The organism is uncultured Clostridium sp., from assembly GCF_947039605.1.
In the GTDB taxonomy this organism is placed as follows: domain Bacteria; phylum Bacillota; class Clostridia; order Clostridiales; family Clostridiaceae; genus Sarcina.
Map to the genome: position 1 here is coordinate 230,686 of NZ_CAMQZG010000001.1, position 85,147 is coordinate 315,832.

Below are 85,147 nucleotides of genomic sequence, written 5' to 3' on the forward strand. Positions count from 1 at the left end.
ATTTAGTATTTCTTTATCATCAGCTGATACTGTTTCCATAAGAACTTCTATCTTAGTTTTAAGACTGTTTCTTATAGCTGTTGTACCAGTAAACATTCCAAATCCAAACTCAGCATTATCTTCAAATAATGAGTTAGCCCATGCTGGTCCTTGACCTTTTCTATTCTTTGTATAAGGTGTTGCTGGTGCTGATGCTCCCCATATTGATGAACATCCTGTAGCATTCGCTATCATCATTCTATCACCATATAATTGAGTTATAAGCTTCGCGTAAGGTGTTTCTCCACAACCTGCACAAGCTCCTGAGAACTCAAGAAGAGGCACTTCGAATTGACTACCTTTAACTGTAGTTTTCTTCATTGGGTTAGGCTTAATTGAAACTTCATCTACACAATAATCCCAAACTGGTGTTTGCTCTACTTGTGATGCTTGAGGTTTCATAACTAATGCTTTACCTGGTGCTGGACAAACCTGAGCACAGTTTCCACATCCTGTACAATCTAATGGACTTATTGTGATTGTAAAGTTCATTGGAGCCTCAGTTTTAATACCTTTAGCCACTATTGACTTAGTATTTTCTGGAGCATTTGAAACTTCTTCATCTGTCATAAGAACTGGTCTTATTGTAGCATGTGGGCAAACATACGCACACTGGTTACATTGAATACATTTATCTTCAACCCATTCTGGTACATTAACTCCGATTGCTCTTTTTTCATAATAAGCTGTTCCTGACTCAAATGTACCATCTTCATAGCCTTTGAATGCTGAAACTGGAAGCTTATCTCCTTGTAAGTTGTTTATTGGCTCAACTATATCAGTAATAAATGCTGGTTTAGCTTTGCTCTCTAAACTTAATACTTTTTTATCTTCTGCATTTTTCCATGAATCTTTAACTTCTATCTCAACAATTGAATCAATTCCTTTATCAATAGCTGTAAAGTTCATATCTAATACTTTTTGACCTTTTTTACCATATGAAGTAACTACTGCTTCTTTTAAGAAGTTAACTGCTTCTTCAACTGGAATGATATTTGCAAGCTTAAAGAAAGCTGATTGCATTATCATGTTTATTCTTCCACCAAGACCAACTTCTTGTGCTATCTTAACAGCATTTAAAGTGTAGAACTTAATGTTATTTTCAGCTATATATCTTTTATATGCTGCTGGTAACTTAGCTTCTACTTGCTCTGGTGTCCAAATTGTATTTAATAAGAATGTTCCATCCTTTTTAAGTCCTTCTAAAACATCATATTTCTTAACATATGATTGGTTATGACAAGCAATAAAATCAGCTTGATTTATAAGGTAAGGTGATTTTATTTTTTTATCTCCAAATCTTAAGTGAGAAACTGTTATTCCACCTGATTTCTTAGAATCATATGCAAAGTAACCTTGAGCATACATGTCTGTGTGGTCACCTATGATTTTAATAGCACTTTTGTTTGCTCCAACAGTACCATCTGAACCAAGTCCCCAGAATTTACATGATTTAATTCCCTCTGGAATTGTGTTAACTGACTCTGCCCATTCTGGAACTTCAAGTGATGTATTTGTTACATCATCTACTATAGATAATGTGAATCCATCTTTTGAATTTTCCTTTTGAAGATTTTCATATACAGCTATTATATCTTTTGGTAATGTATCTTTTGATCCAAGACCAAATCTACCACCAACAATTTTAGGCGCATTTTCTTGTCCATAGAAAGCATTTCTTACATCAAGAAGTAATGGCTCTGCTGCTGAACCTGGTTCTTTTGTTCTATCTAAAACAGCTATGCTCTTAACTGAGCTTGGTATAGCTTTCTTTAATCTTTCTATTGAGAATGGTCTAAATAATCTTACTTTAACAAGACCAACTTTTTCTCCATTTGCATTTAAATAATCAACAGTCTCTTCAACTAATTCTGTAAGTGAACCCATTCCAACGATTATTCTATCAGCATCTGGTGCTCCATAGTAATCGAAACAATTATATTCTCTACCAGTAAGTTTTGTGATTTCTTTCATGTATCCTTCTACTATTTCTGGAAGTTCATTATAAAATCTATTAACTGATTCTCTTCCTTGGAAGTAGATATCAGGATTTTGTGCTGTTCCTCGAGTCACAGGATTATTAGGATTTAAAGCTTTATTTCTAAAGTTATCAACTAAACTCATGTCTAACATATTTTTAAGTTCATCATACTCTAAAACTTCTACTTTTTGAATTTCATGTGATGTTCTAAATCCATCAAAGAAGTTAATAAAAGGAATTCTTGATTTTAATGTTGCAAGGTGAGCTACTGGTGAAAGGTCCATAACTTCTTGTACTGACCCTTCTGCAAGCATTGCAAATCCAGTTTGTCTAGCTGCCATAACATCTTGGTGATCACCAAATATACTTAATGATGATGCTGCTAAAGCTCTAGCTGAAACGTGGAATACACATGGTAATAATTCTCCAGCTATTTTATACATATTAGGTACCATAAGAAGTAACCCTTGTGATGCTGTAAATGTTGTTGTTAAAGCTCCTGCTTGAAGTGAACCATGAACTGCTCCTGCTGCTCCTGCTTCTGATTGCATTTCTACAACCTTAACTGAATCTCCAAATATATTTTTTTGTCCTTTTGCACTCCACTCATCTACATGCTCTGCCATAGGTGATGAAGGTGTTATAGGGTAAATTGCTGCCACATCAGTATAAGCATAGGCAACGTGTGCAGCTGCTGTACATCCATCCATAGTTTTCATTTTTCTTTTTACCATTTTGACGACACCTCTTTCTTAAACTTTAAATAACATAATAACTAGTTCATTTAAGTAATCTTTTGTTTAAATCCTATTTATAAATTTTACTCAAAATTAAAATACCACACAACTATGTATTATTAATGAATTCATTCACTTTTGAGTATTCCCTAAATATAAACAGAATTTTACCTTAATATAAATATATATCTTTAAAGGTATATTTATCAAATGCCAAATACAAAGATTATCCCCTCTATACTCTAGTTATTTATTACTTATTTACTTTTCCTTTGTTTTTTAATAAATATTTATTTTTTGTAGATAATTATTATTTGTTAAAAATCTATGAAGTTATTTAACAGCTTGTTGTATAACTTTTATAATATTATCTATTCCGTTTCCTTGGCCACCTTTAGCCATATTATCAATATAGAGGTTTTTATTTCTATAAAGTTCTTTTAATTTTTCTTCTAAGACTTCCTTAGTTAACTCTTCTTCTTCAATAACCATAGAATAACCTGATTTTTTAAATGACTGAGCATTTAAAACCTGATCTCCTCTTGATGCTTTAGCTGATAACGGTATTAATATATGTGGTTTTTTAAGTGCTACAAGCTCAAATATTGCATTTGCACCAGCTCTTGAAACAACAAAATCTGTATATGCCATTAAATCTGGTAATTCATCTGATATATATTCAAATTGTAGATATCCTTCTCTGCCTTTTAAAGATTCCTCTAAATTATTCTTCCCACAAAGATGTATTATATTAAACCCAATTAATAAATTTTCTAAATTTCCTCTTATAGAATCATTTATAATCTTTGAACCAAGGCTTCCACCAATTATAAGTAATGTTGGTTTTTTCTTTTCAAAATTACAGAATTCTCTTCCCTTTTCTCTATCCCCTTGTAAAAGTTCTTCTCTTATAGGTGTTCCTGTTAGTACTCCATTATCACCTTTTACATGCTTTAAACTCTCTGGGAAAGTAACACATAATTTATCACAAAATGGCATAGCAAGTTTATTTGCAAGTCCTGGTGTAAAATCTGATTCATGTGAAACTACTGGTATTTTTTTCATTGAGGCTGCTATAATTACAGGTACTGTTACAAATCCACCCTTTGAAAATACTACATCTGGCTTCTCTTTTCCAAGTATTTTAAGTGCATCTCCAATTCCTTTTACAACTTTAAGAGGGTCTGTAAAATTCTTAATATCAAAATATCTTCTAACTTTTCCAGATGATATCTGAAAGTATGGAAGACCTTCTTTTGCTATTATTTCTTTTTCAATCCCTTTTTTACTACCTATATATTTTATTTCAAATCCAAGCTCTCTAAGTTTTGGCATTAATGCTATATTAGGTGTAACATGTCCTGCTGAACCTCCACCTGTCATTATAATCTTATATTTACTCAAATTTTTTCACTCCTTAAAAGTACTTTTTTAAAAGTCTAACTTTTTATATTATAGTGCAAATTGATATTAATTCCTATAATCCCTTTAATTTTATGTTATATTGTCATTTCTTTATGGACAAACTAATCTCATAGAAACACAATTTGTATAGCTTAAAGGAGGAATTCTTAATGTCTAAAAAATTAGTGCCCGATTGTAATGATGCTTTATCAAAATTCAAAATCGAGGTCGCAAAAGAACTCGGAATTCATTTCACTGACTACAATGGACATCTAACTGCAAGGGAATGTGGCTCTGTTGGTGGTGAAATGGTCAAAAAAATGGTTGAATCATATGAAAGAAATTTAAAATAAGAAATATTTTAAAGGAGTCATTATAGACTCCTTTTACTTTTTATTCTGATAATCTTATATTATTTATTATAATTTGCATACTCTTTCTTCCATTAAACTCATTTACACTTGGCTTATAAATTGCATCTATATTAAATTTAAATAATGTTCCATTTGATACCTGTTCAAATTTGCCCATTCCATACTTATCATCAAAAACTTCTTTAAATTCTTCTGCCTTATTAAACAACAGGGCATCTATTCTCATATTATTTTCTGGAATAACACATTCAAATTTAATATGATTTTTTTCTAAGCCAATAGTTCTAAAGCTTCTTACATTCACATTCTTAGCTGCTATAACAGGTGTTGCATTTCCTTTTCCAAATGGCTCTAATGCACCTATTTTAGCTATTAGCTTTTCATCAACATAATTAAGATTAAGCGCTACATCTATTTTCACTTTAGGTTTTAACTCTTCATCTGTAAGAGTACAATTATCATTTAATTTTTTTCTAAGTAAAGGTAAATTTTCTTCTGGTGATGAAAGTCCTGCTGCCATTGGATGCCCTCCAAACTTTGGCATAAGCTCTTTACACTTTGTAAGTTCTTCAAACATATTATACTCTTCTATAGACCTTGCTGACCCTTTTGGCATTTCTTTACCCTTAGTCATAACTATTGTTGGAAGATTATATTTTTCCTTAACTCTTCCCGCAACTATTCCTGCTATACTCTCATGTATATTAGGATTATAAACTAAAATTACCTTATCATTATATAACTTATCCTTCTCTATCTGTTCTATAACGTCTTCAACACTCTGTGCTGTAAGCTCTTTTCTTCTTTCATTAAGAGAAACTAAATCTTTTGCAAGTTTTTCAGCTTTTTCTTTATTTGTGGCAGTTAAAAGGTCTACTGATAAGTTTGCTGTTTCAAGTCTACCTGTAGCATTAATACAAGGTCCTATAACAAAGCCTAAATGATAAGCTGTTATTTCCTTCCCTTCTAAATCACAAGCCTTTTTAAGAGCATTAATACCTATATTATTACTATCGTTAAGTTTTTTTAATCCAGCCTTTACAATAGCTCTATTTTCACTTCTTAAATCAACAACATCGCAAACTGTTGCTATTGCACATATTTCTACAAGTTCTAGTGCTTCTTCTCTTTCAATTCCTAATTCTTCATAAAGTGCAATTGAAAGTTTAAAAGCTATTCCTGCACCACACAACAACTCAAATGGGTATGTACAGTCATGTTGGTGTGGATTAACTACTGAGTAAGCATCTGGCACTGCAAATACCTTATTACCAGCTTCATTTTCTATCAATTGTATATCATGGTGGTCTGTAAGAATTACAGTCATCCCAAGTTCTTTTGCTAATTTAATTTCATCAAATGCTGCAATTCCATTATCGCAAGTTACTATAAGACCTGTTCCTTGTTTAGCAAGTTTTTTAACCCTTTCACAATTCATTCCATATCCCTCAGATTCTCTATCTGGAATATGATAATTAAAATTAGCACCACATCTTGTAAATGCTTTTATTAATATACTTGTACTAGATACCCCATCACAATCATAATCTCCATAAATAGTTATCTTCTCACCATCTTGAATAGCTTTCTTAATTCTTTCTACTGACTTTTTCATATCCTTCATTAAATATGAATCAAAAAGATTATCAAGTGACCCATTTAAAAATATATTTGCCTCTTCTAATGTTTCTATATCTCTATTAACTAACATTATTGCAGTTAATCTATCTACACCTAAACTTTCCATAAAATAAGTTGTTTTTTTAGTATTTCTCATTCCAGACTTTAACATCCATTTCTCTTCTCTCACAATATCCTCTCCATATCTATATTTTATTCTAAAATCATTAATGCTTTCTTTTCAAAAACAGATAAAATCAATTCTTTAAATTTATCTAAATCTATATTATCATCAAAATCTAATTCCTTTTGAATATAATTTGGTTCATTAAACATAACATCATATATAGTACTTCTATTTGCTAAAAGTATACCTCTTTCAATATCAAGTGATAACTTTAATTTATATCTTTTCACAAGATGTTTAACATCACTTAGCTTTAACTTATCTAGCATTGCTAATAAATTATCTTCAATATCTGAAATAGCCTTTAAAACTTCATTTCTATGTTTGTTAGATGTATTAATAGCTATCTTAAATATTTCTATACTTTTTTCCCACTTAACCTCACTATAAACCTCATACGAAAGTCCTCTTTTAGTTCTTATCTCATCATATAAAACTGAGCTAACCCCTTCTCCAAAATACATATTGAATATTCTTAATAAAGTAATCTCTTCTAATGTTAAATTACTTAAATCATACGCTACCTGAATTTTAGTTGAATCTGTTTTCAGCTTAAACTCCTTATAAATCCCACTATTAAATTCTTTTCTTTCAAAATTCATGCTTTCAACTGACCTTTTAACCAATCTTCCGAATCTATTATAAACAACCTCTCTAGCTTCCTCATAACTAAGTGAACCTACAAAAGATACAGTCATATTTTCACTAACATAAAATTTATTATAAAAATCTTTAAGCTTTTTTATATTTATATTTTCTATATATTGTTCTGTTCCTATTATTATTCTATTTATTCTCTCGTTCTTAAAAGTACTCTCTAAAAGCAAATCTTCACAATATTGTTCTGAGTCATCACTCCATTCTCTAGATTCTTCTTTAATAACAGAAAGTTCTTCCTTAAAACCATCTTCTGTAAATGAAGGTTCTAAAACTATATCGCTATATAAATCAAACCCTTCCTTAAAATCATCCTTTGAACTCACCCCATAAAATATTACATAGGGATAATTAGTCATTGCATTATTCATAGCAAATAAATTATCTAACTTTTTATTTATTTGCATCTCATTATACTTTTTAGTTCCTTTATATAATATATGTTCAAGTGCATGTGCAACACCTATATTCCCCATATCTTCTCTATTTGCTCCCGCTTCAAGTCCTATACAAAATGATGTATGAACACCTTCTTTGAACTTATATAGAAATCTAACTCCATTTTCAAAAACTTCTAACTTCAATAAAAACGCCTCCAAACATCTAGTCTACTTATATAATATCACTTTTATAAAAAAAAGACTGCCCAAAAAGGCAGTCTAGTATATTCTTAATCTTCGTACATGTATTTTCTTGTCCTAGGAATTTCATTGTTAATTCCTTTTGTGAATACCATTTGGTGAACATCAATTCCACCATAATGGAATGCAGCAGCACATGAATTTAAGTACATTCTCCACATTCTTAAGAATCTTTCATCAAACATTTCTTTTTCTTTCTCTATGTTTGCTTCAAATCCTTCTGTCCAGTGCATTAAAGTCTTCATGTAATGAAGTCTTAAACTTTCAACATCTTGAGTATAGAATCCATGCTCAGCAGCTTGGAATAACTCTTCTCTTACTGTTGGAACATATCCGCCTGGGAATATGTAAGTAGTAATCCACTTATTACCCTCTGTTTCTAGAAGGTTAGTGATGTTATGTACAAGACATACTCCACCTTCTTTAAGAACAGCACTTATGTTATCAAAGTATAATGGGATATTTGAAGCCCCAACGTGCTCTGCCATACCTACACTTACAACTCTATCAAACTCTAATTTACTCTTTTGTAAATCTCTGTAATCCATTATTTTAACTTCGATTAAATCTTCTAATCCTAATTTCTTAATTCTAGCATTAGCTTCCTTGCATTGCTCTTCACTTAATGTAATACCAACACCCTTAACTTTATAAAGCTTAGCAGCTTCAATTAAAAGGTATCCCCATCCACATCCAATATCAAGAAGTGTCTGTCCTTCTTTAAGGTTTAATTTCTTTAAGATATGGTGAATTTTGTTCATTTGAGCTTCGTATAATGTATCATCTTCATTTTTGAAGTATCCACATGAATAACTCATTGTCTCATCTAACCATAATTTATAGAAATCATTTCCTATGTCATAGTGATGTGCTATGTTTTCTTTTGCTTTAACTTTTGCAGCAGCTTTTATAATACCAACAACTTTTAGAAGTTTGCTATCATTGAAGAAACTACTAGTATTTCTCATCATACTCTCTACAGCTTCTTGGATATTTCCTTCGATATCAATATCTCCAGCCATATAAGCTTCTCCTAATGCTAAACTAGCATCAGCTAATAAATCTCTTTTACTTGGAAATTTATTAATTACAAGGTTGAAAGCTGACTCACCTTCTCCTACTTTATGCTCTTCTCCATCCCAAAATTTCACAGTGAAAGTCTTATCACTTAATTTTTTAGTAAACTGTTTTACTAACATTTTATCTAAAGCCATTTAGTTCACCTCATCCAATCTCTTTTGTTTTTTATTAGTTATTAATTTCTTAATAATTAATTCATAAATTCTATTATACTCCCTTTTGTAATTATTGCTTAATTAACATATTTAGCCTTAATCTTTCTTTATAGCTTTTTATTCCATACTATCTCTAATTTACTCTGATTTACTTAATATTATATCCATAAGCAATTAAATTACAATTAATTTGGTGATATAATTTTATTTCAATTGTTTTATTATCAAAGTATTATGATTTTCAGATAATATATCTCTTATATTTATGAAATCAATATATTTGATTCTCTAAAAAGAATAATTATTATTTATTTCAAAGCTTTGTATAACTTGGCTTTTTATAAACTTCTACTTTTCTTGCAAAACTTTGAGGGGGAATTGAAAATGTCATTGCTTGTGAAAACTCAATAAATACATTATCACCACGCCTTAATTTAGTTATGCTACTATCCTCTAAACCTAAAACTTTTATTTTAGTATCTTTTGAGACTATTGCAACTATTTTTTCTTTTTTTATAACACCTCCTTTTATATATCCATCAACTAATACTTTATATCCCTTGTTTCCTTCTTCCTTATCCACTCTTTCTACCACACCTAGAAATATTGGATAATCTGCCTTCTTCATAGTATCTATACTCCCTCCTAAATTGAAGTTCATAAGAAGAATACTAATTCCAACTAAAAATATTTTCAATATAATTCCTCATTTACAATTTTATATGATTAGTATGTGTTGATTTTTATATTTTAATTCTTCTTATTCTAATAAATATTTGAACACTCTTTTTTATATAATAACTTTTTTATACTTCTATTTTTTTTATTTTAAGAATAGATATTTTACTATAAACATTTTAGGAGGATTACTTATGAAAATAACCGTGGTGTATGGTTCTATGAGGCAAAGCAGTACCTATAATATAACAAAACAATTTATTGATAATTTAGCTACTGAAAAATCATATATAAAAGAATTTTTCTTGCCTAGAGATTGTCCTAATTTTTGCAGGGGATGTTTTAGATGCTTTAATGATAATACTAACTGTCCTGACTATAAATTTATAAATCCTATAATAAAAGCACTTGATGAAGCAGATTTAATCATTTTCTCATCACCTGTTTATGTCTGTCATGTAACCGGGGCTATGAAGTCTTTCTTAGACCATTTAGCCTATAGGGCAATCGTTCATAGACCAAGTGAACTTATGTTTAAAAAACAAGCTCTTGCTATTTCAACCGCTGCTGGTGGAGGATGTAAATCTACAAATAAAGATATGTTAGATAGTTTTTTCTTTATGGGAATTGGGAAAAGTCACACCTATGGTACTAATGTATATGCAAGTTCATGGAAAGATGTAAGTGATGAACTTAAACTTAAAATAAAAAAAGATGTCTTAAAACTTTCTAATAAAATCAAAAATAATACTACAAAAAAATTAGTTCCTCCTATTAAAGTTAAAACCTTTTTTTATGTAAGTAAAACTCTTCATAAAAAAGGAAGTTTTACTGAAGTTGATACAAACTATTGGCGTGAAAAAGGCTGGCTTGATAAAATAAAACCTTGGAACTAAAAAAAGCAGACTGTACATTTTAAATACAGTCTGCTTAAATTAATTATTTACTTAAATAGAAATTTACAAGCATTGCTTCTTTTATCTGCTCTGCTTTCGCTTCATATCCTAGTCCCTTTAATATCTCATATGAAAACTCTAAAGCAGTTGCTGGACCTCTACTTGTAATGATATTCTCATCTACAACTACAACTTCTTCCTTGTATATAACATTTCCAAGTTCTTCTTCATACCCTGGATATGAAGTGACATTTCTACCACTTAATATCCCTGCCTTAGCAAGTGCTATTGGTCCTGCACATATAGATGCTACTATTTTCCCTGTGGCATAATAATCTTTAATAAGTTCTATAACTCTAATATTTTCTTTAAGATTTTTTGCCCCTGGCATCCCACCTGGAATGACTATTGCATCGTAATCATCAAATGCTCCATCCTCAAAATAAACATCCGCCTCAACTTTAATTCCATGTGAACTTGTAACTATTTTTTCAGTTACTCCACATAAATCGCACTGAACATTTGCTCTAACACAAATATCTTTAACTGACAAAGCCTCTAATGTTTCAAACCCTTGTGCTAACATAATTAAAACTTTTTTCATCTTCAATTACCTCCTTATTCTAAAAAAGGGAGCAATTGCTCCCCTCTTATCATATTTCACTATCTTATAGAAACATCTTTAACATAATCTTCTAAAACTACACCCATTGCATTACTTCCTCTACCTGCCCTGTTCTGTAATTTCATATCACTAATTTCAATTTCTACTCTTTGCTTATCCTTTGATACAAGTATAAGTTTTTTATAGTTAGAATATTCATCATCTGAATCATCTATATTTACAATGCTTATACACTTAGCAAATATAACCTCATCATCTTTAAGAGTCATAGCAGCAACTCCTGCCGCATTTCTTCCCATAACACTTATATCATTTGCATCAAACTTTATAGCCATACCTGATTTACTAACAACTATAACTCTTGCATTTTCTGAATTGTTTATATCTACTGATACAACTCTATCATCTTCTGACTTAAACTTAGCTGCAAGATTACCCGTTAATGCATCTGCAAATTCTACAAGTCTAGTTCTTTTAGCTATTCCCTTTTTAGTACATAAATAAACATATGCATCATCTCTGTTATAACATTCATCATTTACAGAGAATACTCCTACAACCTCTTCTTTATCACTAAAACCATCTACTATATCAGTAATTTTAAGTTCTTCTTTATTTTGAACAAATAATGATGGGAACTTAAACACATTACCAATACTAGTAAATACTAATATCTCATCTTTTGAATTTGTAGGTGCTTTAATATAACTATCTTTTGCATACTTATGATATATCTTTATGCTTCCTTTTTTATTTATACCAACAGTAAATTCTGCATACTGATATTCCTGTGTTTCAATAACATCAACTATCTTATTAGCTGCATTTAATGAACATAACTCTTCACCTAAAATATTTCTATCTACAAGTTCAAGTATAGGTTCTTCTATAACAGCCTCAAGTCCACCTGAAGTTATAATTTTTAAGAACTTTGGCTCTTTTTCTATATCTTCTAAGAATACTTTTGCAAGTGTATCATCTGATTTAAGTTTAATTGCCACAAGTTTTGTATAGTTACTTATAAGTTTATCAAGACTAGTTCTTTTAATAAGACCATTTGCTGTTATAAATTTAAGTGCCTTGCTTGGACTAAAACTATCAATTGACTCTATTGATATAATCTTTTCTTTCTCAAGATTAAGACTTCTTATAAGACCATCAAGCCTTTCACCTTTCTCTTTCCACTTAGTATCTAATAAATCATAAGTTCTAAACTTATACATATTACCTGCATCTGTAAATATCATAAGTGTTTGTTTTGTATTTGAAGGTATTGAATACTCTAGGTAATCTCCCTCTCTATAATCAATATCTTTCACCTCAGAATTTGAACGCTTATAAGTTCTCATAGGTAATCTTTTAGCAAAACCATCATGAGAAATTGTAACCATAACATCTTCTTCTATTATAAGTTCTTCTATTTCAATTTTAGCTTCACTATCATCTTCTACGATTGCAGTTCTTCTATCATCTCCGTATCTTTCCATAACATCTTTAAGATCTTCCCTTATAACATTTAATAAAGTCGTTTCATCAGATAATATTTTTTTAAGCATTTTTATTTTTTCAAGTAATTCTTTATATTCTTTTTTAAACACATCAACTTCAAGACCTGTTAATCTATAAAGCATAAGTTCTAATATAGAATCTGCTTGAAGAGTAGTAAATCCAAACTTATTTAATAAATTTTCATGTGCATCTTTTTTAGACTTCGATGCTCTAATTACTGCAATAACTTCATCTACTATATCTATAAGCTTTATAAAGCCTTCAACTATATGGAATCTCTTTTCTGCTACTTCAAGTTCTTTTTTAGTTCTTCTTGTTATAACATCCTTTTGATGATTCACATAATGCATTATTATTGTCTTAAGCCCCATAGTTTCTGGCTTTCCATCAGCTAGCGCAACCATATTAAAACTTATGTTTCCTTGTAAATCTGTCTTCTTAAATAAATATTTCATAACCTTATCTGCCATATTCTCATCCGTTGTCTTCTTAAATTCAACAACAGCTCTAATCCCTGTTCTATCAGACTCATCTCTAATATCAGTAATAGAATCTAAAGCTTTTGAATGTTTTTTATCAGCAGTCATATCTGAAATAGTTTGAAGAATCTTTGCCTTATTTTTTCTATAAGGAAACTCTGTTATAACTATTCCAAGTCTATCATTTTCAAGTTTCTCTATACTTGCCTTAGCTCTTACAGTAACTTTTCCAAGTCCTGTTTCATAAGCAGCTTTAAGAGAATTTTTCCCTATCATAACCCCACCCGTTGGAAGGTCTGGCCCCTTTATATATGACATTAAATCTTCTGTTGTAAGTTCATTATTATCAATATAAGCAAGAGTCCCCTCTATAACCTCCCGAAGGTTATGTGGTGGAATATTAGTTGCAAGACCTACTGCAATACCAAAAGCACCATTAACTAAAAGGTTTGGATACTTTGCAGGTAGTACTCTTGGTTCCATCTCAGAATCTGAGTAGTTTGGAACCATCTCTACAACATCTTTATCTATATCACGAAGCAGTTCCATAGATATCTTTGAAAGTCTAGCTTCAGTATATCTCATAGCCGCAGCATTGTCCCCATCCGTGCTCCCCCAGTTTCCATGTCCATCAATTAGTGGTTTTCTTGTACTAAAATCTTGAGCTAGTATTACCATCGCATCATATACTGATGTATCACCATGTGGGTGATACTTACCAAGTATATCTCCGACTATTCTAGCTGATTTATAATATGGTCTATCTGGAAATGCTTTAAGCATATAAGCACCATATAAAATTCTTCTGTGTACTGGTTTTAAACCATCTCTAACATCTGGCAATGCTCTCTCTTTAGCAACTTCTACCGCATAAGGTATATAGTTATCTGGCATTACTTCTTCAAGAGGTGAAACTATAATATTTCTATCTTTTGGAACAACAAACTTTATCTTCGCCATAAATTAACCGCCTCCTAAAACTCACCATGCTTATACATGTATTTTCTTCTTGGTTCTACAACATCACCCATAAGAAGTGATACCATTTTTTCTGCTTTCGCAGCATCATCTATTGTAACCTGTATTAATGTTCTTGTTTCAGGGTTTAATGTAGTTTCCCAAAGTTGGTCTGGATTCATCTCTCCAAGTCCTTTAAATCTTTGAATTAATGAACCTTTTCCAATTTTCTTTTTAGCACCTTCAAGGTCATCTTCAGTATATGCATACATTGCAGTTGGATTTTTTCCCATTTTATAAACTTTATAAAGTGGAGGCTGTGCAAGATATAGATGACCTGCTGCAATAAGTGGTCTCATATATCTATAAATATATGTCATCCAAAGAGTTCTAATATGATATCCATCCACATCAGCGTCACTCATTATTATAATCTTATCATACTTTAAATCACTAGCCTTATAGTGGTCTAATGTCCCTGTACCTATTGCTGTGTTAAATATTTTAAGTTCTTCTGATGCAAGTACATTTTCAAGTTTTTGCTTCTCTGTGTTCATTATCTTACCTTTTGAAGGCATGATTGTTTGGAATCTTCTATCTCTAGCCTGCTTTGCAGAACCACCAGCAGAATCTCCCTCAACAACTATAAATTCATTTACAGTTCTATCCTTTAAAGTACAAACAGCAACTTTCCCTGCAAGGGGTGCAGTTCCTTTTCCTACTTTTCTTTTTTCAGCTTCATTTATTTTTTTAATTTTATCTCTTCTAGCTGCAGCATCAAGAGCATTATTTATAATCATAGTTGCAAGTGGCTTACTATCTTCTATCCACTCTGAGAATCTTGTATATGATAAATCATTCATCATAGTGTATGCTTCTGTATTTCCAAGTTTAGTCTTAGTCTGACCTTCAAACTCAGGGTTTGTTATTTTAATTCTAACAATAGCAGTCATACCTTCTCTTATATCATCACCTTCAAACTCCTTGTCCTTTTCTTTAACAAGTCCAAGCTTTTTAGCCCATTCTTTGAAAGCTCTTGTCATACCTGTTTTAAAGCCTGTTTCATGAGTTCCAGCTTCTGTTGTTGGTATATTGTTAACATAACTTGCTATATTTTCTGTTGTAGAGTCCGTAAATTGAAGACAAACCTCTCCATACATTTGAAGACCATTAACTTCTCTCTCTCCATCAAACAATATAGCCTGTGGGTGAAGAGGTGTCTTACTTTCATTTAAGTATTCAATAAAGTCTAAAAGACCTCTCTCTGAGTAATACTCTTTTATAACTTCTTCATCTTTTCTTTTATCTATAAGTTCAAGTCTCATCCCTTTATTTTGGAATGCAAGTTCTTGAAGTCTTTCATCTATAGTATCAAACTTAAAATCAGGTGTTGAAAAAATTTGACTATCAGGTAAAAATGTAACCATTGTTCCTGTTTCTTTGCTTTTCCCTACAATTTTAAGACCTGTAACAGCAGTCCCTGGCATATCTTTTTTAAGTTCTTTATCATAAGCATATTCAAATCTTTGTCTATATACATTTCCATTTTGCTTAACTTCTACAATAAGCCATTTTGAAAGTGCATTAACAACAGCGGCTCCAACTCCATGAAGCCCACCAGAAGTTTTATAGTTATCATTATTGAACTTACCACCTGTGTGAAGTTCTGTATAAACCATCTCAACACCTGTTTTTTTCTTTGTAGGGTGCATTCCAGTTGGGATCCCTCTACCATCATCGATAATAGTAATACTTTTATCTTTATTTAATATAACAGTCGCTTTTGTACCAAACCCATTTGATATTTCATCTATTGAGTTATCTAATATCTCCCAAATACAATGATGTAAACCCTTTGTTCCAGTAGAACCAATATACATACCTGGTCTAACTCTTACAGGTTCTAACTTTTCTAGTGATGTAAGAGATGTTACATCATATTCTATCTTCTTAGCCATCTAACTCCTCCATAACTTTAACTATTTTTCAATATTACCCTTTTCTAATTCATTTTTAACTTCTTCATATATAACTTTTAATTTCACACAAGCCTCTCCTGCTTCATTAGCATGGAATCTTGCTCTAACTTCTTCTCTATTTGACCCATGATTATACTTAGGGTCATAGTATTTCTCCATCATTTCCATTGCAACAGTCTTATAGTCCCCTTCAATTGTTAAAGCTCTATACTTCTCATAATTTTCTTCACTTGCATGTTTTTTAATTCCCTCAAGTGCTGTTAAAATTTCCTCTTTAACATTTTCAAATGAAGTATATTCCTTAACTAATCTCTCAGCTCTTGACTCTAAATCTGCTGTAATATAAATTTTCTCTCCTGATTGAAGAATACTCCATAAATTTTCAGGTATTATCACCTTATATATTCTTCTACTTTCTCCCTCAGTAAATACTAAGTTCGTTTTTCTATTTTTAAGTTGATCATACATTAATGTCTCAAATTTCTTTTGTGAATAAATCTTCCCAAGACCTACCCCACCAAGAACTGAACCTCTATGATTTGCAGCTCCTTCAAGATCAAGAACATCATATCCATCATCTCTTAACTTAAATAACATTTCAGTTTTTCCAATACCTGTATTACCATATAATACTATAAACTTAATATCTTTTGAATATTCTTCCAGTTTTTTTGTCACAAAAGCTCTATAATATTTATATCCACCTTTAAGTTTTAAAGCTCTAATTCCAAGACCGTTCAAAAGGCCCCAGACGCTTCCACTTCTCATTCCACCTCTTGCACAGAATATAACAAGCTTCTTACCATGATTCTTTCTTATAAGCTCTTGTAGCTCCTCAAAAATTATAGGAAGCCTCTGTGCTGCAAATTCTATACCTTGCTTTTTAGCAATTTCAGTATTTTCTCTCACATATGTAGTTCCAACTATTTCTCTTTCTCTATCTTTTAAAATCGGAATGTTTATAGCACCAGTTATAGTTTCCTCTGCAAACTCACTTTCACTTCTAACATCCACCAATATGTAATCTTCTTCTTTTCCATGTATCTCATCATAATCTATTAATCCAAACATCTGTGTGCACCACCTTTATTACTAAATTTCAGTATAATTTTTTTAAAGATTATTGTCAAATAGCCCTGTCCAATATATGGTTATGCTTATTAATCAAAAAAATAGATGCCATACGGCATCTACTCTACATTTCATATATTCCAAGTTGTCTAACATGTTTTGTATGTGACCACTCTTTATTATCTTTATTAACTATCCCTTGCATTGTTATAGGTACCCAAGTTAACACATAAATTGCTGAACCTACATATCTAATAACCTCATCTTTAACATCTTTACCAAGAATCTTCACACTTACAACAAAGAAGATTATCGCATATATAACATTAAATAATGTAAGCATAAATTTATCATCTAAAATTGATAAGTTCACTACAAAGAATGGTTGTATAAATGCTACAGCAAGGAATGCTGTCATCATTGATAATGTTCTTCCAATCTTCACCTTGTCCTTCATCATCATAGTAGCTATAAATGCTATCTCTGCAAGACATATAACTCCCCAAAGTCCATCATAAAATATATAATTCGAGAAGAAACATCTAAGTTGGTCAATAAATACTGATGATAGAGCTGTAAATACTAAAGATATTGCAAGCAATGCCGTCATAAATGGTTGCATTACATACATAGCACAGTCAAATGCTATCATATCCCTCTCTTTAATGGCTTTCACTAACAGTTTCCAAGTATATCTACTTGCGACATCTGCAAACCCTTGCATCCATCTTTTTCTTTGTTTCCATGAATCATCAAGTGTTAAGGGCTTTTCATCATAAATAATAGCATCATCTGCTATACCTACTCTTTTACCATTTAAAACAAGTTTACATGTAAATTCTAAGTCTTCTGTAAGGCAAGTTGCACCCCAGCCCATCTCTTTTAAAATGTCTGTAGTAAGAACAAAACCTGTCCCACCTAGCTGCGCTGATAATCCTATAGAATCTCTTCCAAATTGAAGTCTTCTTACTGTTGAACCAAGTGATAAATCACAAGACTCTGTAACCCAAGAGTCTTTAGGATTCTTTGTTTCAATATAACATTGAACAACTTCATATCCATCACACATCTTTGAATTCATTTTTTGTAAAAATTCTCTATCAACTAAATTATCTGCATCAAATATCCCTATTGCATCATAGTGTTTTTCCATTTCAAAAATTCTTTTGAACATCCACTCTAAAGCAAAACCTTTTCCTCTTTTTTCTTTATTGAATCTCTCATGTACATTCGCACCACATTTTCTAGCAACTTCCGCTGTTGAATCAGTGCAGTTATCAGCTATTACAAAAACATCATAAAGTTCTTTTGGGTAGTTTAGTTCATTAAAACTATCAACTAGATTACCAATAACAACTTCTTCGTTATGTGCTGACACAATAAGTGCAAAACTTTTTTCCGGACTTTTTACCTTAGTTTCTCTATCTTTATCTTTTGATAGCTTGTATGCACCAATAAGACCAATTATAAAGTGATATGCCATCATTGCTAATATGATTAAAGGGAAGATTATACTAACTATAAAAAAGCTCTTTTCCATATTTGTCACTCCTAAAATTTAATTACCAAAAAATACATTTTTTCCAAATTTTATATTTTCTATTTATTGTCTTTTACTATTATATTATTTATCAAGTAAAAATTCAAATATTTTATAACATTGTAAGTTATTTTTAATAGATTACCTTTACATTTAAGCATATTTAAATTAATATGCTTTTACCTTTATATTAATTACACAAATAAAAGGTGAATATACTAATGTATATTCACCTTTATTATAAACTATATTTCAAATTAAGTTAACAATTATTTTACATCATTATTTATCCAGCTCATCATCCCTCTAAGTTCTTTTCCAACTTTTTCTATTTGATGCTCTGTTTCATTTCTTCTTGTTGCATTAAAACTAGGTCTTCCTACTTGATTCTCAACAAGCCAATTTCTTGCAAAAGTACCATCTTGAATTTCAACTAAAACTTTTTTCATTTCTTTTTTAGTTTCATCTGTAATAATTCTATTTCCTACAACATAATCACCATACTCTGCAGTATCACTAATTGAATATCTCATAGTTTCAAGACCACCTTGGTACATTAAATCAACTATAAGTTTCATTTCATGCATACACTCAAAATAAGCATTTTCTGGAGCATAACCAGCTTCTACTAATGTTTCAAATCCTGCTTTAATTAAAGCACTACAGCCTCCACATAATACAGCTTGCTCCCCAAATAAATCTGTTTCTGTTTCATCTTTAAATGTAGTTTCAAGCACTCCTGATCTTGCACCTCCTACAGCATTTGTATACGCAAGAGCTAAATCTCTAGCCTGTCCTGTATAATCTTGATATACAGCTATAAGGCATGGAACTCCTGAACCTTGAGTATAAGTTCTTCTTACCATATGTCCTGGACCTTTTGGTGCTACCATAAATACATCAACATTAGCTGGTGGAACTATTTGTGTATAATGAATGTTAAACCCATGAGCAAATACTAATGATTTTCCTTCTGTTAAATACGGAGCAATTTCTTTATTATACATTTCTCTTTGCTTTTCATCTGGTACTAATATCATAATAACATCACTATTTTTAACAGCTTCACTTACAAGCGCAACTGGAAGTCCTGCTTCCTCTGCTTTTTTCCATGATTTACTACCCTCATATAATCCAACTGTTACCTTTACACCACTCTCTTTAAGATTTAACGCATGTGCGTGTCCTTGACTTCCATAACCAATAATTGCAACATTCTTAGCTGTTAAAAGATTTAAATCTGTGTCCTTTTCATAAAATAACTTTGCCATAATTAAAATACCCCCATTTTTTTCTTTTTTAATATATATCAAATAAATTTTTATTTAATAGCTTAATTAATTTTTAGATTCTATCATTCTATTTGCAGCATTTATTAATGCACCAATACTAGCTTCCATAATATCCGCTGAAAGAGAACTTCCTGTATATATTTCATTATCAGATGAAATTTTCACTGTAACTTCCCCTAGTGCATCTTTCCCATCTGTAACTGACCTAATTGCATAATCCTCTAATTTAAGTTCAAAACCAAGTGCTCTCTCAACAGCTTTAAATGCTGATGAAACTGAACCCTCACCCACTGCACTCTCAGTAATAGTTTCATCACCTTTTTCAATTTCAACAGTAGTAGTAGAAATCATTTTATTCCCACTATATACTTGGAAAGATAAAAGTTTATAAACCTCTTCTATTTTAGATACATTATTATTTATAATTGCATCTATATCTCTTGAACTTATATGCTTTTTCTTATCTGTCATTTTTTTAAATTCTATAAAAGCTTCATCTAAAGCATCTTTATCTAAACTCATTCCATGCTTCTTTAAATAATCATCAAAAGCATGTCTACCTGAATGTTTACCTAAAACTATATTATCATTTGCATACTTACCAATAGATTCTGGAGTTATAATTTCATAAGTAGACTTTTCCTTCAAAACTCCATCTTGATGAATTCCTGATTCATGTGCAAAAGCATTCTTACCTACTATTGCTTTATTAGGCTGAACAAATACCCCTGTAATTGAAGAAACCATATTAGATACTCTCCAAATCTTTGTTGTATCTATATCTGAATGCATATCAAGGCTACTTTCTCTAGTTTTGATAGTCATAACTATCTCTTCTAAAGCTGCATTTCCTGCTCTTTCACCAAGTCCATTAATTGCACATTCAACCTGTGTTGCCCCAGCCATAATCCCACTTAGTGAATTTGCTACTGCCATACCAAGGTCATCATGACAATGCACTGAGAATTCAATATTCTTTGCACCCCTAGTATTTTCAATAACATACTTTATGAAATCATGGTAATCTGTTGGAAGTGCATACCCTACAGTATCAGGAAGATTTATAACAGTTGCCCCTGCCTCTATAACCTTTGAACAAACTTCAACTAAAAAATCTCTATCACTTCTATAAGCATCTTCTGCTGAAAATTCAATATCATCACAAAGAGTTTTTGCATAAGCAACCATTTCAACTGCTTTTTCTAAGACCTCTGTTTCACTCATATTAAGCTTATGCTTCATATGAATAGGTGAAGTTGCTAAAAATGTGTGAATTCTTGGTTTTGCTGCACCCTTTATAGCCTCATAAGCTTTATCTATATCATTCTTACTAGCTCTACAAAGGGCTGCAACTGTAGCATGTTTAATTTCTTTTGCAATAGCCTCTACAGCATCAAAATCACCTTTTGATGCCATTGGAAAGCCAGCTTCAATTATATCTACTCCAAGTTCCTCAAGTTTTTTAGCTATAATAACTTTCTCTTTTAGGTTAAGATTAACTCCTGGTGTTTGTTCTCCATCTCGTAGAGTAGTATCAAATATTTTTATTTTTTTACTCATTAAATCTTCCCCCTTGAATTAATTTATTCTTCCCCTAAAATAATATCTTTTATCGGTGACCCTGGTGCAACCATAGGAAATACCTTATTATCTTCATGTATTATATAATCTACTAATGTAGTTTCTCTACTTTCTATAGCTTCTTTTAAAATTTCATAACTATTATCTTCAATATCAACTCTATATCCCTGCCCACCAAAACTTTCAACAAGTTTTACAAAGTCAGTTTTTCTATCAAGAGTTGTACTTGAATATCTCTTATCATAGAAAAGTGTTTGCCACTGTCTAACCATTCCAAGAGCATTATTATTAAGTAATATTATTGTTAATGGTAGTCCACTTTTAATAGCAGTTGGAACTTCATTGCAATTCATTGCAAAACTTCCATCTCCAGTTATTAAAATTACTTTTTTATCTGGATTAGCAAACTGAGCACCTATAGCAGCCCCAAGTCCAAACCCCATAGTTCCAAGTCCACCTGATGATATAAAAGTTCTTGGAGTTTTAAATTTATACCCAAGAGCTGTCCACATTTGATGTTGACCAACATCTGTTACAATCACAGCATCTCCTTTAGTAATATCATTTAAAATACTAAATAATTCTTGTGGTGTATTAGGCTTTATAACTGTACTTTCAACCTCTTTAAGTTCTTCTAATCTATTACTCCAATCCTTATTTGATTTTTCATCTAATAAAGGTAATAATTTATTTAAAACTTCTTTAATATCCCCTACAACATAACAGTCTGCTTTTATATTTTTATTAATTTCTGCTGGGTCTACATCAATATGAATTACACTTGCATTTTTTATATCCTCTTTTTTACCTATAACTCTATCGCTAAATCTTGCACCTATACAAATAAATGCGTCACACTCAACAGCTAGTAAATTTGAAGCTTTTGTTCCATGCATTCCAATCATGCCTGTTGCAAGTTTATCCTCACTATCAAAAGCACTAAGTCCCATTAAAGAACTTGAAACTGGTGCTGATATTTTTTTTGCAAGTCGTTTAAGTTCTTTTTCTGCTTCTGAACTTATAATTCCACCACCTGCATATATAAATGGTTTTTTACTACTATTTAAAATTTCAGCAACTTTTCCAATTGCTGAATCTGTTATATAATCAGTACTTCTTTTTATATTTTTAGGTGCCTTATATTTATACTCAATAATATCTGCTGTGACATCTTTTGTAATATCTATAAGAACTGGTCCTGGTCTTCCTTGTTGTGCAATATAAAAAGCTTCTCTTATAACTTTTTGCAAATCTTTTAAATGTTTAACTATATAATTGTGCTTTGTAATAGGCATTGTAATACCTGCTATATCAACCTCTTGAAAGCTATCTTTTCCAAGAAGTGACTTATGAACATTACCTGTAATTGCAACCATTGGAATCGAATCCATATATGCAGTTGCAATTCCAGTAACAAGATTTGTAGCTCCAGGCCCTGAAGTAGCGAGGCATACACCAACCCTACCAGTTGATCTTGCATAGCCATCAGCAGCATGAGCAGCCCCTTGCTCATGACAAGTCAAAACATGATTTATCTTATCTCTATTTTTATATAAAGCATCATAAATGTTTAATACTGCTCCACCTGGATATCCAAAGATAGTATCAACACCTTGATCTAATAAACATTTTACTAATATTTCTGACCCATTTAACATCATAAATATCACCCCTTTTATTTTATCCTTATTGCTGATTCTTTTTTATTTCAATTTAAATTAGAACTATTTAAGAATTGCTCCCTCACTAGCTGATGAAACAAGTTTTGAATATCTATATAAATACCCTTCCTTAATTTTAGGTTCTAATAATACTACATTTTTTCTTCTTTCCTCTAAAACCTCATCTGAAACATTAAGATTTAAAATACCCTTTGGAATATCAATAGAAATTATATCTCCCTCCTCAACAAGAGAAATTACTCCCCCTTCTGCTGCCTCTGGTGATACATGCCCTATAGATGCCCCTTTAGTCGCCCCTGAAAATCTTCCATCAGTAATAAGTGCTACTGACTTATCAAGCCCCATTCCAGCAATCGCAGATGTAGGAGATAACATCTCTCTCATACCTGGTCCACCTTTTGGTCCTTCATACCTGATAACTACCACATCACCACTAACTATTTTTCCAGAAGTAATTGCCTCTATTGTTTCTTCTTCTGAATTAAATACTCTTGCTGGACCTGTGTGTTCTAACATTTCTGGTAAAACAGCTGATTTTTTGACTACGGCCCCATCTTTTGCAAGATTACCTCTTAATATAGCAATCCCTCCAGTTAAACTATAAGGATTTTCTATATCTCTTATAACAGAATTATCTAAAACTTTTATGCCCTCAATATTTTCACCTTGAGTTTTTCCTGTAACAGTAATTAAAGATAAATCTATTAAATTCTTTTTGCTAAGTTCATTCATAACCGCTGTAACTCCACCTGCTGCGTATAAATCTTCTATGTGTGAAGCCCCTGCTGGTGAAAGTTTACATAGATTAGGAACTTTTGAACTTACTTCATTTATAATATCTAAATTTATATTTGCTTTAGCTTCATTTGCAATTGCTGTTAAATGAAGAACACTATTACTTGAACATCCAAGCGCCATATCTACAGCAAGTGCATTAGCTATACTTTTTTCATTTATAATATCTCTTGGTTTAATATTTTTTTCTACAAGATTCATAACTGCCATACCAGCTTTTTTAGCAAGTCTAATTCTTTCTGAATAAACTGCTGGAATTGTCCCATTCCCTGGAAGTGCAATTCCAAGACTCTCACAAAGACAATTCATTGAATTTGCTGTAAACATCCCAGAACACGAACCACAAGTTGGACATGCATTATTTTCTAAATCTAAAAGATCCTTTTCGCTCATATTTCCTGCTTCAAAAGCTCCAACACCTTCAAAAACAGTAGAAAGACTACATTTTTTATCCTTAAATATACCAGCAAGCATTGGCCCACCTGAAATTGCAATTGTTGGGATATTAACTCTTAAAGCTCCCATAACACTTCCTGGGACAATTTTGTCACAGTTAGGAATAAGAACAAGCCCATCAAACCCATGTGCATTTGCCATACATTCGATTGAATCTGCAATTATTTCTCTTGTAGCAAGAGAATATTTCATTCCTTTATGTCCCATAGCAATTCCATCACAAACTCCTATAACTGGGAATACTAAAGGAGTTCCACCTGCCATAATAATCCCTGTCTTAACAGCCTCAACTATTTTATCAAGATTAATATGCCCTGGTATAATATCATTTTGAGATGTAACCACTCCAATAAGAGGTCTTGCAATTTCCTCATCTGTAAGCCCTGAAGCTTTTAATAATGACCTATGTGGAGCTTTGCTTGCTCCTAGTTTTATCCTATCACTTCTCATAATTTACACCCCTATACTAAAGCATTTATAACAAGTTGTCCCATTTCATCTGTTCCAACAAGTTTCATGCCCTCACTATTTATATCTCCTGTTCTATAACCATCTTCTAAAACACTTATAACTGCATTTTCTATTGTTACTGCTTCTTTCTCTAAATTAAAACTATATCTAAGCATCATTGCTGCTGATAATATAGTTGCAAGAGGGTTCGCAATTCCTTTCCCTGCAATATCTGGTGCACTACCATGAATAGGCTCATACATTCCAAAACTACCATCACCAAGACTTGCTGATGGTAACATTCCTATTGAACCTGTTATCATAGAAGCCTCATCTGATAAGATATCTCCAAATATATTACTTGTTAAAATAACATCAAATTGTTTTGGATCTCTTACAAGTTGCATTGCAGCATTATCTACATACATATGATTAACTTCAACCTCTGGATAATCAGCGTGAACCTCTTCAACAACTCTTCTCCAAAGTCTTGAACTCTCAAGTATATTTGCTTTATCAACACTTGTAATTTTTTTATCTCTCTTCATTGCTACATCAAAAGCATTTTTTGCTATTCTTCTAACTTCAAAAGTTGAATACTCTTCTGTATCTCTTGCTATTTCTTCATCACCATTTTTAATAAGCTCTCTTTTTCCAAAGTAGATTCCACCTGTAAGTTCTCTTACAACACAAATATCAATTCCATCTCCTATAATTGATTCTTTAAGTGGCGATGCATCTTTAAGAGGTTTATATAATAAAGCTGGTCTTAAATTACAATATAAATTAAGTGCTCCTCTTAAACCTAAAAGTGCTTGTTCTGGTCTTACAGTTCCTGATAAATTATCCCACTGAGGACCACCTACAGCACCTAAAAATACTGCATCCATCTTTTTGCACATCTCTAAAGTTTCATCTGGAAGTGCAGTTTCTCCATTAGTAGCTTCTATAGCACAACCTCCAGCAATTCCTTCATGATAATTAAACTCATGATTATACTTTATTGCAATTTTATCTAAAACTTTAAGTGTTTGGTCAACAACCTCTGGTCCTATTCCATCACCTTTAATAACCCCAATATTAAAATTCATTTTATACTTCCCCCAATCTATCTCACTTGTTTTTTAATTTTCTCTATAAGTCCACCTTGGTTTATGATATTTTGCATAAACTCTGGGAATGGCTCTGCTTGATATTCTTCATTTTTTGTTACATTTTTTATAAGTCCTGTAGAGAAATTAACTGTAACTTTATCTCCAGCTTTAATTCCCTCTGTAGCTGCTGGACATTCTAAAATAGGTAGCCCAGTATTGATTGAATTTCTATAAAATATTCTTGCAAAAGTCTTTGCTATAACACAGCTAACTCCACTTGCTTTAATTGCTATTGGTGCATGTTCTCTTGATGAACCACATCCAAAATTCTTATCTGCAACTATGATATCTCCATCTTCCACATTATTTACAAACTCTGTATCTATATCTTCCATACAGTGCATAGCAAGTTCCTTCTCATCTGAAGTATTTAAGTATCTTGCTGGAATTATTACATCTGTATCTACATTATTTCCATATCTAAAAACTTTTCCGCAAACTTCCATCTTTAATATCCCCCTCTTTTCTTCTCTCTTAAAGTTGTTCTGGTGAAGCAATTCTACCTAATATAGCTGTCGCTGCTGCAACTGCTGGGCTTGCAAGATAAACTTCTGATTCAACATGACCCATTCTTCCTACAAAGTTTCTATTAGTTGTTGAAAGTGCTCTCTCACCTTTTGCAAGTATCCCCATATGTCCACCAAGACAAGGTCCACAAGTTGGTGTTGAAACTATTGCACCTGATTCTATAAAGATTCTAAGTAAACCCTCTTCCATAGCTTGTAAATATATTTTTTGTGTCCCTGGTATAACAATAGTTCTGACTTGCTTTTTAACTTTATTTCCTTTTAATATTGCTGCCGCTTCTCTTAAATCTTCCATTCTTCCATTTGTACAAGAACCTATAACTACTTGATTTACTTCAACTGGCTCAGTTATTTCATCAATAGTTTTTGTGTTATCAGGAAGACTTGGGAATGCAATAGTTGGTCTTATTGTTGATAAATCTATATCATAAGTTTCACAATATTCCGCATCATCATCTGCTTCAAATTTAACCCACTCTTTTTTAGAATGTTCTTTAATATAATCAATAGTTGCATCATCAACTGGGAATATACCATTTTTAGCTCCTGCTTCAATTGCCATATTAGCCATTGTAAATCTTGAATCCATTGAAAGATTATTAATTCCATCACCAACAAACTCCATTGATTTATATAAAGCACCATCAACACCTATCATTCCAATTATATGAAGAATAACATCTTTTCCACTTACCCACTTATTAAGCTTTCCTGTAAGATTAAACTTTATTGCCTCAGGAATTTTAAACCAACATTTCCCTGTAGCCATTCCTGCTGCCATATCTGTTGAACCAATCCCTGTAGAAAATGCTCCAAGAGCCCCATAAGTACAAGTATGAGAATCAGCCCCAATTACAACATCCCCTGCTACAACAAGGCCTTTTTCTGGTAATAGACAATGTTCTATACCCATTTCTCCAATATCAAAGAAATTATTCACTTTTTTATTTGCTGAAAATTCTCTAATACATTTACACTGTTCTGCTGATTTAATATCTTTATTTGGTGTAAAGTGATCTGGCACTATTGCAACTTTATCACTATGGAAAACCTGATCTAAATTAAGTTTTTCAAATTCCTTTACTGCCACTGGAGTTGTAATATCATTTCCTAATACTAAGTCTAAATTTGCCTCTATAAGTTGTCCTACCTTTACCATTTCAAGCCCTGCATGTTTTGCAAGAATCTTTTGCGTCATAGTCATTCCCATAATTAAATCCCCCTCTTAAACTAACTAAAAATACTTTCTAACTTTTCTTTCTATGTCTTTTATAAGTCTATACTCAATAGAATCTACAAGTGCTATCCAGCTTGCCTGAATAATATCTCTTGAAACTCCTACTGTCCCCCAATTTTCTACCCCATCAGTTGACTCAATTAAAACTCTAACTTTTGCATCAGTAGCTAACTCAGTATCTAAAACTCTCACCTTGTAATCAACAAGTCTAATATTTTTAAGTTCTGGGTAAAAAACTTCTAATGCCTTTCTCAGGGCTTTATCAAGGGCATTTACTGGTCCTTCACCTTCTGCTGCTGTAATATGACTCTCACCCTCAACTGATATATTTACAAATGCAGTTGAACTATATTTATTATTAAGTTCTGTGCACTGCTCACCTATTGTTTTAAAACTTATAAGTTCAAAGAAAGGCTCATATTTGCCTATTATCTTTCTCATTACAAGTTCAATTGTTCCATCAGCTCCTTCAAATTGGTATCCCTCATACTCAAGTTCTTTTAGCTTGTTTGTTATAAGTTCAACTTCTTTTGACTCTTTTGATAGCTCTGGAAAAATCTTTTGAATTTCTTTTAAGATAGTAGCTTTTCCACTAACCTCTGAAATAAGAAATCTTCTTTTATTACCAACAGACTCTGGTTCTATATGTTCATATGATTTTGAATTCTTTACAACTGCATCTATATGCATTCCACCTTTATGAGCGAAAGCACTATTACCTATATAAGGTTCTTCATCTCTAATGCTTATATTAGAAATCTCAGCTATAAATCGTGCTGTTGTTGTTAGTTCTTCTAGTTTATCTTTTGAGATAAGCTCATATCCAAGTTTTAAACTAAGAGTTGGTATAATACTACTTAAACTAGCATTTCCACACCTTTCCCCTATCCCAAGAAATGTCCCTTGAACATGATTTGCACCTGCAACTACTGCTGAGATTGAACCACCTACTGCCATTGAAATATCATTATGACAATGTATCCCTATATTCAAATCATTCTTTTCTTTTAATTCTCTAACTATTTTTTCTATATCTCCACAAAGAGTTCCACCATTTGTATCACAAAGAACTATTATTTTTGCACCACTCTCACTTGCAGTTATTATTGTTTTTATTGCATAATCTTTATTAGCTCTAAACCCATCAAAAAAATGTTCTGCATCAAAGATAACTTCTCTACCATTTTCCTTTAGAAATATTATCGTATCTGCTATCATTTTTAAATTTTCATCAAGTGTAGTTTTTAGTATATCTGTAACTTGAAAATCCCAAGCCTTTCCAAATATAACAACAGTTTTAGTCTTTGCACTAAGTAAGCTTTGTAGATTTTTATCCTCACTAGCCTTTATCATCGGTCGTCTTGTACTTCCAAATGCAACTATTTGCGAATTATTAAAATCAATATTTTTTATCTTATTAAAAAACTCCATATCTTTTGGATTAGAACCAGGGTTTCCAGCTTCTATATAATCAACGCCTAAAGAATCTAGACTTTTACATATCTTAATTTTATCTTCTAACGAAAAACTAATTCCCTGTCCTTGTGCACCATCTCTTAGTGTGGAGTCAAATATTTCTATCTTAGTCATGGAAAATCACCTCCTAAATATACTTAAAAAGGTTTAGTATTCACCCTCAAAATATTCCCCATAAGCTGTAATTTCCTTATCGCCTCTTTCAAGTGCTGTTATTCCTGTTCTTACTATTTCTTTAATTCCATACTCACTAACAAGTTCTATAAGTGCAGTTACTTTACTCTCATCTCCTGTTAGCTCAATTGTTAAAGAGTCTTTTGCTATATCAACAATTTTACATCTGAAGATCTTAACTACTTCATTTATAGTAGCTCTCTCATTTGCAGTAGCCTTAACTTTTACAAGTACAAGCTCTCTATAAATAGAATCCTCATCATTTATATTAATTATCTTTTTAACGTCCTCTAGTTTATTTAGTTGCTTGATAACCTGATCTAAGACTTCATCATTCCCCAAGATTGATATAGTCATTCTAGAGATATCTTCATCTTGAGTTTTTCCAACAGTAAGACTTTCTATATTAAATCCTCTTCTTGAAAATAATCCTGAAACCCTACTTAAAACTCCAAATGAATTTCTAACTAATACTGATAAAACATGTTTGTCCACAAAAATGCCCCCTTTTTGTAAAATTAACTATCTAAATCTTTAATTATATTCATTTATCCTGTATTTTTATTACATTTTTTATCATTTAATCTAAATAAAAAAAGTATAAGTCTTGTAAACCTATACTATTTCTAAATATTAATATAATATAAAAACCACTTATTCTTTTACTATTTTTTAAAAATTGTACTCTTATTACCATATATTGTCAATAATTTTATATTTTTTTTAATAATTCAATAATTTTAACTACTTCACTTTATTTTTAGCATAATTTTACCCCTCAAAATATATCAAAATAAAAATCAATTCATTCTCTCAATTACTACTTTTATTAAAAAAAATTTTCTCATTTAATAATTAAAATAAAGAATTTTTTATATAGTTTTAAGTTTTGGTACATACTATTGTTAGAGTTAAAATATCAAGCACTTTAAATTTTTAAAAAATAAATGTATCAAGAAAGGTGGTGAACTGCTACAAATATTATTTGTTAGCAGGTAATTATGAAAATTGGTTATTCTTGCGCTCCTTTAACTATAAATGCTAGAACAGATAAAAGAATTGTTTCAAAGAAGTTTACTAATGAAGAGTTTATTGAATCACTTAGAGAAAATCTTAAAAACTTAAAACTAATTTTAGCTCACAATATAGATAATGATATACACTTATTTAGAATAAGTTCAGATATACTAGACAACTCAACACATTATAATAATTCTACCGATTGGACTAACATCTTATCAGTGGAAATAGCTCAAATATCTAACTTAATAAAAAATAATGATATAAGGGTTACTATGTTCCCTCAAAAATACACCTTACTTAACTCACCTAACATAGATGTTGTAAAAAAATCAATTGCTTTTTTAAATGAACATATAAAATTTATGAAAGCACTAAAGCTTGATACCTCACATAAAATCATTCTAGAAATAGGTGGTGTCTATACTAATAAAAAGGCTGCAATCGAAAGATTTATTGATGTATATAGTGAATTATCACAAGATATTAAAGATAGATTAATCCTTGCAAATGATGTGAAAAACTATTCTTTTGATGATGTTTTAGCTATTTGCAAGATACTTTCAGCTCCTATGCTTTTTAATACTCTTTATGATAAAATTTCTAAATCCAATGATTTAACTCTTCTTGAAAAATTAGATATGGTATCAGATACGTGGAAAAGCACCTACGGAAAAATGATTATTCACTACAGTCAGCAAAATCATTCTAAGAAAAAAGGAGAACAATCAGACACTATATTCACAGATAAATTTATAGCATTTTATAATACAATACAGAAATTCCAATCAGATGTTACACTTGAGTCAAATGATGGTGATATATCTGCACTAAAATGCCATAATATTATTAAAGAACTCGAAGGTCATAAATTCACTTCTAAAGACTTAATAAAAGAACATTCAAAATATAAACTTTTACTTATTGAAAAAGGAAATAATTTCAATAAAAAAACTTTAGGAATTGCTACAAGTACAAATTCTATGATAGATTTTTATAAAATTATAGATGAATCATTAGAAAGCTTTATAGATAAAAAAGGTTTTATGATTGCCCTTAGGGATTCCCTTAGATTAATTGGTGATATTATAAAACAATCAGAAAAAAATCACATAGAAAAATTAATGCTTAATAATAAGCTAAAGCGTTGTAAAAACTATATGTATGAGATAGCAATAAGAAATAATGCAACGGTCTTGCTTGAAACATATTTCTTTTCACAACTATAAGTAAAAAACTACATTCATATGCGAATGTAGTTTTTTTTATGTCTAATAACTTGTAACAAATTACTTTATTTTTATATATATTATTACAAAGAGATATTTTGGAGGCTTATATGACTTTAATTCCAATCTTACTTTTCGTTCTTTCAGCAAGTCTTGATACATTTATGGTTTCACTTGCATATGGCACAAAGAACATAAGAATAGGCTTTCTTAGTAATTTAGTAATAGCTTTTGTTTCAGCTCTTGGAACTTTCTTGTCTATGATTTTTGGAGCTATGCTAATAAACATATTATCTATAAAATCAGCAAATTTACTTGGAGCTTTCGTTCTTCTCATTTTAGGAGTTTATTTTATATTAGATTACAGGAAAACAAAACATGCACATGCACCTGAGTGTTTGTGCTCTACTGGGAATAGTTGCTCTAAAGCAATACTTAAATTCCCCGAGATTGCTGATACAGATAAATCTGGTTCAATTGAACTTAGAGAATCTGTAACACTCGCCCTAGCACTTGCCATTAATAATTTTGCACTTGGACTCGCTGCTAGCATTACAGGACTTGATGTTTATCTAACCACTATTTTCACCTTTATATTTTCAATAATCTTGATTCCCCTTGGTATATATGTTTCAAAAAGATTCTTGAATAAATTTATTGCTGAAAAAGGTAGCTTAATATCAGGCGTAATAATCTTATTCTTAGCCCTAATAGAAGCCCTAAATTAATTTACTTCTATTATTAACATAAAAAAACCCTACTATTTTACCAACAGTAGGGTTTTGTTTATTTTACGCTTTTGCTCTAGTTACTCTAATCTTCTTACCTTTTATAACTATATCTTTATAATTTTTAAGAATTAAATTACCTTTTCCATTAAGTACATCAACATATGAGAATCCATCTTGAACATCTATTATTCCAACATCATCCCCTGTCAGTCCTTTAAGGTTACTTACCGCACCTACTATATCAAGTGGTCTGATTTTTTTCTTCTTTCCACCAGTTAAGTGAAGTTTCATAACATCTTTATGCACTTCTTTAACTTTGTTAGTTTTTATTGCTTCAAGCATCTTTCTTTGCGCTTCTTTAAATTTAGTTCTGCAAACTCTTGCTACATCCTCAGATGGCATTTCTCCAAGAGGTATTCTTCTTTCTATATATTCTTCTACCCCTCTTAAATACTTCTCTTCAAATGGAGCTACAAGAGTAACTGCATCCCCTTCTTTACCAGCTCTACCTGTCCTACCAATTCTATGAACATAACTATCTTGTTCCATTGGTACTTCATAATTTATAACAAGTTGAATATGGTCTATATGAATTCCTCTAGCAGCAAGGTCTGTTGCTACCATAACTTTATACTCTTTATTTTTAAACTGCTTCATAACTTCCATACGGTCTGCCTGTTCCATATCTCCATGTATTTCACATGCTATAATTCCCTCTTTCTTTAAAAGAGTTGCAATTGATCTTACTTCATCTTTTGTATTACAGAAAACTATTGTACTTTCTGGATTTTTTGTATATAAAAGATTCCATAAAGTTTTAAGCTTATCTCTTTTATCAAGACTTAAATAACTCTCATGAATTTTCCCCTCATTAACAAGCTTTGATTTAACTTCCATAACTTGTGGGTCATTCATATAAATATCTCCAAGTTGTTTAATTTCACTTGGGATTGTAGCAGAGAATAAAGTTGTAACAATCCCATTTGGAACTGCAAAGAAGATTTCTCTAATTTGGTCAATAAAGCCCATATTAAGCATTTTATCTCCCTCATCAATTATCATCATTTTTAAATCTTTTAAATCTAAAGTTCCTCTTTTTATATGGTCAATAACTCTTCCTGGAGTTCCAACAACTATATGTACTCTTTGTTTAAGCTCTCTTATTTGGTCATTGTATGGCATTTTCCCAAATATAGTACAAGCTCTAACTTTTTTAAGTCTTCCTATATTTCCAATCTCTTCTTTAACCTGAATTGCAAGTTCTCTTGTAGGAACAAGAATTAAAACTTGAACATTACTTTCTTCTGTAACAACCATTTCACAAGCTGGTATAGAGAATGCTGCTGTTTTTCCTGAACCTGTTTTTGACTTAACAATAATATCTTTTTTATTTAATAAATGCGGAATTGTCTCTCTTTGAACATCTGAGGGTGTATGATACCCTAAATTATCAAGTGCTGTAATTATCTTTTTATCTAAATTCATTTTTTTAAATGTCATCTATAAAAATCCTCCTAAAAGTTTTACTATATTTTACTTATGCAAAATTTAAAACTTTACATAAGATTATGTACTAAATTGATACTCTTTATTATAACAGATACTTAGATATTTTCTATAAAAATAGGAAGTGTTCAACTCAAACACTTCCTACATATATTTAAATCCCTGTATTTACATTTACTATTTCCTCATTACTATCTATATTTTTTATAACGCTTTTTATCCATTTTCCACTTAGAAGTCTTCTTCCACCAAGTATAAGTTTAAAAACTTCTTCAATTGAAACTAGCATTACAACATAATGGATATCTAGTTTTAATACTACAGCTCCTATAAAAGCAAATGGAACTCCTATAAGCCACATAGGTATAGCCTCTGCTTTCAATGCATATCCTGCATCTCCACCACCTCTTAGAACTCCAACTATTATAACTAAATTCATCATTCTAACCGGTGACATTATAACAAATACATTAAGTATTAATACAGAGTATGTTTTTACTCCTGCTGAAACATTAAATAAATCTATTATTGATTTTGATGTGAAAATAACTAAAATCCCCATAACAATTCCAACAATACATGCTAGAATAGTAAACTTATTTCCATAATCCTTAGCCCTTTCCTCTTTACCTGCACCAATTTGATTCCCAATCATAACAAGCCCTGCACTTGCCATACTCATTCCAAGAACCATAAATATATTTTGTATGTTAGTGCAAATCTGAACTGCTGCCATTGCCTCTGTCCCTATTTGTCCATAAGCAACTGAATATAGGAAATTTCCTACACCCCAACAAACATCATTTAAAAGAACTGGTATTATTGATTTATACACAGCTTTTAAAAAAGCTAAATCAAAATCTAAAAACTCTGAAAACTTTCCTTTAAATACTGGATTTTTGCTTGCTATTAAAACAAGTAATATTGCTTCTAAAAACCTTGCTATCACTGTTGCAATAGCTGCACCTTTAACACCAAGTTCCGGCATTCCAAATTCACCAAAAATTAAGCAATAATTAAGTATTACATTAGTAAAAACTGCTATCGCACTTACTATCATAGGACTTTTAGAATCTTCTATACTTCTTAGTGCATAAGCAAGTCCTATTGTAATCGCATTAATAATATAACTAAAAGCCATAACATTAAGATATGTACTAACTTGTTCTATAACTAATAGATCATCACTAAATATTTTACCTATAAAATCAGAACCAAAAATAACTATTATAGTCCCTAATATTCCAATAATAATACTACTTACAATACTAAGACCCACTGTTTTTTTTATATTATAGTTATCTTTCTTTCCCCAAAATTGTGAGATAAATATACTACTTCCACCAAGTATACCAAACATAAATAATTGCACCAAAAAGTTAACCTGATTTCCTATACCAACTGCAGCTACAGGTCTATCCCCTAATGCTCCAACCATCATAGTATCAGCCATACTAAGTGATGACATAAGTAAATTCTGAATAATTATTGGTAATGCTAAAACAAATAAAGTTCTATAAAACCTTTTATCAGAAAAAAACTCCTTAATTTTACTCTTCATTCAATTGTCCCCCTCAAAATTACAAAACCTACATGTATTTAAATCTAGGTTTTATACAAACACAAATATAAGCACCCTAAAATTTTAGGATGCTTATTTTTTATAATACTAATCTTATGATATTCCATTTACCAAAATTAGGCTACTGTTTTCACTCTATTATATTATTAAATCTTTTTGAATAAACTTTATTTTATTGCCACATCTTCTGTATAATCTACATTATCAAAACCAAATCCAAATAGCTTAAAGAAATCACTTCTAAAACCTTCAACATCTGTTATATCAAATACATTTTCCGAATTAATAAGAGGCCATGTTGCTAATATTTCTGCTTGAACATCTTCTCTCATTTCTAAGTCATCAAGTCTTATTCTACCTTTATCATCTAAATTAAGTTTTTCATTTCCATAAAGTTGCTCAAATAATCTATATATCTGTTCTATACACCCTTCATGAATTCCCTTCACTTTCATAACTTTATATAAAAGTGAAACGTAAAGTGAGATAACTGGTATAGCTGAACTAGCTTGTGTAACTAAAGCTTTATTTACTGAAACATATGCTTTTCCACCTATATCTGAAAGCATTGAATCTATCTTTGGTGCAGTTACATCTAGGTCTGCCTTTGCCGCGCCGATAGTTCCATTCTTGTATATAGGGTCTGTTATTTTTGGTCCTAAATAACTATATGCGATAGTTTTTGCACCATCTGAAAGAAGATTTTCACTTTTTAATGCTTCCATCCATAAAAGCCAATCTGCTCCACCCATAACTTTTATTGTCCCATCAATCTCTTCCTTAGAAGCTGATTCGATAGTTACATCAAATATTTTTCCTGTATGGAAGTCTATTGTTTTACTTGAGAATGATTCGCCTATTGGTTTTAAACTTGAATTTGCAACTTCACCTGTTTTAGGAATAATTCTTTTTGGTGCTGCAAGTGAATATATAATTAAATCAACAGTTCCCATTTCAGTCTTTATATTCTCTATAGCCTCAGCTTTTATTTCATCTGAAAAAGCATCACCATTCATTTTTATATACTTTAAATTTTTATCCTTAAAAGTTTTTTTAACAGCTTCTGTATTATACCAACCTGCTGATGCTGTTCTTTTTTCAGTTGCTTCTCTTTCAAAACTTATAGATAAAACATTAGCATTGCATGATAATCCTGCAACTATTGTACTTGCAAGACCATACCCGGCCCCTGCTCCTATAACTAAAACATTTTTTACATTTCCAAGTTTTTCTTTACTCTCTATATAATTAACTTGTCTTTTAACATTCTCTCTACAACCATTTGGGTGCGATGTAGTGCATATGAATCCTCTAAATTTAGGTTCTACTATCATTTTATCTCTCCTCAATTTAAATTTAAAATCAAATACTTTGACTTTCAAATAATGTATATAATATATCATAAAATTATAACACTTGTCACTTTTGGTATTAATTACAAAGCATTAAGCAAAAGTTCTCTAAATAATTAAGCTTTTAATATTTCTTCTTTAAGTTCATTCATAAGATTTTCAACAGTTACAATTTTATCTACTCTATGAGCATTAGACCCACAGAATACTAACCCATTGTCTAAATCACCTTTTGCAGCATTTATAAGTGCTTCACTTATACAATATGGTGTATCTTTTGGATTACAAGGTATTAAACAATCATAACATCTCTTAATTGGAATTTTCCCTGTAGTACTTAAAGTTTTTATAAACTTATTATTCATACCTCTACCTGGCATCCCAACTGGACTTTTTAAAATAACTATATCTTCTTTTGTACTTTCTACATAAGCATTTTTAAACTCATCACTAGCATCACATTCCTTTGTTCCAACAAATCTTGTTCCCATCTGAACACCACTCGCCCCAAGTTTTAAAAACTTAGCAATATCATTACCATCAAAAATCCCCCCTGCTGCTATAACAGGAATTTCTTTATTATATTTTTCTTCATACTCTTTCTTAGCTTCTACAATTCCAATAATTTCATCCTCTAAACAATCAATTTTCTCTTCTATCTCATCATTTTTAAATCCTAAATGCCCACCAGCCCTTGGACCTTCAACAATTATTAAATCAGGTACTACCCCAACTCTCTTATCCCACATTCTTAGAATAAGCTTTGCACCTTTTATAGATGATACTATCGGAGCAAGTTTAATTCCATAACCTTTTGCAATCTTTGGAAGGTCCTTTGGTATGCCTGCACCAGATATTATAAGGTCAGCACCACCATCTATAGCAGCTTTTACAAACTTATCATACCTTTCCATAGCAACCATTATATTAACCCCTATAATTCCTCCATTTGAAATTTCTTTTGCTTTTTTTATATGATTTTTTAACGCTCTCACGTTTGCTTCTAAATTATTTTTAAGAAAATCTTCTTCTTTATACCCTGGTTGCGCTGCTGATATAACACCGATTCCTCCGCATCTCGCAACTGCTCCAGCAAGTTTTGAAAGGGATACTCCTACTCCCATTCCCCCTTGAATTATAGGGAGTTTGGCAACTAAGTTTCCTATTTTAAGTGGTTTTATCTCCATAATCATTACTTCCCTTCTTTTTAAATTCAAATATTTTGATAGTCAAAATATAAATATAATTATAAGGTTAATTCTTTCCAAATTCAATATTTTTCTATTATTTATTTTTGCCAATCATATCTTATTCTAATCATTCTTTTATATTTTCAAAAAAGAGCCACAGATTATTCTGTGACTCTTTATATTATTCTAATTTAATTTGACTCTACTTTTTTGTTCATCTTTTTAGCTAACTTTGGAAGTATAAGCCCAAGGCCTATTAACACAAATGGTGTTGCAAAGTTTGTAGCTGTTAGTGACCACCACTGTGCTGAGAACATTATACCCTCTTTTGGGAACATTCCCATGATACATGCAAATGCTGTAAATATAAAGCACCATATACCAAATCCTCTAGCAACTTTTCTATTCTTTATAAACTTATATTCTGAATTAAACTTACTACCAAGTTTAGTTAATGCAATATATGCAAGGAATACCCATAAATATCTAAGTGGCATAACCGCTGCATTTAAATCAAGTAACCAGTTATAAAGAGCATTTGTATCTCCCATTCCAAGTGCTGGTACAATAATAAGTATTGAAACTAAAACTGCTGTCATTTTATATCCATTAATAGGAGCACCATTTTTATTAAGTTTAGTTAATGCTCTTGGAATATATCTATCATCAGTATCTGAAAGTAATACTTTTAGTGGAGCATCTATTGAGAATAGTAAGGCTGAAACCTGAGCTAAGAAGTTAGCTAAAGCATATAGCACTAATAAACTATTTCCTACTCCATAATAATGTCCAAGTTTTTGGAAAGCATAATATGCACCATTCATTTTAAGGTCTGGTGGAATATTATTAGCATTAAACATCATTCCCATAGCAAATGATCCAAGAAAAGCTGTTGCTGCAACCATTACCGCAAGAGCAATCATCCCTTTTGCAAAACCTTTTTTCTTATCTTTCATGTTATTCACATAAGGAGACATCTTCTCTGCTCCCCCTACTGCAAATACTAACATTGCAATAGTTGTGAAATATTTGAAATCAAATGTTGGAATAAATGATTTCAAAGTAATATGTGGTGTTGCACTTTGAACTCCCCTAAGAGTTGGCGCTGCAAGCATTAATAATATGTAAAGTATAGACATTACAAACATTGATATCCCTGCAATTGATCCTATAGTTTTAAGTGATGTCATACCTTTAGATGCAACCCATAAAAATATAAAGAATATTACCAGTACAATTCCCTGTAATATTAAAGGATTTAGGTGATCTATCATTTCTCCATTTTGGAAAGTTGCCCATCCAAGTGAAATTAATATTCCCTGTGGCTTTTGTGCTAGATATGGAATGTGCACAACCCAATATGTCCATCCTGCAAGGTATGCAAGTGTTGGCCCCATAGTCTTACCAATCCACGAACTAACTCCACCTTTTCCTTCTGTAAATGTTGAACCTAATTCCCCCACCATTAAAGCATACGGAATAAAGTATAAGAATAAAATAAGAACCCATGATGTAATTACTGATAACCCTTGATTAGCATAGTTATTAACTATATTACCAAATCCCCAAACAGCAACGAATGCCATTAAGCCAAGGTTGTACCACATCAGTTTCTTGCTATTGTCATTTCCCATTTTATTTTCCTCCTATAAAAATACAAGTACCCTCTTGTAAAATCTCTCTTTTAAAAATATTTTATTGGTAAAATTCCTACAATAATATTTTACCATTCCCCATAGCATTCTACAAGTATTTCATATTAAAAAAATCATTTTATTTCTTTTTTTTGTTTCTTTTTTATTCAATTTTATATTTTTAAACTTTATAGATCTATATTTAAAGCCATTTAATCAAGTTTTATTAAATATATACTTTTGTAATCTTTTATTTTTAAAATGCAAGAATTGAGTTTTTTAAAAATCAATTCTTGCATTTTTGTTTTATATTTTTTTAATTTCATAAAAAAGTGCTTATATTATTTTTATATCTAATTCATAAATTTCAAATGATAAAACGAGCTAGCGTCTCGCACTAACTCGTTAATCTTTTTATTCTATCTTAATAATATTTTATCCTTACCCTCTGCTTTAGCTTTATATAATAAAACATCTGCATCATAAACTATTTTATCCGCATCATGTCCATCCCATCTTATTGCCCCACCACTTACAGTAGGTCTAACTTCTGCTAGGCTATATTCAATACCCGCAATACTCTCTCTTATATCACTAATAAGCTTACTTGGGTCTACCCCCTCTTTTAGAAGAATAACAAACTCTTCTCCACCAAATCTTCCAATATAACCATCCTTGCCAATTATTTCTTTAATGCTTCTTACCATCTTTACTAAGACTTCATCTCCAAAAGTATGTCCATAATTATCATTTATCTTTTTAAAATTATCTAAATCAAATAATACAAATGTAAACTTCTTTTTATGAGTAACATACTCATTAGTCTTATCAAAAATAAATTGTTTTGAATATGCCTTAGTCAGATAATCTGTTCTAACCATCTTCTCAAGTTCTTTTTCTTTAGATTTTCTAGATAAAATTTCATTTTTTAATTTTTTAGACATAAACACTAATAGTCCTATTATTACTAAATATATAATATTTATCTTTTTTGATATTCCTGTTATTTTTTCATTTGCTTTAAGTTCTTCTTCTATCTTAGCACTTTCTTCTGTATTCTTTTGATAAGCTGTTTGAGTAAGAGAATCTGCAAGTTCCCCCATCATTGCATCTTTATCATATGTTTCACTATATTTTTCTATATTTTTAATATAAGGCTCTACCTCTGTGTTTAGTTCAGCTGCTAACTTAATAATATTATCATTAACAAATATAAAATTCTCATAATCCTTAACTTCTTCAAATTTACTTAATGCAAATTTATAATATTCAAAAGCTTCATCATATAATCCTTCCTTTGCATTAGCCATTCCTGAAAGTTTAGCTATCATCGCTTGCATCTTAATATTTTCATCAAAAGTTTCCGATGTTGAAAGTTTTTCAAAAACTTCCCTCACTCCATCAAAATCTCTAGTTTCCATTAATACCTCTAATAAATAGATATGTGAATTCTTTATCATATCCTCATCATCTGGAACTACTACTTCATGATACTTTACATATTCCTGTGCAAATTTTTTTGCCTCTCTATAATTCTCTATACTAAAGTTATATATATACTTTGCATATATAGCAATATTATCCTCAAAAGTTTTATCCTTTGTAATCTCTATAAGTTCATCATAATAAGTCTTTGCCATATCAGTCATTCCAAGCTTTGATGAAATATTTACAAGTCCATTAAGAACATTAACTTTTATACCTGTTTGACCTTTCTCGCTCATTCCCTCTATATTAGATATTTGTAATATTTCATATATTTTATTAGCCCTATTTACACCCTCTACTTCATCATTTTGTCTATACGCTAGGTTCATAAGTATATTGTTCCCATTTAATATATAAAAATAATTAGTTGTTTTCTCAAATATATCCATTGAGCTTCCTATGTATTTTCTTGCATCCTCATAATTATTATCTAAATAGGCATTAAAGCCTAAATAATAATATATTATTGCTATATCTATTTCTTTACTATCATATTTAGATCTTACCTGCTCTAAATATGTTAAATACTCCTCGTGAATTACTTTTCCATTTCTATTTTCATTATTAAATATATTTGAAAAATGTTCTTTTTCAGCATCTGTATATAGCATTTCTTCATTATTTCTACCAACACTAGTTCTTAGCTGATAATTTAAAAATAAACCAACTACTATAAATATACTTATAATTCCTACTATTATCTTTTCTAAATTTTTCATTAAGCTATCTTTCATATTTCCCACCACCTCTTCTGTCTCAAAATAATATTCGTATATTTTTTTATAAACTTTATATTATTTTATTAAATTTACTATTATATTTATTTTTTAATTTTATATACAAAATTTTATTTATCTATAAATCTCTTTAAACACCGCATTATAACTACTTTTATTATATAAATATAAAAAATAGAGTTAGACAATCTGTCTAACTCTATTTTCTTAAATTATTATTTTCCAAAAATAATTCTTACTTTAAATAAATCACCATCAATTGCTATATCAAGTCTTCCTCCTTGAATTTCTACAAGACTATTTGCTATTGCAAGACCAAGACCCGAACCTTCTGTATTTCTTGAATCATCTGCCCTCTTAAATCTCTCTTTAAGCTCACTAGGATTACAATTAAGCTCATAACCTGAAATATTTTTAATTTCAAATACAACCTTATCCTCATACTCAACAAGGTCTATATAAACTCTAGTTCTATCCATAGAATATTTAAGTGCATTTCCAATAAGATTTTCAAATATTCTCCAAGTTCTTGCACCATCAAGGTTTAAAAACACCTTATTCTCTGGCATTGATATTTTAAAATCTAACTCTGACTCATCTATCTTTTCCTTAAACTCTGCAAATGTTTGTCTTAAAACTGAATTAATATCAATGGTTTCAATATTAAGCTGTATATTACCTGTTGCAGCCTTTGAAGCTTCAAATAAATCCTCAATTAAAACTTTTAACCTTTTAGATTTATGGTCAAGAATTTTAATATAAGCTTTTTTCTCTCCATCATCAAGTCCCTCTTTTTGAAGTAAATCAACATAATTAATTATTGATGTAAGAGGTGTCTTTAAATCATGAGAAACATTTGTTATAAGCTCTGCTTTCATTCTCTCACTCTTTAACTCATCTTCAATTGCAATTTTAAATCCTTTATCAATCCCTACAAGATTCTCTCTTATATTATTTAAACTGCTGATTTTTCCATCAATAAATTTAATATCAAAATCACCCTCAACTATCTTTTTAGTAGCAATTTCAATTTCTACAATTTCTTTTTTAAGCCTTTGATTTTTTAATAATATAAAAATCAAACCAATAGATGTAGTTATAGAACAAACAATTGCTCCCATATCAATAAGAAAACTACCATGCCATCCTACTCCAATAAAAACTACTATTATTATACATAAACTCATACCAAATAAAATCCAATTGATTAGCATATCATATTTTGCATAAAATCTTTTGCATCTTCTAAACCTAATCTTTTTAAATGAATTTTTATCTATACCTTGAACTTTACTTACAAATATATCTCTAATATTATTTGTAACTTTTTTTACTATTGGATTATTAAGTATTTTACTCTCTGTTTCAAACCTTGCTCTTAATCCAAACTTTCCTATATACCTTAAATCTGAAATAAAACAAGCAACTCCAATTAACAATACAAGATGTGACCCATCATAGATATTTCCTAAACTAATAAGATATACCCCACTAGGTACTGCTATTAAAAATAAGAATGGAACTTTTCTATACCATTTAAATATCCATGTTTTATAAAGTAAAAGACCCATAATCACTGCTAAAATAGCGCAAATTATAAATATTTTTAAAATATTTTCATAATAACTATATTGATTTTTTGTATGCGCTACATGATTTTTATATAACTGTTCAAATTCTCCACTCTTTAAATACTCACTTTGTATACTAAGCGATAAAGAGTATTTATTACTCTTCATATCATAACCAACCATCTCTAAAGCTTTTGTCACATCTTTAAAATAAACACCAGAACTTATTGTTTGGTTTACTGGCGACCCATAAACTATAAATGGAGCTTTTTTATCAGCAAAATTATTAAAGAAAAGTGACCCAGTATAAATACCATTATTCCTTGTATAAATATCATCTGTAAAAACTAAATTTTCTCCTGCATCTACATTTTTTCCTAAATGCATACCTACATTAGTTTTTTTAGCCACTTCACCATTTTTCTCTGCTATATTCATAGCTATTTCAAATATTTCTTCTGTATCTTTTATTTCTTTATCATAAATTTTCTTTTCTGCTGTATGTCTTTTCTTAAAAGATTCATTTAAGTTATTTATAGTATCTAATCTATCTTTATCATCACCTAAAATTTCTTTTAATAATTCATTTGCTTCTTTAATTGTATCCTCTGCGATTTCTCTATCTCTACTCGAATCTATTTTTTTACTATATATAATATTTTCTTCACTACTAAGAAGCTCCACATACATTCCTTCAAGTTCTTCTATTAAAAGTACTTCCGACCAGCTAAGATTCTTTTTTATTTCTTTTATTTTATCAATCTTATTTTTATTCAAATTACTAAAATAACCATTAGGGTCAGCTTTATATGCAGTTATTAAAACATCTGAAGCTATATCTCTACTAGACTTATCTAACTTTTCATAAACCTCAAATTGTCCAAAATACTCTTGTTCCATACTATTAGAAATACCCATTTTAAACCAGCTATGCTGTTTATATATTCCCCTGCCCATAAGTATCAAACTAATTAAAATTAATACACCACAAATTTTCCCTCTATTCTTAAAACTAAACGCCCTTATATCTTCACTAACACTTTTAACCTTGGATTTTGTATCCAATACCCCACACCACCTTTAAATATCTTGGTTCTCTAGGATTAATTTCTATCTTCTCTCTAATCCTTCTAACATGCACCGTAACTGTGTCTGCATTTATTGCTATCTCATTCCAAACTTTTTCATAAATTTCTTCTATAGAGAAAACTCGTCCCTTATTCTCCATAAGAAGTAACAATATTTTATACTCTAGTGGTGTTATCTTTACAACTTCACCATCAAGTTTTAACTCTTTTCTAGCAGTATTAAGCTCAAGTCCCCCAACTTTAAAAATATTATCTGTATCATTTCCATTTACTCTTTTTGAATATGTGCTATATCTTCTAAGCTGTGACTTAACCCTTGCTATAAGCTCTAATGGATTAAATGGCTTTGTAAGATAATCATCTGCCCCAAGATTCAAACCAAGTATCTTATCTGTGTCCTCTGACTTTGCTGATAACATAATTACAGGAATCTCTTTATTCTCTCTAATTTTTGCAAGAGTTCTTATGCCATCAAGTTTTGGCATCATCACATCTAAAATTACTAAATCTATATCCTCATAATCATCTAACATTTTCAATGCTTGTATCCCATCATATGCCTTGTAAATTCCATACCCCTCACTTGTAAGATATATATCTATTGCATCTGCTATTTCTACCTCATCATCTACTACTAAAACCTTAAATTTATTCATTTCTATGTCCCCCTAAAAAAATACTAATTAAAGTATAACACCCCTCCCTACCTCTAGTTGTTGAATATCCTTTAACTTATAATTAAATAATAAAGGGTAAAACTTACGAAGATATAACCCAAATTCTTACAAAATTCTAAAATTTTCTTTTATCTCCCCCTTATTTAAAGCTTTTTCCAATATCTCTCTCATTTTTTATTGACAAACGATATATTTTAATTGTATTATAAGATTAATAACAATACAGAGGTGAAATAAATGAAGAAAAACTTTACAACTTCCCTACTAAACATAGTTTTAATATTTGGAATTATCGTAACTTTATTAATATGCCTTGGAGCACCTTTTATTTTAGGTGCAGTATTTAAAGTTCAAGAGCTGCCACTCGATAATACTTCTATGTTTTATTCAATTCTGATAGTATTTTATATATGTGCAGCTCCGTATATAATTGCATTATTCAAACTTAGAACGTTAACAGGACTTGTCCTAAAAAATACACCTTTCACAAAGAAAAGTGTAAATGCACTTAGAACAATTGCTATATGTTCATTTTCCGAACTAATTTTATTTATACTTGGTGCTAATATAGTAAAACATATGTTTGATGAATTTAGCGGTATACTTCTTACTCCACCAATAATTATAATTGGATTTATGTGTATACTACTTGGTCTAATGTTCATAACACTTGCAAAATTATTTAATAATGCAATTGAACTTAAAGAAGAAAATGACATGACAATTTAGAAAGGAGATTTATTATGCCTATACTTGTAAACCTTGATGTAATGATGGCCATAAGAAAAGTTAGTTCTACTGAACTTTCAGGAAAACTTGGTATAACAATGGCAAATCTTTCTATTCTAAAAAATAACAAGGCAAAAGCAGTTAGATTTTCTACACTTGAATCTATTTGTAGAATACTAAATTGTCAGCCTGGTGATATATTAGAATACGTAGAAGAAAATGACCCAAGACTTAAATAAGTCTTAGGTCATTTTTTTATTATCATTTTATCTATTCTATTTTCCTTAACATCACTTAACGCTCTTTTTGATATCTGCATAAGTTCCTCTATATCTTGGTTACTCCACTGAATTCCTACTATACTAAGTTTAACTCTTACACCTTCTTTAGAATACTTTATATTAGCAATTTTTGCTTTTATTAAACTAATAATTAACCTTGCATCAACACTCTCATCTAAAATAATTATAAATTCATCTCCACCAAATCTTCCTATAGACCCAATTTCAGCTATTGTTTCTTCTATCTCTCTAACAATATTAACTAAAATCTCATCCCCAAAACGATATCCAAACTTTTCATTTATTTTATTAAGATTATCTATATCAAAGAAAATAAAAGTAAACTTTTCTTTTTTCTCTATATACTTCTCTATTTTTTCAAAAATATAATTTTTAGAATCTGCCTTTGTTAAATAATCTTTTTTACTCAGTCTTTCTATTTCTTTATCTATATTTTTTTTCAACCTTAATTCTTTTTTGAATTTTCTTAAAAACATTATAATAACTACCGTTATTACTATATAGATTAAAGCCATAATATTAGAAACCATTACTATATTTTGATTAATAAAAGTTCTCTTACCATTCCCATTATTAACTTTTTGATTTTTTTGATATACAGTATAGTTCATATAATCAGCTAACTCACTTAATATTTTTTTTCTTCCATACTTTTTTTCAATTGCAATAGCTTTATCTACATAAACATTTAAATTTATATCAACAGCTTCTTTTTCTCTAATCCGAATTATCAATCTTATCAATTCAAGTTGTTCCTTATAAGCATCAATTTCTTCGAATTTATTTAATCCTGCTTCATATTTTTGAACTGCTTCTGTATATTTACCTTCTTTTTCAAAATATAAACCTTCCATACTTAATAAAATACCATCTATTTCTTTATTATTTTTATCTTTATACGCATCACGCAAAATATAAAAAGATTCTTTTGACTTTTCTAACTCACCACTTGCTGTATAAATTTCCAGTAATAAGAACTGTGCTACATCTACAGAAAACTCATCACCCTTTTTATAAACTTTTATAGCTTGAATATAATCCAATGCATTTACTTGTGCCTCTTTATAATCTCCAATTTTAAAATTATATAAATATTTAGCATATAAAGTTACTAATGTTTCATTTCCAAATTTAGTTGTAAGTTTATTTAATTCATCATAATACATTTCTGCAATTTCTAGCACATCTAAAGATGATGCCATTCTTAAAAAGCCTGAAAGAATATTCATTCCTATTTTCACCGAATCTTTATCTATTATTTTTTTTATTCTCTCACTACTTATTATTTCATAACTCTCATTTGCTATATTTATAGTTTCTATATACTCCTCCTCAAAATAAAATATATTTATAAGAAAATTATTTAATGTTAATGTGTAAAAATAACTTTTTGCTTCTACAAAAATAGCTTTTGCATCTATAAAATATGGCTTAGCTTTATCATATTCGCCATTTAAATATCTATTAAGCCCTAAAAAAAACTTTATTCTTCCAATATTATGCTTATTTATCTTACTTCCCTTATTTTTTTCAATCTCTAAATATTTAAAATATGTATTTTCAACCTGTTCAAAATCCCTATTCGAATCTTTCCCAAATTTTTCTATGTAATCTTTTTCTTCTTTACCTACGAAAAGTTCTTTTTTAGCATCTCCACCACTATTTCTTAATCCTTCATTTAATCCAATTCCAAGTATTAAAATTATTATAACTGCACCTATAAATACTTGTTCAATTTTACTAACTTTATCCTTCATCGCTAGCTCCTTTGTTAAACTTATCTAATACAATATTTTCGTTGTTTTTTTTTTGAACTTTAGGTATATCTTCTTTTTTATTCTTATCCTATTAAATTAAGTATATATCTATACAAAGGAGGGTGTTTTCATGACTATGTACTTACTATCAATATTTGTTATAACACTAGTTACAATTTCAATTGCAACTATTTTCTTCTTAACTTTTATAAACTCTATATTAGAAAAAAAAATCATTTTTTATACTTTTATAACTTTTATCATTATCCTCACAACAATAACTCTTACTTCACAACCTAATAACTTTCTGATTAAAAGAATTTTAATTTTTCTTCTTTATTTTCCAATATTAATTTCAATTTTTTTATATGAAAAAACTACTTATAATCCTCGTTTTTTACTTTCATTTATTATAATTTTAGATTTATTATTTTTCATATAGAATTATTTCAAGTGTAAATTTTAATATTTACACTTGAAAAAGATTAAGAATTTACTTACTCCTAATCTCTTTTTTTCTATCTTATTATATTAACAATACAAATTTTGTAAAATCAATGAAAATGTTAATACTTTATCATTACATTCGATAATTTATAAAGTATAATTGAATAGTATCAACATTATATAGGAGGCTAAAAATGAAAACAGAAATATACTTTTTTTCAGGAACAGGAAATGCACATTACATAGCAAAAACGCTTGGAAATTCTCTAGGGAAATCAAAGCTTATACATATAGGGTCATTAGACCTTGAAAAAGAAATTTACTCTGATGCAGATATAATTGGGGTTGTATTCCCTATCTATTTCTATGATGCACCAGATATTATAAAAAAGTTTTTAAGTAAACTTACAATTGAAGCAACTTCATACTTATTTTTGTATGAAACATTTGGAGGAAATGGTGGAAATGCTATAACTAACTGTAATAAAATTCTTAGTAGTAGAGATATAAAGCTATCAAATTATTTTTCTCTTATGCTTCCAGATAACTGTATTTTATTTAAACAGTCTGAAGAAAAAAACAAACGATTACTAGATGGGTCTGAAAAGAAAATATTAAATGCCGCTACTCATATAAAAAACTTTAAAACTAAAATAACACCAAAATCAAAATTTAAATATTCAATAATGAGTAACCAAAAACTAAAAAATGCTTCAGTATCATTTCTGAAATTTAAAAAGTTTACAGTTGATAAAGATAAATGTACTAGTTGTGGACTTTGTGAAAGAGTTTGTCCTGTAAATAATATAGAATTTAAAACAGAATATCCTTCATTTAAGAACAAATGTGAAATGTGCTTTGCATGTATCCACTACTGCCCTAGTCAATGCATCAAACATGGTATGATGAAAAATAAAACTAACTATCAATATAGAAACCCTAATGTTTCTATGATAGAAGTTATGAATAAGTAAAAAAAGTGCTGATAGCAATCTTGCCATCAGCACTTTTTTTAATCTATATTTTTTAATTAGAAAGTAACATCTGTTCCATGATAAACAGCTTCAAATACTTTTTTCATTTCATCTACTGAAATTTCTCTAGGGTTTGTTCCTGTGCAAGGGTCTCCAACAGATGTTTCTGCAATTGAATCAAGATTTGCATAGAAGAACTCTTCTGTAACTCCATACTCTTTAAGAGAATTCTCCATATTCATTTCTTTTCTAAAGTCTTTAACAACCTTAACTAATGAATTAACTAATTCTTCTTGTGTTTCTCCTGCAAGTCCAAGTCTTTTTGCAACATCAGCATAAGCTTTTCCACCTTTTTCTGATTTAGCATTGAATTGAATAGCTGCTGATAAGTATATAGCATTAGCTAATCCATGAGGAATATTAAATATTTTTCCTGTCTTATGTGACATTGAGTGAACTATTCCAAGTATAGCATTTGAGAATGCCATCCCAGCTAAGTTTTGTGCTATATGCATATCTTTTCTAGCTTGGTCTTCACCTTTATATGATTTTCCTAAGTTTTCAACTACCATCTCTATTGATTTCATAGCTAAAGCATCAGTTATTTGATTACTAGCTACTGAAGCATAAGCCTCTAAAGCATGTGTTAATGCATCCATTCCTGTATTAGCAACAAGCACTGCTGGCATAGTTTGAACTAAATTAGTATCTACTATAGCAATATCTGGTGTTATATTATAATCTGCTATTGGATATTTAACTGAAGTTTCATTATCAGTAATAACCGCAAATGATGTAACCTCTGTAGCAGTCCCACTAGTAGTTGGTATAGCTATAAACTTAGCTTTTTTTCTAAGCTCTGGTAAGTTAAATGGTTTTGCAGCTTCTTCAAAAGTAAACTCTGGGTACTCATAAAATATCCACATTGCTTTTGCAGCATCTATTGGTGAACCACCACCTATTCCAATAATTAAATCAGGTCCAAATTCCATCATCATATCTGTACCTTTTTTAACAGTTGCAACTGATGGGTCATTTTCAACTCCACTAAATATTTTTGTTTCAATTCCAGCTTCTTTTAAGTTTGCTTGAATTTTTGGAACTGTACCATCTTTAATAAGTCTTTCTGATCCTATTACTAAAAGTGCTTTTTTTCCTTTAACCTCTTTTAAATGGTCTATTGCATTTTCTCCAAAATATAAATCTCTAGGTATTGTAAATCTTTGCATTATATATCTCTCCCTTATTAGTTAAATTTCTTTTTTATTTTTGTATCCTTAGTTGTAATTTCAGGTTATGTGCTTTTCCTTAGCACAGTTATAAGTATATCGCCCCTAAGAACTAAAGAGAAGAAGGCACTTTTCGGTATGTAGGTTACCAAAAAGTATGCTTTGCGATTTCTACTTGGTTCCTTTGTTAAAAAAACTTCAAACTTTTTTTAAAAATCTCTTTATTTCCTTCTAAAATCCATTTTTTGCTTTTTATATTTACACTTTTTTTGTTATAATAGCTAAATAACCTACTATTAAAGGAGATGATTTAATGCCAGCAGATAGAACTAATAAAGTCAGCTGTGGAAGTTATAGATGTGAAATAGAGGTGACCCTTGAAATACTAAGTGGAAAATGGAAGTCTTTGCTTCTATGGAATCTTGGAACTCATGAAGTAATAAGATTTAATGAATTTAAACATATCATTCCTGAGGTTAGCCAAAAAATGCTAACTCAACAACTTCGTGACCTTGAGAAAAATAATATTGTACATAGAAAAATTTATAATCAAGTTCCACCTATGGTTGAATATTCATTAACTGATACTGGTAAAAAACTTTTACCAATACTAGAAGCTATGGATGTTTGGGGTAAGGATTTTGTCGATAATTTTCACTAAAAAAAATCTAGAGATTATATTAACAAATTTATTTGTTATAATCTCTAGATTTTTTATTTTAATTACTATACACCAATTGCTTTCTTTCATTAAAGAAACTTTTATAGCTTATATATGTAGCTATAATTATTGATAGTGATGATGCTGACATCATCATAAAAGTAACCATGATTTGAAACTTTATAGCTTCCATCGGCGAAGCCCCACCAAGTATAAGTCCTGTCATCATCCCCGGAAGAGAAACAATTCCAAGTGTCTTTGCTGAATCTATATTCGGTGACATAGCAAACTTTATAGCTTTTCTTATTATCTCTTTAGATGCTTCCCCAATATCTGCGCCAAGTGATAATTTTGCCTCTATTTCAGCCTTCCTCTCATCAAACGAACTTATTAAAGTTCTATATGAAAGTCCAACTGCTACCATAGCTTGGCTTATTATCATCCCTGAAATAGGTATCATTTCATCAGGATTAAACTTTATAGCACCTGATAAAACTAAAACTGTTAATGTCACACTTGTGCTAACAAGTAATGCTAAAAATGATATCCAAAAAACATTTTTAATTCCTTTCCCTCTTTTTCTAGTATTAACTGCAGCATTTATAATCATTATAATAATTAAAACTACTGTAATTGCCTTATTATTAATTGCAAATATATATTTAAGTATATACCCAACTGCTACAAGCTGTATTATTGCTCTAACTATACTTATTATAATATCTTTTCCAAGACCTAACTTCTCTCTATTAGAAATATATATTGGTATAACTAATAGTAGTGATGCAAATGCTAATGATTTTATCTCCATTAAATAACTACCTCCATTTTTTCTAAAATTTCAATTTCTTCTATTATTCCATTTTTCATAATAATTCTTTTTCCAAATATTCTAAGACTTTGTTCCTCGCTATGTGTCACCCACAAAACTGTAACGCCTTCCTTATTTAACTTTTCTATATATGTTTCAACAATAAGTGTATTTTCATTATCTAATGCTGATGTAGCTTCATCTAAAAGTAAAACATCAGGCTTATATATAAGATTTCTTGCTATTGCTATTCTTTGTTTTTCTCCACCAGATAAGCTATCAACTTGCTTATCTAAATAATCTTCACTAATTTTAAACTCATTTAAAACTTCTAAAACTCTTTTTTTATCATATTTATCTTTTCTTACCTCAAAAATAAATTTAAAATTATCCTCAACTTTCTTTCCAAATAAATATGGCAGCTGAACGCAATAACTTATATTCTGTCTAAGTTTTATTGGATTTATGTCATTATAACTTTTACCCCTATAACTAATTTCACCACTACTTTTTTTAACTAAATCTGATAAGACTTTTAGAAGTGTTGATTTTCCTGAACCAGATTCACCAATTATCGAAATAATCTCACGTTCTTTTATTTCTAAAGATATATCTTTTAATATATCTCTTTCCCTTATTTTATAATCTATATTATTAACCTTTAAAATCTTCATCATTTTCTCCTTTTATATTTACCTTCTTCATTATCGTAAATCGATATCGTAATTCGATAATAACATATAAAAAAAATATATTCAAGTTAAATCTAAAGAAAAACAAACTATTTCTCAATTTATAGTTTATTTTTCTACCTCATGTATAAGCTCTGCTAAATTACCTTTAAGTTCTATCAAAAGTTCTTTTCCACTCTCAGTTGTTCTATAATATTTTCTTACCTTACCATCAACAACTCTTTCATGTTTTTCAATCAAATCTACGTCTACCATAGATTTCAAAACTGGATATAATGTTCCAGGACTTACTTTATAGCCATGTTCCTTTAATTCCTCCATCATCCATGACCCATAAAATTCGCCCTCTGTTCCATGATGTAATATATGTATATATATAAATCCATTAAATATTTTTCTTATTATTTGATTTTTCATCCACTTAACCTCCTCAATAAAATGTCCTTATAAATCCAATTATAACATTTTCGACTCTAAATTTGAACTCTCCCTCTCATATAAAAGGAGTATTCTTTTAACATACTTAGACTTTGCCCCAATAAAATATAAGCTAATAACTACACTAAATATCCTAGTTTCGCCATTAGCTTACATTTTATTTTTCACTATATATAAATTCCATAAATTCTTCTTTTATTTGAGCTACTTTTAATCTACTAATTTTTATAGCCTTTCCATTTTTTAATATCACTTCATTTTTAGTCACTTTGAAAACATGTTCTAAATTAACTAAATAGCTTCTATGTGGCCTTATAAAATTTTTATCTTCTAATTGTTTTTGAATATCTTCAATTTTTTCATAAAACTCTATACTCCCCCCCTCATAATATAAGGTTAATATTCTATTATTAATTTCAAAATAAAGAATATCACTAATTTCAAAATTTATAATTTCCGCTTTTTTTGTTACTGTAAATATCTCTTTTTTTACTTTTATATTTTTTAAGACTAGGTCTGAAAAGACTTTTCTTAACTTTGTTTCATCTAAAGGTTTTAGTAAATAATTATATGCCCCTACATCATATCCATCTAAAACAAAATCCATACTGCTTGTAATAAACACTATTTGTACATTCTCATTAATTTGCTTTAGTAATTTTCCAAGTTCTACACCATTCATGCCCTCAAGCATTATATCTAAAAATATAATATAGTTTTCCACACCATAATTATCTATCTTAGCTAACATTTCCTCCGCTGAGTTATAGATATCAAATTCTATCTTCTCACCAATTATCTTACTTTCTTCTTTTAATATATTTAATATATGATTACAAATTATCTTTTCATCATCACAAATTGCTACTTTAATCTTAAACACCTCCAGCGATTTAATAGACTTACTTCTTTATCCTAATTCTTATGCCTACTAACTCTTTTTATTTATTTTAACTTCTCTTATTATAATACAACAATAGCTGTACCTTATAAAAGGTACAGCTTATTTTATATTTTATTTAAGATTCCATCTAGCATTACTTTTAATTCAAGCAATTCTTCTCTAGGAACTCCAACTGAACATAACGCCCTTTTGGGTACATCCTTAACTTCATCTTTAAGTTTAAGTCCTTTTTCAGTAATTTCTACAATTACACTTCTATCATCTTTTGGGTCTCTATATTTTCTTACTACTTCCATAGCTTCTAATTTTTTCAAAAGTGGTGTTAATGTTCCTGAATCAAGTCTTAATCTTGTTCCTATATACTTTACTGTTGCCTTTTCTTCTTCCCATAAAACTAACATTGTTAGATATTGAGTATATGTTAAATTATACTCATCTAATAATGGCTTGTATTTCTTTATTATCTCTCTTGATGCTGCATATAATCTAAAGCAGACTTGATTATCTAATTTCAAACTACTGTAATCTTCCATTTTCCTCTCCTACCTATCTAAAGTATTTCAAAAATAATATCCATAAATACTTTTTATTCTGATTTAAGGATATTATTTTTAAAAAATTATGTCAATAAAAATAAAGATAGAGTTTGTTCAAACTCTATCTTTATTTTTCTTATACTTCTTATATTTCCATTAATCTTCTATCACTTAGAGACTTTAAAGACTCTGGTGAATGTGTTCCTAAGTAAATTGTTTTATTATTTCTAATAAATTCTCTAATAATATTTAAAGTTTTTGCTGCTTCTTCTTTATCTTCAAATACCATTGATAACATATTTTCTTTTAATGCTTTATCTGTATATGTTATATCTCCATGTAACATAAATGATAACTCTTTATCTTCTACTACTAAAATAGAGTTTCCTTTTGTATGACCAACTGCTGGTAACATATAAATTCCCTCTGCTATCTTTTCACTTTTATCAAAGTTTTTATAACATCCACTCTCAAACTTAACTTTTACTATATTTTCTCCCTCAAGTCCCATAGCATTTGCTTCAACTTCTGAAATGTATATTTTAGCATTGCTAAATAATCTTAATTCTCCTGTGTGGTCTGGATGCTTATGTGTTATAACTACTTTATCTATATCATTTAGCTCATATCCTGCTACTTTTAAAGCATCTACAAAGTTATTTACCTTTTCCCCTGTATAAAGCATTTGACCTGGCTTACCATCAAAATCTGGTGTTTCCATAGGCATTCCTGTATCAACTAATATAACTTCACTACCTGTATTAATAATATAACCTTGTAAACTAGCCTCTAATATTTCTTCTTTATAAGGATTGTTTTCTGAACCTCCAAATGCAAATGCACCTTTCATATATCCATTTTTATAAAATTCTAACGCTTTAACTTCCATTTCCACACTCTCCATTCTTTATTTTTCTTTTGTAATATATTAACTAAAATTTATTTTAATAATTTCTCTATATCAGCTCTTAAACTTTCTGGTTTTGATATAGGTGCAAATCTTTCAATAACATTCCCCTGTGAATCTACTAAGAATTTACTAAAGTTCCACTTTATTTTACTTCCTAATATACCTTTTTTCTCTTCTTTAAGATATTTATATAAAGGATGAGTATTATCTCCATTAACCTCTATTTTTTCAAACATCTTAAATGTTACTCCATAATTCAACTGACAGAAATTTTGTGCTCCTGCTCCATCATTTGGTTCTTGGTTTTTAAATTGGTTACATGGGAATCCTAATACTTCAAACCCTCTATCTTTATATTCTTTATATAAAGCCTCTAATCCTTCAAACTGAGGTGTAAACCCACACTTACTAGCTGTATTTACAACTAATATTACTTTCCCCTTATAATCACTCATACTAACTTCTTTTCCGTTTATATCATTTGCTTTAAAATCATAAAAATCCATAAAAACATACCTCCATAAAATTTCTTTTTTATTTCTTATCGTGCAATTTAATTGCATGCAATTAATCTATGTTTTAATAATACACTTTAACAAAAAAAATGTCAAATAAAATAAAAAAAGAGCAAAAAAATAGAGCCTTATAAGCTCATCTCTTCTAAATATATATTTATATTTTTTAATTTTTATAGCTATAAAAAAACTGTTTATTATCCAAATATTTTTACGATTACTTGTATTGGCATTATATCTTCCTCCTTTGTTATATCAGGGCTTAAAGGATATTTATTCCCTCTATATTTTATCCTTAGTTAAGTTTTAAATTTGTTTTTCTCGCGATGTATTAATTGGTATATTACACTCTTTTTTTATCCCTGTCAACAAATTTTTTAAAGTTTTTTTCATACTATCTACACTAGCAAATAAAAGTTCAAAACTTTGCATAATTGTTCTGAACTTTTATGCTATGTAATTGTTTTACATCTTTTTTCATATAAAATTATTCGTCTTAATCAATTATATGTAATATTATTTTCCTATCCCCTCTGTTCTGTATCCTATATCTTTATTAGCAAGTTTATATCCTTCTTCTATCATTTCTACTCTAGATTTTCCATTTCCAAGCAAAGCATCTATTGTTAATTGATTTCTCTCACTAAAATATTTTTCTAACAAACATTCTTCTATATATTCCTGATTTCCAAGTCCACCCTCATGTAATATATACTTTATATCAAACCCCTGTGCATCTAAAACTCTTCCTAAAAGAATACTTCTATGACATCTTATTTGGTCTTGCATAGCACCAAGTAGCACTATTTTATATCCCATTTTGCAACCTTTTTTAATTCTCTCTATTCCATTTATAAAAGTTTGTTCTTCTTTAACTTTTTCAAAATCAGCATAAACTTTATTAAGATACGACTCTCTAGTTTGCCTTTTAGCACCAAATTCATTCCCCATATAAATATATTTAAATCCCTCTTGCCTTATAGTAGCTTCAAAAATTTCTTTATTATACTGAACATTGTACTTTGAATAAGGTGTTTCTCTTATATCAACTATACAATTTATATCATATTCTCTAAGCATATAAACTAACTTATCAAAAGAATAATTAGAATGCCCTATCGCAAAAATCTCCATTGTATTATCCCCTCTTTCTCTTTAGTAAAAATATTAAAATTATTATAGCACATTCAAGTAATTTATATAAAATTACAAATAAAAAAACACTAAGCTTTTAAACTTAGTGTCTTAATATATCTATTTAATTAAACTGTTTTTATAAATAGCAAATATCTCATCTTCTGTTATTTGCTCTGGATGATTTTTAAGCTTTGCTATATTGCTTGCAAAGTCTTTACTCCAAACTTTTAATTCCTCTTCTGTTATATCCACATCAACCTTAGTCATAACTTCTATCACTTTATTAAACTTTTCCTGTGATGTAAGTCCTAAAAGTTTATATATCTTATCTACTTTTTCTCTATTCTTAAATGAATTTAGATATTCTTTATATAAACATCCATTAGCAAGTCCATGAGGAACTCCTTTAAAGTATGTTAGTGAATATCCCATTCCATGAGGAAGTGATGTCCCATTTTGAGCTATTATAGTTCCTGCAATATTTGATGCTATCATAAGCTTTTCTCTAGTTTCAAAACTTATTTCACCACTTAACAATTCCTCTATACACTCTCCCCAAACACTTATAGCCTTCTCTGAAAGTGCATCAGTCATAATACTAGCATTAACATTTAAATATCCCTCTACAATATGTGAAAGTGCATCAAAAGCTGTATTTCTTGTAACCTCTATACTCATTCCCATCATATATCTAGCATCTAAAAGTGATACTACTGGAAAAATAGCCTGACCAAGATTTCTTTTAGTCTTATTTTTATGGTCAGTCAAAATTGAATATTGAGTTGTTTCAGTACCAGTCCCTGCTGTTGTTGGAACTGCTACTATATCAATTGATTCAAGCTTTTTACTACTAAATAAAGTATCTGCTGTAAGCTCTCTATTTTTTATCATAACCCCTATAGCTTTAGCTGCATCAATAGGAGAACCTCCACCAATTCCAACTATAAAATCAACATTCTCTAACCTTCCAATCTCTGCTGCTTTGCACACAGTTTCAACTGAAGGATTTTCTTCTATCTCATCAAATATTCTATACTCTATATTTTCTTTCTCTAAAACAGTTTTAACATCATCAAGTGAACCATTCTTTTTAGAAGAATATCTTCCCGTAACTATTAAAGCCTTTTTACCAAACCTTGATAACTCACTACCACTCTTTAAAACAATGCCCTCTTCCATTAAAACTCTAGTTGGCATATAAAACTTAAACTCCATAATAACACCTCTTTAAATACTCTTTTAAATGTTATTATATCACTTTACATCAATATTCCACTCACCTTTAATATCAAAATCTATATTATCTATATTGTACTCAAATTCACCATTTTTCTTTTCTTCATTGCTTAGTCTATCCGTATCAATTTGTGTTCCAAACGTTCCATCTCCATATACTGTTGCACCTTCTTGGATACTACTACTTTGTATTGAGTGTATAGAATTTAAACTCACCTTATCCTTTTCACTAATATTCATATCCATCATAACTTCCAAAATACCATCAGTATTTTTTACATACAATATATCAACTTCATTTTCCATTCCTACTATTTTAAACTTCTCATTTATCTCTAATGTTTCACCTTCACTTGGAATTTTTATTGATAACTTCACTTGATTTTCTTCCTCTAACATATGATGAACATCTATATTTTTTACTTTTATAGTCTCAACCTTTTCATTACCATCTACAAAATACTCCCATAACCAATTAATATCTGAAGGTACAACCTTTAATACCTTTCCATTTTCATCTAAAACTTCTACCTCTTCTTCCCATTTAATATCACTTGTAGTATTTTCATAATCTATATCTAAACTTGTCCAAAAAGTAAAATGATCTTTATCTTTTATTTCATAAATATCTGCTCCAACTGTTATATCTCCATCTTCTGCATATGGTGTTACTTCCTTATAATCATCACTTGTATTCGCTTTTACGAGTTCAATTTTTGTTTCATCTGCTACTCCATCCACAACTAAATTAAAATCAGTTATTGGTTCATCTGACTTAAAACTTAATTCTATATTAGATAATCTCCCATCATTTGATGCATACATAAAATTACTAATTGAATCCATCTTGATTTCTTTTCCTTCTGATGTTTTCAACTTAACATTTTCTTCTTTTTCTATCTTTTTAAACTCACTACTTTCAAGCCACATATTCACTTTAAGTACACCGTCACTATAACTTGAGTTTTTAAGAATATACTCTTTACCACCAAAATTCAAAGTAACTGGTTTATCAAGTCTATACAAATCCCCTTTAGTTTGATCTAACTCTACAAGTCCACTACCTTGCTCATAGTAAAACTTAGCTTTAATCTCTGATATAACTACATCTGAAATTGGTATAAGTGCCATAGCTAAAACGGCTGCTATCATTGCAACTTTCTTTTTACCCTTATTATTTTTCTTACTTCCTTTTAACCTTTTCTTTAATTTCTTTTTATCTATATCATTCATAGGAACTTCTACAACATCCTCTAAATCCACATCAACTTCATTTAACATATCAAATATGTCTTTATCATTATTATCTTTCATATCATTACCCCTCCATAACTGCTAAATCATATTTTTCTTTAAGCTTTTTTCTACCTCTACTAACCCTTGTATCTACTACCGATATGCTAAAATTCATTTTATTTGCAACTTCTTTTGAGTCCATCCCCATTAAAAACTTCATTATAAAAATGCTTCTATCTGGTTCTTTACAAGTATTAAGCAAATTTATAACTTTCTCATAATTAATATTTTTAATTACTACTTCCTCTGCACTAGGTGTTTTAATTACAAATTCCTCATCATAATCAAGTCTTCCTATATCAATTGATTTTTTCCTATAACAATCAATTGCTTTAAACTTACTAACTCCCCCAAGCCACTTTCTAAAATCTTCTGACTGTCCATTAAACTTACTTATGTTATTCCAAACTGCTAAAAATATATCATAGATACATTCCTCTATAAGCCCCTCATCTGATAATGGAACTAACACCTTTCTTACTATCCCATTAACAAGTGGTGAATATTTATCAACAACATAATCTAAAGCCTTAGGATTTTTCTTTTTAAGTTCCTCTACAAAATTCTTTTCACTAACTCTCATAAAAATTCTCCCCTCAAATGTCTTTCACTATATACAACGAATTCAAAATTCAAAATCTTACACTTTTTTTAAAACTAAATTAATTTTACATAAAAAATCTTTATTCCAAATTAACTTTTATTTACAATATTAAAAACAAAAACAGCTTAAACTTTTCAGTTCAAACTGTTTTATCATTAGTTATTTATTATTGTAATATAATCTTGTGCTTTTTCCATCTTATCAGCACTTAAATAAAAATTAGAAATAACTTTTGTCTCACTTGGCTGTGGCACTGAATATACATAAATATTTTTAAAAGTAAGCTGCTTCCATTTTACTGATATACTAAAAAATTTTAATTACTTCACTCTTTCTTCATTAATAAAATAGTATTTTTACATTTATAAGAGTTGTTACATTAGTGAAAAATTCTCTTGCATCTACTTGTTTATGATAAATATCTTCTAAAATTCCCTGTACATCAAATTTACTTCCAATTATATAATCTTCAGGTAAAATAACAAAAGTACTAAACGGTATAGAATAATGAGTTGAATGAACTGCTTGAAGTGCATTCAAACCTGTATATTCAACAATAAGATTTAAGCATCCACTAACTACAAGCTTATACCCTGTTAAATACTGCCCTTCATTTGAAATATTTGGTGCTGTTTTAATCACATGAGAACTTTTAATTTCTATATTTCCCTTAATTATATTTATTGTTTGAATTTCTGGCTTAGCATCTGGAACTGTCAAATATGACTCTATATTGAGTTGCTTAAAATTACACATTCCCATTTGAATATCATTAACCTGCGCTCCTATTGCTGGTAAAAGTTTTTTACCTAAAAGCCCATTGGGTAAAATATAACTATATTTTACTTCTACACCATTTTGAATAACATTATTGCATGAATTACTTATAACTCTAACGCTATACTCTATCACTGCAACCTGTCCTGGTTGTAAAATCCCAAGATTAATTCCATTAGCTAGATTAACGGTATTTACTGCCTGCCCATTAAGATAAAAGCTTCCTGAAATAACTTCTACATATCGTGGAATATTATCTTTTACAATAATATTATTAGTAATTATTTTAGTCGTATTACTGATTGTTACTGTATATTTTATTTCATCCCTTAAAACTGCAAATTCTTTATTTGCAACCTTATTAACTATTAAATCAACATTGCTAGCATTTATTATCTCTACATTACTTTCATTTACACCAGCTTGATTTATTCCATTAGTTTCAGATTTATAAATATACTCTGCAATTGCTTGATTAGGAATTCTTCCCGCCTTAAGAATTTTCACATCAAAAGTAATATTAACTTGTTCTCCTACAGAAATTGACTCTATCACTATACCTGATAATACATCTTGCATTGGTGCTAAAACTCCATCAATCATTACTGACCCTGCAATAAAATTAAGCTTTTCATTTATAATATCTCGTATAGTTATCTCCTGAACATTAACATTTCCAGTATTTTTAACTACTAGAGTATACTTAACCATATCACCAATAGCATTTTCTATTTTATCTGCTTTTTTGATTATATTTAAATTAGGTTTAACTACTACAACTCCATGATAGATATTACTTTGATCTCTTCCAATAATTCCTTTGTCTTCTCCACTTATATGAACCTCTACAATAGCTCTATTTGTATCTGGTCTAAATAAAAGCGTTGCATCTATAATATTTTTAAATGGATTACTAAGTTGTCCTATTGCTTTAACTATTATTGTTACAATTAACTCCTCACCCTTATCTAATGGTCCTATAAATATTCCATCTTCAATATCTCCAATTATTGAGGTTCCATCAATCCTTACTTCTTTAACATCTAACTCAAGTGGAAACTTATCCTTTATTAATACATTTTCAGCATCAAGTTCTCCATCATTTTTAATCTTAACAGTATAAGCAAATATATCACCAAGTTTAACAAGCTCTTTAGCAGTATTTTTCACTATACTCACAGGTGTTTCATATGCTAGTATCTTAACTAAATTAGACTCTGTTATACCTGAAAACACTGTCCCTCCTGCCTCAACTTGATAATTATAAGTTCCTTTAGCTTGATTTTGGAATACATAATCACCACTACCAATTTTGATAACTTTAGTTTCAAAACTTATAACTATTTTTTCATTTGGTGTAAGACTTGGGATATTTATACCAAGAGTAATATCTCCAATAAAAGGAACTCCATTAATTGAAAGATTATTAATATATTCCAAACCAATTGCAAGAGTATCTTTTATTATAAGGTCTAGTGCTGCCACCTCTCCTACATTTTCAACTTCTAATGAATATTTTATAATTTCATTTAATATAACTGCTTCCTTATTCGCTGATTTTATAATAATAATTTCTGGAGTTAAGTTATCAATAATTACATCATTAGTTATTATTGATTCTTTTTTAGGTGGAAGATTTGGGTCTACTGTATACTCATATAATATTGTTGCACTATTTTTAATCTCATCTGGTGCATTCTTTAATACTACAACTTTAAATTTAACAATGCATTCTTCGCCTGCCTGAAGTGTTCCTATATTTACCCCGATGATTGGATTCTGAGCTGTTGGCACATTATTCACCGTTGTACTTCCAGATATAAAACTAGTTCCAAGAGGTAATATATCTTTAATAATCACATTATTTATTTGAGTATTACCTGTATTTTTACTTCTAACAGTATAAGTTATATTTTCTCCAATAGTTGTTGTACTTTTGTCCCCTATCTTAATAGCCGCATTAGCTCCAACTATTGGTATTTCACCATGCCTAACCTCTGTCATAACAATATTAGTTTCCATACTATCTGCAACTAAATATTCTTGTGAATCTATATATTTATAATTAATTGTAGCTTTATTTAAAATTGGATTTATTGTTGGTATTTCATCTACCTTAACTCTAAAAGATATAGATACTGCTTGCCCTGGCAAAACTGGATTTATCAAACTTATTATAGTAGTTGGTGAACCTGTAACTCCCACATTTGAAATTAAAGAACCTTGCATATAACTTGTTCCCACTGGTATTGGGTCAATAATTAAAACATCACTTGCTAAAACTTCCCCATCATTTTTAAAAGTTATATTGTAAGCTATTACATCACCTACATCTACAAAATCTTTATCTACAGTTTTAATTGCCTCTACAATTTTCGCCTCTTTATTTTCAAGGGTTAAGCTGTTTATCTCATAAGTATCATTTAGCTCAGTTAAACTAATATTTTTAGCTACCTCTTCTTCATACAAATTCAATTCAACTATATCTAATACACTAGTGTAAACTTCATTTGACCTTATACTTTTTTCAAATTCATTACCATTTTCATTTGCCTTATATTTATAATTTATATTTGCCATATTCGTAATAATATTTTGTATTGGAACTTCATCCACTTTAACTTTAAAGCTTATCATTACATATTGTCCTGCTATAACTGGATTAACTAATTTTATATTTTCAATTGGATTTCCAGTAATTAAAACATTAGAAACTATTGTACCCTGTATATAACTTGCTCCTTCTGAAATTTTATCATCAATTATTATATCTACTGCATCATTACTTCCTATATTAGCAAAACCTAATGTATAAGTTATCTCATCCCCAACTTTTGCCTCTACTTTATCAACAAGTTTACTTACAACCTTTATAAGTTCTAAATCCATCTTTTTCTCCTCTGCCCTCACAATATAATCTTCAACTTCTCCATCTGATGCTGGTCCAATACTCCTTGTATCTTCCTCATTTATATCTCCTAAATTAGTAAGATTATCTGTAGTTAATCTCACTCTTAAAAAAGTTTTATCTCCAACTATAAATGTCTTTGGAACTATAAAATTCAAATCAACTATTTGACTTCCACTACTACTTCTAACTATTTTTGTTATGCTCTCATTAGATTGAAATACTCCATCTTTGTTCCAGTCTATCCAAGCATATAAATTAGCATTCATCCCTGTATTATTAATAACCGTTAAAGGTAATCTATAAGTTCCGCACCCAGGTTCTATATTAATTGGCTCACTTATGCCCTCATCCCCTGTAGCACTCTCTAAAGTTATACTAGTTCCTATAAATAATTCATTTCTAATCTGATGCCTTGGTCCATTATTAACTAAAAGAGTATTATAATTACCAGTTCCATTCTCACCTGAAATATCTGGTGCATCACCAAAATCAACATTTAAAAATGAATCTAAACAACTTGTACCATCATCACCTAAACTTGACCTTTCCTTTGCAAAAACTTCTGCTATCGCCTGATTTCCATTAATCGAAATTCTATAAACAATTCCATCATTGTTCCCTGTTAAATAGATAAATCCATCTTGTCCTGAATATGCAGAACCATAACTTTGCGCTGGCAAACTACCTGTTATAAATTCACTATATGTTCCCGTTAAAGAATTCACTCTAACTACTGTCCCTGTATTATTTGCTCCAAATAACATTACCCCATTAACCCCAAATGTCCAATCTGAAAAGAATGAACTTCCTGTCATCTCTGTTCCAAAAGGAGTTGTATCTAAAGCAAATTTATTTATTGGGTCTAATAATCTACAAAAGTTTACTGAATTTTGGTTAGTATCTACTACATAATAAATATCTGATAAATTATTTCTAATAAATAAATGTCCATTAGAATTAATAGCACCCATTGCCGTGCTTGCCTCTATTGGAATATTATTTATAATTCCTTGCTTAATCACATCACCATTTTTATCTACACTAACTAAAAGAGTAACCTTATCCTCATCTTGAACTATCCCATAGATTAAATTATCTATAGCATTATAGCCCACTGCATTTATAACTACTCCAATATCACCTTTTATCGTAGTTATACTCCCTGTAACTAAATTCAGCTTTGAAAAGCCACTATTAAGCCCCGTATTAGGAACTGCAAACCTATACCCTATAGCCTCACATATAAATGGCACTTCCCCTACCTTCAAAGTCTTTAACTCATCTTTATAAACTTCACCTAAAGCAATTTCTAAGTCTGCTTCTCCTACATTAAGTTTTAAACCCTCATCATTTTTCCCACCTGCAACTGACTTATCTTCAAAAGGTTTTGTCATAAAATCATCTCCCTTTTATTAAGTTTTAATTCTTTTCAACTTCAAACATTTTAGATATCCGATACTAAATAATTTAAGTACTTTTCTAATTTAGGACAGACTTCTCCCTTCTATCCTTAAATATATAATATCTATAATATTAAACTCACCTCTAACTTGTGACACTAAAAGCAAAAAAAAAGAAAATCATTTCTGATTTTCTTTTTCTCTAACCTTTATATAATTCAAATCTATTTATATTCATTAAGAATTTCTTCAATTCTCCCACTACATCCACCACAACCATTTTGGCTTGCTCCAGTTTTTGCTTTAACTTCTTCTAATGTAGTTGCTCCATCTTTAATTGAATCAATAACATCATTTTTTGTTACCTGTCCACATCCACAAACAAATTTTCTTGCTGCAGGTCCAAGTGTTCCTATAACTTTTGCCATAACTCATACCTCCTATAATTAAAATGAATATCTTAGATACTCTATTCAATTATAGTACAAACCTAAAATTTATTCTAATACTTTATTACACAAAAAAAGTTCCTAAAAATAAAATTTACCTTTAGAAACTCATATATCTATTTTTTGTTTATTTCAATTAATTTACTAACTTGTATTCTGCATCCCATACACCCATAAGCATTTGCACCTGTTTCTGCTTTTACTTTATCATAAGTATCTGCACCATTTTTTATTGCATCTACTATTGTATTTTTTGAAATCTGTTTGCATCTGCATACCATTATGTCATTCTCTGTGTTACTCATTTTATTCTCCTTTGGCTTAAAACATATTTGTATATTTAGTTTATACCCTACTTTACTTTCTTTCAAATTTTTTATTTTTTTTAAGTATCATCACAGGAAAAGAATACTTTTCTCTTATCTTCTTACAAATAAAAAAGCACCCTGAATATTCTCATATTCTAAGTACTTTATTATATATTTTTATAATTTTAGATAAATAAATTTAATCCACTCTTCTCAGTATCACCTAAATAAGTTGCAACTCCGGCTATCTCAACTCCATCTATTAACTCTTCCTCTTTAACACCCATTAAATCCATAGACATTGCACAAGCAACAAGCTTAACTCCAAGTTTCATAGCATTTTCCATCATTGATTCAACACTATCAACATTATTTTTTTCCATAACACCTTTAATCATTTTTGCTCCCATTCCACCCATATTCATTTTTGAAAGTGGAAGCTTTCCTGCATGATTTGGCATCATCATACTAAACATTTTTTCCATACCATCTTTTTGTACATTTACTTTTTCTGATTTTTTTAATATATTAAGTCCCCAGAATGTAAAGAACATAGTAACTTTTTTACCCATAGTAGCAGCGCCTGTTGCAATTATAAATGAAGCTAACGCTTTATCTAAATCTCCACTAAAAACTACTAGTGTTGCACCATCTTTCTCTGTTTCTACTATACTATTAGATTTTTCATCACAAGCTTTTTTTTTAATCTTAACATTAAAGCACTTTTCTTCTTTAGAGAATGAATTTTCTAAAAGCTCATTTCCAGTAGACTCACACCATGCCTGTATATCTCTTTTAAATCCAGAATCACTTGCTTTCACTTCTAAAATATCACCATCTTCTAAGTTTTCTATTTCTTCATAAACTCTTCTAATAGGTCCTGGGCATTGAAGTCCACAAGCATCAACACTTATAACTTTACTTGCTTTATTCTCCCCTTGTGACTTTCCCACAGAAATTTCACCATCCTCTTTAGTTATTGCAACTTCTTGTAACATTCCATTTTCTCTTCTATTTTCTTTATCATTTATTTGAGCTTTCTTTTCCCTATCAATAAATCCATATAAATCATAACCACCATCAATATTTCTACAATCATATCCATTTTGAGTTAAAATTCTATAAGCTAAATAAGAACGAAGTCCACTTTTACAATGAATGTTTATAACTTTATCTTTTGGAACTTCTGAAAGTCTTTCTCTTAAATCAGGTAATGGTATATTATAAGAACCTTTAATAACGCCACTTGATAGCTCCATTTCATTTCTTACATCTAAAATAAATTCTCCATTTTTTATAACAGAATCAACATCAAATATATCTCTAACCTTAACATCACCCTCTAAAACATTAGAAGCAACATAACCAGCCATATTAACTGGGTCTTTAGCTGAAGAATATGGAGGTGCATAACATAATTCAACATCTGCCAAATCATAAGCTTTTATTCCACCTTTAATTGCAGTCGCAATTATATCTATTCTTTTATCAACTCCATCAAGCCCTACTCCTTGAGCACCTAAAATATCTCCATTATCATTAAATAATAATTTAATATATACAGGGAATGCACCTGGGTAATATCCTGCATGTGAATTTGCTTGTATATGAATAGCTTTATAATCTATCCCAAGTCTTTTTAATAGCTTTTCACTATTTCCAGTAGAAGCCACAGTTAAATCAAACACCTTAGCAACACTACTCCCCATAGTTCCATTATACTTTACATCCTTACCACAAATATTATCTGCAACAAGTCTACCTTGTCTATTAGCAGGCCATGCAAGAGGTATCATAGTTTGTTTTCCATTTATAAAATCTCTAACCTCAACTGCATCTCCAACAGCATATATACTATCATCTGAAGTTTTCATATGATCATCAACAACTATAGCGCCTCTTTGATTTAATTTAAGACCAGCATTTTTTGCTATTTCACTTTCAGGTTTAACCCCTACAGAAAATATAGTTAACTCTGAATCTAATTTTAAACCACTCTTAAGAATTAATGTTCTTCCTTCATTTTCAAAAACTTCAACAGTATCTTCAAAAATTAAATTAACACCTTTTTCTCTTAAATGTTCATGAACTATTGAAGCCATCTCAAAATCAATTGGAGGCATAACTTGATTATCTAATTGAACTAATGTTACATTAATTCCTCTATCAACAAGATTTTCAACCATCTCTATCCCAATAAATCCTCCACCAATAACAACAGCATTTTTAATATTATTATTATCTACATGAGCTTTTATCTTATCTGTATCTGGTATATTTCTAAGAGTAAATAAATTTTTAGCATTCTCTATCCCACTAATTGGTAGCATAATTGGTTTTGCCCCAGGAGATAATACTAATACATCATAAGTTTCACTATAAGTTCTACCTGTTTCAACTTCTTTTACAGTAACTGTTTTAGCTTCTTTATCTATAGAAATAACTTCTGTTAAATTTCTTATATCCATATTAAACTTTTTAGACATACCCTCTTTTGTTTGAACTAAAAGTTTACTTCTATCTTTAATAGTTTCACCTATGTAATAAGGAAGTCCACAGTTTGCAAATGATATATACTCACCTTTTTCAAAAAGTATTATTTCTGCCTTTTCATCTAATCTTCTAAGTCTTGCAGCTGTGCTAGCACCTCCTGCAACTCCTCCAACAATAATTATTTTTTTCATAATTGTTCCTCCTATACTATCTATTTATTAGTTTATCCTTATATTCAAATAATTGAATTTTATTTTTAAAAAAATTAGAAACACTCTAATTTTTTTCAAATAAAACTTGAATTATATTTTTAACTTTTTCATTTGTAAGACGATACGTAATTTCAAGACCATTTCTATCACCTTCAATAATTTTAGCTGATCTAAGCTTTGCAATATGCTGTGATATTGTTGATTGAGGAATATTTAAACATCCTTGCATATACGTTACATTACATCCTTCCGATTCTAATAATCCCCTAACAATGCAAAGTCTTACTGGATGTGCAATTGCTTTTAATATTTCGGCAGTACTTTCATAAGTCTTTGGATCTTGCATAAAATTCTTTTTATCCATATCATCCCTCCTATCAATCTCTATATTCAAATAATACAATATAATGATTAACTTGTCAATTATCACTTTGCACTAAGAATAAAGACTGTATAAAAAAGACTTCCTTATATTTATATACTCTATATATAGTTTTTCTTTTTTGAAAAATAATATACATTTCTATTTGACAATCCTTTTTATATATTGTATTATTTGAATATAACGTTTTTAAAATAAATAAATGAGGTGTTCAAATGAATTTTTTAAAATCATTACTAGGAATGAATGATAATACAATAGATGGAAAAACTGCTGTTAATATGATAAATAACGATTCTAATATGCTTATATTAGATGTTAGAACAAAAGATGAATTTAAAGGTGGTTCAATACCTAAATCTATAAACATACCAGTCGGAGAACTTGCAAATAAACTTTCTACAATAAAAAAATATAAAGATAAATCTATTCTAGTTTACTGTGCATCAGGTATGAGAAGTAAGAATGCACTTTTAGTTTTAGAAGGAAATGGCTTTGAAAAGGTTTATAACCTACAAGGTGGTATAAACTCTTATATACGAAATATATAATAATAAAGTGTAAAATCAATAAATTTTTCTAAAGAGCTTCACTTGATTTTGCACTTTATCTTTCAATATACAAACATAAGATTTTACACTAAGAATATTTTTTAATATTTACTTAAACTATTAATACTACAAATTTTTATAAGGTGATTTACCTTCTAGCGATTACGCTGAATATTTTGAAAATGTAAAAAAATCCAAAATTTACCTGACCATCTAATAGTTTGCCCTTAGCTAAAACTAAACAACTCAGGTAGTACAAGTTTAGCTTCCTTTAAGATAGCCTATCCTTTAAATCACAATAAAATAAGCACCTCTAAAGATTTAACTTTAAAGATGCTATTAAAAATCACTTAAACTTTGTATTATGACCTTATATACCAACGTATTCCGCCTTCAATATTTTCATTATACATCCCAACTTTATTATCATCTCTAACAATATAAGATTGAGTTATTTTCCCTTTTGTAAATACTGAATTAATTCCACCTGGAGTAATAGTTATTCCTTCATCATGGTTATCTTCATTTATAAGTGTTACATAAGTATAATCTGAGTGTTTTACAACCTCTGTACAAAAATCACCTAATGACTCATTAGTTAATGTCTTAGGATTATAATATGTTATTGCATATAAACCAATTTTCTTATTTTGATCTTTCATATAGGGCAAAACTTTTAACATATATTTTTTATTTTGATCTCCAATCCCTATTATCCCACTATATTTTTTATCAATATCTACATACATTTCTCCATCTACTTCTTTCAGAGTCACAGCATCCTTTAAAACCTCTTCTTTTTTTGTTTGATTTACTACATTAACTTCTTTTTTGTTTTTTAATGTTAAAATATTTTTGCTTATATCAATATTAACAATAATCGTAGCAATTATTAATATAACAATTGATATTCCTCCAATAATATATACTTTTTTTTTCTTCATCATTTGTGTACCCCCACCTAATTTCAATAAATATAAAATCTATTTAGTTAAATATAAATATAAAAGTTTTAGAGTATTTTCCATACCTTCATAATGTGTTCTTTCCATTCCATGAGATGCATGAACTCCTGGTCCTATAAGACCTCCACGAACATCATTTCCACCCCTTAAAGCAGCAACTGTATCACTTCCATAGAAAGGGTATATGTCTACACAATGTTGTAATTCATTCTCTTTTGCAAGCTTTATAAACTTAGTTGTTATATTATAATCATATGGTCCACCTGAATCCTTAGCACAGATAGATACGTCATATTCTGTACATCCTAAATCATCACCTATACATCCCATATCTACTGATATAACTTCTGTTATATCTTTTGGAATTGATGCACTTCCATGCCCAACCTCTTCATAAGTAGATATTAAAACTTTGATTGTATAATTTGGTACTATCTTCTCTCTACTCATAGTTTCTAAAAGTGCTAACAGTATAGCAACACTTGCTTTATCATCTATAAATCTTGATTTTACAAAACCACTTTCTGTAATAACAGTTTTAGGGTCTATACATATAAAATCTCCAACAGCGATTCCAAGTTTTTCTACATCTTCTTTAGACTTCACTACCTCATCAATTCTAACTTCCATATTTTCAGGGTCTCTTTTTTTGTCAGTAGCATCTTTAAAAACATGTGCTGCTGGGCTTGTACTTAGGAAGGTCCCTGTGAAAACTCCACCATTTCTAGTTCTAATTCTGCAATATTCACTATCTAAAGTCGGTACAATAAGTCCCCCAAGAAGTGTGAATTTAAGTGTTCCACTAGAAGTAATTGACCTAACCATAGCACCTAAAGTATCAACATGAGCTGCAAGGCCTATAACTTCATCATTACTTTTCCCCTCAACAGTAATAATTCCATTACCTTTTCTATTTTTCTCAAACTTATATCCAAAGTCTTTAACCATTTCTTCAACTTTATCCATAATTTCAAAACAGTAACCTGTTGGGCTATCAAACTCTAATAATTCTTTTACTGTATTTAAAAGATATTCTTTATTTACTTCTATCATAATAACATCTCCTCTGATCTTACATTTTATTTTTGTGGTATATCTATAACTTCTGGGTCTGTATCATTTTCTAACTTAATCCATTCATCCGAAAAATCTCCATCAGCTATTTTTTCTGTTGGAAGTTTCATATATCTTGCAGTAGCAGTAACTGCTTTTGTTCCATCTGGAAGGATGATTTCTCCCTCACCTTCAAATGAACGATGAGTATTCTTTGTAAGTCTACCAACTACTTTAAGCTCTGTACAAAGTGGTACTGGCTTTCTATACTTAATTTGAAGGTCTATGGTAACTCCCCATGTTCCTTCTTCAGAAATATTTATAACTCTTCCTATAGTTTCATCAAGAATTGCTGCTGACATCCCACCATGAACTCTTCCTGGGTAACTTTGATGTTCATCAACAGTTTTAAATATTCCAACTAATTCACCATTTTCAAGTTCATAAAACTCAGTATGTAATCCAAGAGTATTGTTAATTCCACACACTAAACAGTTTTTGCTTGAATATTGTTTTCTCATAACCTTCTGTTCCATAAAAACTCCTCTTTCTCTAATGAACTTAAATATAAGCGTCACCTTAATTTATTGCCCAATTTTTAATTTTCTATAAAAATATATCTTCCTATTTTACTAAAATAAGAAGATATATTTTACTTATTATATTTAAGTATACTCTTTTTGAACTTACATTTAAATATTCTAATACTTATATTTTATATCTTATTTTTTCCCAATACTTTTATATGCACCACTAATTATTTCATCAGGATAACCAATGTATTTTAAAAGCTTAATAGCATTTCTTGTAGTTAGTATTCCACTCTTTAATTTATAATCAAATGATAATCCACTACTCTCACTAACTCTCTCACTAAAATGATAGAAATTATGAGTTTCTTTAAGTAAATCAGTAAGCTCTTTATCATGAGTTGCAACTATTGATATAGAATTTCTCTTTTGAATATATTTTAGAATTTCCTCAGATGCTGCGATTCTTTCAACTGGGTTTGTTCCTCTAAATATCTCATCTATAGCACAGAACACTTTAACTTTTCCATCAAGTGCTTTTAATATTCTAAGAACTGCCTCAGCCTCTGCCATATAGTAACTCTTACCAGAATTAATATCATCATCAGGACTTATAGAACTTACAACATTTAAAAATGGTGCTTTATATTTATCTGCATGAACAAAATTAAAGCTTTGTGCAAGAACTATATTTATACCAATCATTCTAAGGAATGTAGACTTACCAGACATATTTGTACCTGTTAAAACTATCCCTTTATTACTTATATTTATTGAGTTTTTAACTACATTCTCAACAAGAGGATGTGCCCCATTAATAATTTCAAGACCATTATCATCTGATACAAATGTAGGTTTTGAAACTTTATATTCTGACTTTTCTTTATAACCTGCAACAGCTATAAGTCCATCAATTTCACCAACTATATCATATAAATCTTTAATTTCACCCTTATACATCTCAACATTATCAATCATTGAAAAATAAGCATTTTCCATTTGAAGTACTAAAGTTGCATAAATTTGAATTATAGGCTCTAACACATCAGGAATATCATCACTTATTAGCCCTGATGCAACACTCTTAAATTTTCTCTGATCATTTCCAATCGTATTTAATGCTTTATCAATTCTTTCATTATAAGCACTTAATACTGGAATATCTAACTTTTTGATTCTTTGTGCTGCTTTCATAATTTTTGAACTATAATAAATTCCTGCAAAAGGTTTTTTATCATTTGAATTTCTTTCCATCATAGCAATCATAGAATTCACTATAACTACTGCTATAAGTCCAAATAAAAATTTAAAATTCACTACTGATAACAGTATAAATACTATTGGTAAAATTCTACCTAAAACAAAAAATAATTGCTTTTTCTTTTTGCTACCTTCAAATGTACCTTTTAATAAATCTATAAATTCAAAATTCTTATCCTTATTAAGGTCATAAAATATTTCCTGAACATCAATTCTATCATTTGTATTCTCACCAAAATGTTCTATTATTTTACTTCTCTCATCAAGTTTTTTTTGCTCTCTTACAGGATGTCTTAGCATATCATAAAGTTTAGCTTCTCCTGCACTACTATAAGTCCCATCAACTTCTTCAAACAATGTATCTAATGTTAAATCCGAAAAAGTTTGGTCATCTACCTCCCCATACTCTCCACTTGTATATTCATCATAATATTTTCTAATACCTTTCATATCATGTGTTTTATCTGGACCATCTGGCCAAAAAGTTCTAACATAGTCCCTAGAATTTTTATTAAACATCAATCTACGCCTCCTAACTTAACAGTTAGTTTTTATTATACACTAATCATCCTAAAATTCGCCATAATGTTAGTTAATATAAACTTAACTTCCAGTTAATTTTTTCCTATTATAATATTTTTTATGCTATAAACCTTTACACGCTTGAATATAACAGTAATTCATATTAGAATAGACATATACTTTTTAAGAAGAAAATTCAAAAAAACTTAAAATAAGATTAATGTTTAGAGAGGATTTTGTTAAATCCTTTTTTATACGTTTAAGGAGGAACATACATTGTATAAATTCAAAGAGATTTCTCCAGCAGAAGTCAATAAGTTTAATGCGTCACACGCTAAGGGGCACATTTTTCAAACTTCTTACTGGGCGGACCTTAAGGAATATTGGACACCAAAATTTATAGCAGGATATGATGAAAATGGTGAGGTAGTTTTAACAGCTGCTATGCACCTTAGAAAAGTACCAAAGGTTAACATTTACATGGGATATATACCTAGAGGATTTACTTGTGATTACACAAATAAAAACTTAGTTAATGAGTTTACAGAATATCTTAAAGGTTATGCTAAAGAGCATAAAGTTGCTTTTATAACAGTTGACCCTGATATTCACCTTCGTGAAAATGAAGAATTATTAGAAGAAGGAAACTCTATAAAAGAACATTTACAAAGCCTTGGATACAAAAACACAGATAGTAAAAACTTTGAAGGAATTCAACCAAACTTCGTATTCAGACTTCCACTTCCAGTAGAAGGTGAAAAAGCTGATATCAAGAAAGCTGTTTTCAAGAGCTTTTCAAGCAAAACAAGATATAATATAAAAGTTGCTGAGGAGAGAGGACTTTCTGTTGAAGTTTATGACAAAGAGTCACTTACTGATGAGGTTATAACAAAATTCCATGAGATCATGGTTACAACAGGTAAAAGAGATAACTTCATAGTTAGAGGTAAAGATTACTTTAAAAGTATGGTAGATTGTTTATATCCACATGCTAGACTTTACATGGTTAAATATAGCTATGACAATGATTTTAAAAGACTTCAAGAAAAACTTACAAAGCAAGAATCTGAAAAGACTAAAGCTTTAGCAAGAATTGAAGATCAAAAAGTTAAACTTGCTGCTGAAGAAGATGCAGATAAGCAAAGCAGAATCCAAAAGAAAATCACTGACAACGAAAAGAAATTTGCTGAAAGTGAAAGACAAATCGAAGGATTCAAAAGTAAAATTGAATCAATCAAACCATTCAAAGGTCAAGAATTATACCTTTCAGGTTCATTATACCTTTACCATGGAGATATAGGTTGGTACTTATACGGTGCATCTGATAATATTCTTCGTGATACAATGCCAAACTTTGCAATGCAATGGGCAATGATAGAGGATACAATAGACCTTGGATGTCCTGTATATGACTTTAGAGGTGTTTCAGGTGACTTAAATCCCGAGAACCCATTATATGGTCTTTACAAGTTCAAAAAAGGATTCAACGGTAATTTTGTTGAATTTATAGGAGAATTTGATCTTGTTATCAATGGTCTTATATATAACTTATACAAAAAAGCCTTCCCGGAATTCAAAAAAATAAGAAATAACATAATGAATAAAAAGCAATAATTTAAAGGGATAACTCGCTATGAGTTATCCCTTTCTTATCTAAACATACAAATTATCTATCCACTCTATAAGCTTCTCTACCTCTGGTTTACTAAACTGTGCATCAGCACCAACTGCTAACCCCTTATGTTCTAAATCTCTAGTTATAAGCGATGAGAATATTATCACTGGTAACCTCTTTAAGTTATCATGTTCTTTAATCTTCTTAGTAAGAGTATGACCATCCATTCTTGGCATTTCTATATCCGTAATTAATAACTGAATATCTTCCACAAATCTATCTTTTTTATTAGTTACAATTTTCTCTAAATATTCATAAGCACACTCACCATCTTCAAATTTTCTAACATCTTTAAATCCAGCCTTCTCTAAAGTAGAGCCTAAAAGATTCCTTATAAGAAGAGAATCATCAACTATTCCAATTTTTATATGGTCCCTCTCTCTATATTCAACATCAACTATTCTATCCTCACTAATACCAACCTTTGGGTTAATATCAGTAACTATCTTCTCAAAATCAAGTAAAAGAATAACTTTTTCACCTTCTATTATATTTCCTATAACAAGACTACTTTCTACAAGTGCCATAGGCTTTATGATATCACTCCATCTAATTCTTTGAACTCCTATAACCTCATCAATATTAAAAGCTACTTTCATTTCATTAAACTCACAAATTATTGTCTTAAATATCTCTTCTTCCTTTTTCTTTTTATCTAAAATATATATTAAATCAACTAATGGTATAATCTCATCTCTACATAAAATAACTCCTGCAATCTCATCATGTGAATCTGGTATAGTTGTAAGATTATTACAATCCACAACTTCTTTAACCTTTATTATATTTATAGCATAAAGCTTTTTTCCTATTCTAAATTTTAAAACTTCTAACTCTCCTGTTCCTGACTCTAATAAAATGTCACTATTAAAACTCATTTATCCACCACTCCTATTAAATACTACTCTACTTTAGTATTCGTATTTAATTTTTCATTCTGAAATAAAAAAAGCTTATAGTCATCATTTTTTGATAACTATAAGCTATAATTTTTATTTAATTAAAATGACATTACTACTGTAAGTATTCCAAGCCCACAAACTACTACGTATATTACAAGAAGAACTATCTTCTCCCAACGTTTTAGTTTGTACTTTTCTGGCAATGTATGCCATCCAAGTGCTAATAAGAATCCTAAAACTATAGGTAATAATGACGTATTTAAAACTTCTACCCAAAGTGATAATTGAACAAGTGGTAATCCTGATAATACTATAACTGCACCTATTAATAATGCAATAACATAAAATGAATAGAATAATGGTGCTTCACTCCATTTATTATTTAAACTACATGGTTTATCAAATAATTCTCCAAAGCCCCATGAAGCTGCAAGTGAAACCACTATAGCCGCTACTAAAGCAGCCCCAGAAATTCCTACTCCAAATACAATTCTACCTGCTGTTTCTCCAAGGAACGGAGTAATTGCATCACTAATTTGTTGTATAGTATTTAATGATGTATTTGGATTGACTTTTCCAATAGTGGCTGCAACTGTGATAATAATTACTACTACTACTAGCTGTGTAATTATTGACCCAACTGCAGTATCAATTCTACTATATTTCATATCTTCAACTTTAAGACCTTTATCTACAACAGCTCCCTGTTGATAGAATACCATCCAAGGCATAATAACTGCCCCAACGTTAGCTGATATTAAGAACCAATATGCTGCACTCCCTAGTGGCTGAGGTCCTACAAGTGCTCTCATAACTTCATGGAAGTTAGGATGCGCAAAGAACATTGCTGGTATAAATATAAGTTCAAACAATCCTACGATGATTGCAACTCTTTCAACAAACTTATATTTACCTGTCATACTTAAAAGAATTAATGCTCCTATAACTAAAGGAACTGTAATCCATTTAGAAACTCCAAATAATAATCCAACTCCCATCATACCTGAGAATTCTGTTACCAAAGCTCCTATAGTCGATATAAATAATGTAATAACAGCTATATAAGCCCAAAACTTACCAAACTTCTCTTTAATAAGTTCTCCATGACCTTTCCCTGTTGTGATTCCTATACGTGTTGTAAGCTCTTGTACAAAGTATAATATAGGAATAAGTATTAAGTTTAGGAGTACTAACTTATACCCCCACTGAGCACCTGATTGTGCTGCTGTAATAATTGAACCTGCATCTGTATCTGCAAGCATTACTGTAATTCCAGGCCCCATAGTTGCTAACATCATCAAGAAAGTACGCTTTCTTCTTTTATTAGCAATTTTCTGAGCATCACTTAAATTCGTCTGACTCATTTTTTAAATCTCCAATCTTTTTTTAATAAAATAGTTTTATAATTGCTTATTAAGCCTTCTTATAATTGATAAGTATTATCACTTAAGCTAGAATATCACTCTTAAATATTACTGTCAAACGTTTATCTTTTTTTTAACTTTTTTGTTAATAATAATAATGATTTTGTAATTTATTTGTTTTTCACCTTCTATTATTGGAAATAAAAAAAGTTCTAATCGCATAATTTATGCAATTAGAACTTTTCTTACTATATTTAAACTATAAATTTTTTCAAGAATTCTTTTGTTCTATCTTCTTTAGGATTTGTGAATATCTGTTCTGAAGTTCCTTCTTCAACAACAACTCCACCTTCCATAAGAATAATTCTATCTCCAACTTCTTTAGCAAAAGTCATTTCATGAGTAACTATAATCATAGTTCTATGTTCTTTTGCAAGACCTTTAATAACTCCTAAAACTTCTGAAACAAGTTCTGGGTCTAAAGCTGATGTAGGTTCATCAAAAAGAATTACCTCAGGATTAATTGCCATAGCCCTTGCAATACTAACCCTTTGCTTTTGTCCACCAGATAAAGTTTTAGGATAAGCATCTTTTTTATCACTCATACCAACTTTTTCTAACATCTTTAATGATATTTCTTCTGCTTCGCTCTTTTTCATATTTTTAACTATAAGCAATGCCTCACTCACATTTTCTAATACAGTTCTATTATTAAAAAGATTATAATGCTGGAATACCATAGCTGACTGCTTTCTAAGTGCTATTATTTCTTTACCACTTATTTTTTGTGCATCAACACTTACATTTCCTATCGTTATCTTTCCCTTATTAGGTTTTTCAAGATAGTTAAGACATCTTAAAAGTGTTGATTTACCTGAGCCTGATGGCCCAAGTATTACAACAACTTCCCCTTTACTAACATCTAAACTTATATCTTTTAAAACTTCATTATCTTTAAATCTTTTTGCTAAATTTTTTACTTTTATCATAAGTTATACCCCCTTAATAAACTGATAATTTCTTCTCGAGTCTTCCTTGAAGGAAACTAAAGAATAAAATTACAATCCAATAAATTAATGCAGCAATTACATAAGGTTCAAAGAATCTATAACTTGCTGCTGCTATCATTTGAGCCTGTGCAAGTATCTCTACAACCCCAAGTGTAAATGCAAGTGATGAACTTTTGATATTATCTATAAATACATTTCCAAGCGGTGGTATTGCAATCCTAAAAGCTTGTGGAAGTACTATTCTTCTAAGACCTTGTGCTCTTGTCATTCCAAGTGAATAACATGCTTCCATCTGTCCATCATCTATAGCATCTATTGATGATCTTAATACCTCTGCTATATAAGCAGATGAATTTAAACCTATCCCTATTATAGCTGCAAAATATGCTGACATATCTCTAAGCTCTGGAATTATCTGTGGTAATCCAAAGTATAAAAGGAATAATTGAACTAGAAGAGGTGTCCCTCTAAAGAATGATATATAAACTTCTACTAGTTGCTTTAAAACAGGAACTTTATAAACTCTAACAACCGCTAGAATAAGTCCTATTACAAGCCCTATTATCATAGAAACTATAGCTATGATAAGTGTAGTTTTAAGTCCAACTAAAACTTTCGGGAAAATTTCTTTTGCATATGAAAAATCGAATGCATTTGTTCTACTTGCATTTGCATTTACTTTATCATTTCCAGTAATAGCTCCAACATTATCTGAATCACCTAATGATGTTACATTAGTTTTAAGCCATTTTTCTGATATAGCTTTAAGAGTACCATCTGCTCTCATTGTATTTATTGCACCATTAATTTTAGTTATTAACTTAGCATTTTCTGGTGTTTTTGCAAATGGATATGCATTTTCCAATGGTTTAATTGGCTTTCCAACTATTTTTAAAGGTAATTTACCTTTATTAATCATCATTGCAGCTGAAACTCTATCAATTACAACAGCATCAATTCTACCAAGCATCAATTGATTAAATGCTACATTAGTATCTTGATATGTTTTAATCCCTATATCTCCACTCTTATCTGCAGCCTTAATCATAGCCTCATAGTTGCTTCCAAGGTCAACCCCTACTGTTTTGCCTTTTAAATCTGATAAGTCTGTAATGCCCTTCTCATCATTTCTAACAACTATTTGTGCCCCTGTATAAACTGAAGGCTCCGTAAAGTAATATTTTTCTTTTCTTTCATTAGTTATACTTATCTGATTTGCTATTGTATTAACCTTACCTGAATCTAACATTCCAAAAAGTCCACTAAATGACGCTGTCTTAAACTCTACTTTATAGCCTAGTCTTTTTCCAATGTCATTCCAAACATCAACCTCAAATCCTTGTATTTTATCTCCCTCTTTAAATGTAAATGGATAATATGTCCCCGACATAGCTACTGTTATCACTTTTTTATTACTCTTTTGATTTTGTGAATAATATTGATAACCAAAGAAACCTATAATTGCAATTAAAATTATTGATATGATTATTGCTAATTTCTTTTTCATTAATAAACCTCCTAAATTCTATTCACAATAATTCCGATAGATTTTATCAGAATTAAATTTTGCAAAAAATTAAATAAATTTAAACCATAAATTTATTTTCCCCATTAATCTGTTATTTATTTCTTTCTTCTATTTTGTGTAATTATATTGTAATTTATAATTGTGAAATTTGTATGAAAATTTAATTTTTATTTTTCCTTAAAATAAAAAAATTCGATTATATTAAAAATAACTTTCTAATATAATCGAACTCTTTTTTAAAATTTATTTTGCATAATCTCTAAAAATAATTATTTTTCCTACTTCAATAAATACAAGGGCTATTTGTCCTACAAATAAAACAACATAACTTCCTATAAAATCAAAGTGAGGGATTATTCTAATTAAATAAGATACTGATATTACTATAAATGAAACAATCATAAGTCCTAAAACTTTTAATATTGCTTGCCCATCTGTTTTTCCTAGTAAAGCTAAAGTTTTCTTAAAAGCTGCAAATACTTTCATATCATCTATCATTATTGCTGGAATTATAAATGATGTTAAAAGTGCTGTTATGCCTCCAATTACTATTGTTAAAATAACTGAGAATGCATATCCTGCACTACCTATATATATAGCTATTAAATTCATTGTAACTATAGCTAGGAATCCGCCTATTGAACTTATTATTGCAACAAGTATTGCTGCACCTATAATTCTCCAACCTTTTTTGAAAGATGCTCCTATAGCACTTCTCATAGTAATTTTATTTCCATTCAAACTCTCATTCACAAGTTTTATTGCTGATGCATCAGTAAAACTCTGTACAAGTGCTCCTATCACTGCAATACCTACCACTACTATTATTGACATAAATGATAATATTGTTGTATTTTTATTAGCTATTCCAAGTCCACCATATAATATTCCTGCTGATACTAAAGTTAAAAATACATAAAATACTACTACTATTTTTATTATTCCCCATAAGTTCCTTTTTGTTAAAGCTAAAGAATCTAAAATAATTCCTCTACTCTTCTTTGGTTTATTTTCCACTTATTTTTCACATCCTAATCTATTTATTTCAATGGTATTTATTTATATACCTTTTATAATACTAATTATCTACACAATAGTAATTACAAAATATTAAAAATATCAACTTATTCCTTCTAATCTTGAACTTTATTATATCATGATAACTATAATTTAATCTAAAAATTCACATAAAAAACAAATTAGGAAACTCCACGTCTATATTGGAATTTCCTAATCCTCATTTCACTGTGCAAATAATTCAGTTGGTTCTAATTCTGCTAATAACAATTCTAAACTATATTTATCTGTGTCTAATTCAACATCATATACTAATAATTTTCCTATTATTTCTTCCTGTTCATCCTCAAAGAAATCGCTTTCTCTAACTGCCTCTATAACAGAATCTGTATCATAAAGCATAGGTTCACCTTCATCATTCCCCATAGTTCTAAATACTTCTTCTCTAACCTCATCATCAGTTAAATCATGTTCTTCATATTCTTTTGAACCTTTACACTCTTCAATCTTTCTTTCATAATACCTATTTACATATGCTCTTGCATACTCAATATCCTCTACTGGGATAACATTTTTATCTGGCATAACTAGTATATAAGAGTTTTCTGCTGCAACCATTTTTTTACCGCCTCCTTATTACTTGTACAACCTTAGTTTGTCCATCTCTTTTAAAAGTATACAAGCTTATTTCATATAAATATCCAAATAACCTCTATATATAAAAAAAAGACATCCCCAAATTGGGATGTCTTTTAAAAGTTTCACCTAGAATCTTCTTCTTCTATCAAATAAGATAGCGCCTAAAGAACCTATTGTTAATAATAAACCTAATCCTAAAAGACCATCTGTTCCAAGAACTGAACCTGTCTTAGGAAGAGTTACGTTTGAAGTGTTATGCTGATTATTTTGTGAAACTGTTATAGTACTTGAATTATCTCCACCTGCAATTATATTTGAGTGCTCTTTATGAGCACCTGTATTTATACTTGGATGATCTTTATGACCACCTGTATTTATGCTTGGATGAATTAATTTATCAATTACTGTAAGTGTTGTTACACCTTGATTATTAATTACAAAGTTAACTTGCTCTTTGTTAATTTCATAACCTATAGGAGATTTTAATTCTTTTAGATAATAATTACCATAAACTAAATTGTTTACTGTAATGTATCCTTGTAAGTCAGTTGTATATTTACCTTGAAGTTGACCTTCTGAAGTATATATTCCAAATACTGCTCCACCTAAAAGTTTACCTGTTGTGCTTTCTTTTGTGATTTTAAGACTTCCATGTTTAACCACAGTTTCATCTTTTTTATCCACTACTGTCAATGTTTTAACCCCTTGGCTATCTACTGTAAAGTTAACTTTTTCATTATTTAACTCGTATCCAGCTGGTGCTACTAATTCTTTAATTGAGTAGTTTCCATATTTAAGTTTATTAACTATAATATATCCGTCTGAATTTGTTGTATACTCTCCAATAAGATTTCCTATTGAATTGTATAATCCAAATTTAGCTCCACCTAAAAGCTTACCATCTGTACTTTTCTTAGTAATCTTAATATCACCAGTTTTAATAATTACCACAGCTTCCTTATCAATAACAGTTACATTTTCTATACCTTCTTTATTGATAACAAATTTGAACGGTTCTTTATTAACCTGATACCCTACCGGTGCTTTCACTTCTTGTAAGTGATACTCTCCAAATACTAACTTCTGATCAACCAAGATCTTTCCATTAGATTCTGTTGTATAAGTTCCAACTAAATTATTAGTTGAATTATATAAGTTGAAAGTAGCTCCTCCTAGAAGTTTACCACCTACACTCTCTTTAGTGATTTCAAGTTGCCCATACTTAACTATTACTTCCGCTTTTTTATCAGTAACTGTTACGTCCTGAACTTTTCCGCTATTGATTGTAACATAAATCTTGTTATTATTAAGTTCATAGCCATTAGGAGCTTGTACTTCTTGTACATAATACTCGCCATAAGCTAATTTCTGACCAACCAAGATCTTTCCGTTAGATTCTGTTGTATATGAACCTATTAATTTACCTGATTGTACGTTATACAAGTCAAATGTTGCTCCTGCTAAAAGATCACCATTAGTACCTTTTTTAATAATTTCAAGTTGTCCATATTTAACTTCTACATCCTTTTTCTTGTCTGTAACTGTTATATTCTGAATCTTTTCACTATTAATAGAAACTTTTATTTTTTGTGTGTTTAATTCATATCCTATAGGTGCTTTTACTTCTTGTAAGTAATATTCACCATAAGCTAATTTTTTATCAACCAAGATTACTCCATTTGCTTGTGTAGTATATGAACCTATTAATTTATCATTTGAATTGAATAAATTAAATGTTGCACCACTTAAAAGTTTTCCAGCGGTATTTTGTTTTGTGATTTCTAACGCTCCATATTTAACTTCTACTGATTCTTTTTTGTCAGTAACTGTTACATGTTTAATTTGTTCACTATTGATTGTAACTTTTATCTTATCTGTATTTAAAATATAACCTGTAGGTGCTTTCACTTCTTGTAAGTAATATTCACCATAAGCTAATTTTTTATCTACTAAGATTTTACCATCTGCTTTAGTTGTATATGATCCAATTAACTCATTTGTCTTAGAATTAAATAAATCAAACTTAGCTCCAGCTAAAAGTTGTTTATCAGTGTTCTCTTTTATTATCTCTAATTGTCCGTACTTCACTTGTACTTGTTCTTTTTTATCAGAAACTGTCACATTTTTAGTTTTTTCACTATCTATTGTAACATAAATTTTGCTATTATTTAACTCATATCCCGTTGGTGCTAAAGTTTCTACTAAATAATATGTTCCATAAGCAAGTTGCTTATCAACTTTTACTATTCCACCATTTTCAGTTGTATATGAACCTACAAGTTCATTCTTTGAGTTATATAAACTAAATGTTGCGCCATCTAAGAATACTTTTCCACTCTCATTAGTCTTAGTAATTTGAAGACTTCCATATTGAGTTACTACTTCTTTAGTATCTTTGAAAGGTGTAAGTTTTAATGTTGCTGCATTTTTTTCAGTTATTGTTACAATTTGTGCTTTTGAATCAAGTTTATATCCAGTCGGAGCTTGTACTTCCTTAACTGTATATTTTCCTAGTTGTAAATCATTTACTACTAACTTTTCATTTGCAATTGTTGTAACTGTATTTTTATAATTATTTGGTCCTGTAATTTCAAATATTGCTCCACCAAGTAATTCTGGTTTACCATTATTCATTACTACATTTCCATTTTCTATAGCTTCTTTTGCTATTGTTAACTGACCTTTTACTACAACTATATTAATCTTTGTATCCTTGAAAGGTATAAGTTTTAATGTTGCTGCATTTTTTTCAGTTATTGTTACTGTTTGTGCTTTTGAATCAA

At 29.7% G+C, this 85,147-nt stretch carries 67 protein-coding genes (1 of these 67 cut by a window edge); 10 read left to right on the plus strand and 57 right to left on the minus strand.

Annotation, left to right across the window (positions count from 1 at the left end):
* Nucleotides 1-2,754, minus strand: the 5' portion of a protein-coding gene (gene nifJ / locus Q0V24_RS01125; protein WP_297517700.1) for a pyruvate:ferredoxin (flavodoxin) oxidoreductase. The gene continues 783 nt to the left of window position 1, outside the view; 2,754 of the gene's 3,537 nt are visible here — the first part of the coding sequence; it begins with the start codon at nucleotides 2,752-2,754; its stop codon lies beyond the left edge, outside the window.
* A gap of 336 nt (nucleotides 2,755-3,090) precedes the next feature.
* Entirely contained in the window at nucleotides 3,091-4,161 is a 1,071-nt protein-coding gene (locus tag Q0V24_RS01130; protein ID WP_297517702.1) for an undecaprenyldiphospho-muramoylpentapeptide beta-N-acetylglucosaminyltransferase, read from the minus strand.
* A gap of 170 nt (nucleotides 4,162-4,331) precedes the next feature.
* On the opposite strand from Q0V24_RS01130, the gene Q0V24_RS01135 reads away from it, so the two are divergent.
* On the plus strand, nucleotides 4,332-4,514 hold the full coding sequence (locus Q0V24_RS01135) for an alpha/beta-type small acid-soluble spore protein (RefSeq protein WP_297517704.1): 183 nt from the start codon (nucleotides 4,332-4,334) through the stop codon (nucleotides 4,512-4,514).
* Nucleotides 4,515-4,554: 40 nt separating this feature from the next.
* Here Q0V24_RS01135 and recJ read toward each other — a convergent pair whose 3' ends face one another.
* From recJ to Q0V24_RS01155, 4 genes are all read right to left on the minus strand, one after another.
* Nucleotides 4,555-6,345 carry a single-stranded-DNA-specific exonuclease RecJ gene (gene recJ, locus Q0V24_RS01140; RefSeq protein WP_297517705.1) on the minus strand — a complete coding sequence of 597 codons (1,791 nt, stop codon included), beginning with the start codon at nucleotides 6,343-6,345 and terminating at the stop codon, nucleotides 4,555-4,557.
* A 23-nt stretch (nucleotides 6,346-6,368) separates the two neighbouring features.
* Nucleotides 6,369-7,583, minus strand: a complete 1,215-nt coding sequence (locus Q0V24_RS01145) for a pitrilysin family protein (RefSeq protein WP_297517708.1) — start codon at nucleotides 7,581-7,583, stop codon at nucleotides 6,369-6,371.
* Nucleotides 7,584-7,669: 86 nt separating this feature from the next.
* On the minus strand, nucleotides 7,670-8,854 hold the full coding sequence (locus Q0V24_RS01150; protein ID WP_297517711.1) for a cyclopropane-fatty-acyl-phospholipid synthase family protein: 1,185 nt from the start codon (nucleotides 8,852-8,854) through the stop codon (nucleotides 7,670-7,672).
* Nucleotides 8,855-9,188: 334 nt separating this feature from the next.
* Entirely contained in the window at nucleotides 9,189-9,503 is a 315-nt protein-coding gene (locus Q0V24_RS01155) for a hypothetical protein (protein WP_297517714.1), read from the minus strand.
* A 244-nt stretch (nucleotides 9,504-9,747) separates the two neighbouring features.
* On the opposite strand from Q0V24_RS01155, the gene Q0V24_RS01160 reads away from it, so the two are divergent.
* The gene (locus tag Q0V24_RS01160; protein WP_297517717.1) at nucleotides 9,748-10,449 is read left to right on the plus strand and encodes an NAD(P)H-dependent oxidoreductase; all 702 of its coding nucleotides are present in this window, start codon (nucleotides 9,748-9,750) and stop codon (nucleotides 10,447-10,449) included.
* A gap of 43 nt (nucleotides 10,450-10,492) precedes the next feature.
* Here the strand turns inward: Q0V24_RS01160 and Q0V24_RS01165 are convergent, their stop codons facing one another.
* The 14 genes from Q0V24_RS01165 to ilvN form a co-directional block, all read right to left on the minus strand.
* Nucleotides 10,493-11,053, minus strand: a complete 561-nt coding sequence (locus Q0V24_RS01165; protein WP_297517720.1) for a DJ-1 family glyoxalase III — start codon at nucleotides 11,051-11,053, stop codon at nucleotides 10,493-10,495.
* 59 nt (nucleotides 11,054-11,112) lie between these two features.
* Entirely contained in the window at nucleotides 11,113-14,022 is a 2,910-nt protein-coding gene (locus Q0V24_RS01170; RefSeq protein WP_297517722.1) for a DNA topoisomerase IV subunit A, read from the minus strand.
* A gap of 14 nt (nucleotides 14,023-14,036) precedes the next feature.
* Complete coding sequence (locus tag Q0V24_RS01175) at nucleotides 14,037-15,977, minus strand: DNA topoisomerase IV subunit B (protein ID WP_297517724.1); 1,941 nt, start codon at nucleotides 15,975-15,977, stop codon at nucleotides 14,037-14,039.
* Nucleotides 15,978-15,998: 21 nt separating this feature from the next.
* Nucleotides 15,999-17,069, minus strand: coding sequence for a tRNA 2-selenouridine(34) synthase MnmH (mnmH, locus tag Q0V24_RS01180; protein WP_297517726.1), 1,071 nt, complete (start codon nucleotides 17,067-17,069; stop codon nucleotides 15,999-16,001).
* A gap of 124 nt (nucleotides 17,070-17,193) precedes the next feature.
* Nucleotides 17,194-18,609: a glycosyltransferase family 2 protein gene (locus tag Q0V24_RS01185; RefSeq protein ID WP_297517729.1), complete on the minus strand. Its 1,416-nt coding sequence runs from the start codon at nucleotides 18,607-18,609 to the stop codon at nucleotides 17,194-17,196.
* Between the two features lie 269 nt (nucleotides 18,610-18,878).
* Entirely contained in the window at nucleotides 18,879-19,880 is a 1,002-nt protein-coding gene (gene ilvC, locus Q0V24_RS01190; protein WP_297517731.1) for a ketol-acid reductoisomerase, read from the minus strand.
* Between the two features lie 66 nt (nucleotides 19,881-19,946).
* A complete protein-coding gene (locus Q0V24_RS01195; protein ID WP_297517734.1) occupies nucleotides 19,947-21,461 on the minus strand; it encodes a 2-isopropylmalate synthase in 1,515 nt (504 codons plus the stop codon).
* 23 nt (nucleotides 21,462-21,484) lie between these two features.
* Nucleotides 21,485-23,143 carry a biosynthetic-type acetolactate synthase large subunit gene (gene ilvB / locus Q0V24_RS01200; protein ID WP_297517736.1) on the minus strand — a complete coding sequence of 553 codons (1,659 nt, stop codon included), beginning with the start codon at nucleotides 23,141-23,143 and terminating at the stop codon, nucleotides 21,485-21,487.
* A 63-nt stretch (nucleotides 23,144-23,206) separates the two neighbouring features.
* The gene (gene ilvD, locus Q0V24_RS01205; RefSeq protein ID WP_297517738.1) at nucleotides 23,207-24,865 is read right to left on the minus strand and encodes a dihydroxy-acid dehydratase; all 1,659 of its coding nucleotides are present in this window, start codon (nucleotides 24,863-24,865) and stop codon (nucleotides 23,207-23,209) included.
* Nucleotides 24,866-24,876: 11 nt separating this feature from the next.
* Nucleotides 24,877-25,956 carry a 3-isopropylmalate dehydrogenase gene (gene leuB / locus Q0V24_RS01210; protein ID WP_297517741.1) on the minus strand — a complete coding sequence of 360 codons (1,080 nt, stop codon included), beginning with the start codon at nucleotides 25,954-25,956 and terminating at the stop codon, nucleotides 24,877-24,879.
* 17 nt (nucleotides 25,957-25,973) lie between these two features.
* Complete coding sequence (gene leuD / locus Q0V24_RS01215) at nucleotides 25,974-26,465, minus strand: 3-isopropylmalate dehydratase small subunit (protein ID WP_297517744.1); 492 nt, start codon at nucleotides 26,463-26,465, stop codon at nucleotides 25,974-25,976.
* Between the two features lie 28 nt (nucleotides 26,466-26,493).
* Entirely contained in the window at nucleotides 26,494-27,756 is a 1,263-nt protein-coding gene (gene leuC, locus Q0V24_RS01220; protein ID WP_297517746.1) for a 3-isopropylmalate dehydratase large subunit, read from the minus strand.
* Nucleotides 27,757-27,780: 24 nt separating this feature from the next.
* A complete protein-coding gene (gene cimA, locus Q0V24_RS01225; protein ID WP_297517749.1) occupies nucleotides 27,781-29,373 on the minus strand; it encodes a citramalate synthase in 1,593 nt (530 codons plus the stop codon).
* A 33-nt stretch (nucleotides 29,374-29,406) separates the two neighbouring features.
* Entirely contained in the window at nucleotides 29,407-29,928 is a 522-nt protein-coding gene (gene ilvN / locus Q0V24_RS01230) for an acetolactate synthase small subunit (protein WP_297517752.1), read from the minus strand.
* Nucleotides 29,929-30,434: 506 nt separating this feature from the next.
* Here ilvN and uvsE point away from each other — a divergent pair.
* Nucleotides 30,435-31,682 carry a UV DNA damage repair endonuclease UvsE gene (gene uvsE / locus Q0V24_RS01235; protein ID WP_297517755.1) on the plus strand — a complete coding sequence of 416 codons (1,248 nt, stop codon included), beginning with the start codon at nucleotides 30,435-30,437 and terminating at the stop codon, nucleotides 31,680-31,682.
* 110 nt (nucleotides 31,683-31,792) lie between these two features.
* The gene (ytaF, locus tag Q0V24_RS01240) at nucleotides 31,793-32,410 is read left to right on the plus strand and encodes a sporulation membrane protein YtaF (RefSeq protein ID WP_297517758.1); all 618 of its coding nucleotides are present in this window, start codon (nucleotides 31,793-31,795) and stop codon (nucleotides 32,408-32,410) included.
* 63 nt (nucleotides 32,411-32,473) lie between these two features.
* On the opposite strand, the gene Q0V24_RS01245 is transcribed toward ytaF, so the two are convergent.
* From Q0V24_RS01245 to Q0V24_RS01280, 8 genes are all read right to left on the minus strand, one after another.
* A complete protein-coding gene (locus tag Q0V24_RS01245) occupies nucleotides 32,474-33,913 on the minus strand; it encodes a DEAD/DEAH box helicase (RefSeq protein WP_297517761.1) in 1,440 nt (479 codons plus the stop codon).
* 160 nt (nucleotides 33,914-34,073) lie between these two features.
* Nucleotides 34,074-35,480 carry an MATE family efflux transporter gene (locus tag Q0V24_RS01250; RefSeq protein ID WP_297517764.1) on the minus strand — a complete coding sequence of 469 codons (1,407 nt, stop codon included), beginning with the start codon at nucleotides 35,478-35,480 and terminating at the stop codon, nucleotides 34,074-34,076.
* A gap of 188 nt (nucleotides 35,481-35,668) precedes the next feature.
* A complete protein-coding gene (gene fabV / locus Q0V24_RS01255) occupies nucleotides 35,669-36,835 on the minus strand; it encodes an enoyl-ACP reductase FabV (protein WP_297517767.1) in 1,167 nt (388 codons plus the stop codon).
* 134 nt (nucleotides 36,836-36,969) lie between these two features.
* The gene (locus tag Q0V24_RS01260; protein ID WP_297517770.1) at nucleotides 36,970-38,040 is read right to left on the minus strand and encodes a nitronate monooxygenase family protein; all 1,071 of its coding nucleotides are present in this window, start codon (nucleotides 38,038-38,040) and stop codon (nucleotides 36,970-36,972) included.
* Between the two features lie 194 nt (nucleotides 38,041-38,234).
* Nucleotides 38,235-39,677 carry an amino acid permease gene (locus Q0V24_RS01265; RefSeq protein WP_297517773.1) on the minus strand — a complete coding sequence of 481 codons (1,443 nt, stop codon included), beginning with the start codon at nucleotides 39,675-39,677 and terminating at the stop codon, nucleotides 38,235-38,237.
* Between the two features lie 419 nt (nucleotides 39,678-40,096).
* Nucleotides 40,097-41,899, minus strand: coding sequence for a GGDEF domain-containing protein (locus Q0V24_RS01270; RefSeq protein WP_297517775.1), 1,803 nt, complete (start codon nucleotides 41,897-41,899; stop codon nucleotides 40,097-40,099).
* 218 nt (nucleotides 41,900-42,117) lie between these two features.
* Nucleotides 42,118-44,538, minus strand: a complete 2,421-nt coding sequence (locus tag Q0V24_RS01275; protein WP_297517778.1) for a sensor histidine kinase — start codon at nucleotides 44,536-44,538, stop codon at nucleotides 42,118-42,120.
* Nucleotides 44,516-45,217: a response regulator transcription factor gene (locus Q0V24_RS01280; protein ID WP_297517780.1), complete on the minus strand. Its 702-nt coding sequence runs from the start codon at nucleotides 45,215-45,217 to the stop codon at nucleotides 44,516-44,518. Before Q0V24_RS01280 ends, Q0V24_RS01275 begins: the two co-directional genes overlap by 23 nt.
* Nucleotides 45,218-45,475: 258 nt before the next feature.
* Between Q0V24_RS01280 and Q0V24_RS01285 the strand changes: the two genes are divergently transcribed.
* Both Q0V24_RS01285 and Q0V24_RS01290 read left to right on the plus strand, forming a co-directional pair.
* Nucleotides 45,476-45,967 (plus strand): DUF2975 domain-containing protein, encoded by a 492-nt coding sequence (locus Q0V24_RS01285; RefSeq protein ID WP_297517783.1) that lies wholly within the window; start codon nucleotides 45,476-45,478, stop codon nucleotides 45,965-45,967.
* A gap of 14 nt (nucleotides 45,968-45,981) precedes the next feature.
* Nucleotides 45,982-46,206 (plus strand): helix-turn-helix transcriptional regulator, encoded by a 225-nt coding sequence (locus Q0V24_RS01290; RefSeq protein ID WP_297517786.1) that lies wholly within the window; start codon nucleotides 45,982-45,984, stop codon nucleotides 46,204-46,206.
* Between the two features lie 8 nt (nucleotides 46,207-46,214).
* On the opposite strand, the gene Q0V24_RS01295 is transcribed toward Q0V24_RS01290, so the two are convergent.
* Nucleotides 46,215-48,026 (minus strand): GGDEF domain-containing protein, encoded by a 1,812-nt coding sequence (locus Q0V24_RS01295; protein ID WP_297517787.1) that lies wholly within the window; start codon nucleotides 48,024-48,026, stop codon nucleotides 46,215-46,217.
* 641 nt (nucleotides 48,027-48,667) lie between these two features.
* Here Q0V24_RS01295 and Q0V24_RS01300 point away from each other — a divergent pair.
* Nucleotides 48,668-49,447, plus strand: coding sequence for an EFR1 family ferrodoxin (locus Q0V24_RS01300; RefSeq protein WP_297517790.1), 780 nt, complete (start codon nucleotides 48,668-48,670; stop codon nucleotides 49,445-49,447).
* A 56-nt stretch (nucleotides 49,448-49,503) separates the two neighbouring features.
* On the opposite strand, the gene Q0V24_RS01305 is transcribed toward Q0V24_RS01300, so the two are convergent.
* On the minus strand, nucleotides 49,504-50,676 hold the full coding sequence (locus tag Q0V24_RS01305) for an iron-containing alcohol dehydrogenase (RefSeq protein ID WP_297517793.1): 1,173 nt from the start codon (nucleotides 50,674-50,676) through the stop codon (nucleotides 49,504-49,506).
* A gap of 313 nt (nucleotides 50,677-50,989) precedes the next feature.
* On the opposite strand from Q0V24_RS01305, the gene Q0V24_RS01310 reads away from it, so the two are divergent.
* Nucleotides 50,990-51,337: a helix-turn-helix domain-containing protein gene (locus Q0V24_RS01310; protein WP_297517795.1), complete on the plus strand. Its 348-nt coding sequence runs from the start codon at nucleotides 50,990-50,992 to the stop codon at nucleotides 51,335-51,337.
* A gap of 58 nt (nucleotides 51,338-51,395) precedes the next feature.
* On the opposite strand, the gene fetB is transcribed toward Q0V24_RS01310, so the two are convergent.
* The 16 genes from fetB to Q0V24_RS01390 form a co-directional block, all read right to left on the minus strand.
* Nucleotides 51,396-52,148, minus strand: a complete 753-nt coding sequence (gene fetB / locus Q0V24_RS01315; RefSeq protein ID WP_297517798.1) for an iron export ABC transporter permease subunit FetB — start codon at nucleotides 52,146-52,148, stop codon at nucleotides 51,396-51,398.
* Complete coding sequence (locus Q0V24_RS01320) at nucleotides 52,148-52,822, minus strand: ATP-binding cassette domain-containing protein (protein ID WP_297517801.1); 675 nt, start codon at nucleotides 52,820-52,822, stop codon at nucleotides 52,148-52,150. Before Q0V24_RS01320 ends, fetB begins: the two co-directional genes overlap by 1 nt.
* A 126-nt stretch (nucleotides 52,823-52,948) precedes the next feature.
* On the minus strand, nucleotides 52,949-53,257 hold the full coding sequence (locus Q0V24_RS01325; RefSeq protein WP_297517804.1) for a PadR family transcriptional regulator: 309 nt from the start codon (nucleotides 53,255-53,257) through the stop codon (nucleotides 52,949-52,951).
* A 178-nt stretch (nucleotides 53,258-53,435) separates the two neighbouring features.
* The gene (locus Q0V24_RS01330; protein WP_297517807.1) at nucleotides 53,436-54,161 is read right to left on the minus strand and encodes a LytTR family DNA-binding domain-containing protein; all 726 of its coding nucleotides are present in this window, start codon (nucleotides 54,159-54,161) and stop codon (nucleotides 53,436-53,438) included.
* A 125-nt stretch (nucleotides 54,162-54,286) separates the two neighbouring features.
* Nucleotides 54,287-54,715, minus strand: coding sequence for a MarR family transcriptional regulator (locus Q0V24_RS01335; RefSeq protein WP_297517809.1), 429 nt, complete (start codon nucleotides 54,713-54,715; stop codon nucleotides 54,287-54,289).
* Between the two features lie 148 nt (nucleotides 54,716-54,863).
* The gene (locus tag Q0V24_RS01340; RefSeq protein WP_297517811.1) at nucleotides 54,864-55,607 is read right to left on the minus strand and encodes an MBL fold metallo-hydrolase; all 744 of its coding nucleotides are present in this window, start codon (nucleotides 55,605-55,607) and stop codon (nucleotides 54,864-54,866) included.
* Nucleotides 55,608-55,657: 50 nt separating this feature from the next.
* Entirely contained in the window at nucleotides 55,658-56,134 is a 477-nt protein-coding gene (locus Q0V24_RS01345) for a glutathione peroxidase (protein ID WP_297517813.1), read from the minus strand.
* A gap of 525 nt (nucleotides 56,135-56,659) precedes the next feature.
* On the minus strand, nucleotides 56,660-57,277 hold the full coding sequence (locus tag Q0V24_RS01350) for a DUF488 family protein (protein WP_297517815.1): 618 nt from the start codon (nucleotides 57,275-57,277) through the stop codon (nucleotides 56,660-56,662).
* A gap of 120 nt (nucleotides 57,278-57,397) precedes the next feature.
* Nucleotides 57,398-58,495 (minus strand): iron-containing alcohol dehydrogenase family protein, encoded by a 1,098-nt coding sequence (locus tag Q0V24_RS01355; protein ID WP_297517818.1) that lies wholly within the window; start codon nucleotides 58,493-58,495, stop codon nucleotides 57,398-57,400.
* Between the two features lie 39 nt (nucleotides 58,496-58,534).
* On the minus strand, nucleotides 58,535-59,830 hold the full coding sequence (locus Q0V24_RS01360) for a hypothetical protein (RefSeq protein WP_297517821.1): 1,296 nt from the start codon (nucleotides 59,828-59,830) through the stop codon (nucleotides 58,535-58,537).
* Between the two features lie 4 nt (nucleotides 59,831-59,834).
* Nucleotides 59,835-60,395 carry a sigma-70 family RNA polymerase sigma factor gene (locus Q0V24_RS01365; RefSeq protein ID WP_297517824.1) on the minus strand — a complete coding sequence of 187 codons (561 nt, stop codon included), beginning with the start codon at nucleotides 60,393-60,395 and terminating at the stop codon, nucleotides 59,835-59,837.
* 360 nt (nucleotides 60,396-60,755) lie between these two features.
* On the minus strand, nucleotides 60,756-65,498 hold the full coding sequence (locus Q0V24_RS01370; RefSeq protein WP_297517827.1) for a GEVED domain-containing protein: 4,743 nt from the start codon (nucleotides 65,496-65,498) through the stop codon (nucleotides 60,756-60,758).
* 230 nt (nucleotides 65,499-65,728) lie between these two features.
* Nucleotides 65,729-65,932 (minus strand): (2Fe-2S)-binding protein, encoded by a 204-nt coding sequence (locus Q0V24_RS01375; protein ID WP_297517830.1) that lies wholly within the window; start codon nucleotides 65,930-65,932, stop codon nucleotides 65,729-65,731.
* 137 nt (nucleotides 65,933-66,069) lie between these two features.
* Nucleotides 66,070-66,258: a (2Fe-2S)-binding protein gene (locus tag Q0V24_RS01380; protein WP_297517833.1), complete on the minus strand. Its 189-nt coding sequence runs from the start codon at nucleotides 66,256-66,258 to the stop codon at nucleotides 66,070-66,072.
* A 188-nt stretch (nucleotides 66,259-66,446) separates the two neighbouring features.
* On the minus strand, nucleotides 66,447-68,948 hold the full coding sequence (locus Q0V24_RS01385) for a CoA-disulfide reductase (RefSeq protein ID WP_297517896.1): 2,502 nt from the start codon (nucleotides 68,946-68,948) through the stop codon (nucleotides 66,447-66,449).
* Between the two features lie 82 nt (nucleotides 68,949-69,030).
* Nucleotides 69,031-69,330 carry a metalloregulator ArsR/SmtB family transcription factor gene (locus Q0V24_RS01390; RefSeq protein ID WP_297517836.1) on the minus strand — a complete coding sequence of 100 codons (300 nt, stop codon included), beginning with the start codon at nucleotides 69,328-69,330 and terminating at the stop codon, nucleotides 69,031-69,033.
* 233 nt (nucleotides 69,331-69,563) lie between these two features.
* Here Q0V24_RS01390 and Q0V24_RS01395 point away from each other — a divergent pair, with 233 nt between their 5' ends.
* Nucleotides 69,564-69,899, plus strand: a complete 336-nt coding sequence (locus tag Q0V24_RS01395) for a rhodanese-like domain-containing protein (protein WP_297517839.1) — start codon at nucleotides 69,564-69,566, stop codon at nucleotides 69,897-69,899.
* 362 nt (nucleotides 69,900-70,261) lie between these two features.
* Here the strand turns inward: Q0V24_RS01395 and Q0V24_RS01400 are convergent, their stop codons facing one another.
* The 4 genes from Q0V24_RS01400 to Q0V24_RS01415 form a co-directional block, all read right to left on the minus strand.
* Nucleotides 70,262-70,846, minus strand: a complete 585-nt coding sequence (locus Q0V24_RS01400) for a hypothetical protein (protein ID WP_297517843.1) — start codon at nucleotides 70,844-70,846, stop codon at nucleotides 70,262-70,264.
* Between the two features lie 36 nt (nucleotides 70,847-70,882).
* Complete coding sequence (locus Q0V24_RS01405) at nucleotides 70,883-71,917, minus strand: M42 family metallopeptidase (RefSeq protein WP_297517845.1); 1,035 nt, start codon at nucleotides 71,915-71,917, stop codon at nucleotides 70,883-70,885.
* A 26-nt stretch (nucleotides 71,918-71,943) separates the two neighbouring features.
* Nucleotides 71,944-72,453, minus strand: coding sequence for a PaaI family thioesterase (locus Q0V24_RS01410; protein WP_297517847.1), 510 nt, complete (start codon nucleotides 72,451-72,453; stop codon nucleotides 71,944-71,946).
* A 186-nt stretch (nucleotides 72,454-72,639) separates the two neighbouring features.
* Nucleotides 72,640-74,226, minus strand: coding sequence for a DNA mismatch repair protein MutS (locus Q0V24_RS01415; protein WP_297517848.1), 1,587 nt, complete (start codon nucleotides 74,224-74,226; stop codon nucleotides 72,640-72,642).
* 279 nt (nucleotides 74,227-74,505) lie between these two features.
* On the opposite strand from Q0V24_RS01415, the gene Q0V24_RS01420 reads away from it, so the two are divergent.
* Nucleotides 74,506-75,843: a peptidoglycan bridge formation glycyltransferase FemA/FemB family protein gene (locus Q0V24_RS01420; RefSeq protein ID WP_297517851.1), complete on the plus strand. Its 1,338-nt coding sequence runs from the start codon at nucleotides 74,506-74,508 to the stop codon at nucleotides 75,841-75,843.
* 39 nt (nucleotides 75,844-75,882) lie between these two features.
* On the opposite strand, the gene Q0V24_RS01425 is transcribed toward Q0V24_RS01420, so the two are convergent.
* The 7 genes from Q0V24_RS01425 to Q0V24_RS01455 all read right to left on the minus strand — a co-directional run.
* Entirely contained in the window at nucleotides 75,883-76,782 is a 900-nt protein-coding gene (locus Q0V24_RS01425) for a chemotaxis protein (protein ID WP_297517853.1), read from the minus strand.
* Between the two features lie 122 nt (nucleotides 76,783-76,904).
* Nucleotides 76,905-78,170 carry an NRAMP family divalent metal transporter gene (locus Q0V24_RS01430; protein ID WP_297517855.1) on the minus strand — a complete coding sequence of 422 codons (1,266 nt, stop codon included), beginning with the start codon at nucleotides 78,168-78,170 and terminating at the stop codon, nucleotides 76,905-76,907.
* Nucleotides 78,171-78,424: 254 nt separating this feature from the next.
* Nucleotides 78,425-79,159: an amino acid ABC transporter ATP-binding protein gene (locus tag Q0V24_RS01435; RefSeq protein WP_297517857.1), complete on the minus strand. Its 735-nt coding sequence runs from the start codon at nucleotides 79,157-79,159 to the stop codon at nucleotides 78,425-78,427.
* Between the two features lie 13 nt (nucleotides 79,160-79,172).
* Entirely contained in the window at nucleotides 79,173-80,687 is a 1,515-nt protein-coding gene (locus Q0V24_RS01440; RefSeq protein WP_297517859.1) for an ABC transporter permease subunit, read from the minus strand.
* Between the two features lie 264 nt (nucleotides 80,688-80,951).
* On the minus strand, nucleotides 80,952-81,725 hold the full coding sequence (locus Q0V24_RS01445; protein WP_297517862.1) for a hypothetical protein: 774 nt from the start codon (nucleotides 81,723-81,725) through the stop codon (nucleotides 80,952-80,954).
* A gap of 225 nt (nucleotides 81,726-81,950) precedes the next feature.
* A complete protein-coding gene (locus Q0V24_RS01450) occupies nucleotides 81,951-82,343 on the minus strand; it encodes a hypothetical protein (protein ID WP_297517865.1) in 393 nt (130 codons plus the stop codon).
* Between the two features lie 147 nt (nucleotides 82,344-82,490).
* On the minus strand, nucleotides 82,491-85,147 hold a 2,657-nt coding region (locus Q0V24_RS01455), incomplete at its 5' end, for a SpaA isopeptide-forming pilin-related protein (RefSeq protein ID WP_297517867.1).

Excerpts from the sequence above, each read along its gene's own strand:
- Q0V24_RS01135 (WP_297517704.1), top strand. The coding sequence starts at position 4,332 with ATGTCTAAAAAATTAGTGCCCGATTGTAATGATGCTTTATCAAAATTC.
- Q0V24_RS01150 (WP_297517711.1), bottom strand. The coding sequence starts at position 8,854 with ATGGCTTTAGATAAAATGTTAGTAAAACAGTTTACTAAAAAATTAAGT.
- Q0V24_RS01155 (WP_297517714.1), bottom strand. The coding sequence starts at position 9,503 with ATGAAGAAGGCAGATTATCCAATATTTCTAGGTGTGGTAGAAAGAGTG.
- Q0V24_RS01160 (WP_297517717.1), top strand. The coding sequence starts at position 9,748 with ATGAAAATAACCGTGGTGTATGGTTCTATGAGGCAAAGCAGTACCTAT.
- Q0V24_RS01165 (WP_297517720.1), bottom strand. The coding sequence starts at position 11,053 with ATGAAAAAAGTTTTAATTATGTTAGCACAAGGGTTTGAAACATTAGAG.
- Q0V24_RS01170 (WP_297517722.1), bottom strand. The coding sequence starts at position 14,022 with ATGGCGAAGATAAAGTTTGTTGTTCCAAAAGATAGAAATATTATAGTT.
- Q0V24_RS01175 (WP_297517724.1), bottom strand. The coding sequence starts at position 15,977 with ATGGCTAAGAAGATAGAATATGATGTAACATCTCTTACATCACTAGAA.
- mnmH (WP_297517726.1), bottom strand. The coding sequence starts at position 17,069 with ATGTTTGGATTAATAGATTATGATGAGATACATGGAAAAGAAGAAGAT.
- Q0V24_RS01185 (WP_297517729.1), bottom strand. The coding sequence starts at position 18,609 with ATGGAAAAGAGCTTTTTTATAGTTAGTATAATCTTCCCTTTAATCATA.
- ilvC (WP_297517731.1), bottom strand. The coding sequence starts at position 19,880 with ATGGCAAAGTTATTTTATGAAAAGGACACAGATTTAAATCTTTTAACA.
- Q0V24_RS01195 (WP_297517734.1), bottom strand. The coding sequence starts at position 21,461 with ATGAGTAAAAAAATAAAAATATTTGATACTACTCTACGAGATGGAGAA.
- ilvB (WP_297517736.1), bottom strand. The coding sequence starts at position 23,143 with ATGATGTTAAATGGGTCAGAAATATTAGTAAAATGTTTATTAGATCAA.
- ilvD (WP_297517738.1), bottom strand. The coding sequence starts at position 24,865 with ATGAGAAGTGATAGGATAAAACTAGGAGCAAGCAAAGCTCCACATAGG.
- leuB (WP_297517741.1), bottom strand. The coding sequence starts at position 25,956 with ATGAATTTTAATATTGGGGTTATTAAAGGTGATGGAATAGGACCAGAG.
- leuD (WP_297517744.1), bottom strand. The coding sequence starts at position 26,465 with ATGGAAGTTTGCGGAAAAGTTTTTAGATATGGAAATAATGTAGATACA.
- leuC (WP_297517746.1), bottom strand. The coding sequence starts at position 27,756 with ATGGGAATGACTATGACGCAAAAGATTCTTGCAAAACATGCAGGGCTT.
- cimA (WP_297517749.1), bottom strand. The coding sequence starts at position 29,373 with ATGACTAAGATAGAAATATTTGACTCCACACTAAGAGATGGTGCACAA.
- uvsE (WP_297517755.1), top strand. The coding sequence starts at position 30,435 with ATGAAAATTGGTTATTCTTGCGCTCCTTTAACTATAAATGCTAGAACA.
- ytaF (WP_297517758.1), top strand. The coding sequence starts at position 31,793 with ATGACTTTAATTCCAATCTTACTTTTCGTTCTTTCAGCAAGTCTTGAT.
- Q0V24_RS01245 (WP_297517761.1), bottom strand. The coding sequence starts at position 33,913 with ATGACATTTAAAAAAATGAATTTAGATAAAAAGATAATTACAGCACTT.
- Q0V24_RS01250 (WP_297517764.1), bottom strand. The coding sequence starts at position 35,480 with ATGAAGAGTAAAATTAAGGAGTTTTTTTCTGATAAAAGGTTTTATAGA.
- fabV (WP_297517767.1), bottom strand. The coding sequence starts at position 36,835 with ATGATAGTAGAACCTAAATTTAGAGGATTCATATGCACTACATCGCAC.
- Q0V24_RS01260 (WP_297517770.1), bottom strand. The coding sequence starts at position 38,040 with ATGGAGATAAAACCACTTAAAATAGGAAACTTAGTTGCCAAACTCCCT.
- Q0V24_RS01265 (WP_297517773.1), bottom strand. The coding sequence starts at position 39,677 with ATGGGAAATGACAATAGCAAGAAACTGATGTGGTACAACCTTGGCTTA.
- Q0V24_RS01270 (WP_297517775.1), bottom strand. The coding sequence starts at position 41,899 with ATGAAAGATAGCTTAATGAAAAATTTAGAAAAGATAATAGTAGGAATT.
- Q0V24_RS01280 (WP_297517780.1), bottom strand. The coding sequence starts at position 45,217 with ATGAATAAATTTAAGGTTTTAGTAGTAGATGATGAGGTAGAAATAGCA.
- Q0V24_RS01285 (WP_297517783.1), top strand. The coding sequence starts at position 45,476 with ATGAAGAAAAACTTTACAACTTCCCTACTAAACATAGTTTTAATATTT.
- Q0V24_RS01290 (WP_297517786.1), top strand. The coding sequence starts at position 45,982 with ATGCCTATACTTGTAAACCTTGATGTAATGATGGCCATAAGAAAAGTT.
- Q0V24_RS01295 (WP_297517787.1), bottom strand. The coding sequence starts at position 48,026 with ATGAAGGATAAAGTTAGTAAAATTGAACAAGTATTTATAGGTGCAGTT.
- Q0V24_RS01300 (WP_297517790.1), top strand. The coding sequence starts at position 48,668 with ATGAAAACAGAAATATACTTTTTTTCAGGAACAGGAAATGCACATTAC.
- Q0V24_RS01305 (WP_297517793.1), bottom strand. The coding sequence starts at position 50,676 with ATGCAAAGATTTACAATACCTAGAGATTTATATTTTGGAGAAAATGCA.
- Q0V24_RS01310 (WP_297517795.1), top strand. The coding sequence starts at position 50,990 with ATGCCAGCAGATAGAACTAATAAAGTCAGCTGTGGAAGTTATAGATGT.
- fetB (WP_297517798.1), bottom strand. The coding sequence starts at position 52,148 with ATGGAGATAAAATCATTAGCATTTGCATCACTACTATTAGTTATACCA.
- Q0V24_RS01320 (WP_297517801.1), bottom strand. The coding sequence starts at position 52,822 with ATGAAGATTTTAAAGGTTAATAATATAGATTATAAAATAAGGGAAAGA.
- Q0V24_RS01325 (WP_297517804.1), bottom strand. The coding sequence starts at position 53,257 with ATGAAAAATCAAATAATAAGAAAAATATTTAATGGATTTATATATATA.
- Q0V24_RS01335 (WP_297517809.1), bottom strand. The coding sequence starts at position 54,715 with ATGGAAGATTACAGTAGTTTGAAATTAGATAATCAAGTCTGCTTTAGA.
- Q0V24_RS01340 (WP_297517811.1), bottom strand. The coding sequence starts at position 55,607 with ATGGAAGTTAAAGCGTTAGAATTTTATAAAAATGGATATATGAAAGGT.
- Q0V24_RS01345 (WP_297517813.1), bottom strand. The coding sequence starts at position 56,134 with ATGGATTTTTATGATTTTAAAGCAAATGATATAAACGGAAAAGAAGTT.
- Q0V24_RS01350 (WP_297517815.1), bottom strand. The coding sequence starts at position 57,277 with ATGGAGATTTTTGCGATAGGGCATTCTAATTATTCTTTTGATAAGTTA.
- Q0V24_RS01355 (WP_297517818.1), bottom strand. The coding sequence starts at position 58,495 with ATGGAGTTTAAGTTTTATATGCCAACTAGAGTTTTAATGGAAGAGGGC.
- Q0V24_RS01360 (WP_297517821.1), bottom strand. The coding sequence starts at position 59,830 with ATGAAAGATAATAATGATAAAGACATATTTGATATGTTAAATGAAGTT.
- Q0V24_RS01365 (WP_297517824.1), bottom strand. The coding sequence starts at position 60,395 with ATGAGAGTTAGTGAAAAGAATTTTGTAGAGGAACTTAAAAAGAAAAAT.
- Q0V24_RS01370 (WP_297517827.1), bottom strand. The coding sequence starts at position 65,498 with ATGACAAAACCTTTTGAAGATAAGTCAGTTGCAGGTGGGAAAAATGAT.
- Q0V24_RS01375 (WP_297517830.1), bottom strand. The coding sequence starts at position 65,932 with ATGGCAAAAGTTATAGGAACACTTGGACCTGCAGCAAGAAAATTTGTT.
- Q0V24_RS01380 (WP_297517833.1), bottom strand. The coding sequence starts at position 66,258 with ATGAGTAACACAGAGAATGACATAATGGTATGCAGATGCAAACAGATT.
- Q0V24_RS01390 (WP_297517836.1), bottom strand. The coding sequence starts at position 69,330 with ATGGATAAAAAGAATTTTATGCAAGATCCAAAGACTTATGAAAGTACT.
- Q0V24_RS01395 (WP_297517839.1), top strand. The coding sequence starts at position 69,564 with ATGAATTTTTTAAAATCATTACTAGGAATGAATGATAATACAATAGAT.
- Q0V24_RS01400 (WP_297517843.1), bottom strand. The coding sequence starts at position 70,846 with ATGATGAAGAAAAAAAAAGTATATATTATTGGAGGAATATCAATTGTT.
- Q0V24_RS01405 (WP_297517845.1), bottom strand. The coding sequence starts at position 71,917 with ATGATAGAAGTAAATAAAGAATATCTTTTAAATACAGTAAAAGAATTA.
- Q0V24_RS01410 (WP_297517847.1), bottom strand. The coding sequence starts at position 72,453 with ATGGAACAGAAGGTTATGAGAAAACAATATTCAAGCAAAAACTGTTTA.
- Q0V24_RS01415 (WP_297517848.1), bottom strand. The coding sequence starts at position 74,226 with ATGTTTAATAAAAATTCTAGGGACTATGTTAGAACTTTTTGGCCAGAT.
- Q0V24_RS01425 (WP_297517853.1), bottom strand. The coding sequence starts at position 76,782 with ATGAGTTTTAATAGTGACATTTTATTAGAGTCAGGAACAGGAGAGTTA.
- Q0V24_RS01430 (WP_297517855.1), bottom strand. The coding sequence starts at position 78,170 with ATGAGTCAGACGAATTTAAGTGATGCTCAGAAAATTGCTAATAAAAGA.
- Q0V24_RS01435 (WP_297517857.1), bottom strand. The coding sequence starts at position 79,159 with ATGATAAAAGTAAAAAATTTAGCAAAAAGATTTAAAGATAATGAAGTT.
- Q0V24_RS01440 (WP_297517859.1), bottom strand. The coding sequence starts at position 80,687 with ATGAAAAAGAAATTAGCAATAATCATATCAATAATTTTAATTGCAATT.
- Q0V24_RS01450 (WP_297517865.1), bottom strand. The coding sequence starts at position 82,343 with ATGGTTGCAGCAGAAAACTCTTATATACTAGTTATGCCAGATAAAAAT.